This window comes from Pseudomonas sp. NPDC089734 (assembly GCF_044748865.1).
Classification (GTDB): Bacteria; Pseudomonadota; Gammaproteobacteria; order Pseudomonadales; family Pseudomonadaceae; genus Aquipseudomonas.
Genome location: NZ_JBIVGV010000001.1, coordinates 385,256 through 500,598, shown reverse-complemented (window position 1 = coordinate 500,598; position 115,343 = coordinate 385,256). Strand labels below are relative to the sequence as shown.

At 59.4% G+C, this 115,343-nt stretch carries 98 protein-coding genes and 3 pseudogenes (1 of these 101 cut by a window edge); 35 read left to right on the top strand and 66 right to left on the bottom strand.

Annotation, left to right across the window (positions count from 1 at the left end; all coding sequences use genetic code 11):
- Positions 1 to 5: 5 nt before the first annotated feature.
- Positions 6 to 746 carry a 30S ribosomal protein S2 gene (rpsB, locus tag ACIPY9_RS02365; protein ID WP_400696695.1) on the bottom strand — a complete coding sequence of 247 codons (741 nt, stop codon included), beginning with the start codon at positions 744 to 746 and terminating at the stop codon, positions 6 to 8.
- Between the two features lie 312 nt (positions 747 to 1,058).
- On the opposite strand from rpsB, the gene map reads away from it, so the two are divergent.
- From map to ACIPY9_RS02330, 7 genes are all read left to right on the top strand, one after another.
- Positions 1,059 to 1,841, top strand: a complete 783-nt coding sequence (gene map / locus ACIPY9_RS02360) for a type I methionyl aminopeptidase (RefSeq protein ID WP_400696693.1) — start codon at positions 1,059 to 1,061, stop codon at positions 1,839 to 1,841.
- A 45-nt stretch (positions 1,842 to 1,886) separates the two neighbouring features.
- Entirely contained in the window at positions 1,887 to 4,586 is a 2,700-nt protein-coding gene (locus ACIPY9_RS02355) for a [protein-PII] uridylyltransferase (RefSeq protein ID WP_400696692.1), read from the top strand.
- 69 nt (positions 4,587 to 4,655) lie between these two features.
- Positions 4,656 to 5,849 carry a succinyldiaminopimelate transaminase gene (dapC, locus tag ACIPY9_RS02350; protein ID WP_400696691.1) on the top strand — a complete coding sequence of 398 codons (1,194 nt, stop codon included), beginning with the start codon at positions 4,656 to 4,658 and terminating at the stop codon, positions 5,847 to 5,849.
- A 199-nt stretch (positions 5,850 to 6,048) separates the two neighbouring features.
- The gene (locus ACIPY9_RS02345) at positions 6,049 to 6,420 is read left to right on the top strand and encodes an ArsC family reductase (protein ID WP_400696690.1); all 372 of its coding nucleotides are present in this window, start codon (positions 6,049 to 6,051) and stop codon (positions 6,418 to 6,420) included.
- A gap of 35 nt (positions 6,421 to 6,455) precedes the next feature.
- Positions 6,456 to 7,490, top strand: coding sequence for a 2,3,4,5-tetrahydropyridine-2,6-dicarboxylate N-succinyltransferase (gene dapD, locus ACIPY9_RS02340; protein WP_400696689.1), 1,035 nt, complete (start codon positions 6,456 to 6,458; stop codon positions 7,488 to 7,490).
- A 59-nt stretch (positions 7,491 to 7,549) separates the two neighbouring features.
- Complete coding sequence (locus ACIPY9_RS02335) at positions 7,550 to 8,755, top strand: aminotransferase class V-fold PLP-dependent enzyme (RefSeq protein ID WP_400696688.1); 1,206 nt, start codon at positions 7,550 to 7,552, stop codon at positions 8,753 to 8,755.
- A complete protein-coding gene (locus ACIPY9_RS02330; protein ID WP_400696687.1) occupies positions 8,752 to 9,159 on the top strand; it encodes a SufE family protein in 408 nt (135 codons plus the stop codon). The genes ACIPY9_RS02335 and ACIPY9_RS02330 overlap by 4 nt, the downstream gene beginning before the upstream one ends.
- Here the strand turns inward: ACIPY9_RS02330 and tcdA are convergent.
- Positions 9,150 to 9,980, bottom strand: a complete 831-nt coding sequence (tcdA, locus tag ACIPY9_RS02325; protein WP_400696686.1) for a tRNA cyclic N6-threonylcarbamoyladenosine(37) synthase TcdA — start codon at positions 9,978 to 9,980, stop codon at positions 9,150 to 9,152. The genes ACIPY9_RS02330 and tcdA overlap by 10 nt on opposite strands.
- A 198-nt stretch (positions 9,981 to 10,178) precedes the next feature.
- Here tcdA and dapE point away from each other — a divergent pair, with 198 nt between their 5' ends.
- The 5 genes from dapE (at position 10,179) to ACIPY9_RS02300 (ending at position 15,844) form a co-directional block, all read left to right on the top strand.
- Positions 10,179 to 11,330: a succinyl-diaminopimelate desuccinylase gene (dapE, locus tag ACIPY9_RS02320; protein WP_400696685.1), complete on the top strand. Its 1,152-nt coding sequence runs from the start codon at positions 10,179 to 10,181 to the stop codon at positions 11,328 to 11,330.
- Positions 11,330 to 12,139, top strand: coding sequence for a putative RNA methyltransferase (locus tag ACIPY9_RS02315; protein ID WP_400696684.1), 810 nt, complete (start codon positions 11,330 to 11,332; stop codon positions 12,137 to 12,139). Before dapE ends, ACIPY9_RS02315 begins: the two co-directional genes overlap by 1 nt.
- A 14-nt stretch (positions 12,140 to 12,153) precedes the next feature.
- Entirely contained in the window at positions 12,154 to 12,531 is a 378-nt protein-coding gene (locus ACIPY9_RS02310) for a hypothetical protein (RefSeq protein ID WP_400696682.1), read from the top strand.
- A 37-nt stretch (positions 12,532 to 12,568) separates the two neighbouring features.
- Positions 12,569 to 15,058 carry a glycerol-3-phosphate 1-O-acyltransferase PlsB gene (plsB, locus tag ACIPY9_RS02305; protein ID WP_400696681.1) on the top strand — a complete coding sequence of 830 codons (2,490 nt, stop codon included), beginning with the start codon at positions 12,569 to 12,571 and terminating at the stop codon, positions 15,056 to 15,058.
- Between the two features lie 96 nt (positions 15,059 to 15,154).
- A complete protein-coding gene (locus ACIPY9_RS02300; RefSeq protein WP_400696680.1) occupies positions 15,155 to 15,844 on the top strand; it encodes a DUF4197 domain-containing protein in 690 nt (229 codons plus the stop codon).
- Positions 15,845 to 16,050: 206 nt separating this feature from the next.
- Here the strand turns inward: ACIPY9_RS02300 and ACIPY9_RS02295 are convergent, their stop codons facing one another.
- Entirely contained in the window at positions 16,051 to 19,113 is a 3,063-nt protein-coding gene (locus ACIPY9_RS02295; RefSeq protein WP_400696678.1) for an efflux RND transporter permease subunit, read from the bottom strand.
- A gap of 6 nt (positions 19,114 to 19,119) precedes the next feature.
- Positions 19,120 to 20,220: an efflux RND transporter periplasmic adaptor subunit gene (locus ACIPY9_RS02290; protein ID WP_400696677.1), complete on the bottom strand. Its 1,101-nt coding sequence runs from the start codon at positions 20,218 to 20,220 to the stop codon at positions 19,120 to 19,122.
- A gap of 92 nt (positions 20,221 to 20,312) precedes the next feature.
- On the opposite strand from ACIPY9_RS02290, the gene ACIPY9_RS02285 reads away from it, so the two are divergent.
- Positions 20,313 to 20,945, top strand: a complete 633-nt coding sequence (locus tag ACIPY9_RS02285; RefSeq protein WP_400696675.1) for a TetR/AcrR family transcriptional regulator — start codon at positions 20,313 to 20,315, stop codon at positions 20,943 to 20,945.
- A gap of 14 nt (positions 20,946 to 20,959) precedes the next feature.
- On the opposite strand, the gene ACIPY9_RS02280 is transcribed toward ACIPY9_RS02285, so the two are convergent.
- On the bottom strand, positions 20,960 to 21,754 hold the full coding sequence (locus ACIPY9_RS02280) for a class I SAM-dependent methyltransferase (RefSeq protein WP_400696674.1): 795 nt from the start codon (positions 21,752 to 21,754) through the stop codon (positions 20,960 to 20,962).
- Positions 21,755 to 21,850: 96 nt separating this feature from the next.
- On the opposite strand from ACIPY9_RS02280, the gene ACIPY9_RS02275 reads away from it, so the two are divergent.
- A complete protein-coding gene (locus tag ACIPY9_RS02275; protein WP_400696672.1) occupies positions 21,851 to 22,474 on the top strand; it encodes an energy transducer TonB in 624 nt (207 codons plus the stop codon).
- Here ACIPY9_RS02275 and ACIPY9_RS02270 read toward each other — a convergent pair.
- The 7 genes from ACIPY9_RS02270 to ppc form a co-directional block, all read right to left on the bottom strand.
- Positions 22,471 to 23,160 (bottom strand): extensin family protein, encoded by a 690-nt coding sequence (locus tag ACIPY9_RS02270; RefSeq protein ID WP_400696671.1) that lies wholly within the window; start codon positions 23,158 to 23,160, stop codon positions 22,471 to 22,473. The two genes, ACIPY9_RS02275 and ACIPY9_RS02270, sit on opposite strands and share 4 nt — an antisense overlap.
- A 2-nt stretch (positions 23,161 to 23,162) precedes the next feature.
- Positions 23,163 to 23,993, bottom strand: a complete 831-nt coding sequence (locus ACIPY9_RS02265; protein WP_400696669.1) for an oxaloacetate decarboxylase — start codon at positions 23,991 to 23,993, stop codon at positions 23,163 to 23,165.
- Between the two features lie 51 nt (positions 23,994 to 24,044).
- Positions 24,045 to 24,908, bottom strand: coding sequence for a DUF72 domain-containing protein (locus ACIPY9_RS02260; RefSeq protein ID WP_400696668.1), 864 nt, complete (start codon positions 24,906 to 24,908; stop codon positions 24,045 to 24,047).
- A 2-nt stretch (positions 24,909 to 24,910) separates the two neighbouring features.
- Positions 24,911 to 25,222, bottom strand: a complete 312-nt coding sequence (locus tag ACIPY9_RS02255) for a hypothetical protein (RefSeq protein ID WP_400696666.1) — start codon at positions 25,220 to 25,222, stop codon at positions 24,911 to 24,913.
- 215 nt (positions 25,223 to 25,437) lie between these two features.
- Positions 25,438 to 26,112: a tRNA (adenosine(37)-N6)-threonylcarbamoyltransferase complex dimerization subunit type 1 TsaB gene (gene tsaB, locus ACIPY9_RS02250; RefSeq protein ID WP_400696665.1), complete on the bottom strand. Its 675-nt coding sequence runs from the start codon at positions 26,110 to 26,112 to the stop codon at positions 25,438 to 25,440.
- A 90-nt stretch (positions 26,113 to 26,202) separates the two neighbouring features.
- On the bottom strand, positions 26,203 to 26,850 hold the full coding sequence (gene adk / locus ACIPY9_RS02245; protein WP_400696664.1) for an adenylate kinase: 648 nt from the start codon (positions 26,848 to 26,850) through the stop codon (positions 26,203 to 26,205).
- Between the two features lie 281 nt (positions 26,851 to 27,131).
- Positions 27,132 to 29,768: a phosphoenolpyruvate carboxylase gene (ppc, locus tag ACIPY9_RS02240; RefSeq protein ID WP_400696662.1), complete on the bottom strand. Its 2,637-nt coding sequence runs from the start codon at positions 29,766 to 29,768 to the stop codon at positions 27,132 to 27,134.
- Positions 29,769 to 30,147: 379 nt separating this feature from the next.
- Between ppc and ACIPY9_RS02235 the strand changes: the two genes are divergently transcribed.
- Together ACIPY9_RS02235 and ACIPY9_RS02230 are read left to right on the top strand one after the other, a co-directional pair.
- The gene (locus tag ACIPY9_RS02235; protein WP_400696661.1) at positions 30,148 to 30,561 is read left to right on the top strand and encodes a DUF4398 domain-containing protein; all 414 of its coding nucleotides are present in this window, start codon (positions 30,148 to 30,150) and stop codon (positions 30,559 to 30,561) included.
- A 58-nt stretch (positions 30,562 to 30,619) separates the two neighbouring features.
- Positions 30,620 to 31,402, top strand: coding sequence for an OmpA family protein (locus tag ACIPY9_RS02230; RefSeq protein WP_400696659.1), 783 nt, complete (start codon positions 30,620 to 30,622; stop codon positions 31,400 to 31,402).
- A 156-nt stretch (positions 31,403 to 31,558) separates the two neighbouring features.
- Here the strand turns inward: ACIPY9_RS02230 and ACIPY9_RS02225 are convergent, their stop codons facing one another.
- From ACIPY9_RS02225 to ACIPY9_RS02160, 14 genes are all read right to left on the bottom strand, one after another.
- Positions 31,559 to 31,888 (bottom strand): hypothetical protein, encoded by a 330-nt coding sequence (locus ACIPY9_RS02225; protein ID WP_400696658.1) that lies wholly within the window; start codon positions 31,886 to 31,888, stop codon positions 31,559 to 31,561.
- Positions 31,885 to 32,799 carry an alpha/beta hydrolase gene (locus tag ACIPY9_RS02220; RefSeq protein ID WP_400696656.1) on the bottom strand — a complete coding sequence of 305 codons (915 nt, stop codon included), beginning with the start codon at positions 32,797 to 32,799 and terminating at the stop codon, positions 31,885 to 31,887. Before ACIPY9_RS02220 ends, ACIPY9_RS02225 begins: the two co-directional genes overlap by 4 nt.
- Before the next feature lie 80 nt (positions 32,800 to 32,879).
- Positions 32,880 to 34,130 carry a flavohemoglobin expression-modulating QEGLA motif protein gene (locus ACIPY9_RS02215; RefSeq protein WP_400696844.1) on the bottom strand — a complete coding sequence of 417 codons (1,251 nt, stop codon included), beginning with the start codon at positions 34,128 to 34,130 and terminating at the stop codon, positions 32,880 to 32,882.
- 49 nt (positions 34,131 to 34,179) lie between these two features.
- Positions 34,180 to 34,725 (bottom strand): hypothetical protein, encoded by a 546-nt coding sequence (locus tag ACIPY9_RS02210; RefSeq protein WP_400696655.1) that lies wholly within the window; start codon positions 34,723 to 34,725, stop codon positions 34,180 to 34,182.
- A 22-nt stretch (positions 34,726 to 34,747) separates the two neighbouring features.
- Entirely contained in the window at positions 34,748 to 35,473 is a 726-nt protein-coding gene (locus tag ACIPY9_RS02205; RefSeq protein ID WP_400696654.1) for a TetR/AcrR family transcriptional regulator, read from the bottom strand.
- A gap of 212 nt (positions 35,474 to 35,685) precedes the next feature.
- Positions 35,686 to 37,188, bottom strand: coding sequence for a lysine--tRNA ligase (gene lysS / locus ACIPY9_RS02200; protein WP_400696653.1), 1,503 nt, complete (start codon positions 37,186 to 37,188; stop codon positions 35,686 to 35,688).
- 89 nt (positions 37,189 to 37,277) lie between these two features.
- Positions 37,278 to 38,373, bottom strand: a protein-coding gene (gene prfB / locus ACIPY9_RS02195; RefSeq protein WP_400696651.1) for a peptide chain release factor 2 whose coding sequence is annotated in 2 segments (ribosomal slippage) — positions 37,278 to 38,300 and positions 38,302 to 38,373 — 1,095 coding nt in all. Because the reading frame shifts where the segments join, the coding sequence is not laid out codon by codon here.
- A 100-nt stretch (positions 38,374 to 38,473) separates the two neighbouring features.
- Positions 38,474 to 39,481: a diguanylate cyclase domain-containing protein gene (locus ACIPY9_RS02190; RefSeq protein ID WP_400696650.1), complete on the bottom strand. Its 1,008-nt coding sequence runs from the start codon at positions 39,479 to 39,481 to the stop codon at positions 38,474 to 38,476.
- A 45-nt stretch (positions 39,482 to 39,526) separates the two neighbouring features.
- Positions 39,527 to 40,537 carry a chemotaxis response regulator protein-glutamate methylesterase gene (locus ACIPY9_RS02185; protein WP_400696649.1) on the bottom strand — a complete coding sequence of 337 codons (1,011 nt, stop codon included), beginning with the start codon at positions 40,535 to 40,537 and terminating at the stop codon, positions 39,527 to 39,529.
- Positions 40,534 to 42,891 (bottom strand): hybrid sensor histidine kinase/response regulator, encoded by a 2,358-nt coding sequence (locus ACIPY9_RS02180; protein WP_400696647.1) that lies wholly within the window; start codon positions 42,889 to 42,891, stop codon positions 40,534 to 40,536. Before ACIPY9_RS02180 ends, ACIPY9_RS02185 begins: the two co-directional genes overlap by 4 nt.
- Positions 42,888 to 43,580 (bottom strand): chemotaxis protein CheW, encoded by a 693-nt coding sequence (locus ACIPY9_RS02175; RefSeq protein ID WP_400696646.1) that lies wholly within the window; start codon positions 43,578 to 43,580, stop codon positions 42,888 to 42,890. The genes ACIPY9_RS02180 and ACIPY9_RS02175 overlap by 4 nt, the downstream gene beginning before the upstream one ends.
- Complete coding sequence (locus ACIPY9_RS02170) at positions 43,577 to 44,866, bottom strand: CheR family methyltransferase (protein WP_400696644.1); 1,290 nt, start codon at positions 44,864 to 44,866, stop codon at positions 43,577 to 43,579. Before ACIPY9_RS02170 ends, ACIPY9_RS02175 begins: the two co-directional genes overlap by 4 nt.
- On the bottom strand, positions 44,863 to 45,399 hold the full coding sequence (locus ACIPY9_RS02165; protein WP_400696643.1) for a chemotaxis protein CheW: 537 nt from the start codon (positions 45,397 to 45,399) through the stop codon (positions 44,863 to 44,865). The genes ACIPY9_RS02170 and ACIPY9_RS02165 overlap by 4 nt, the downstream gene beginning before the upstream one ends.
- A gap of 9 nt (positions 45,400 to 45,408) precedes the next feature.
- Complete coding sequence (locus ACIPY9_RS02160; protein WP_400696642.1) at positions 45,409 to 47,031, bottom strand: methyl-accepting chemotaxis protein; 1,623 nt, start codon at positions 47,029 to 47,031, stop codon at positions 45,409 to 45,411.
- A 218-nt stretch (positions 47,032 to 47,249) separates the two neighbouring features.
- On the opposite strand from ACIPY9_RS02160, the gene ACIPY9_RS02155 reads away from it, so the two are divergent.
- A complete protein-coding gene (locus tag ACIPY9_RS02155; RefSeq protein ID WP_400696640.1) occupies positions 47,250 to 47,969 on the top strand; it encodes a glutamine amidotransferase in 720 nt (239 codons plus the stop codon).
- A gap of 56 nt (positions 47,970 to 48,025) precedes the next feature.
- Here the strand turns inward: ACIPY9_RS02155 and ACIPY9_RS02150 are convergent, their stop codons facing one another.
- Positions 48,026 to 48,766, bottom strand: a complete 741-nt coding sequence (locus tag ACIPY9_RS02150) for a tellurite resistance TerB family protein (RefSeq protein WP_400696638.1) — start codon at positions 48,764 to 48,766, stop codon at positions 48,026 to 48,028.
- Positions 48,767 to 49,050: 284 nt separating this feature from the next.
- On the opposite strand from ACIPY9_RS02150, the gene ACIPY9_RS02145 reads away from it, so the two are divergent.
- Positions 49,051 to 51,153, top strand: coding sequence for a response regulator (locus tag ACIPY9_RS02145; protein WP_400696637.1), 2,103 nt, complete (start codon positions 49,051 to 49,053; stop codon positions 51,151 to 51,153).
- A gap of 6 nt (positions 51,154 to 51,159) precedes the next feature.
- Here the strand turns inward: ACIPY9_RS02145 and ACIPY9_RS02140 are convergent, their stop codons facing one another.
- The 3 genes from ACIPY9_RS02140 to ACIPY9_RS02130 form a co-directional block, all read right to left on the bottom strand.
- A complete protein-coding gene (locus tag ACIPY9_RS02140) occupies positions 51,160 to 52,266 on the bottom strand; it encodes an NADH:flavin oxidoreductase/NADH oxidase (protein ID WP_400696636.1) in 1,107 nt (368 codons plus the stop codon).
- A gap of 83 nt (positions 52,267 to 52,349) precedes the next feature.
- Positions 52,350 to 54,065, bottom strand: a complete 1,716-nt coding sequence (recJ, locus tag ACIPY9_RS02135; RefSeq protein ID WP_400696635.1) for a single-stranded-DNA-specific exonuclease RecJ — start codon at positions 54,063 to 54,065, stop codon at positions 52,350 to 52,352.
- A gap of 59 nt (positions 54,066 to 54,124) precedes the next feature.
- Positions 54,125 to 54,667: a YaeQ family protein gene (locus ACIPY9_RS02130; protein WP_400696634.1), complete on the bottom strand. Its 543-nt coding sequence runs from the start codon at positions 54,665 to 54,667 to the stop codon at positions 54,125 to 54,127.
- Between the two features lie 318 nt (positions 54,668 to 54,985).
- On the opposite strand from ACIPY9_RS02130, the gene ACIPY9_RS02125 reads away from it, so the two are divergent.
- Positions 54,986 to 55,822, top strand: coding sequence for a TIGR02285 family protein (locus ACIPY9_RS02125; RefSeq protein ID WP_400696843.1), 837 nt, complete (start codon positions 54,986 to 54,988; stop codon positions 55,820 to 55,822).
- 75 nt (positions 55,823 to 55,897) lie between these two features.
- Here ACIPY9_RS02125 and ACIPY9_RS02120 read toward each other — a convergent pair whose 3' ends face one another.
- Positions 55,898 to 56,179, bottom strand: a complete 282-nt coding sequence (locus tag ACIPY9_RS02120) for a DUF3509 domain-containing protein (protein ID WP_400696633.1) — start codon at positions 56,177 to 56,179, stop codon at positions 55,898 to 55,900.
- 283 nt (positions 56,180 to 56,462) lie between these two features.
- On the opposite strand from ACIPY9_RS02120, the gene ACIPY9_RS02115 reads away from it, so the two are divergent.
- Complete coding sequence (locus ACIPY9_RS02115) at positions 56,463 to 57,125, top strand: response regulator (RefSeq protein ID WP_400696632.1); 663 nt, start codon at positions 56,463 to 56,465, stop codon at positions 57,123 to 57,125.
- Here the strand turns inward: ACIPY9_RS02115 and ACIPY9_RS02110 are convergent.
- From ACIPY9_RS02110 to ffh, 11 genes are all read right to left on the bottom strand, one after another.
- A complete protein-coding gene (locus ACIPY9_RS02110) occupies positions 57,098 to 58,354 on the bottom strand; it encodes an EAL domain-containing protein (protein WP_400696631.1) in 1,257 nt (418 codons plus the stop codon). The two genes, ACIPY9_RS02115 and ACIPY9_RS02110, sit on opposite strands and share 28 nt — an antisense overlap.
- 82 nt (positions 58,355 to 58,436) lie before the next feature.
- On the bottom strand, positions 58,437 to 62,048 hold the full coding sequence (locus ACIPY9_RS02105; protein ID WP_400696842.1) for an ATP-binding protein: 3,612 nt from the start codon (positions 62,046 to 62,048) through the stop codon (positions 58,437 to 58,439).
- Positions 62,049 to 62,167: 119 nt separating this feature from the next.
- Positions 62,168 to 63,577 carry a threonine synthase gene (gene thrC / locus ACIPY9_RS02100; protein WP_400696630.1) on the bottom strand — a complete coding sequence of 470 codons (1,410 nt, stop codon included), beginning with the start codon at positions 63,575 to 63,577 and terminating at the stop codon, positions 62,168 to 62,170.
- Between the two features lie 105 nt (positions 63,578 to 63,682).
- Positions 63,683 to 64,987: a homoserine dehydrogenase gene (locus ACIPY9_RS02095; protein ID WP_400696629.1), complete on the bottom strand. Its 1,305-nt coding sequence runs from the start codon at positions 64,985 to 64,987 to the stop codon at positions 63,683 to 63,685.
- 132 nt (positions 64,988 to 65,119) lie between these two features.
- Positions 65,120 to 65,860 (bottom strand): bifunctional protein-disulfide isomerase/oxidoreductase DsbC, encoded by a 741-nt coding sequence (dsbC, locus tag ACIPY9_RS02090; protein WP_400696628.1) that lies wholly within the window; start codon positions 65,858 to 65,860, stop codon positions 65,120 to 65,122.
- A 133-nt stretch (positions 65,861 to 65,993) separates the two neighbouring features.
- On the bottom strand, positions 65,994 to 66,890 hold the full coding sequence (gene xerD, locus ACIPY9_RS02085) for a site-specific tyrosine recombinase XerD (protein ID WP_400696627.1): 897 nt from the start codon (positions 66,888 to 66,890) through the stop codon (positions 65,994 to 65,996).
- Between the two features lie 101 nt (positions 66,891 to 66,991).
- The gene (gene rplS, locus ACIPY9_RS02080; protein ID WP_400696625.1) at positions 66,992 to 67,342 is read right to left on the bottom strand and encodes a 50S ribosomal protein L19; all 351 of its coding nucleotides are present in this window, start codon (positions 67,340 to 67,342) and stop codon (positions 66,992 to 66,994) included.
- A 45-nt stretch (positions 67,343 to 67,387) separates the two neighbouring features.
- Positions 67,388 to 68,140: a tRNA (guanosine(37)-N1)-methyltransferase TrmD gene (gene trmD / locus ACIPY9_RS02075; protein ID WP_400696624.1), complete on the bottom strand. Its 753-nt coding sequence runs from the start codon at positions 68,138 to 68,140 to the stop codon at positions 67,388 to 67,390.
- Between the two features lie 5 nt (positions 68,141 to 68,145).
- Positions 68,146 to 68,685: a ribosome maturation factor RimM gene (gene rimM / locus ACIPY9_RS02070; protein ID WP_400696623.1), complete on the bottom strand. Its 540-nt coding sequence runs from the start codon at positions 68,683 to 68,685 to the stop codon at positions 68,146 to 68,148.
- Between the two features lie 5 nt (positions 68,686 to 68,690).
- Positions 68,691 to 68,948, bottom strand: coding sequence for a 30S ribosomal protein S16 (gene rpsP, locus ACIPY9_RS02065; RefSeq protein ID WP_025258884.1), 258 nt, complete (start codon positions 68,946 to 68,948; stop codon positions 68,691 to 68,693).
- A gap of 249 nt (positions 68,949 to 69,197) precedes the next feature.
- Positions 69,198 to 70,574, bottom strand: coding sequence for a signal recognition particle protein (gene ffh / locus ACIPY9_RS02060; RefSeq protein ID WP_400696622.1), 1,377 nt, complete (start codon positions 70,572 to 70,574; stop codon positions 69,198 to 69,200).
- Positions 70,575 to 70,787: 213 nt separating this feature from the next.
- Here ffh and ACIPY9_RS02055 point away from each other — a divergent pair, with 213 nt between their 5' ends.
- From ACIPY9_RS02055 to ACIPY9_RS02040, 4 genes and pseudogenes are all read left to right on the top strand, one after another.
- Complete coding sequence (locus ACIPY9_RS02055; protein WP_400696621.1) at positions 70,788 to 71,600, top strand: inner membrane protein YpjD; 813 nt, start codon at positions 70,788 to 70,790, stop codon at positions 71,598 to 71,600.
- A gap of 12 nt (positions 71,601 to 71,612) precedes the next feature.
- Positions 71,613 to 72,063, top strand: a pseudogene (locus ACIPY9_RS02050) (DUF21 domain-containing protein); the annotation flags it as partial.
- Positions 72,064 to 72,125: 62 nt separating this feature from the next.
- A pseudogene (locus ACIPY9_RS02045) lies at positions 72,126 to 72,860 on the top strand (transporter associated domain-containing protein); the annotation flags it as partial.
- A gap of 287 nt (positions 72,861 to 73,147) precedes the next feature.
- The gene (locus ACIPY9_RS02040; RefSeq protein WP_400696620.1) at positions 73,148 to 74,455 is read left to right on the top strand and encodes an MFS transporter; all 1,308 of its coding nucleotides are present in this window, start codon (positions 73,148 to 73,150) and stop codon (positions 74,453 to 74,455) included.
- Positions 74,456 to 74,542: 87 nt separating this feature from the next.
- On the opposite strand, the gene purT is transcribed toward ACIPY9_RS02040, so the two are convergent.
- The 5 genes from purT to ACIPY9_RS02015 all read right to left on the bottom strand — a co-directional run bounded on the left by purT (position 74,543) and on the right by ACIPY9_RS02015 (position 77,860).
- The gene (gene purT / locus ACIPY9_RS02035; RefSeq protein WP_400696618.1) at positions 74,543 to 75,724 is read right to left on the bottom strand and encodes a formate-dependent phosphoribosylglycinamide formyltransferase; all 1,182 of its coding nucleotides are present in this window, start codon (positions 75,722 to 75,724) and stop codon (positions 74,543 to 74,545) included.
- 102 nt (positions 75,725 to 75,826) lie between these two features.
- On the bottom strand, positions 75,827 to 76,294 hold the full coding sequence (locus tag ACIPY9_RS02030; RefSeq protein WP_400696617.1) for a preQ0 transporter: 468 nt from the start codon (positions 76,292 to 76,294) through the stop codon (positions 75,827 to 75,829).
- 177 nt (positions 76,295 to 76,471) lie between these two features.
- A complete protein-coding gene (locus ACIPY9_RS02025) occupies positions 76,472 to 76,681 on the bottom strand; it encodes a DUF1289 domain-containing protein (protein ID WP_400696616.1) in 210 nt (69 codons plus the stop codon).
- Positions 76,681 to 77,205 (bottom strand): gamma carbonic anhydrase family protein, encoded by a 525-nt coding sequence (locus tag ACIPY9_RS02020; RefSeq protein ID WP_400696614.1) that lies wholly within the window; start codon positions 77,203 to 77,205, stop codon positions 76,681 to 76,683. Before ACIPY9_RS02020 ends, ACIPY9_RS02025 begins: the two co-directional genes overlap by 1 nt.
- 58 nt (positions 77,206 to 77,263) lie before the next feature.
- The gene (locus tag ACIPY9_RS02015; protein ID WP_400696612.1) at positions 77,264 to 77,860 is read right to left on the bottom strand and encodes a CoA pyrophosphatase; all 597 of its coding nucleotides are present in this window, start codon (positions 77,858 to 77,860) and stop codon (positions 77,264 to 77,266) included.
- Positions 77,861 to 78,010: 150 nt separating this feature from the next.
- Between ACIPY9_RS02015 and ACIPY9_RS02010 the strand changes: the two genes are divergently transcribed.
- Together ACIPY9_RS02010 and ACIPY9_RS02005 are read left to right on the top strand one after the other, a co-directional pair.
- Complete coding sequence (locus ACIPY9_RS02010; protein ID WP_400696611.1) at positions 78,011 to 78,562, top strand: NUDIX hydrolase; 552 nt, start codon at positions 78,011 to 78,013, stop codon at positions 78,560 to 78,562.
- Between the two features lie 36 nt (positions 78,563 to 78,598).
- Positions 78,599 to 79,162, top strand: coding sequence for a murein L,D-transpeptidase family protein (locus tag ACIPY9_RS02005; RefSeq protein ID WP_400696610.1), 564 nt, complete (start codon positions 78,599 to 78,601; stop codon positions 79,160 to 79,162).
- A gap of 66 nt (positions 79,163 to 79,228) precedes the next feature.
- Here ACIPY9_RS02005 and ACIPY9_RS02000 read toward each other — a convergent pair.
- A pseudogene (locus tag ACIPY9_RS02000) lies at positions 79,229 to 79,539 on the bottom strand (NGG1p interacting factor NIF3).
- 6 nt (positions 79,540 to 79,545) lie between these two features.
- Positions 79,546 to 83,442: a phosphoribosylformylglycinamidine synthase gene (purL, locus tag ACIPY9_RS01995; protein ID WP_400696609.1), complete on the bottom strand. Its 3,897-nt coding sequence runs from the start codon at positions 83,440 to 83,442 to the stop codon at positions 79,546 to 79,548.
- A gap of 214 nt (positions 83,443 to 83,656) precedes the next feature.
- Between purL and mltF the strand changes: the two genes are divergently transcribed.
- Positions 83,657 to 85,132: a membrane-bound lytic murein transglycosylase MltF gene (mltF, locus tag ACIPY9_RS01990; protein ID WP_400696608.1), complete on the top strand. Its 1,476-nt coding sequence runs from the start codon at positions 83,657 to 83,659 to the stop codon at positions 85,130 to 85,132.
- Between the two features lie 19 nt (positions 85,133 to 85,151).
- On the opposite strand, the gene tadA is transcribed toward mltF, so the two are convergent.
- From tadA to ACIPY9_RS01975, 3 genes are all read right to left on the bottom strand, one after another.
- Positions 85,152 to 85,649, bottom strand: a complete 498-nt coding sequence (tadA, locus tag ACIPY9_RS01985; RefSeq protein WP_400696607.1) for a tRNA adenosine(34) deaminase TadA — start codon at positions 85,647 to 85,649, stop codon at positions 85,152 to 85,154.
- Positions 85,649 to 87,022 (bottom strand): multicopper oxidase family protein, encoded by a 1,374-nt coding sequence (locus ACIPY9_RS01980; protein WP_400696606.1) that lies wholly within the window; start codon positions 87,020 to 87,022, stop codon positions 85,649 to 85,651. Before ACIPY9_RS01980 ends, tadA begins: the two co-directional genes overlap by 1 nt.
- A 131-nt stretch (positions 87,023 to 87,153) precedes the next feature.
- Positions 87,154 to 89,016 carry an AAA family ATPase gene (locus tag ACIPY9_RS01975; protein WP_400696605.1) on the bottom strand — a complete coding sequence of 621 codons (1,863 nt, stop codon included), beginning with the start codon at positions 89,014 to 89,016 and terminating at the stop codon, positions 87,154 to 87,156.
- A gap of 209 nt (positions 89,017 to 89,225) precedes the next feature.
- Between ACIPY9_RS01975 and ACIPY9_RS01970 the strand changes: the two genes are divergently transcribed.
- The 4 genes from ACIPY9_RS01970 to ACIPY9_RS01955 all read left to right on the top strand — a co-directional run bounded on the left by ACIPY9_RS01970 (position 89,226) and on the right by ACIPY9_RS01955 (position 94,859).
- Complete coding sequence (locus ACIPY9_RS01970; protein ID WP_400696604.1) at positions 89,226 to 89,723, top strand: RNA polymerase sigma factor; 498 nt, start codon at positions 89,226 to 89,228, stop codon at positions 89,721 to 89,723.
- A gap of 98 nt (positions 89,724 to 89,821) precedes the next feature.
- The gene (locus tag ACIPY9_RS01965; protein WP_400696602.1) at positions 89,822 to 90,787 is read left to right on the top strand and encodes a FecR family protein; all 966 of its coding nucleotides are present in this window, start codon (positions 89,822 to 89,824) and stop codon (positions 90,785 to 90,787) included.
- A gap of 203 nt (positions 90,788 to 90,990) precedes the next feature.
- Positions 90,991 to 93,408 carry a TonB-dependent siderophore receptor gene (locus ACIPY9_RS01960; RefSeq protein WP_400696601.1) on the top strand — a complete coding sequence of 806 codons (2,418 nt, stop codon included), beginning with the start codon at positions 90,991 to 90,993 and terminating at the stop codon, positions 93,406 to 93,408.
- A gap of 872 nt (positions 93,409 to 94,280) precedes the next feature.
- Complete coding sequence (locus tag ACIPY9_RS01955) at positions 94,281 to 94,859, top strand: GIY-YIG nuclease family protein (protein ID WP_400696599.1); 579 nt, start codon at positions 94,281 to 94,283, stop codon at positions 94,857 to 94,859.
- A 21-nt stretch (positions 94,860 to 94,880) separates the two neighbouring features.
- Here the strand turns inward: ACIPY9_RS01955 and ACIPY9_RS01950 are convergent, their stop codons facing one another.
- From ACIPY9_RS01950 to ACIPY9_RS01930, 5 genes are all read right to left on the bottom strand, one after another.
- A complete protein-coding gene (locus ACIPY9_RS01950) occupies positions 94,881 to 96,137 on the bottom strand; it encodes a DNA cytosine methyltransferase (RefSeq protein WP_400696598.1) in 1,257 nt (418 codons plus the stop codon).
- Positions 96,138 to 96,426: 289 nt separating this feature from the next.
- The gene (guaA, locus tag ACIPY9_RS01945) at positions 96,427 to 98,004 is read right to left on the bottom strand and encodes a glutamine-hydrolyzing GMP synthase (protein ID WP_400696597.1); all 1,578 of its coding nucleotides are present in this window, start codon (positions 98,002 to 98,004) and stop codon (positions 96,427 to 96,429) included.
- A 125-nt stretch (positions 98,005 to 98,129) separates the two neighbouring features.
- The gene (gene guaB / locus ACIPY9_RS01940) at positions 98,130 to 99,599 is read right to left on the bottom strand and encodes an IMP dehydrogenase (RefSeq protein WP_400696596.1); all 1,470 of its coding nucleotides are present in this window, start codon (positions 99,597 to 99,599) and stop codon (positions 98,130 to 98,132) included.
- A gap of 95 nt (positions 99,600 to 99,694) precedes the next feature.
- Positions 99,695 to 100,243: a sugar ABC transporter ATPase gene (locus ACIPY9_RS01935; protein WP_400696595.1), complete on the bottom strand. Its 549-nt coding sequence runs from the start codon at positions 100,241 to 100,243 to the stop codon at positions 99,695 to 99,697.
- Positions 100,244 to 100,309: 66 nt separating this feature from the next.
- Positions 100,310 to 101,089 (bottom strand): sulfite exporter TauE/SafE family protein, encoded by a 780-nt coding sequence (locus ACIPY9_RS01930; protein ID WP_400696594.1) that lies wholly within the window; start codon positions 101,087 to 101,089, stop codon positions 100,310 to 100,312.
- Positions 101,090 to 101,184: 95 nt separating this feature from the next.
- On the opposite strand from ACIPY9_RS01930, the gene xseA reads away from it, so the two are divergent.
- The 4 genes from xseA (at position 101,185) to ACIPY9_RS01910 (ending at position 106,694) form a co-directional block, all read left to right on the top strand.
- On the top strand, positions 101,185 to 102,564 hold the full coding sequence (gene xseA, locus ACIPY9_RS01925; RefSeq protein WP_400696593.1) for an exodeoxyribonuclease VII large subunit: 1,380 nt from the start codon (positions 101,185 to 101,187) through the stop codon (positions 102,562 to 102,564).
- A gap of 7 nt (positions 102,565 to 102,571) precedes the next feature.
- A complete protein-coding gene (locus ACIPY9_RS01920) occupies positions 102,572 to 103,396 on the top strand; it encodes a peptidoglycan DD-metalloendopeptidase family protein (protein WP_400696592.1) in 825 nt (274 codons plus the stop codon).
- A gap of 397 nt (positions 103,397 to 103,793) precedes the next feature.
- The gene (gene leuA, locus ACIPY9_RS01915; RefSeq protein ID WP_400696591.1) at positions 103,794 to 105,464 is read left to right on the top strand and encodes a 2-isopropylmalate synthase; all 1,671 of its coding nucleotides are present in this window, start codon (positions 103,794 to 103,796) and stop codon (positions 105,462 to 105,464) included.
- A gap of 360 nt (positions 105,465 to 105,824) precedes the next feature.
- Positions 105,825 to 106,694 carry an oxaloacetate decarboxylase gene (locus ACIPY9_RS01910; protein ID WP_400696590.1) on the top strand — a complete coding sequence of 290 codons (870 nt, stop codon included), beginning with the start codon at positions 105,825 to 105,827 and terminating at the stop codon, positions 106,692 to 106,694.
- A gap of 69 nt (positions 106,695 to 106,763) precedes the next feature.
- On the opposite strand, the gene ACIPY9_RS01905 is transcribed toward ACIPY9_RS01910, so the two are convergent.
- From ACIPY9_RS01905 to ACIPY9_RS01865, 9 genes are all read right to left on the bottom strand, one after another.
- Positions 106,764 to 107,195: a hypothetical protein gene (locus ACIPY9_RS01905; RefSeq protein ID WP_400696588.1), complete on the bottom strand. Its 432-nt coding sequence runs from the start codon at positions 107,193 to 107,195 to the stop codon at positions 106,764 to 106,766.
- A 58-nt stretch (positions 107,196 to 107,253) separates the two neighbouring features.
- Positions 107,254 to 108,045, bottom strand: a complete 792-nt coding sequence (locus ACIPY9_RS01900; protein WP_400696587.1) for an amidohydrolase — start codon at positions 108,043 to 108,045, stop codon at positions 107,254 to 107,256.
- On the bottom strand, positions 108,033 to 109,181 hold the full coding sequence (locus ACIPY9_RS01895; RefSeq protein ID WP_400696586.1) for a pyridoxal phosphate-dependent aminotransferase: 1,149 nt from the start codon (positions 109,179 to 109,181) through the stop codon (positions 108,033 to 108,035). The genes ACIPY9_RS01900 and ACIPY9_RS01895 overlap by 13 nt, the downstream gene beginning before the upstream one ends.
- A 125-nt stretch (positions 109,182 to 109,306) precedes the next feature.
- Positions 109,307 to 110,776, bottom strand: coding sequence for a ribosome biogenesis GTPase Der (gene der, locus ACIPY9_RS01890; RefSeq protein ID WP_400696585.1), 1,470 nt, complete (start codon positions 110,774 to 110,776; stop codon positions 109,307 to 109,309).
- Positions 110,777 to 110,915: 139 nt separating this feature from the next.
- A complete protein-coding gene (gene bamB / locus ACIPY9_RS01885; RefSeq protein WP_400696584.1) occupies positions 110,916 to 112,067 on the bottom strand; it encodes an outer membrane protein assembly factor BamB in 1,152 nt (383 codons plus the stop codon).
- A complete protein-coding gene (locus ACIPY9_RS01880) occupies positions 112,060 to 112,668 on the bottom strand; it encodes a tetratricopeptide repeat protein (RefSeq protein ID WP_400696841.1) in 609 nt (202 codons plus the stop codon). Before ACIPY9_RS01880 ends, bamB begins: the two co-directional genes overlap by 8 nt.
- 72 nt (positions 112,669 to 112,740) lie before the next feature.
- Entirely contained in the window at positions 112,741 to 114,030 is a 1,290-nt protein-coding gene (gene hisS / locus ACIPY9_RS01875; protein ID WP_400696583.1) for a histidine--tRNA ligase, read from the bottom strand.
- A gap of 22 nt (positions 114,031 to 114,052) precedes the next feature.
- The gene (gene ispG, locus ACIPY9_RS01870) at positions 114,053 to 115,162 is read right to left on the bottom strand and encodes a flavodoxin-dependent (E)-4-hydroxy-3-methylbut-2-enyl-diphosphate synthase (protein WP_400696581.1); all 1,110 of its coding nucleotides are present in this window, start codon (positions 115,160 to 115,162) and stop codon (positions 114,053 to 114,055) included.
- Positions 115,163 to 115,165: 3 nt separating this feature from the next.
- Positions 115,166 to 115,343 carry the 3' end of a helix-turn-helix domain-containing protein gene (locus ACIPY9_RS01865; protein WP_400696580.1) on the bottom strand. Its footprint extends 830 nt past the window's final position, so 178 of the gene's 1,008 nt are visible here — the last part of the coding sequence; its start codon lies off the right edge, out of view; it ends in the stop codon at positions 115,166 to 115,168.

The following is a 115,343-nucleotide window of genomic DNA, read 5'->3' as shown; positions in this document are numbered from 1 at the left end:
GCTACTCAGCCTTCTACTGCTGCAGCCGGAGCTTCTTCGACGTAGACGTCGGTGCCGCCAGCAACATTGTTGCGACCACGGATAACAGCGTCAGCCATCGAACCCATGTACAGCTGGATAGCGCGGATTGCGTCATCGTTGCCTGGGATGATGTAGTCAACGCCTTCCGGGCTGCTGTTGGTATCGACTACGCCGATGACCGGGATACCCAGTTTGTTGGCTTCGGTGATCGCAATGCGCTCGTGATCAACGTCGATAACGAACAGAGCGTCTGGCAGACCGCCCATGTCCTTGATACCACCCAGGCTGCGGTCCAGTTTTTCCAGATCGCGGGAGCGCATCAGAGCTTCTTTCTTGGTCAGCTTGGCGAAAGTACCGTCTTCGGACTGAACTTCCAGCTCGCGCAGACGTTTGATCGACTGACGAATGGTCTTGAAGTTGGTCAGCATGCCGCCCAACCAGCGGTGATCGACGTACGGAGAACCGCAACGTGCAGCTTCTTCAGCAACGATCTTGCCAGCGGAACGCTTGGTGCCGACGAACAGAATCTTGTTTTTGCCCTGAGCCAGGCGCTCAACGAAAGTCAGAGCTTCGTTGAACATTGGCAGGGTTTTTTCAAGGTTGATGATGTGAATCTTGTTACGCGCGCCGAAAATGTATTTACCCATTTTCGGGTTCCAGTAACGGGTTTGGTGACCGAAGTGCACACCGGCCTTCAGCATATCGCGCATATTGACTTGGGACATGATAGTTCCTTGATAAGTCGGGTTAGGCCTCCACGTATCCCAATGACCAACCAGAGGCATTCGCCAAAGGCACCCAGGTCATCGTGTCGACACGTGTGTGGGTTTAGGCTTCCAGGGCGGACCTTGGAAAGCGGCGCATTTTATATCACAAAAGGAAAGAGAACGAAACCCGAATCAAGTTCTTGTTTCAACATGCCTTTATGACGCCCGAGCTCTCTATAGAAGGAAGCGATGATCACCCGCCGGACGCCGGTCTGGTAGAATCGCCCCTTTCCGTATTGGCCGCGTGCAATCACGCAGAGAGATTCTTGCATGAGCGTTACCCTCAAGACCCCCGAAGACATCGAAAAGATGCGCATCGCCGGCCGCCTGGCCGCCGAGGTACTGGAAATGATTACCCCCCACGTCAAGGCGGGTGTCACCACAGAAGAGCTGGACCGTATCTGCCACGACTACATCGTCAACGAGCAACAGGCGATTCCGGCACCGCTCAACTATAAAGGCTTCCCCAAGTCGATCTGCACCTCGATCAACCATGTGGTCTGCCACGGCATCCCCGGCGAGAAGCAGCTCAAGAACGGCGACACCCTGAACATCGACGTCACCGTCATCAAGGACGGCTATCACGGCGATACCAGCAAGATGTTCCATGTCGGCAAGGTTCCAGAGTGGGCCGAGCGCCTCTCGAAGATCACCCAGGAATGCCTGTACAAGGGCATCGAGATCGTTCGTCCGGGCACCCGCCTGGGGGATATCGGCGCTGTCATCCAGAAGCATGCCGAAAAGAACGGTTTTTCGGTCGTTCGTGAATTCTGCGGCCACGGCATCGGCAAGGTCTTTCACGAGGAACCGCAGGTACTGCATTATGGCGAAGCTGGCACCGGCATCGAACTGCTTGAAGGCATGACCTTCACCATCGAGCCGATGATCAACCAGGGCCGCGCCGAAACCAAAATCCTCGGCGATGGCTGGACCGCAATCACCAAGGATCGCAAGCTCTCCGCACAGTGGGAGCACACGATTCTGGTGACCGCCACGGGTTATGAGATTTTCACGCTGCGCAGCGACGACACCATCGCACGCACATCAGCCTGATCCAGCGTCTCAGACCGCACTGACCGATAGAAGGAAAGCAGTTCCATGCCGCAGGTGGATCCCGATTTGTTCGACCGCGGCCAGTTCCAGGCCGAACTGGCCTTGAAAGCCAGCCCCATTGCCGCTTTCAAGAAAGCCATCCGCAATGCTCGGGACGTACTCGACGCGCGTTTTCGCGAAGGCCGGAATATACGCCGCCTGATCGAAGATCGCGCCTGGTTCGTGGACAACATCCTGCAACAGGCCTGGGACCAGTTCGACTGGAGTGAGGATGCCGATATCGCCCTGCTGGCCGTTGGCGGCTATGGGCGCGGCGAACTGCATCCTTACTCGGATATCGACCTGCTGATCCTGCTGGACAGTGACGATCACGAAGTCTTTCGCGATTCCATAGAGCGTTTTCTGACCCTGCTATGGGACATCGGTCTCGAAGTCGGGCAAAGCGTGCGCTCTGTCGATGAATGCGCACAGGAAGGTCTGGCCGACCTGACGGTCATCACCAACCTGATGGAAAGTCGCACCATCGCTGGCCCCGAGCGCCTGCGCCAGCGCATGCTGGAGGTCACCAGCACGCAGCACATGTGGCCGAGCAAGGATTTTTTCCTGGCCAAGCGCGCCGAGCAAAAGACCCGGCATCACAAGTACAACGACACCGAATACAACCTGGAACCCAACGTAAAGGGCTCCCCCGGCGGACTGCGTGATATCCAGACCATTCTCTGGGTCGCCCGTCGCCAGTATGGCACCCTGAATCTGCACGCCCTCGCGGGCGAAGGCTTCCTGCTGGAAAGCGAGAACAACCTGCTGGCCTCTTCTCAGGAGTTTCTCTGGAAGGTGCGCTACGCCCTGCACATGCTGGCCGGGCGCTCTGAAGACCGGCTGCTGTTCGATTACCAGAGCCGGATCGCCAGCCTGCTGGGTTATCAGGACAACGACGCCAAGCTGGCCATCGAACGCTTCATGCAGAAGTACTACCGCGTGGTCATGAGCATCGCCGAGCTGAGCGACCTCATCATTCAGCACTTCGAGGAAGTCATTCTTGCCAAAGACGACGGCAGCGGCACACAACCGATCAACTCACGCTTCCAGTTGCATGACGGCTATATAGAAGCCACCAACACCCAGGTATTCAAGCGCACGCCGTTCGCCATGCTCGAAATTTTCGTGCTGATGGCCCAGAACCCCGAGATCAAGGGCGTCCGCGCCGACACGATTCGCCTGCTGCGTGAACACCGCCACTTGATCAACGACGATTTCCGCAACGATATCCGCAACACCAGCCTGTTCATCGAACTGTTCAAGTGCGAACTCGGCATTCACCGCAACCTGCGCCGGATGAACCGCTACGGCATCCTGGGGCTGTACCTGCCAGAGTTCGGCCATATCGTCGGGCAGATGCAGCATGACCTGTTCCACATCTATACCGTGGATGCGCACACGCTGAACCTGATCAAGCACATGCGCAGGCTGCAATACACGGATGTGGCCGAGAAATTCCCGCTGGCCAGCAAGATCATGGCCCGCCTGCCCAAGCCAGAACTGGCCTATCTGGCAGGCCTGTATCACGACATCGGCAAGGGCCGGGGTGGCGATCACTCAGAACTGGGCGCCGTGGATGCCCAGGCATTCGGTATCCGTCATCAACTGCCGACCTGGGACACGCGCCTGATCGTCTGGCTGGTCAGCCATCACCTGGTGATGTCGACCACCGCACAGCGCAAGGACCTTTCCGACCCGCAGGTCATCCATGACTTCGCGCAGTTCGTCGGCGATGAAGTCCACCTGGACTATCTCTATGTACTGACGGTTGCCGATATCAACGCAACCAATCCGACGCTCTGGAACTCCTGGCGCGCAAGCCTGCTGCGCCAGTTGTACACCGAAACCAAGCGAGCCCTGCGTCGCGGCCTGGAGAACCCGGTGGATCGCGAAGAGCAGATTCGCCGGACACAGATTGCCGCACTGGACATTCTCGTGCGCAACGGTACCGACCCTGACGATGTCGAGCAGCTCTGGTCGGCGCTGGGGGACGACTATTTCCTGCGTCATACCGCGGGCGATGTGGCCTGGCACAGCGATGCCATTCTGCAACAGCCTGCCGATGGCGGCCCGCTGGTGCTCATCAAGGAAACCACCCAGCGGGAGTTCGAGGGCGGCACGCAGATCTTCATCTACGCACCGGACCAGCATGACTTCTTCGCCGTGACCGTGGCCGCGATGGACCAGTTGAACCTGAACATCCATGACGCACGCATCATCACGTCCAGCAGTCAGTTCACGCTCGACACCTATATCGTGCTGGACAACGATGGAGGCTCGATTGGTGACAATCCCGAGCGTGTTCAGGAAATCCGCGAAGGCCTGACCGAGGCATTGCGCAACCCGGACGACTACCCGACCATCATCAAGCGCCGTGTGCCGCGTCAGCTCAAGCACTTTGCCTTTGCGCCCCAGGTGACGATCCATAACGACGCACAACGCCCGGTGACCGTACTGGAACTGCTGGCACCGGACCGCCCGGGCCTGCTGGCGCGCATCGGAAAGATTTTCCTGGAGTTCGACCTGTCGCTGCAGAATGCCAAGATTGCGACTCTGGGCGAGCGCGTGGAAGACGTGTTCTTCATTACCGACGCCAACAATCAGCCATTGTCCGATCCGCAACTGTGCAGCCGACTGCAGGAAGCCATTACCCGACAACTGAATGTCAACGCAGAACCCGATGGCAATCTGCGGATCAGCATCTGAACCGGCCTCATAGAATCGACTCAACGGTGCCCGCTCGATGGGCACCCTGCTCATTGAGAACCCTGCACCATGAATAACGCCATGCAACAGCTTCAGCCCTACCCGTTCGAGAAGCTTCGCGCCCTGCTCGGCAGCGTGACACCCAACCCGGACAAACGCCCCGTTGCACTGTCCATCGGTGAACCGAAGCACCGCTCGCCCGATTTCGTTGCCAAGGCGCTGGCGGACAACCTCGACCAGATGGCGGTCTACCCCACCACACTGGGTATCCCGGCCCTGCGCGAAGCGATTGCAGGCTGGTGCAACCGTCGCTTCAACGTGCCCGAGGGCTGGATCGACCCGGCGCGCAACGTATTGCCGGTCAATGGCACTCGTGAAGCCCTGTTTGCCTTCACCCAGACCGTCGTCAACCGCAGCGACGATGGCCTGGTGGTCAGCCCGAACCCCTTCTATCAGATCTACGAAGGTGCAGCGTTCCTGGCCGGAGCACAGCCGCACTACCTGCCGTGCCTGAGCGAAAACGGTTTCAATCCCGATTTCGATGCGGTCACGCCCGATATCTGGAAACGCTGCCAGATCCTGTTTCTCTGCTCGCCCGGCAACCCGACCGGCGCACTGATTCCGCTGCCCACCCTGAAAAAACTGATCGCCCTCGCCGACGAATACGATTTCGTGATCGCGGCGGACGAGTGCTACAGCGAGTTGTATTTCGACGAGGAGACACCGCCACCGGGCCTGCTCAATGCCTGCGTCGAACTGGGTCGCAAGGACTTCAAGCGTTGCGTGGTCTTCCACAGCCTGTCCAAACGCTCCAACCTGCCGGGCCTGCGCTCAGGTTTCGTAGCCGGTGACGCGGACATCCTCAAGGCCTTCCTGCTGTACCGCACCTACCACGGCTGCGCCATGCCGGTTCAAACCCAGCTGGCCAGTATCGCAGCCTGGAACGACGAAGAGCATGTACGTGCCAACCGCGCACTGTACCGCGAGAAATTCGATGCCGTTCTGGAAATCCTGGCCCCTGTAATGGATGTGCAGCGCCCGGATGGTGGTTTCTACCTGTGGCCGAATGTAGGCAAGGACGATGCCGAATTCTGCCGCGACCTGTTCGTCGACCAGCACGTCACAGTGGTACCGGGCTCCTACCTGTCACGCGAAGTCAACGGGCTGAACCCCGGCGCAGGTCGTGTGCGCATGGCACTGGTTGCACCGCTGGCCGAGTGCATTGAAGCCGCAGAGCGGATTCGGGCATTCATCACTCGCTGAATGCTTCGATTGCATGGCACGCAACGTGCCATGCAATCAGTCCGCGACAGTCAGACTGTCACAGTCGGTGATGTATAGACGCTGCGCTACTCTCTCATGACCCTGGATTGTCCGACAGAATCGCGACAGGCCGGGCACAGGACGTTTGGGCGTGGCATAATCACCGGCTGTTTTTCAGGATGCATGAGGCGTTTTGGCAATGGGAAACTCCGCCAATGGCAGCAAAGGCATTTGCCTGTATGGCATCAAGGCCTGCGACACAATGAAAAAAGCTCGTACCTGGCTCGACGAACATGCCGTGAACTACGAGTTTCATGATTACAAGACACTTGGCATCGACCGTGAGCACCTGACGCAGTGGTGCGACGAACACGGCTGGCAAGTGGTCCTTAACCGCGCGGGTACCACCTTTCGCAAGCTCGAAGATGGCCAGAAGGCCGATCTCGATCAGGCAAAGGCCATCGAACTGATGCTCGCGCAACCGTCGATGATCAAACGCCCCGTGCTCGATCTTGGCGACAAGACCCTGATTGGCTTTAAACCCGACCTGTATGCAACGGCCATCGCCTGATTGAGATGGCCCTTTAATTCGTAAGAGGTATCTGCATGTCCACTACCCTGTTCAGTCTGGCCTTCGGCGTCGGCACTCAAAACCGTCAAGGCGCGTGGCTGGAAGTCTTTTACGCCCAGCCCCTGACCAATCCGTCGGCCGAGCTGGTGGCTGCCATCGCTCCAGTCCTGGGCTACACCTCCGGTAACCAGGCCATTGCGTTCAACACCGATCTGGCCTCGAAGCTGGCCGATGCCGTCAAATCCATCGACACAGCCCAGGCCGCTCTGCTGACTCGTCTGGCAGAAAGCCACAAGCCTCTGGTCGCCACACTGCTGGCCGAAGACGCGCCTCTGACCTCGACGCCAGAGGCCTATCTGAAACTGCACCTGCTGTCCCATCGCCTGGTCAAGCCACACGGCCTGAACCTGACCGGCATCTTCCCGCTGCTGCCGAACGTTGCATGGACCAGCCAGGGTGCCGTGGATCTGGCCGAGCTGGCCGAGCGCCAACTCGAAGCGCGCCTGAAAGGCGAACTGCTGGAAGTCTTCTCGGTGGACAAGTTCCCGAAAATGACCGACTACGTCGTGCCGAGCGGCGTACGTATCGCTGACAGCGCACGTGTCCGCCTGGGCGCCTACATCGGCGAAGGCACCACCGTCATGCACGAAGGCTTCGTCAACTTCAACGGCGGCACCGAAGGCCCGGGCATGATCGAAGGCCGCGTTTCGGCAGGCGTCTTCGTCGGCAAGGGTTCCGACCTGGGTGGCGGCTGCTCGACCATGGGCACTCTGTCCGGCGGCGGCAATATCGTCATCAAGGTCGGCGAAGGCTGCCTGATCGGCGCCAACGCCGGTATCGGTATCCCGTTGGGCGACCGCAACACCGTCGAAGCCGGCCTGTACATCACCGCAGGCACCAAGGTTGCCCTGCTCGATGAAAACAACGAGCTGGTCAAGATCGTCAAGGCCCGCGATCTGGCTGGCCAGACCGACCTGCTGTTCCGTCGCAACTCGCAGACCGGCGCAGTGGAATGCAAGACCCACAAGTCGGCCATCGAGCTGAACGAAGCACTGCACGCTCATAACTGATGCCGTGTCCGGGTACAGGGTTTCAGGCCCTGTACCCGATCCACCGAGCAGGACGACCCATGCCCCTCATTTCTCCATGGCGCGCTGACTTTCCTGCCATCGACGCCCTTCAGCGGCAAGGCCAGACCTACCTGGACAGCGCCGCCACCACGCAAAAACCCCAGGCATTGATCGATGCCCTGACCCATTACTACGCAAACGGTGCCGCCAATGTGCATCGTGCGCAGCATTTGCCCGGCGCCCATGCCACTCAGGCATTCGAGGACAGCCGCAGCAAGATCGCCCATTGGCTGAACGCCAGCGAGTCCGGGCAGATCATGTTCACCCACGGCGCGACCTCGGCACTCAACCTGCTGGCCTACGGCCTTGAACACGCGTTTACCGAAGGCGATGAAATCGCCATCAGCGCCCTGGAGCATCACGCCAACCTGCTGCCCTGGCAGCAACTGGCCCAGCGCCGCAACCTGAAGCTGGTGATTCTGCCCCTCGACAGTGACGGCCTGATTGATCTGAGCGCCGCCGCGACCTTGATCGGCCCACGTACCCGCCTGCTGGCCGTCAGCCAGTTCTCCAACGTGCTGGGTGCCTGGCAGCCATTGCCCCGCCTGCTGGAGCTGGCCAGGGTGCAAGGCGCATGGACGGTAGTGGATGGCGCACAGGGCGTGGTCCATGGCCGGCACGACGTTCAGGCACTGGGCTGCGATTTCTATGTATTTTCCAGTCACAAGCTCTACGGCCCTGATGGGCTCGGCGTACTTTATGCCCGCAACGAAGCACTGCCAGCCTTGAAACACTGGCAATACGGCGGTGAGATGGTGCTCGACGCCGACTATCAACAGGCCAGCTTCCGACCCGCGCCTTTGGGCTTCGAGGCCGGGACGCCGCCCATTGCCAGCGTGATCGGTCTGGGGGCGACCCTCGATTATCTGGAAAGCCTGGATCATCAGGCCGTGGCCGAACATGAAGCCAGGCTGCACAAACGCCTGCTGGAAGGCCTGCAACAACGCGACGGCATTCGGGTACTGGGTTCACCGGAACTGGCGCTGGTCAGCTTCGTGGTCGAAGACGTGCATAACGCCGACCTGGCTCACCTGCTGACCGAACAGGGGATTGCTGTACGCGCCGGTCATCATTGCGCGATGCCGCTGCTCAAGAGTCTGGGGCTGCCGGGTGCCATCCGCGTATCCCTGGGCCTGTACAACGATTCGGACGATCTGCTGCGTTTCTTCAGCGCACTGGATCAAGCGCTGGAGTTACTGCGATGAGTCTGCCTGCAGACGCGCAAAGCGCACTGGACCTCTTCGGTCAGCCGCAAGGCTGGGAGCAGCGTGCCCGTCTGTTGATGCAATGGGGCGACCGGCTGCCTCCCCTGAGTGAAGAAGACAAATCCGAAGAGCATCTGGTACAGGGCTGCGAAAGCAAGGTCTGGCTGCTGGGCACGGTCAGCGAGGGATGCTGGCAGTTTCGGGCAGGTAGCGATGCCCGCCTGATTCGCGGACTGGTGGCGCTGTTGCTGGCGCGGGTCAATGGTTTATCGGAGCAGGAACTGCTGGAGGTGGATCTGCCCGACTGGTTCAACCAATTGGGTCTGAGCCGCCAGCTGTCACCCTCGCGCAGCAACGGCCTGAACGCCGTGCTGCAAAGGATGCGTCAACTGGCTCACGCCTGAGCTGGCGGGGCCGAAACCGGTTTTGCGCGCTCCGAAGGACGTCGCGCCCCCGCGACCAGCTTGTCGATTGCCCGAGTGGCCGCGACCATACCGAAGGTCGCGGTCACCATCATCACGGCACCGAAACCGCCCGCACAGTCGAGCCTGACACCGTCGCCCACAAAGCTTTTCTGCAGGCAAATGCCGCCATCCGGTTTCGGATAGCGCAACTGCTCGCTGGAAAAGACACAAGGCACGCTGTAATGGCGGTTTGGCGTACGGGAAAAACCGTAGTCGCGACGCAGAGTCGAACGCACCTTCGACGCCAGCGGATCGTTGAAGGTACGGTTCAGGTCGGACACCTGAATCTGGGTCGGATCGATCTGCCCGCCCGCCCCACCGGTGGTCACGATCGGGATCTTGCGGCGCTTGCACCATGCGATCAGCGCAGCCTTGGCGTTGACGCTGTCGATGCAATCCAGCACGAAATCCAGGTCCGGGGTGATGTAGTCCGCCATGGTGTCGCGGGTCACGAAGTCCGCCACCGCATGTACGACACAATCCGGGTTGATCGCCTTGATGCGCTCGGCCATGACGTCGACCTTGGGTCGCCCCACAGTGCCCTCCAGCGCATGTAACTGGCGGTTGCTGTTGCTGACACAGACGTCATCCATGTCGAACAGGGAAATCTCGCCCACCCCACAGCGCGCCATGGCTTCGGCCGCCCAGGAACCTACGCCACCGATACCGATCACGGCCACATGGGCAGCGCGCAAGCGTGCCAGCCCTTCGACGCCATACAAACGGGCGATGCCTGCGAACCGTGGATCCTGTGTGCTCATTTTCATTACCCCGAAAAACCGGCGCGCATTATAGGAGGTGTTGCGTGCCGGGGCATCCACCTGCGTGGGTGGCCGGTCAGAAATCAGGCACTGTTCCTCTAAAATGCGGTCGTCATCATGTGAAGGCCTTTGCGAGTGCATTTTGCTTTAAGATACCCGCCTTTTCGCGCCCAAAGCATTGTTACCGGAGTTCTGTTCATGACGGCCCCAGCCGACCTTTCGCCCACGCTTCAACTCGCCTGCGACCTGATCCGCCGTCCGTCGGTCACACCGGTCGATGCCGATTGCCAGACCGTGATGATGCAACGCCTGGGCGATGCCGGCTTCAAGCTGGAACCCATGCGTATCGAGGACGTGGACAACTTCTGGGCAACACACGGCAACGGCGATGGCCCGGTCCTGTGTTTCGCCGGCCACACCGACGTGGTGCCAACCGGTCCCGTTCAGGCCTGGCAGAACGATCCGTTCGATGCACTGATCGATGAACACGGCATGCTGTGTGGCCGCGGTGCCGCCGACATGAAAGGCAGCCTCGCAGCGATGCTGGTGGCGTCCGAGCGCTTCGTCAGCGATTACCCGAATCACAAGGGCTCGGTGGCGTTCCTGATCACCAGCGACGAAGAAGGCCCGGCGCATCATGGCACCAAGGCAGTCGTGGAGCGTCTGGCTGCCCGCAAGGAGCGTCTGGACTGGTGCATCGTCGGCGAACCCTCGAGCACCTCGCTGGTAGGCGATGTGGTGAAGAACGGACGTCGCGGCTCGCTGGGCGCCAAGCTGACCGTACGCGGCGTGCAAGGCCATGTGGCTTACCCGCATCTGGCGAAGAACCCGATTCATCTGGCTGCACCGGCACTGGCCGAACTGGCTGCCGAACACTGGGACGATGGCAATGCGTTCTTCCCGCCGACCAGCTTCCAGATCTCCAACCTCAACTCCGGTACCGGCGCGACCAACGTGATCCCCGGCGATCTGGTGGCAGTGTTCAACTTCCGCTTCTCTACCGAATCCACCGTCGAAGGCCTGCAACAGCGTGTTGCCGCGATTCTCGACAAGCACGATCTGGACTGGCACGTGGACTGGGCGCTGTCGGGCCTGCCGTTCCTCACCGAGCCCGGCGCCTTGCTGGATGCGGTGTCGGAGAGCATCAAACAAGTCACCGGACGCGAAACCAAGGCGTCCACCAGTGGCGGTACCTCGGATGGGCGCTTTATCGCAACACTGGGTACTCAGGTCGTTGAACTGGGCCCGGTCAACGCGACCATCCACCAGGTCAACGAACGTATCCTGGCCAGCGATCTCGATGTTCTGACCGAGATCTACTACCAGACCCTGGTCAAGTTGCTCGCCTGATGCTGACCTGTCCAATCTGCGCGGCACCGCTCAGTGCCGCCGACAATGGCGTGGTCTGCCCCGCCAATCATCGCTTCGACCGTGCGCGTCAGGGCTATCTGAACCTGCTGCCCGTGCAGCACAAGAACAGCCGTGACCCCGGCGACAATCAGGCCATGGTCGAGGCCCGGCGTGACTTTCTGAATGCCGGGCATTACGCGCCGGTAGCACAGCGTCTGGCCGAACTGGCCGCCGAACGTGCACCGGCCCACTGGCTGGACATCGGGTGTGGCGAAGGCTACTACACCGCACAGATCGCCGAAGCCCTGCCCAACGCCGATGGCTACGCGCTGGATATCTCCCGCGAAGCCGTCAAGCGCGCCTGCCGCCGCAATCCAAAGCTGACCTGGATGGTCGCCAGCATGGCCCGCGTACCCTTGCCGGACGCCAGTTGCCAGTTTCTGGCCAGTGTTTTCAGCCCGCTGGACTGGAAAGAAGCCAAGCGCCTGCTGACACCCGGTGGCGGACTGATGCGGGTCGGGCCGACCAGTGAACACCTGATGGAACTGCGTCAGCGGCTCTACGATGAAGTCCGCGACTACGCCGACGACAAGCATCTGGCGCTGGTACCTGAAGGTATGCAGCTGCAACACAGCGAAACCCTGCGCTATACCCTCAAGCTGATCGACGGTCAGTCACGCGCCGACCTGCTGGCCATGACACCGCACGGCTGGCGGGCCAGCGCCGAACGGCGTACCGCCGTCATCGAGCATCCAGGACCGTTCAAGGTCACCGTTTCCATGCGCTACGATTATTTCGTGCTGCAATAAAAGATGAGGCACCCATGCGCCAACCCGATATCGAGATTTACCTGAAAGACGAAGACGTCGATCACAAGGCCATTGCCCAATGGCTCGGTGCCGCCCTCGGCCCTTGCAGCGACTGGACCCAGAAAGGTCAGACCTGGAAATGCAAGGCCGGCAATGTCCCGGTCACCTGGCTGCCCAAGGCCGTCGGCAAATGGAACAGCCTGTACCTGGAAAGCGATCAGACGCCCTGGGAAGACGACATCGCCTGTGCCCGCGCAGCCTTCGCCGCCCTCAACGTCGAAGTGCGTTGCGCTCCGGGAACCTGGGTCGAGGAAGAAAGCGATGAAGACGCCGACCGCTGGATTCGCATCAGCGCCGACGGCGAAGAAGAGATTACCTGGCGCACGTCGTAAGACACGCCCCTACTCCTCCTGACTCAGCAGAAGCCGTATGACTCGCTCTCCATTTCGCCGCCTTGTATTCGGCACGCTGCGCCGATTGTTGTACCTCTGGGTTCGCTCGGAAACCATCAATCAGTCGTCCTTCACGCTCAACCTGGATCGCAGCCGTCCGGTGTTCTATGCCTTGCAGTCGCCCTCCCTGAGCGATCTGGCCGTCATCGATGCCGAATGCCGCAAGGCCGGCCTGCCGCGTCCGGTGCTGCCGGTATCGGTAGGAAGCCTGATGGAGCCTGCCGCGTTCTTTTACCTGACGCCTGAGCCGGACTGGCTGGGCCGCCAGGACAAACGCGGTGCGCCGCCCACGCTGGAGCGGTTGCTGACAGCCGTCAGCGAAAACCCGGCCGAAGATGCGCAGGTCATTCCGGTCAGCGTGTTCTGGGGGCAATCGCCGGATCGCGAATCCAGTGCGTGGAAACTGCTGTTCGCCGACAGCTGGGCCGTCACGGGGCGCCTGCGACGTCTGGTCAGTATCCTGATTCTGGGCCGCAAGACCCGGGTGCAGTTTTCCGACCCCATTCACATGCGTGACATGGTCAACGAGAACAAGAGCCCCGAACTGACCCTGCGCATGACCCAGCGTTTGCTGCGGGTGCGTTTCCGCAACCTGAAAAGCGCCGTGATCGGCCCCGACGTGTCGCACCGCCGCACGCTGGTCAAGGGATTGCTGGACGAGCCGATGGTCCAGCAGGCCATCATTGAAGAAGCCGAACGCGAGAAGATTTCTCAGGACAAGGCCAGAGAGCGGGCCCTGCGCTATGGCAACGAGATTGCCTCGGATTACACCTACTCGGCCATCCGTTTTCTGGAAGTCGTGCTGAGCTGGTTCTGGAACAAGATCTACGACGGCATCAAGGTCAGCCACATCGAAGGCGTACAGAACGTCGCGCCGGGCCATGAAGTGATTTATGTGCCGTGCCATCGCAGCCATATCGATTACCTGCTGCTGTCCTACCTGCTGTTCCGTAACGGCCTGACACCACCGCACATTGCAGCGGGCATCAACCTGAACATGCCGGTCATCGGCAGCCTGCTCCGCCGGGGCGGCGCGTTTTTCATGCGCCGGACCTTCAAGGGTAATCCGCTGTACACCGCAGTGTTCAATGAATACCTGCATACCCTGTTCACCAAGGGCTTCCCGGTTGAATACTTCGTGGAAGGCGGTCGCTCAAGAACCGGACGCATGCTGCAACCCAAGACCGGCATGCTGGCCATTACCCTGCGCAGCTTCCTGCGCAACTCGCGCATGCCGATCGTGTTCGTGCCGGTGTATATCGGCTATGAGCGCGTCCTGGAAGGTCGTACCTACCTGGGCGAACTGCGCGGCGCGAGCAAGAAGAAAGAATCGATTTTCGATATCTTCAAGGTCATCGGTGCCCTCAAGCAGCGCTTCGGTCAGGTGTCGGTGAACTTTGGCGAGCCGATCAAGCTGGCCCAGTTTCTCGACGGCGAACAACCCGACTGGCGCGAACAGGCGCTGGGGCCACAATTCCGCCCGACATGGCTCAATGAAACCACCAATCGCCTGGGCGAGCGTGTGGCTCAGCATCTGAACGAAGCCGCCGCGATCAACCCGGTCAATCTGGTGGCCGTGGCGCTGCTCTCCACCCAACGGCTGGCACTGGACGATCAGGCCATGGAGCGGGTGCTGGATCTGTACCTGACACTGCTGCGCAAGGTGCCGTACTCACCGCACACCACATTGCCCGAGGGCGATGGCCGGGCACTGATCGAACATGTCAAAGGCATGGACCTGCTGGCCGAGCAAAAGGACGCGCTGGGCAAGATCCTGTACCTGGATGAGCAGAACGCGGTCTTGATGACCTACTACCGCAACAACGTCCTGCACATCTTCGCCCTGCCCTCGCTGCTGGCGAGTTTCTTCCAGAGCTCGTCGCGCATGAGCCGCGAGCTGATCCTGCGTTATACCCGTGCCTTGTATCCGTACCTGCAATCGGAACTGTTCATTCGCTGGTCCCTGGACGAGCTGGACGACATCGTCGATCAATGGCTGGCCGCGTTCGTCGAGCAAGGCCTGTTGCGTTTCAAGAACGATGCCTATGTGCGCCCGGAACCCAGTTCTCGGGAGTTCGTGCTGCTGACCCTGCTGTCCAGGGCCATCGCCCAGACCTTGCAGCGCTTCTACATGGCCATCTCGTTATTGCTCAACAGCGGCCAGAACACCCTGAGTGCCGAAGAACTGGAGGACCTGTGTACGGTCATGGCCCAGCGGCTGTCGATCCTGCATGGCCTCAACGCACCGGAGTTTTTCGACAAGAGCCTGTTCCGGCACTTCATCCAGACCCTGCTCGACCTCGGCGTGCTGCGCAAGGATGCAGCAGGCAAGCTGAGCCACCATCCATTGTTGGGCGATCTGGCGGAAGGTGCGGCCAAACGTGTGCTGCCGGCAGAAATCCGCCTGTCGATTCGGCAGGTGGCCTTGCACAACGAGATCGAAGAGCCGGCGCCTGCCGCCGATTGAGCCACGTTTTTGCGGTTCCCTGATAACCTCACTCTCAGGCCGCGCCGGTCTTCACGTCGGCGCGGTTCCCAAGACGCTACCAAAAAGGATGCTGCCATGCTTCGCCCATCGTTTACCTTTGCCGGCCTGTGTGCAGGCCTGCTGCTGTCGGCCAACGTCTTTGCCCTGTCGCTGGGCGACCTCTCGCAATCGGACGCCTCCGGCGGGCTCAAGGATGCCCTGACCCAGGGCGCACAAGTCGCCGTCAAGCAACTGGGCGTGCCCGGTGGCTTCAGCAATAACCAGGACGTGCGTATCGAACTGCCGGGCAATCTGGGCAAGGTCGCGAAGAAGATGAAACAGTTCGGCATGGGTGCCCAGGTCGAACAACTGGAAACCAGCATGAACCAGGCTGCTGAAGCCGCCGTTCCCCAGGCTCAGGCCTTGCTGGTGGATGCGGTCAAGAAAATGAGCGTGGCCGATGCCAAGGCAATCCTCAGTGGCGGCAAGGACTCGGCAACCCAGTACCTGAACACCAGCAGCCGTGAACAGATCCGCGCCAAGTTCCTGCCTATCGTCAAGCAAGCCACCGACAAGGTCGGTCTGGCCCAGAAATACAACGCCTTTGCCGGTCAGGCCGCCACGCTGGGCGTTCTGGATGCGAAAAGCGCCAATATCGAAGGTTATGTCACCGAACAGGCGCTTAACGGCCTGTTCGAGATGATCGCCAAGCAGGAAGAAAGCATCCGTGCCAACCCGGCAGGTGCCGCGACCAGCCTGGCGAAGAAGGTGTTTGGGGCGCTTTGAAATAGAAGCGATGTGGAAACGGATTTATCCGCGATATCTCGATTTTCGCGAATGAATTCGCTCCTACCGGTGGCTCATATTTATGGGATACCTGACACCCGGCAGGAGCGGATTTATCCGCGAAGACCGTATTTCAGACGCTAACCTTTCTACTGAATGTACCGGCCTCTCGCGAATGAATTCGCTCCCACACCCTCTCATTCACATCAAACCTGGCGTTTGACCCTGAACCACGCCGCATAAAGCGCAGGCAGGAACAGCAGGGTCAGCGCTGTCGCGACAATCAACCCTCCCATGATTGCCACCGCCATCGGGCCGAAGAACAGGCTGCGTGACAGCGGAATCATGGCCAGCACCGCGGCCAGTGCCGTCAGCACGATCGGGCGGAAGCGGCGCACCGTGGCTTCGATGATCGCGTGCCACTGATCAAGACCATTGGCGATATCCTGCTCGATCTGGTCCACCAGAATCACCGAGTTGCGCATGATCATCCCGGACAAGGCGATGGTGCCCAGCATGGCGACGAATCCGAAGGGCTGATTGAAGATCAGCAGGAACAGCGTGACACCGATCAGGCCCAGAGGCGCCGTCACGAAGACCATGAACATGCGTGAAAAACTGCGCAGCTGGATCATCAGCAAAGTCAGCACCACCACGATGAACAGCGGTACGCCAGCATTCACCGAGTTCTGGCCCCGAGCCGAATCCTCCACCGTCCCGCCCACTTCCAGCAGATAGCCATCTGGCAGTTCGGCCCGTATCGGATCGAGGGTCGGCATGATCTGCTGGACCAGCGTCGCGGGCTGTTCCTTGCCATAGATATCGGCACGCACGGTCACGCTGGGCAAGCGGTTACGGTGCCAGATGACACCCTCTTCAAACCCGTATTCCAGCGTGGCAACCTGCGACAGCGCGACACTGCTGCCGTTCTGGGTGGGAATCGCCAGGCTCGACAGGCTGCCCAGTTGCTCGCGCTCATGGCGGGTGCCGCGCAGCAGGATTTCGATCAGTTCGTCATCTTCCCGGAACTGGCTGACACTGGAGCCGGTGAGGGAGTTGCGCAGGAAGGCCGACAGGTCCGCCGTGGTCACGCCCAATGCCCGCGCCCGGTCCTGATCGATATTCAGATGCACGACCTTGCTGGGTTCTTCCCAATCCAGGTGAACATTGGAGACATGCGGGTTTTCACTCACCTTGTCCCGCACCTGACGCGCCAGCGCCCGGACCACTTCAATATGCTCACCGGTCACACGGAACTGCACCGGATACCCCACGGGCGGACCGTTTTCCAGGCGTGTCACCCGTGAACGCAAGGTCGGGAACTGTTCGTTGAGGCTGGTGATCAGCCAACTGCGCAAGGCTTCACGGTCTTCGATGGTCCTGGCCAGCACCACGATCTGGGCAAAGCTGGGAGCCGGCAACTGCTGATCCAGCGGCAGGTAGAAACGCGGCGAACCGGTGCCGACATAAGCCACGTAGTTATCGATGCCGGGGTGATCCTTGAGCATCTGCTCCAGACGACTGACCTGCTCGCCGGTGTTCTGCAGGGACGAACCTTCGGCCAGCTTCAGGTCCACCATCAGTTCCAGACGGCCGGAAGCCGGGAAGAACTGCTGCGGCACGAAACGGAACATCAGCACCGACAACACGAACAGGCCGACGGTCGCGACGATCACCGTCTTGCGATGGTGCACGCACCAGCCCACCAGCGCACGCACTCGCTTGTACATCGGTGTCGCATAAGGATCAGGCGCGTTCGTGCCATGTTTGGCTGCATGGATTTTCGCCAGGTCCGGCAACAGACGGTCGCCCAGATACGGCACGAACATCACTGCGACAATCCAGGAGGCAATCAGGGCGATGGTGACCACCTGGAAGATCGAACGGGTGTATTCGCCCGTACTCGATAACGCCGTGGCAATCGGCAGGAAACCGGCAGCGGTAATCAAGGTGCCGGTCAGCATCGGGAACGCTGTGCTGGTCCAGGCAAAGCTCGCCGCCTTGAGCCGGTCATAGCCCAGCTCCATCTTGATGGCCATCATTTCAACGGCAATGATCGCGTCATCCACCAGCAGGCCCAGCGCCAATACCAATGCGCCGAGGGAAATCTTGTGCAGGCCGATGCCCAGGTAATACATGGTGGCGAACGTCATGGCTAGGACCAGTGGAATCGCCAGGGCGACGACCATCCCGGTGCGCACACCCAGAGAGAAAAAGCTCACCAACAGCACAATGACCAGCGCCTCGGCCAGCACCTGGACGAATTCGCCCACACCGGTTTTCACGGCGGCGGGCTGGTCGGACACCTTGCGCAACTGCATCCCGGCCGGCAGGTTGTTCTGCAACCGGGCAAATTCGGTTTCCAGTGCGCGCCCCAACACCAGAATGTCGCCGCCGTCCTTCATGGCCACCGCCAGGCCAATCGCATCTTCATTCATGAAACGCATGCGCGGTGCGGGCGGGTCGTTAAAGCCACGATGCACATCGGCCAGATCGCTGATGCGCAGGGTCCGATCCCCGACCCGGATCGGGAAATCACGAATTTCGTCCACCGACTGAAAGCGGCCACTGACCCGCAATTGAATGCGCTCACTGGGCGTCTCGAAGAAGCTGGCAGACGACACCGCATTCTGCGCCTCAAGCGCCTGTTGCACGGTTTGCAGGGGAAGTCCCAGCGTGGCCAGCTTGACGTTCGACAGCTCGATCCAGATTTTCTCGTCCTGCAAGCCGATGAGTTCGACCTTGCCGACATCCTTGACCCGCTGCAAACGGATCTGGATACGCTCGGCATAGTCCTTGAGCACCGCATAATCGAAACCATCGCCGGTCAGGGCATAGATATTCCCGAAAGTGGTGCCGAACTCATCGTTGAAAAACGGCCCCTGGACACCTTCGGGCAAGGTCTGGCGAATGTCGCCGATCTTCTTGCGCAACTGATACCAGAGTTCGGGCACTGCCGAAGAAAAGATCGAGTCGCGGGCCATGAAGGTCACGGTCGACTCACCCGGACGCGAAAACGAGGTGATGCGCTCGTACTCGCCGGTTTCCATCAGTTTCTTTTCGATGCGATCCGTTACCTGCCGCGCCACTTCCTCGGCACTTGCCCCCGGCCAGACCGTGCGCACGACCATGGCCTTGAAGGTGAAAGGTGGATCTTCGCTTTGCCCGAGCTTGGTGTAGGACAGTGCGCCGACAACCGCCAGAACGATCATCAGATACAGGACAACCTGGCGGTGGCGCAGTGCCCATTCGGAGAGATTGAAATGCATCCGCGCCTACTCCTTGGCTGCCATCTTGACCGTGCGGTTGCTACGGTCCACCGGGCGGATCTGCTCCCCTTCATGCAGCACATGCACCCCGGCCGCAACGACCCAGTCCGTCTCCTTGAGCCCTTCGAGCACCGGCACGGATTCCTGCCCGTAAGCCCCGAGCTGCACAGGCACGCGCTTGAGGGTGCTGTCGGCGTTGACACGCCAGACATAGCTCACACCATTTTCCGAACTGACAGCCGACAGCGGCACCGACAGCGGAACGGCATGATCCGGTGCAATGAATACGCGGGCACTCTGCCCCAGTTCGACCGGAATCTGACCTGTGGTAAAGGCGATGCGTGCTGCAAAGGTGCGCGAGCGAGGATCGGCTGCCGGGGCCAGTTCGCGAATGCGACCGGCAAAACGCTGATCGCGCAAGGTCCACAACTCGACGGAAACCGGCAGGCCGACCTTGAAGCGCGCAAAGTTCTGCTCCGGCAGGCTGATCAGGACTTCCCGCTCACCGTCAGCCGCCAGGGTAAAGACCGTCTGGCCAGCAGCGACCACCTGCCCGACTTCCACCGAGCGGCTGGCAATGACGCCGTCTTGAGTGGCGCGCAATACGGTGTAACTGGTCTGGTTGTCCGCGACGGTCAGTTCGGCCCTGATCTGTTTGAGACGGGCTTCACCGGAGCGATAGAGATTTTCGGCATTGTCATACTGCGAACGGCTGACCATTTGCCGATCCAGCAGGGTCTTGTAGCGATCACGCTCGGAACGCACCAGCGTCAGGTTGGCTTCTGCCGCCGCGACCTGGGCACGGGTCGCCTCCAGTTGCAGGCGTACATCCTCGGCATCCAGCTCGGCCAAAGGCTGGCCGGCCTTGACCCTCTGCCCCACTTCCACCAGACGCCTGCTGACCTTGCCGCCAATGCGGAACGCCAGCTCAGGCTCGAAGCGCGCCCGCACCTCGCCGGGATAACTGTCCATCGACTGCGAGGACAGCAGCGGCTGAACCACCATGGCAGGTCGTATCACGACAGGAGCGGCCTGCTCCTGACCGCAGGCAGTCAGTAGCGATACCAGACAAAAAGGCACGACGAGAGACAAAGCATCGCGGAACATGATGTAAACCTTCGCACAGTAGGGCTTGGAATAATTGTACTGGCGAGTATATTAAAATTTTTAAAACTCTCCAGTTCATTATTTCAACGAATATGCCTAACCGTTCATTACCTGCAGGTCCGGGTCGTCCCAAGGATCTGGAAAAACGTAAAGCCATTCTGGAAGCCGCCAAAAATCTTTTTGTGCGCCATGGCTATATCAACACCAGCATGGACAGCATCGCCAGTGAAGCCGGTGTGTCTAAACTCACGGTCTACAGCCATTTCACCGACAAGGAGACCCTGTTTTCCGCCGCCGTGGTCGCACGTTGCGAAGAACAGATGCCAGCGCTGTTTCTGCATCTGAACAGTGATTTACCGGTAGAAACGGTCTTGCTGAACATTGCCCGCGCCTTCCAGGCCTTGATCAACAGCCCGGAATCCCTTGAGCTGCACCGACTGATGGTCACTCTGGGCACCCAAGACCCCAAGCTGTCGATGATCTTCTTCGAGGCTGGCCCACAACGCATTCTCAATGAAATGGAGCGATTGCTGAGCCAGTTCGACAAGGCTGGCAGCCTGCGTATCGATTCGCCGCGAACAGCCGCCGAGCACTTCTTGAACATGGTCAAGGGGCTCAGCAACTTTCGCCTGCTGGTGGGCTGTGGCGAGCCGCCCGACGCAGAAAGTGCCGAGCGACATGTGCAGGAAGTGGTGACGCTATTCGTGCGGGCTCATCGGGTTTAACCCTGCCCGCTCAGTCAGTCGGCTTTTGCAGGCTTGAGCGCCTTCTTCGGGTAGATGTCATAGCGGCTGGACTTGCCGTCCAGCGCATAGCCCGGCTTGGGACCATCGATGCAAGGTGCCTTGCGCGGGCGCTTGACCACCACGCGATGGGTCGCCAGGGCCAGGGCAGCCTCCAGCAGTGCCGGGGCGTCCATGTCATCGCCGACCAGCGGACGGAACAGGCGCATTTCCTTCTTCACCAGTGCCGTCTTTTCCCGGTGCGGGAACATCGGGTCAAGGTAGATCACCTGCGGCGGCTCGCCTTCCCAGGCGCGAATCAGCTCGATGGAGTTCCCCTTCAGCAAGTGCATCTGGCCGATGATCGATCCGACGTCGCCATCCTGACGCCCGCGCATCAGGCCATCCTCCAGCAAGGCCGCGATGATCGGCTGGCGCTCAATCAGGCTCATTTCACAGCCCAGACTGGCCAGTACGAAGGCATCCTTGCCCAGCCCAGCGGTGGCATCCAGGACGCTGGGCCGCACACCGGGTTGAATACCGACCGCCTTGGCGATCATCTGCCCGCTTCCGCCACCGAACAGGCGACGATGAGCCACTGCACCTTCGACGAAATCCACACGGACCGGCCCTGGCACATCGTCGCCCAACTGCTGCAATTGCAGCCCTTCGTCGCTCACTTGCAGGGCAAAATCAGCCTGATCGTCCTGTAACGGCAGGTTCAGACGCTCAGCCCAGTGCATGGCCTGATCCTGCCCGCCAGCCACCAGGGCCTCGACCCGTATGCGACTGCCCGCTTGCTGCTCACTCATTCGTTGCACACACTCAAAAAATGTTAATGATCGGCAAAATCGGCCGATAACCAAGTATCCGGCATTTTGCCAGACCCAAGGCCAGAACTGATCGTTATGTCTGAGATTGTTCAATCATCCATAGGCTACTTGTCGCACGCTGGCGACTACAGCCTCAGCAACAGCCGCACCCTGACCGGTGTGACGCAGTTGTGGTCGGATGCATTTGCCCGGGCAATGGCAGAACAGATCGGTGATAACAGTCAGCCTGAACCTGCTCCGATCAAGATCGAAGTCGATGCCGAAACCGGCGAGCCCCTGACTGGCGCAATCACTCTGAGCAAGATCGTCGAACAACGCGCCTGCCCGGTCACCGACACCCAGGTCAAACCGCCTGAGCCTCTGTTCCTGCCGATCGCCGAGTTCGAGCTGGACCTGCTGCCTCCGCCTGCCGAGCCGTTCAGCATCAGCGAAATGATCGAGCAGCAGCGCAATATGGAATTCGACAGCAACTGGGTTCGCCCGACCGTGCTCACTCCTTACAGCTACAACGGCAATCCAGGCCCAGGCCCGGAGCCTCGCCCTCTGCACCTGCCGATCGCCGAGTTCGAGTGGGAACTGGCCGACAAGCCCGCCCTGCCACTGGACGAAGAAACCATCCAGGCTCAACAGCGTCAGTTCGATTACGAGAACGGCTGGGCTCGCCCACTGATCCTGCAAAACCTGCGCATGGCGGCTTAACGGCACACCTGCCATCGCCCCATATCCACATGGAAATGATCACGATGCGCCGCGTTGTATTCCGGCCCCAGCACCGTGCTGAAGTGCTTGCAGGCTCCGTCGCGTATCAACCGTAAGAACCGTCCCTTGTCACCCTCGTCGCTCCAGTCCTTGAGCAGGTTGATCCGTTGCCCGTCGGCCAGGCGAAACCCGGCAATATCCAGTGCATTGGCAGTGGCGTGCTGGCTGAGACGGCTGTTGGCGCGGTTATAGACGTTGCGACAGGCAAAGCTGCCCAGATGGTCGATACGGGCGACGCGCTGCCCGAACACGGCTTGCGCCGCCGGCTGCACGGTATGGATATCGAACATGGCATAGGCCACCGCCAGCGGACAACTGGCCAGGAAGCTGCTGCTCAAGGCAATATCGCCTCCCTGAATGCGCAGAGTGTTCTGCAAGGGGCATCGGGCAGACGGATCGCTGTCGGCCTGACGGCTGAAGCGCAGGCTCGATGAAGCCAGCGCCTGATCACACAACGTCAGATCATTCTGCAAGCGCGCCAGCTTGAAAGGTGTCAGCACATTCGGCTTGAGCCGCACATCCAGCGGTGCCCACGGGTTCCATTGTGCGGGCACATCGATCCAGCCGCGCCAGACGCCGACAACAGCGGCGGCACACACCAGCAGGCACACCAGAAGCAAACGCATTCTCAGCCCTTGAACAAGGCGTTGAGTTGGGCGAACGGCAAAGCCTGTTCGGCGTAAGTGAAGGTGCCTTGGGTGCGGATTTCTTCGGCTGCCCGATAGAGCCCGCCCAATGCCGCCCGCGCCATGGAAGACCCGACACTGATGCGCTTGACGCCACACTCGCTCAGATCGGCCACCGACAGGGTGACACCGCCCAACCCCATCAATACATTCACAGGCCGGGGAGCCACGGCACGCACCACGGCAATGACCTCTTCACGGGTGCGTAAACCCGGCGCATACAGCACATCGGCTCCGGCTTCGGCGTAGGCTTCAAGCCGACGCAAGGTGTCAGCAAAATCCAGTCGGCCGTGCAGCAGGTTCTCGGCACGGGCCGTCAGCATGAAGGGAAATGGCAGGCTGCGCGCCGCCGCAACGGCGGCCCTGACCCGCTCGACGGACAGCTCGAAATCGTAGATGGGATCTGCCGCGTCACCACTGGCATCCTCGATCGAACCGCCGACGATGCCTGTCTCAGCGGCCTTCAGCAAGGTTTCGGCACAGCCTTCGGGGCTATGGGCAAAACAGTTTTCCAGGTCGGCAGCCACCGGCAGCGAGGTGGCTGCCGCGATGGCCGCGATATTTTCCAGAGACTCGTCACGACTGATCGCACCTTCGGCATCGGCACGTCCCAGGCTGAAGGCAAAACCGGCACTGGTGGTCGCCAGGGCCTCGAACCCCAGCGAAGCCAACAATTTTGCCGAACCGGCATCCCACGGGTTAGGAATGACAAAGGCGCTGTCGCGCTCATGCAGCGCCTTGAAGGCTTGTGCTCGAAGCAGTCGGGAATCCATGGACACGCTCTCGTCTGAATGGGGCTCTTATTGAACCCACAACTACCGACTTCAGAGCAAGCCCAGTTGTTCCACCTGCGGACCGCGCTCCAGTTCAGGCAAGGCCGGCAACCCCGGCAGACGCTGCATCAGTTGCTCATGAAAGCGCTGGGCAAGATCGGGAGCCTTCAGGTTGTCGGGGGTGTGCAGAAAGACATAGGGCGTGCGGCCCTCTTCAATCCAGCCCGCCACCTTTTCAACCCATTGCACAAGGAACGGGTCGTTATCTTCCAGTACAGGACGACCGATGAAACGGACCTGAGGGGACCGGGTCAGAGCGGCCGGACGCGCTGGGACCCTTGGCTTCTTGGACTGGGCATGCAGCACCGCCGGATCGCTGGAAACACAACTGAACAGCGCTCGCGAATCCAGACAGATACGCTCCACGCCCCGGTCCAGCAGCATCCGGTTGAGCATGCGCTCTTCATCGCCCCTCTCGAAAAAGGCCATGTTCCGGACCTCCACGGCCAGGGGCCGTTTCAATTCGTCGATAAAGCCCACCAGTTCCGCAAGACGTTGCGGCGAGAAACTGGCCGGCAATTGCAGCCAGAACGGCGACACGCGCTCGCCCAGCGGTGCCAGCAACTTCACGAAGGCCTCTGCGGCCTCCAGTTGCAGGCGCAGGTCGCCATCGTGGCTGATATCCCGGGGAAACTTGGCGGTGAACCGAAAATCTTCCGGCAAGACTTCAGCCCAACGCTGAACCGTAGCCGGTGCGGGACGGGCGTAGAACGTGGTATTGCCTTCGACGACATTGAAGACCCGGGCATAAAGCCGCAGGAAATCGGCAGGACGGGCATCTTCGGGATAGAACGACTCACGCCAGGCGCTTTCGCTCCATGACGGACAACCCAGGTAATAAGGCAGGCTGGACACGGTCAGACGTGGAGATCGAGCCCCGACACTTCCATGTCCCAATCCACAAAACTGGCAGTGGTCAGATAGCTGGCCAACGCATTGGCAACGCGAGTGCTCATGGAACGCGGGAAAATAATGTCTTGCGGACGTGCAGGAACGTTGGACGTAGCCCCCGTTTGCGCATCACCCGAACTGCGGCGCGAAGCCTGGGCGGGAGGCGGCAACTCAACATCACCCTCGATTTCCTCGAAAGAACCTTCTACGGTCGAAGGAGCCTTCTTCGGCTTTCGCTTGATGGGGTATGAACGTGATGAGGGACCGTCTATGCGCATCGATATCTACTCGGCGTCTTGTAGTGGCAATTTAACGTCACACGCCAGGAATTGGCAAACTCCTGAACGATAACTAGACCACACATATTGCAAATTGTTTGGCCTTGTGGCCATAACGCCGCATTTAGTCGACCAACGGTAGATGGCTAATTGATATTTCACTAGCCTTTTTCTCTCGCTCGTGATCTCGAAAACAGAGATTCAGGCCAGGCACCTTACCGCGCCTTGGGCGTTGCGACCTTGTCCCGCAGATAGACCGGTTGGGCATCGTCCGCCGGAATGGCCTCGCCACGGTTCCAGGCAAAGGTGGCCAGGGTCAGCAGGTCCTGGGCATGGGGCAGCATGCTCGCATCGTGACCGGCCAGAACGACCGGGATCCGTTCGGCATAGCCCCATCCGGTGCCCGAACCGAACCATTGCCCGCTGGCACCGACCGGCAATGCAGCCTGCTCGGGCGGCATCACGGCCTCGTTGCCGACCAGACGCATTTCGCCTGCGCTTTCGCGATAGCAGCCCCAGTAGACCTCATCCATACGCGCATCGATGGCCGAAGCGACCTGCAAGGCCCCGTGTTCCCGATAGGCACGCTGGGCCAGCACCGCCAGGTTCGAGACGGGCAGCACAGGCCGCTCCAGCGCAAACGCCAGCCCCTGAACCACACCGATGGCGATACGCACGCCAGTGAAGGCCCCCGGACCGCGACCGAATGCAATGGCATCGAGCGCCGACATGGCAATGCCGGCCTCGGCCAGCAGGTCCTTGATCATGGGCAGCAGGCGCTGGGCATGCAGGCGCGGAATCACCTCGTAATGGCTCAGCACCTTGCCATCATGCAGCAAGGCGACCGAGCAGGCTTCAGTGGCGGTGTCCAGGGCCAGCAAGGTGGTCATCGATGTATCCGTCGTCGTTGGAAAAAGTGGCGCAGTATAAATGACAAATGGCCCGCAAGCGGGCCATTGTTGATGCAGGAAGCAGCTGGATCAGCTCAAGGCAGCCAGTACCTTGGCCGTGATCGACTCTACGGAGCCGACGCCAGCGATGTGGCTGCACTTGGGCTTGCCGTTCTTCTTGCTCAGTTCGCTGTAGAACTCGACCAGCGGCTTGGTCTGTGCATGATAGACCGACAGGCGATGACGCACGGTTTCTTCGACATCGTCCTTGCGCTGCACCAGAGGCTCGCCGGTGACGTCGTCGAGACCCTCTACCTTCGGCGGGTTGTGCTGCACATGGTAGATACGTCCCGAACCTTCGTGGACGCGACGGCCGGACATGCGCTGGACGATTTCTTCGTCGTCAACCGCGATTTCCAGAACGTGGTCGATATCCAGACCCGCTTTCAACAGGGCTTCAGCCTGAGGAATGGTGCGTGGGAAACCATCGAACAGTACGCCCTTGCTGCAATCGGGCTGGGACAGACGATCCTTGATCAGACCGATGATCAGGTCATCGGAAACCAGGCCACCTGCATCCATGACGCTCTTGGCCTTCAGGCCCAGCTCAGTGCCTGCCTTGACTGCTGCACGCAACATGTCGCCTGTCGAAACTTGTGGGATGCCGAACTTTTCAGTGATGAATTTTGCCTGAGTACCTTTACCGGCCCCCGGAGCTCCCAGCAGAATCACGCGCATCGTCATGCTCCTCAAATTTTTATAGTCAATCGTCGGATTCGCCTCTTGGGCCAATCTAAAAAAACATACTCGGCCAAAGGCCAAAAGGCTGACCAAGATACACAGCAGACACAGGGCGCACAAGACGCCAAAAGTCGCAGCGCCCCACGCTCCCCGGCCGGGATGCCATCACACGAAGGCCACTACGCAGCTGAGACACTCTTCGCCTGATGCACACCGACCTCCCCTTCTACTGCTGCTGAACGGACAACACCCCGTCAGCGACAGGCACCCCGAAACTGTCAGCCAGTATTGCGCAATCCCGCCGCAATGCCCGCGACAGAGACCAGTAAAGCCAGTTCCAGAGGACTGTCCAGGCTGGCTTCACGATGACGCGAACGTGACAACAGCTCCGCCTGAAGCAAGTGCAACGGGTCCAGGTAGGTGTTACGCAGGCTGATGAACTCCAGCGTCTCAGGACTGTGCGCCAGCAGTTGCGACTGCCCCGTCAGCCCCAGCACGACCGCGCACGCCTGCGACAATAGGCCGCGCAGGTGTGCGCCCAAATGTTGCAGTTCCGCGCTCACCAGACGTTCGTCATAGAGCTGGGCGATGTCCGAATCGGCCTTGGCCAACACCATTTCCAGCATGTCGATGCGGGTGCGGAAGAATGGCCAGCGCTCGCGCATCTGCGCCAGTACCTCACCTTCGCCACGCTCCAGTGCCTGACTCAGTGCGGCTTCCCAGCCCAGCCAGGCTGGCAGCATCAGACGGGTCTGGGTCCAGGCGAAGATCCAGGGAATCGCCCGCAGGCTCTCCACTCCCCCTTCACGACGCTTGGCCGGGCGGCTGCCCAGCGGCAGGCGTCCCAGCTCCTGTTCGGGGGTTGCCTGCCGGAAGTAGTCGACAAATTCAGGGTTCTCCCGCACCACCGCACGATAGGCGCTGACGCCGTCGTCGGCCAGGCGGTCCATCATTTTCCGCCACGACGGCTCCGGCAAGGGGGGAGGCAGCAAGGTGGCCTCAAGCACTGCGGCCAGGTAGAGATTGAGGTTCTGCTCGGCAATGCCCGGCAGACCGAATTTGAAACGGATCATTTCGCCCTGTTCGGTGGTCCGGAAGCGCCCGGCGACCGAACCAGGCGGCTGGGAAAGAATCGCCGCATGGGCCGGACCACCACCGCGTCCGACCGTACCGCCGCGACCATGAAACAGCAGCAGTTCGACTTGCTGTTCACGGCAAATGTCCACCAGACGTTCCTGCGCCCGGTACTGCGCCCAGGCCGCGGCCGTGGTGCCCGCATCCTTGGCCGAGTCGGAATAACCGATCATCACTTCCTGCGGCCCGTGCAACCTTGAACGGTAGCCAGGCAAACCCAGCAGGCATTCGATCACAGGCCCGGCGTTATCCAGGTCCGCCAGGGTCTCGAACAGTGGAACGACGCGCATCGGCCGTTGCAGGCCGGCTTCCTTGAGCAGCAACTGCACCGCCAGCACGTCGGAGGCCGCCCCTGCCATGGAGATCACGTAAGAACCCAGCGAGGCGGCAGGCGCAGCCGCCACTTCGCGACAGGTCGCCAGGACTTCAGCGGTATCGGCAGCCGGTTTGAAATGGCCGGGCAGCAGCGGGCGACGGTTGCCCAGCTCGCTCAACAGGAAGTCGATGCGGGTCTGCTCATCCCACTCCTCGTAACGGCCCAGCCCCAGATAATCCGTGATTTCGGTCATCGCCGCGCTGTGTCGGCTGGAATCCTGACGCACGTCCAGACGTACCAGAAACAGTCCGAAGGTCACGGCACGGCGCAGGCAGTCGAGCAGAGGACCATCGGCAATGACGCCCATCCCGCATTCGTGCAGCGACTGATAGCACAACTCAAGCGGCCCAAGCAGTTCGCGGTTGTCGTGCAAGACCGCCTCGGGCGCAGGCTGTGGGGCTGTCAACGAAGCGTTCGCCCAGTTACGGGTCGCCCGCAGGCGCTCACGCAAGCGTTTGAGTTCGGCCCGATAAGGCTCGGCGCTGTCCCCGACGCTGGCACGCAAGGCATCACTGGCCTGTTGCATGGACAGGTCGGCGGCCAGCTGGTCCACATCGCGCAGGAAAAGATCGGCCGCCATCCAGCGTGCCAGCAGCAGGACTTCACGGGTCACACTGGCCGTGACATTGGGGTTGCCGTCGCGGTCGCCGCCCATCCAGGAAGCAAAGCGGATCGGCGCGGCCTCCAGCGGCAGATGCAGCCCGGTGGCGGCCTGCAAGGCCTGATCGGCCTTGCGCAGATAGCTGGGAATCGCCTGCCAGAGCGAATGCTCGATAACGGCAAATCCCCACTTGGCCTCATCCACAGGCGTTGGCCGGATACGGCGGATTTCTTCGGTGTGCCAGGCTTCGGCGATCAAGCGTTGCAGGCGAGACGTGATCTGCTCGCGCTCGATACTGTTGAGGTCACGATGGTCCAGGGCTGCCAGTTGCGCAGCGATGGCGTCATATTTCTGAATCAGTGTGCGACGAGCCACTTCGGTGGGATGCGCGGTGAGTACCAGCTCAATCTCCAGCTTGCTCAACTGGCGAGCCAGGGTTTCAGGCGAGTGGCCTTCCGCTTTCAGGCGTTCGAGCAGTTCGGGCAATACCCGTGTCTCGAAAGGCTGGGGCAAGGAGTCATCGCGGCGACGCATCAGTTGATACTGTTCGGCGATATTGGCCAGGTTCAGGAACTGGTTGAAGGCCCTCGCCACGGGTAGCAGCTCGTCATCGTCCAGGCTGTCGACACTGGAACTCAGTTGTTCGGCACCGGCTGCCGATCCCCGTCTGCCCGCCTTGGCGCTTTTACGAATACGCTCGATCTTGTCGAGAAATGCGGCTCCCCGCTGCTCGCGAATCGTGTTCCCCAACAGCTCACCCAACAAGTGAACGTCTTCGCGCAAACGCGCATCGATATCGGCCATCGTTCCCTCTCCCTCTTGTTGTATGGGTCGTCTTCGCAGAACACATGAAGGCCAACAGTGCACCAAAAGCCTCTCTGCGACAAATGCTTGCATCCAGACGCGATGACTTCGCGAAGCGACTACGCTGCTCAATGGGCCACTACAGCCCGCCGCTCTCGAGGGGCTGGCCGTAGCTCCCGGTCCGGCCAAAGCGTGACCGAACGCACAGGCTGGACGGAGAAACCTGAGTCTGTTGAAAAAATTCAACTGAACTATTCAAAAAACGTACAGGTCGGAGCCAATGACCATTACAGGAAAGCCGGAAGGCGGCGGGACAAGTCCCTGAGGTCTCCAGACCAGCAAAAAAACTGTCATGGATAACCACGTTCGGAGTCTGAAAATGGAGTTGATCACCATGAACACCCTTACTGCCAAAACCAAGTTCAAAAGCCTGCGCGGGCTGAAACTGGCTGCGCTGGCCCTGGGTAGTACCTTCATACTGGCCGGCTGCGCGGGCAATCCCCCGTCCGAGCAGTACGCAGTGACTCAATCGGCCGTCAACAGCGCGGTAAGCGCAGGCGGGACCGAGTACGCAGCGGTGGAAATGAAGTCGGCTCAAGACAAGCTCAAACAGGCTGACCTTGCCATGCAGGACCATAAATATGACGAAGCACGCAGGCTGGCCGAGCAGGCCGAGTGGGATGCCCGTGTAGCCGAGCGTAAATCTCAGGCCGCCAAGGCCGAGAAAGCCGTGCAGGATGCTCGCCAGGGCATCAACGAACTACGTGAAGAAAGCATGCGCCAGGTGCAGTAAGCCCACGCCACGCTCTACGTTTTTCATGCATTGGAATTGATTAAAGGACGATCCTATTATGCGCAAACAATTGATGATCCCTGCCCTGCTGGCCATGAGCGTCGCCCTGGCGGCCTGTGCCACCAAACCGAACCCTAATCTGGAACAGGCACGCAGCAACTTCTCGGCCCTGCAAAGCAACCCGCAGGCCACCAAGGTCGCCGCCCTTGAAACCAAGGATGCCAGCGACTGGCTGGACAAGGCCGACAAGGCTTTCCGCGACAAGGAAGACGAGAAAAAGGTCGATCAGCTGGCTTACCTGACCAATCAGCGCGTGGAAGTGGCCAAGCAGACAATCAACCTGCGCACAGCCGAAGCCGCCCTGCAAACTGCCTCGGCAGACCGGGCCAAGGCACGCCTGGACGCCCGTGACGCCCAGATCGCCCAACTCAAGAACAGCCTCAATGCCAAGCAGACCGAGCGCGGTACGCTGGTCACTTTTGGTGATGTGCTGTTCGACCTGAACCGTGCCGAGCTGAAACCCGGCGCACAAGGCAATATCACCAAGCTTGCGCAGTTCCTGCAGGACAACCCGGACCGTAAAGTGATCGTCGAAGGCTACACCGACAGCACCGGTTCCGCCGCCTACAACCAGACACTGTCTGAAAACCGTGCCAACTCGGTACGTGTCGCGCTGGTGAGAATGGGTGTAGACCCGGCCCGCATCGTGGCACAAGGGTATGGCAAGGAATACCCGGTCGCCGACAACACCAGCAACTCGGGACGTGCCATGAACCGTCGTGTGGAAGTGACCATTTCCAACGACAACCAACCGGTCGCGCCACGTTCTTCGCTGCGTTAAGCGATAGAGTCCGCTGACCAGAGCCCCGTCTGCCCCGTGCAGACGGGGCTTTTTTCATCCGTAGGAGCGAATTCATTCGCGAAAACGGTATTTCAAACGACAGATCCGTGTCGGATGTACCACCTCTTCGCGAATGAATTCGCTCCTACGGGGGCATCAGGGCTTCAGCTGCTGTGGTGTTTCCTGGCCCATGCAGCGCACGGCCTGTTTCTTGTTGTTGACCAGCACACCCGACAGGCCTTTCTGTGAGGTGTCGAACAGCACCAGCACGCCATCGATGCATTGCGCCACTTCCGAGGCTGGTGTCAGGGCGACCTTGTAGTCCTCGCCCGGTACGGTCTTGAGCATGGTGAAATCACTGAGCAGCAAGGCGTCCTCAGGCTTGGCAAAGTGCAGATAGCCGTAGAACCACAGGCAGCCGACGGTACCGATGATGGTGCCGATGCCGGTGAGGATCAGGGGAATAAGGTTACGCTCTTCGCTCATTGAGGACTCTTCTCTACAGGTTCGTTCTGAACATCGGGTTGCGGGTAATTGGGGACTTCGGCCAGACGACGCAGGCCGTTGAAATGCTCCGGGTCTTCCAGGTAACGCAGCATCACCTGGCGCCACAACGGATCGGAAAAGGTCTGGACATGACCGCCGCGGGTCAGTTGCAGCACGCGAGGCAAGGGTGCGGCCTGATACAGGCTGATGCCGTTGGAGAGCGGCACCAGCGTGTCGTCCATGCTCTGGAAAATCATCATGGGCGTCCCTTTGAGCTGCGGCAGGCCGTTGAGGGCGCTGTCGGCGTCGGGAATCAGCCAGGACAGAGGGACTTTCAGCGGCCAGGTCAGCCAGGACGTGCCGAGCGTGTAGCGGGCAACATCGCGATAACTGGCGGGCGCACCGTCCAGAATCAAGGCTTTCACCCTGCTGCGCTGTTCAGGGTGCTGCGCCAGATAATGCACGCCCAGCGCCCCCCCGATACTTTGTCCCAGCACCACCAGTGGCTTGCCTTGCACCTGAGGTTCGGCACTCAGCCAGTCGAAGGCGGCCTGAATGTCCTGATAGATGGCTGGCAGGCTCGGCTCGCCCTGAGACAGCCCATAACCGCGATAATCGAGCATCAGAACCTGATAGCCCTGTTCCGGCAGCCACCAGCTTCCGCCCAGGTGCCAGGCCAGGTTGCCGCCATTGCCATGCAGGTGCAGCACCGTGCCCTTGACCGGCACACCCTCTTTGGCCGGCAGCCACCAGGCATTCAGACGCGTGCCATCGGCCGCCGTCAGGGTCACGTCGCGGTAATGAAGACGGGCCTTGTCAGGCGTGAACGGCAGACCGGGTTCCGGGTAGAACAGCATCGAACTGCAGCCTGTGAGGCTGAAGATCAACACAAGGATGCTGATCAACTTCAAGAGGAAGTCCTTTTGGGGGGCTTTTCGCGAATGAATTCGCTCCTACAACCGTGGGAGCGAATTCATTCGCGAAGAAGGCGCTACAGAATATTCGAATAATCGGCTTCGATGCGATCCAGGCTCAAATGGTTCAGGAAGTTGGAGAAGCACATCCAGGCCGACAAGGCATTCATGTCGCGGAACTGATCGGGCAGGTACTTGGGCGCGACCACCAGCCCCTCATCGACCAGTTGGCGCAGGGTCCGCATGTCTTCAAGGGTCGTCTTGCCACAGAACAGCAACGGGACCTGCTCGAGCTTGCCCTTTCGCACGGCCAACTGAATATAGTTGTAAACCATGATGAAACCCTTGAGGTAGGACAAGTCTTTGGTGAATGGCAGCCCGTTGGGCGTCGATCCACGGAAGACCCGACTGGCATTGCCGTAGCTCTCGGGCATGCCGAAACCCTGCTCGCGATAGAACTCGAAAACCTGCAGGAAATCCGCGCCCTCTTCGGCCATGTGAATGGCACGGGTGCGATTGGTCAGCTTGCGCAGACGGCTGGGATAGGACGCAAAGGCGATGACTTCCATCAGGATCGCCAGTCCTTCCTGAGTCACCGTCGACGAGGGCGGCCCTTTGGACAGGAAGGTGCAGATCGGCTGATTCTGGCCATTGAGCGTGGTCCCGACATGCACCAGGCCTTCGTGAACCTCCAGCGCCCGTACATCCCGCTCATTGAACATCGCATCGGAGCGAATCTTGATGTAATCCGCGCCCGCCGCCGCATCGGCAACGATACCGTCGGACTCGAACACCCGAATGGTTTCCTCGGCCTCGCCAAACACCCGGTTCAACCGGCTTTGCAGCAGGGAAACGGCATCCTTGGCGGTCAGGATCTTCGGCTCGTCCTTCAGGTCGCCACGCCCGGCGATGTTGTTCAGGTAATCGGACAGCATCAGCCCCAGGTCGGACAGGGTCGGATCTCCCGCATGGAAAGCATCGGAAGCCGCGCCGTACAACTCCTGGGAGATCAAACCGAAATCCGGGGTGCCGCGGGCTTCGAGCATGCGGATCACCATGCGGTATTCCTTGCACATGCGACGCATGATCTGCCCGACCGGGTTGAACTGCCCCAGTTGCCGGGTGATGTCCCGCTCGATGTTCTGGAATTCCTGCTTCAACGCACCGGAATCGAACGATAACGGGCGATTTTCATAGTAGGCACGATCGACAGCGGGCAGTGCCTTGCCTTTGGCGGCGAGAAAGTCCTTGCGGACCTTGTCATCCCACTTCACCGCATCCAGTACACGAATCGGTGTCTGGGCAACGACGATCCGGTCCGACAACATACGAATGGTTTGCTGATACTCGTCCACCCGGCACTCCTTGGTTGACCTACTACTTGGGGACACGCTGATAACGCGCGGCCTCCAGGAAAACATCGGAATTGGCTGGATTGTCGAGATAGCCGAACACCTGGTCCAGAGGACTGGTGATCAGCAGGCCCTGACCAATCCCGCTTTCCACAGATCGACCCTCGAGGTCTTTCTGATCCAACCACTGCCTGAATCTGTCCAGATCCAGGTTGTAGACAACCAGTTCGTCGGTATCGGTCACCTCAAACCCGGCCATGGCATGATTGCCCCCGTACTTGTCCGGCAGTTCCGCCGACAGGTACCAGCGCCCGCCATGCTCCGTCACGGTAAACCGATACTCGTCGCGATGCTTGCGGTCACCCTTACGATAGCTGACCGCCTTGTAGATATTGGCAGCGGCACGAGAAACCTCAAGCTCCAGCGGCTCACCCCAGGCATTTTTGCTGGTCCAGGTGCCCAGTATCCGGGCAGGTGCAGCGTCATGAGCGGGAATGGCACCCTCAAAGGTCACCAGACAACCGCTCAAGAGCAGAAACGACAGCGCAACCAGGGCGCGCCAGGCTTTCATGGGTTTCTCCTGAAAAGGAATCTCACGCTTGAATCGATGAGTCGATTCCCAGAACCAGACGCATCTGGCGAGTGAGAATACCGAGCATTTCTTCGTCCGCCTGATAGTGCGGGCCATGAAGCAGGCCCTGATATTCCATCCGACGGATAAGCCCCGTCAACACTTGAGCATCCTGATCCGGCTGCGACGAACCGATGACCTGAAGAAACTGACAGGCGCCTTGCAGCAATATTTCCTGATGGGCGACGACCAGCAACGCCAGTCGGGGATTGATCAGCGCTTCATGATGGAATGCATGCTCGGCGATCAGGTAATCGCGGCGGGTCAGCAACTGGTGCCGGATGTACTCCATGGTCATCCGCGCGATGTCATCGGCCAGGCTCAGGCGATCAGCCGCATTGGCCGTGCCACGGGCCATCATTTCGCGCAGGACCGTTTCGGTGTTCTGCCACAGCTTGGCCTGATAGGCCGCACTGCGCTCGACATACTGGGCGAACGCATCGGTCAGCAGGTCATCGATGTCCTTGAAGTAATAGGTCGTGGCCGAAAGCGGTACTCCAGCCTCGGTGGCCACGGCACGGTGGCGTACGGCCCGCACACCATCACGCACCACAATGCGCATGGTTGCATCGAGAATCTTCTGACGACGCTGTTCACTCCCCTCTCGACTGGCCTTGCGGCCCTGATACCTGACACTCCTGGCGACAGCTGTTGCAATGTCAGCAGCGCCTTCTTGAGCGATTGTCACGACGGGGGGTTCCTTTGTGGTCTGACGGAGTTGTTCGCGAATGAATTCGCTCCCACACAACTTTGAACTGCCCCCAAGAAGTTGGACATTTATTCAGCCCTTGGGGGGCAGTTCACCCGTGTGGGAGCGAATCGGGCGGCGATCCGCTCATTCGCGAAAAACCGGGCGATATAAAAAAGCCGCCCTGTTCAGGCGGCTTGTCTTGCAACTGATTACGCTTGCGGTCGCATGTGCGGGAACAGGATCACGTCGCGGATCGACGGCGAGTTGGTCAGCAGCATCACCAGACGGTCGATACCGATACCTTCACCGGCCGTCGGCGGCATGCCGTACTCCAGCGCACGCACGAAGTCGGCGTCGTAGTGCATGGCTTCGTCGTCACCGGCATCCTTCTCGGCCACCTGAGCCTGGAAGCGCTCGGCCTGATCTTCCGCGTCGTTCAACTCGGAGTAGGCGTTGGCAATTTCACGGCCGCCGATGAACAGCTCGAAACGGTCGGTCACGTTCGGGTTTTCATCGTTGCGGCGCGCCAGTGGCGACACCTCGAACGGGTACTGGGTGATGAAGTGCGGCTGCTCCAGCTTGTGCTCGACCAGTTCCTCGAAAATCATCACCTGCAGCTTGCCCAGACCTTCGAAGCCCAGCACCTTGGCACCGGCCTTCTTGGCAATGGCACGAGCCTTGTCGATGTCGTTCAGGTCATCGGCCGTCAGCTCAGGGTTGTACTTGAGGATCGAGTCGAACACCGACAGGCGCACGAACGGCTCACCGAAGTGGAACACCTTGTCGCCGTACGGCACGTCGGTCGTGCCCAGAACCAGTTGCGCCAGTTCACGGAACAGCTCTTCGGTCAGGTCCATGTTGTCTTCATAGTCGGCGTAGGCCTGGTAGAACTCCAACATGGTGAATTCAGGGTTGTGACGCGTCGAAACACCTTCGTTACGGAAGTTGCGGTTGATCTCGAACACTTTCTCGAAACCGCCCACCACCAGACGCTTGAGGTACAGCTCCGGCGCGATACGCAGGAACATTTCCATGTCCAGCGCGTTGTGGTGAGTCTCGAATGGCTTGGCCGCCGCACCGCCCGGAATGGTCTGCAGCATCGGTGTTTCGACTTCGAGGAAGTCGCGCTTGGCCAGGAAGCTGCGGATGTGAGCAATTACCTGCGAACGCACGCGGAAGGTGTGACGGGTTTCTTCGTTGACGATCAGGTCAACGTAACGCTGGCGATAGCGCTGCTCGGTATCGGTCAGGCCGTGGTGCTTGTCCGGCAGCGGACGCAGCGCCTTGGTCAGCAGACGAACGCTGGTCATCTCGACATACAGGTCGCCCTTGCCGGAACGGGCCAGAGTACCTTCTGTGGCGATGATATCGCCCAGGTCCCAGGTCTTGACCGCAGCCAGGGTTTCTTCCGGCAGGGTCTTGCGGTTGACATAGACCTGGATGCGACCGGTCATGTCCTGGATCACCATGAACGAACCACGGTTAAGCATGATGCGACCGGCAACCTTGACCGGGATCGCGGCCTCGGCCAGCTCTTCCTTGGTCTTGTCGACATACTGCTTCTGCAGATCGTTGCAGTAGCTGTCACGGCGGAAGTCGTTGGGGAAGGCCTGACCCTTGGCGCGCTCGGCAGCAAGCTTTTCCTTGCGCAGGGCGATCAGGGTGTTTTCTTCCTGTTGCAGGGCTTGCGGGTCGAGTTGTTGGTCGCTCATGTCTTTAGATTTTCCATCACAGGTTCATGGCCCCTCGCCTGGGCGGGGGATGGCGGGCAGTGCAGGCTGCCCGCGTCAGTCGTATCGCGTTACAGCCCCTGCTTGAGGCTCGCTTCCAGGTACTGGTCGAGGTCGCCGTCCAGAACCTTCTGGCAGTCACTACGTTCGACGCCGGTACGCAGGTCCTTGATACGCGAGTCATCGAGTACGTAGGATCGGATCTGGTGGCCCCAGCCGATATCCGACTTGCTGTCCTCGAGCGCCTGGGAGGCGGCGCTGCGCTTCTGCATTTCCAGTTCGTACAACTTGGCCCGCAGCATTTTCATGGCGGTGTCCTTGTTGGCGTGCTGGGAACGTTCGTTCTGGCAGCTGACCACGGTGTTGGTCGGCACGTGGGTGATCCGCACCGCCGAATCGGTGGTGTTGACGTGCTGGCCACCGGCACCGGAAGAACGGTAGGTGTCGATACGCAGGTCCGACGGGTTGATCTCGATCTCGACCTTGTCGTCGATCTCGGGGGACACGAACACCGCCGAGAACGAGGTGTGACGACGCGCGCCGGAGTCGAACGGACTCTTGCGCACCAGACGGTGCACGCCGATCTCGGTACGCAGCCAGCCAAAGGCGTACTCGCCCTTGATGTGCACGGTGGCGCCCTTGATACCGGCGACTTCGCCTTCGGACAATTCCATGATGGTGGCATCGAAGCCACGCTTGTCAGCCCAGCGCAGGTACATGCGCAGCAGGATGTTGGCCCAGTCCTGGGCTTCGGTGCCGCCGGAACCGGCCTGGATGTCCAGGTAGGCGTTGTTGGGGTCCATTTCGCCGCTGAACATGCGACGGAATTCCAGCTTCTCCAGCAGTTCGCGAAGACGCTCGACTTCGGCGGCGACGTCGTCGACCGCACCCTGGTCTTCTTCCTCGGCAGCCATCTGCAGCAGGTCGCTGGCGTCGGCCAGGCCCGAGGTCATGTCATCCAGGGTCTCGACGATCTGCGCCAGCTGGGCGCGCTCGCGCCCCAGATTCTGGGCGTAGTCGGGGTTGTTCCAGACATTGGGATCTTCGAGCTCGCGGTTTACTTCGGTCAGACGATCATGCTTGTGATCGTAGTCAAAGATACCCCCGAATGGATTCGGAACGCTCGGACAGGTCCTTGATGCTGTTTAGAATCGGGTTGATTTCCATGGTGGGCAGCACTCGCAGGCGAAATTTTCAAAGCCGACGAGTATACCCCAGGGACGACACCGAAAGCAGCCCATCGAACATGCGTTGTGGCGTCAGATCGTCAACCGCCCACCGCCACCTGATTGCGCCCGCCGTTCTTGGCCAGATACAGGCCTTTGTCGGCATCGAGAATCAACTGTCGGCTATTGAGGCCATTCTGCGGCGTCACGGTCGCCACGCCGATGCTGACGGTCAGCGTCGAGCCGGGTGTCGGCGCAATGTGCGGGATGTTCATGCCCGCCACGCTCTGCCGCAGTTTCTCGGCCAGCAATCGCACGCCGCCCGGCGAAGTATTGGGCAGGACCATCGCGAACTCTTCACCGCCGTAACGGGCCGGCAAATCGGACGGACGGCTGCAACTGGCACGAATCGCCTTGGCCACCTGACGCAATGCCTCATCCCCTTCCAGGTGACCGAAGTTGTCGTTATAGGCCTTGAAGTAGTCCACGTCGATCATCATCAGCGAGAGCTGGCTTTGTTCGCGGGTCGCCCGGCGCCATTCGAGTTCCAGGTACTCGTCGAAGTGACGGCGGTTCGACAGGCCGGTCAGGCCATCGGAGTTCATCAGGCGTTGCAGCACCAGATTGGTGTCGAGCAACTGCTGCTGGCTGACACGCAAGGCCCGATAGGCCTCGTCGCGTTGCAGCATGGTCATGTAGGAGCGGGAGTGATAGCGAATGCGTGCCACCAGCTCGATGGTGTCCGGCAGCTTGACCAGATAGTCGTTGGCACCCGCCGCGAATGCCGCACTCTTGATCATCGGGTCTTCCTTGGTGGAAAGCACGATGATCGGGATGTCCCGCGTCAGGGGGTTGTTGCGGTATTCACGAACCAGCGTCAGCCCGTCCAGACCGGGCATGACCAGGTCCTGAAGAATGACCGTCGGTTTGATCTGCACCGCCTGGGCAATAGCCTGATGGGGATCGGCACAAAAGTGGAAATCGATCAGTTCTTCGTTGGCCAGACCACGGCGTACGGCTTCACCGATCATGGCCTGATCGTCTACCAGCAACACCATCGCCGAGTTTTCGTCAGGGGCCTTGAACTCTTCTGTCTGCACATCATGCATGACGCTTCTCCTGATCACCGTCGGCGGGTGAGTTCACCTGAAAATTCATTGAGCGAACACCTCGAGCAAACGTGGCGCGATGGTATTCAATGGCCGGATTTCAGTCGCGGCATCGATGGCGGCAGCCGCCTTGGGCATGCCATAGACCGCAGAGCTGGCCTGATCCTGAGCGATGGTCAGAAAACCCTGCTCACGCATCAACTTGAGCCCCTGGGCACCGTCTCTCCCCATACCGGTCAATAAAACGCCCACAGCATCACCATTCCAATAGCGGGCCACACTTTCGAAAAACACATCGATGGAGGGCCTGTAGATTTCATTTACCGGTTCCGCCGTATAAGCCAGCTTCCCGTCCTTCAACAAGCGGATATGGTGGTTGGTCCCCGCCAACAGCACCTTGCCCCGCTGCGGCGGCTCACCCTCGATGGCCAGACGCACCGGCAACCCCGAGGCCGTGCTCAGCCAGTCAGCCATGCCCGCGGCAAAGACCTGATCGACATGCTGCACCAGGACGATGGCCGCCGGAAAATTCACCGGCAGCCCTTTCAAAAGGACTTCCAGCGCCGCCGGGCCGCCTGCCGACGAGCCTATGGCGACCAACCCTTCCCGCAAGGCCGCCTTGCGCAGCGCAGGCACCGGAGCACGCTCACGGCTGGTGCGCTGGCCGATCAGCCAGTCGATATTCAATATCTTGCGCAGCAGCGGTGCCGCGGCATCCCTGGGATTGCCCGCGCCGATCGCCGGCGTATCCACCACATCCAGAGCACCGTGTCCCATGGCCTCGAACACACGGTGGACGTTCTGCTCACGGTCAACAGTCACAAGAACGATAGCGCATGGCGTCGAGGCCATGATCTGCCGCGTGGCCTCGACACCGTCCATGACCGGCATGATCAGGTCCATCAGGATCAGATCCGGCGTCAGCTCGGCGCAACGCTTGACCGCTTCGGCACCGTTGCCCGCGACCCAGACGATCTGGTGCAGGGGCTCGAATGCCAACGCCCGACGCAAGGCCTCCACAGCCATGGGCATGTCATTGACGATGGCAATCTTCATTCTTGCGCGTCCCCAATCAGTTCAGCGACGGCGTCGAGCAAGGCATCGTCGTGAAAACTGGCCTTGGCCAGATAATAATCGGCACCGGCATCCAGACCGCGGCGCCTGTCTTCTTCACGATCCTTGTAGGAAACCACCATAACGGGCAGGGACTGCAAACGGGTATCCCGGCGCAACAGGGTAACCAGTTCAATGCCGTCCATGCGAGGCATATCGATATCGGTGATCAGCAGATCAAAGTCCTCGGCCCGCAAGGCATTCCAGCCATCCATGCCATCGACCGCAACGGCGACTTCATAACCCCGGCCCACCAACAATTTGCGTTCCAGCTCACGAACCGTCAACGAGTCATCGACCACCAGGACACGCTTGCGTGCCACATGGCCACCTGTCTGACGATTGTGCCGGTCTATACGCTCGAGCCGCCCGGTATTCAGGAGTTTTTCCACCGAGCGCACCAGGTCTTCGACATCGATGATCAGCACCACCGAACCGTCGTCGAGCAAGGCGCCGGCGGAGACGTCCTGAACCTTGCCCAGACGCGCATCCAGCGGCATGACCACCAGCGTGCGCTCGCCAATGAAACGCTCCACCGCCACACCATAAACGGCATCGCGATCCCGGATCACCACGACCTTGAGCGCTTCCTCGGCATTCTGGCTCTGCGGGCGATGCAGCAACTGGCTGGCGGAGACCAGCCCGACATGGCGATCTTCGTGCCAGAAATGCTGGCGGCCTTCCAGTTGCACAATTTCCTCGGGCTGCAAATCGCGCATGCGCTCGATTTGCGCCAGCGGAAAGGCGTAGGCCTCGCCTCCCACCTCCACCACCAGACTGCGCACGACCGAAAGCGTCAGCGGCATTTCGATCCTGAACCGGCTGCCTTCTCCCGTCCATTGCTGCAATTCGACGCTGCCGTGCATCTGGCGGACCATGTGCTGCACGGCATCGAGCCCTACGCCACGGCCGGAGATCTGCGTGACCTTGTCGCGCATGCTGAAGCCCGGAAGGAACAGAAAGCTCAGCAGCTCTTCTTCGCTCAACTGCGCGGCGGTTTCAGCTGGCGAGAGTTTGCGCTCGATGATATTGCGGCGCAGGCGCTCAAGATCGACACCGTTACCGTTATCGCTCAGTTGCACGACCAGCAGGCCGGCCTCATGGGAGGCCCGCAGATGGATCAAGCCTTCAGGGTCCTTGCCCAATTCCTGGCGACGTTCGGGGGACTCGATTCCATGATCCACCGCGTTACGCAGCAGATGGGTGAGAGGTGCCTCCAGCTTTTCCAGCACATCGCGGTCGACCTGGGTCTTTTCACCCTCGATCTTCAGACGAACCTGTTTACCCAGCTCACGCCCAAGGTCCCGCACCATGCGAGCCTGACCGTTGAGCACATCCGCGAACGGCCGCATGCGGCAGGCCAGCGCAGAGTCATACAACGATTGTGCTCGCTGGCCAGCCTGCCACCCGAACTCGTCCAGTTCGGCGGTCTGATGAATCAGCATCTGCTGGGCCTGGGACAGAAAATCACGGGCATCGTCCAGCGCCTTCTGCGCATCGGCACTCAGACCGGCCTCGCCAAAACTGGCCCCCAGCACCTCCAGCGCCCTGTCACTGCTACTTTGCAGGCGCTTGAGGCGCTGCATGCCAGCCAGCAAGGGCTTCATGCGCTGACTTTCGACCAGGGCCTTGCTCGACAGGTCAAGCAGGCCATTGAGCCGCTCGGCCGTGACCCGCAGAACACGCTCCCCGCCATCGGACACGCGCCGCTCGCGCACCGGTGCAGAGGCCGCTTCTGACTCTGCCTGAACCGGCTCGACAGGTGCATCCAGCCGCAGGGCCTCGGCCATGGGGTCAGGCTTGGGCTCGCTCAGGGGAGGATCAAGCAGCGGCTCGACCAGAGGCATTGCACTGGCCGCCAGCGGGTCCGGCAACGGCACACTGACCGAACGTGCCGCGCCCGCGCCGGACGCCAGCAATGCATTCACTCTTTCGACATACGCATCGACATCGCTCTGCCCGATGCTGCTGTCGGTAGGCGTGGCAATCCGCATCAACAGATCGGTGCCCGACAGCAAGGCGTCGATGTGCTCGGCCTGTAACAACAGCCGGCCTTCCTGGGCACTGACCAGGCAATCTTCCATCACATGGGCAACACTGACGCCATAGTTGACCCCGACAATACGCGCCGCGCCCTTGAGTGAGTGGGCAGCCCGCATGCAGGCTTCCAGCTGGTCGGCCAGGGTCGGATTACGCTCCAGTTCCAGCAAGCCGGCGCTCAGTACCTGAGTCTGTGCTTCGGCTTCCAGAGTGAACAGCTCGAACAGCGAAGCGTCCCGCATTTGATCTGGGGTCATGTAAGGCTCCGGTTGACCGCCGACAACAACTCTTCTTCGTCGAGCAAGCGCAGGCTGCGTCCCTTCCATTGCAAGACACCGCGCGTGAATCGTGCATTGGCATGCGTACCGGAGGCCGAAGCCTGATTCAACTCACATTCCTCCATTGCATGAATGCCATCGACTTCATCGACCGGGGCCACCACTGGCCCGCCTTCTGCGGCAATGATCAACATGCGCGGCATGACCCGCCCGGTTGTCGCCACCACCGCCGAAGCACTGTCGAGCCCCAGCAGCTCGACCAGCGAGATGCAGGCCACCAGGGCTCCTCGCACATTGGCGACACCGAGCAAGGCACGCGAGCGCTGGTGCGGCAGAGAGTGGATCGTCTGGGACGGAGCCACTTCAGCCAGAGAACGGGTAGCCAGCCCCAGCCATTCATCGCCCAGACGGAAGACAAGGATCGAACGGGTCTTGACCTCGCTCTGCAACCCCGTATCCCGAGATGGCTCGCGGTGTTCCTGAAGCAGCGAATAGCGGTCGAGCAGGCGCGTGGCAGCCAGCGAGTACACCGAACAATTGCGGCAGTGGATATGCTCCGGCAGCAGAGGACATGAACGGTCGCCATGGATACCGATACGGTTCCAGCAATCATCGATGGCCTGGGCGTCATCGAGAGTAAGACTCGAAAGAGAGGACAACCCCGTCATCGATTGCTTCCTTGTTTATTGGCACCACGCGCAGCGCGGTCCTGCAGCCGCCGGGCACCGGCAGTGTCCCCTTGAGCGGCCAGCAGCGCGGCCAGTTGCGCCAGGGACTCGGGATGCTGAGGCTGCAAATACAACGCCTTGCGATAGAAACCCTGAGCCTGGGTCGCATTACCCTCCACTTCACTGAGCAGCCCCAGCCAGTAGAACACCTGCGCCACCGGCTCATGCTGTTGCAGATAACGTTCACAGGCGGCACGCGCCTCGGCGCTTTTCCCTTCGTTCGCCAGGCTGGCGATGCTGGTCAGCAAGGTCGTCACATCGTCGCTGGCGGAAACGGCAGGCGCGGTTCGAGGCGCCTCGAACGGCTTGCCCGAAGCAGGTGGCGGTGTGAAGGGCCGAGGAGCAGGTCGAACGGGCTCACGCACGGGCGCTGCCGCGCTGCGGGTAATCGGCACGGCTTCCACGGGTGGGGTGGTGGCAATCGCATCCTGTGCAGGCGTGTGCCTGAAGGCGAAAGACTGAGGAATACCGGCAGATCGCATACCGACGCGCGCAAGCAGATTGCCCTCGGCAGGACCGATGAACAGCAGTCCATCCTCGCGGGTCAGGCGCTTGAGCACCTTGAAGACATGCCGCTGGGTAGGTTGATCGAAATAGATCACCAGATTGCGGCAGAACACGAAATCATAGGCTTCCTGCGTCGCCAGACGAGGATCGAGCAGGTTACCGGACTGGAAGTTCACCCGGGAGCGCACCCGTTCCTCGACCTGATAGCCGTCTTCCACAGGCTTGAAGAAACGATCACGGTAACTGATGTCGTCTCCCCGAAAGGAGTTCTTGCCATAGATGCCACGGCAGGCTTTCTGAATCGACAGGGGGCTGATATCGATGGCATCGACCTTGAAGTGCTGAGCACTGATATTCGCGTCGAACAGGGCCATCGCAATCGAGTAAGGCTCTTCGCCCGTCGAACACGGCAGGCTGAGAATGCGCAGTGGCCTCGCTCCGTTGAGGGTGGCCAGACGCTCGGCAGCCAGCTTGCTCAGGGTCAGAAAGGATTCGGGGTAACGGAAGAACCAGGTTTCAGGAACGATCACCGCCTCGATCAGGGCCTGCTGTTCGTCAGGCGAGCTCTGCAACAATTGCCAATAGGCATCCTGATCCGCCGAGTTCGAGCCTTGAAGGCGCTGCTGCAAGGCACGGACGATGATGCCCTCTCCCACGGAGGTCACATCCAGACCGATGCGGTCCTTGAGAAAACTGAAAAAGCGCGAGTCGTCGCTCATGGCGCGTCCTCAAACTGCTCGAGAGTCAGCGGTGGAATGGGGTACAGCAACTCACGCACGGGTTCGGTCAACAGCTCCTGCACATGAATCCACTGCAACAGCCCCTGCTCATCCTCGCGCACCGGCCCCAGGTAAGGTGCCAGCCGGTTATCCAGCCCGTATTTCTTGAACTGCGAGACAGGACAGCGCAGGGTTTCGGTGGCCTGCTCCAGAATCAGCCCCAGCAACTGGGCCGGGTGCTCGTCGTCATGACGGTAATGCACCAGCACCATACGGGTGCTCGTACGTGCCGGTGCGGCCTGCCCCGAACTCAGCGCACTGATGTCGATGACCGGCACGATTTCACCGCGATGGGCAAAGATCCCCGCGACCCAGTGCGGCACATGGGCAATGGCCTTGAGCTTCACGCACGGCAGGACTTCGGATATTTCAACCGCCTCCAGCGCGTAACGCTCCTCCCCGATGCGGAACAACAGGAACAGCTTGTTCACGACAGGCGCAACGCCATGGCGTTTGGGTGCGTGATCCATCATGGCCCGGACTCACACTTTGAAGCGTGAAACGCCACTGCGCAGCCCTACCGCTACCTGACTCAACTCGTCGATGGCGAAACTGGCTTGACGCAATGACTCGACAGTCTGGCTGCTGGCATCCGCCAACTGCACCAGCGCCTGATTGATCTGTTCGGCGCCCGTGGCCTGGGCCTGCATGCCTTCGTTGACCATCAGCACGCGAGGGGCCAGGGCCTGAACCTGATGAATGATCTGGGAAAGCTGTTCGCCCACCTGCGTGACCTCGAACATGCCACGGCGCACTTCCTCGGAGAACTTGTCCATGCCCATGACACCGGCGGAAACCGCCGACTGGATCTCGCGGACCATCTGTTCGATGTCGTAGGTGGCCACGGCAGTCTGGTCCGCCAGACGGCGCACTTCGGTGGCGACCACGGCGAAGCCGCGTCCGTATTCACCGGCCTTCTCGGCTTCGATGGCCGCGTTGAGGGACAGCAGGTTGGTCTGGTCGGCGACCTTGACGATGGTCACGACCACCTGATTGATGTTGCCAGCCTTCTCGTTGAGGATTGCCAGCTTGGAATTGACCAGATTGGCGGCGCCCATGACCTGATGCATGGTGTCTTCCATCCGCGCCAGCCCTTGCTGGCCCGAACCGGCCAGAACCGAAGCCTGATCGGCGGCGGAGGTGACTTCATTCATCGTGCGCACCAGGTCACGGGATGTTGCTGCAATTTCCCGTGAGGTTGCACCGATTTCCGTGGTCGTGGCAGCCGTTTCAGTGGCAGTCGCCTGCTGCTGACGCGATGTGGCGGCGATTTCCGTGACCGATGTCGTGACCTGTACCGACGACCGCTGAGCCTGTGCCACCAGCGCCGTCAGCTCGGTCATCATGTCGTTGAAGCCGGTTTCCACGGCGTTGAATTCATCCTTGCGAGTCAGGTTCAGGCGAGAACTCAAGTCGCCAGTGCGCATGACATCAAGGATTTTTACGATCAACTGCATCGGCGACGTGATCGACCGCATCAACAGCAGACCGCAACTGGCAGCGGCCATGATTGCGATCAACAGGGAAAAGATCATGCTGATCTTGGCGCTCAGGACGGCAGTGACAATATTCTCGGTGGCCCGGTCTGCCAGTTGCTTGTTGGCAACGATGATATCGTTGAGCTGTTTGCGCCCGTCGCTCCAGACCGGATTCACCTGTTCATAGAATTCGGAACGTGCCTTGGCGTAGTCACCAGCACCATAGGCGACATGAACTTCCTTGAGCAGACGGGTATAGGTTTCGCGACGCTTCTCGAAAAGAAGGAAATTGGCCCTTTCGGCCTCTTCGAAAATGGACTTCTTGTAACCGTCGATCTGGACCTGAAGATTATCCTCGAACCCCTGGAACTGGTCCTGCTCCTGCTTGGTCAGTGGACGGCCCTGGCCTTCGCCGATCAGCTCAAGGGTGCGGATGTAGCTTTCGCCCCAGGCACTGCGCACCAACGTGCTGTAATAGACGCCGGGCAGCGCATCCAGACGGACCTGCTCCTCGCTGGACTCAATCGACAACAGGCGTGAATAAGACACAATCACCATCAACAGCATGATCGCGATGATGACGGCAAAACTCGCCAAAATCCTTTGGCGCAAGGTCCAGTTCTTCACAGTCAGCCCTCAAGAGTTCAACAACGGCTTATGGCCGCGTTCAAGAAGCGGACCGACAGACGGTCCAAGCGGCCTGAGTATAGCCCAGCCTCTTGAGTATTAGCGTGTCGCCACCAAAGGAAATTGAAAGCGCTATTAATGGCGGGTTGACATACCACCGGATGTCTTTCGATGATCTGCAGGAAGCCCCTTTGAACTGACGCAGAACAGACGCATCCATGCCCCAGAAGCCCTTGACCATTATCCAGTTCGGCACGCCGCCACTGGACGTGAGAGACACCCACGGCGAACAGTCGGACTGGATGAAACGCGCCCTTCATGACGTCGACATTCCTTTCAACGTCGTACGCCCCCATGAAAACGAAGCCCTGCCCCATCCTCGGGAAACGTCGGGAGCCGTGCTGACCGGCTCCTGGTCAATGGTGACCGACAGAGAACCCTGGAGTGAACTGACTGCCGAATGGATCCGGCAAGCCATGACGGCGAATCTGCCCATGCTGGGGATCTGTTACGGGCATCAGCTCATGGCACATGCCCTGGGTGGCCAGGTGGGCTTCCACCCGAAGGGGCGCGAAATCGGTCAGCATGAAATCCAGCTGCATCGATGCGTCGACGATGACCCTCTGCTCAATGGCTTCGGGCCGGGCTTTCTGGCCAATCTGACCCACGAGCAGACGGTGCTCGCACCGCCCGAAGACGCTGTCGTGCTGGGCCGCTCGGAGCACGATGCCTGTCAGGTCCTGCGGTACGGCTCTGAAGCACTTTCAGTGCAGTTTCACCCGGAATTCGACAACGCCCTCATGTCCGCCTGCCTGTACAGGCGTCGGGATATCTTTGAATCGGAAGGCTACGACATTGCGAGCATGATCGATTCGCTGAAGCCGACCGGCCATGCCCGCGAAATTCTGCGCAGGTTTGCGGCAGGCCTGACCGCCTGACAATACCGCCGGAGGGCCATCGGCAACGTCCATGGCCCTCAACAAGCATCGGCCATTTAGCGGGCCTGACGCACCTGCTGTTCCAGTTCGTCCTTCAAGCCGGGGGCCAACCCCAACTGTCGCGCCAGTTCGTCCAGGTAGGCCCTTTCCATGAAGTGTTCCTGATCCACCAGGATCACGCTGGCGATGTACATTTCGGCCGCCATTTCCGGCGTCCTGGCCGCACGTGCCACTTCAGAGGGGTCCAGAGGCTTGTTCAGCTCGGCGCGCAACCAGTGTTGCAACTCATGATCGTTGCTCAGCTTGCGAAACTCACCTTCGATCAATTCGCGCTCACGCTCATCGACATGCCCGTCGGCCTTGGCGGCCGCGACCAGCGCACGCAGGATGGCCTGGCTGTGCTCCTCGGCCTGGGGCTCCGGCAAGCGGTCGATGGTCTGAGGTTCGCGCGCAGCGGCAACGCCCTGGCTGGCCTGCCAACTGCTGTAGGCCTTGTAGGCCAGCACACCCAAGGCGGCCAGGCCGCCATAGGTCAGCACCTTGCCGCCCATGCCGGACGAACGTTTGCCCTTGAGCAGGCTCATGGCCCCGGCGGCCAGCGCCCCACCGCCCGCCCCGGACAACAGGCTGCTCAATCCACCACCACTGGCCGACTTCGAGCCGGACAGCAGGCTCCCCAGCCCGTTGACCAGAGAATCGCTTCCCGAAGACCGTTTGCCGGACTTGCCAGCGACCTTGTCTTGCAACATACCTTGACCCGACTTGAGCAACTGATCGAGTAAACCTCGCGTATTCATAAGAAACCTCCATAAGGCCTGTCAGATGATTCATTGACACGCAGGGTAAAGCGAAGTCTCGAGCGGTTGAGGGTGGGTGTGCATCTGAATGTTGCAGACGTCTGGGCCGGGCGAGATCCTCGTGACTTGAAAAGTTAACCCGCACAAGGTGCAACCCTCCGTCATTTCCGGGGTCAACTTCCCCGAGAAGACACGACAAGCGGCTCGGGCGTATTGATCAATGACTCCGAAAAGCCTATGAATACCTGCATTCTGCCTCACAGCCCTACCGGAGCTTGCCTCACGTGATTTCAAGCAGTGGCTTTCCTGCGGGCCTGAGCGAAACCGCCCGAATCATCAGGGACAAGGATTGGAGCCAGACCGCCCTGGGGCCAACAACGCAGTGGCCTGCCTCGCTGAAAAACGCCCTGAACCTGATCCTGAACTCACCGGAGTCGATGTACCTGCTCTGGGGGCCGGAACTGATCTTCTTTCATAACGACGCCTACACGCCGATCCTCGGTCCTCGCCAGCACGGGGCCATCGGCATGCCGATTCCCGAACTCTGGGCCGATGTCTGGGACCAAGTCTCGCCTCTGGTCATGGACGCGCTGGCGGGCAAGGCCTACCAATGCAAGGACAAGCCCCTGACCATGGCCCGCTACGGCGAGGTCGAGCAGACATGGTGGTCATTTTCCTTCTCCCCATTGATCGATGAACAGGGTGTAACCGTCGGCATGTTCTGCATGACCAACGAAACCACCCGGCATGTCCTTGACCAGCAGGCCCTGCAAGCCAGCGAGGTCAGACGCCAGGAACTGATCAGCAACCTGATCCAGGTGGAAAGGCAGCAGACCGCCAAACTGGAACAACGCACCGCCGAGTTGAACACCTTCTGGGACATCTCCCCGGACTTGCTGGCCATGGTCGACTTCAACGGGTATTTCCTGCGAGTCAACCCGGCCTGGGGAGCGGTTCTGGGCCGTACGCCTGAGGAACTGGTCGGCTCATCGATCCTGACGCTGGTTCATCCCGACGATATTGCCAACACCCAAGGCGCCTTGAAGCACACCGTCGATCAAGTGCTGCCCCTGTTTGAAAACCGTTACCTGCACAAGGACGGGACCTATCGCTGGATCGGCTGGACAGCAGCCCCCGGCAATGGCGTGATATTCGCGCTGGGCAAACACATCACTCACGAAAAACAACGCTCCGAAACCCTGCGCGCCACTGAGGAGGCCTTGCGCCAGTCACAGAAAATGGAAGCGGTCGGACAACTCACGGGCGGCCTGGCCCATGACTTCAATAACCTGTTGATGGGCATCTCCGGCAATATCGAGCTGCTTCAGTCACGGGTGAATCAAGGTCGGCTCGACGATCTGGGGCGCTATATTGCTTCTGCACTGGAAGGTTCCAGGCGGGCAGCCTCGCTCACTCATCGGTTGCTGGCCTTCTCCCGTCGCCAGACCCTGGCCCCCAAGGCCACTCACATCGACCGGTTGATCACGGGCATGGAAGAGCTGATACGACGCACCGTCGGACCGGCCATCGACATGCATGTTCAATCCATCCCCGACCTGTGGGCGACCATGGTCGATCCGCATCAGCTGGAAAATTCACTGCTGAATCTGTGCATCAACGCCCGGGATGCCATGCCCGATGGTGGAAAGCTGTTGATCGAAACCGGTAACCGCTTTCTGGACGCCTCTGCCGCGCTCCGGCATGAATTGCTACCCGGTCGTTACGTGGAACTGTCCGTCAGCGATACCGGCACCGGCATGTCCGAAGACGTGGTAGGGCGGGCGTTCGATCCCTTCTTCACCACCAAACCCATCGGCATGGGAACCGGCCTGGGTCTGTCGATGATTTATGGGTTTGCCCGGCAATCGGGCGGCGGTGTGAGTATTCATTCTCGCCCCGGTCAGGGTGCGAAGATCTGCATCCTCCTGCCATTCTTCGCTGGCGATGCAGAGCCGGTGGAACATGAAGCGCAGCCAGACATGCCGCTCGTAACAGATACGGGCGGTGAAACCATACTGGTCGTGGATGACGAACCGGCCGTCCGCGCCTTGATGACCGAAGTGCTTGAAGAACAAGGCTACAGTGTCTTGCAGGCCGAGCACGGGGCTGACGCCCTGGTGATTCTGCAATCGAAGGCCACCATCGATCTGCTGGTCACCGATGTGGGGTTGCCCGGCGGGATGAATGGCCGTCAGGTCGCCGATGCCGCCCGGGCGATACGCCCCGAGCTGACGATACTGTTCGTGACCGGTTATGCCGAGAACGCCGCCCTGGCCCAGGGCAACCTGGAGCCGGGCATGCACATCCTGACCAAACCGTTCTCGATGAGCTCACTGACCGGCCGCATCACCGACCTGCTGAACGGGCCGGTACAGGAGCACCACTAATCGGGTTCAGTCCCGCAGGTCCGATTCATGGATCGGCTGATCACGGTGGGTCGCACGCTGATACTGGGCAGGCCAGACGGCCTTGCGTCCGCCCAGATCATCATCGGCATGCAGAGCCCAGTACGGATCGCGCAACAACTCACGGGCAAGCAGAATGATATCGGCCTGGCCGGTACGCAGAATATGTTCGGCCTGCGCAGGTTCAGTGATCATGCCCACGGTGCCGGTGGCAATGCCCGACTCCTTGCGCACACGCTCGGCGAAGCGTGTCTGATAACCGGGGCCGACGGGGATTTCCGCATTGACCGATGTCCCGCCCGAAGACACGTCGATCAAATCGACTCCCAGCGCTTTCAGACGACGCGCCAGCTCTACCGTTTCATCCGGATTCCAGCCGTCCTCCACCCAGTCGGTCGCCGAGACGCGCACGAACAGCGGCAGTTCGTCGGGCCAGACATCCCGGACCGCTTCGGTCACTTCCAGGGTCAGGCGAATGCGGTTTTCAAACGAACCACCATAGCGGTCTGTACGTTGATTGCTGAGCGGCGACAGAAACTGATGCAGCAGATAACCGTGCGCGGCGTGAATTTCGACCACCTTGAAACCGGCGATCAGCGCACGACGAGCGGCATCGACAAAGGCCTGAATCAAGGCCTGGATCTGCTCTTCAGTCAGTTGCACCGGCACCGTATGTTGCGGGTCGAAAGCGATGGCCGATGGTCCCAAAGGTTTCCAGCCGCCCTCGCTCTCGGGCACGCTGCCATGCTTGCCCAGCCAGGGACGCCAGGTACTGGCCTTTCGCCCGGCATGGGCCAGTTGAATCCCCGCCACCGCGCCCTGCGCCGTGATGAAGCGGGTGATTCGTTGCAGAGGCTCGATCTGCCGGTCATTCCACAGGCCAAGATCCTGAGGCGTGATACGCCCTTCTTCAGTCACCGCCGTGGCTTCAGTGAACACCAGCCCGGCCCCACCGACGGCACGGCTGCCCAGATGGACCAGATGCCAGTCGTTGGCCAGACCATCGACGCTGGAGTATTGGCACATCGGCGAAACAGCGATGCGGTTGAGCAGGTTGAGCTGACGGAGGGTATAGGGTTCAAGCAACAGGCTCATGGCGACCTCTCGGGTTGAAAATCAGGCGCTGGACTCTTTTTGTGTCTACAGAGACTAGTCGACAACCCGAAAGAGGGCCTGGTTCAACGCATGGCGAGATGCGTCACGATCAGTTGCACGGTCTCATTGCCCCGAAACTCGTTGAGGTCCAGCTTATAAGCCACTTCGACCTGACACTTCTCGGAAGTGGGCCAGACATCGAGGTCGACATTAAAGGCAATGGCATCGATCCTGATCGTGCCGCACAGGGTTTCCAGCACCATTTTCAGGTGCTTGCGGCCCACGATGTAGTTATTCGCAAGACTGAATACGCCGTGGAACAAAGGCTCCGGGAAGTGCTGCCCCCATGGCCCGGCGTTGCGCAATGTCCTCGCCAGTTCCAGATTGAATTCTTCGACCGCCAGCGGACCATCGGACAACAGACGCCCCGTGAGGTCGTCTTCATTGAGTTGACGACGCACTTCCCTGTCGAAGGCTTCGGCAAAGACCGGGAAGTTCGCCTCGGGCAATGACAGACCTGCCGCCATGGCATGGCCGCCGAACTTGCTGATCAGCTCGGGATGGCTGGCGGCCACGGCATCCAGTGCATCGCGAATATGGAAACCCGGCACCGAACGGGCCGACCCCTTGAGCACACCCTCCCCGGCACTGGCGAACGCAATGGTCGGACGGTGATAGCGTTCTTTCAGGCGCGAGGCCAGGATACCGATCACCCCCTGATGCCAGTCCGGCTCGAACAGACATAGCCCGAACGGCATGGATTCCACCGGCAAATCCCTGAGCAGCTTCAAGGCGTCATTCTGCATCCCTTGCTCGATGGATTTGCGGTCCTGGTTCAAGGCATCCAGTTGCACGGCCATTTCCTTCGCCATGGCAGGATCGTCGCAGAGCAGGCATTCGATACCCAGGCTCATGTCATCCAGACGGCCGGCCGCATTCAGGCGCGGGCCGAGGATAAACCCCAGGTCGGTGGACGTGATGCGCGACGCTTCGCGGCCCGCGACTTCAAGAATGGCCCGCAACCCCGGACGGGCACGGCCTTCACGGATACGCCTCAACCCCTGATGGACCAGAATGCGGTTGTTGGCGTCCAGCGGCACGACGTCAGCCACACTGCCCAGGGCAACGAGATCCAGCAATTCGCCCAGGTTGGGCTCGGGACGCTGCGGGCTCTGGAACCATTGAAGATCCCGCAAGCGCGCGCGCAAGGCCACCAGAATGTAGAAGATCACCCCGACGCCCGCCAGCGACTTGCTGGGGAACGTGCAGCCGGGCTGGTTCGGGTTGACGATGGCATCGGCAGCCGGCAATTCACTACCGGGCAAATGGTGATCGGTAATCAGCACCTTCAGCCCCGCCGCCTTGGCGGCCGACACACCTTCGACGCTGGAAATGCCGTTATCCACGGTGACCAGCAACTGAGGCTCGCGCTGCAAGGCGACTTCGACGATTTCAGGCGTCAGCCCGTAGCCGTACTCGAAACGGTTGGGCACCAGATAATCCACATGGGCCGCACCGAACAGACGCAGCCCCAGCACACCGACCGTGCTGGCCGTCGCCCCATCGGCATCGAAGTCCCCGACGATCAGGATGCGTTGACGCTGCTCAAGCGCGGCCACCAGCAACTCGACAGCCGCCTCGATCCCCTTGAGCTGCTGCCAGGGAATCAATTGCTTCAGCCCTTTATCCAGCTCGGTTTCAGACGTCACGCCCCGTGAAGCGTACAGCCGGGTAAGCAGGGGTGGCAGGTCGCCCAGAAAAGGCAGGGTGTCAGGCAACAGACGAGGTTCGATGCGCATGCGGTTCAGCTGATTCTCTGTGTTTTCAACAATCGGGAAGGTCGATCAGGGCCCGGCTATCAGCCGCGCTCACCCGCCAGCCATTGCAACTGCACTTCATGCTGACCACGATCGTCCGTCACGAACACGGTGCCTTCACTGATCATCACATCCCACTTGATCACCCGGGGCATGTCCTTGGCCAGGACTTCCAGAACGTCCTGCGGCACGGCAGCAATGTTGACGTTCTTCAGGTTCTTGACGGCAGGCACCACCTTGCCTTCCCAGACGCGCAGGCTGCCATAGGCCAGCAGGCTGGTGCGCTCGGTACGGCGCGAACACCAGGTCAGGCGCTCGGCATCGGGCTGGCCGACCTCGATCCAGTGCAGGACGCGGTCGTCGAGGCTTTTTTCCCACAGGGCCGGCTCGTCTACTTCAGACAGGCCACGGCCAAACGACAGTTGCTCGTTGTACCAGAAGGCATAGGCGAGCAGGCGCACGGCCATGCGCTCTTCCGTCTCGGAGGGATGGCGGGCGATCGTCTGTTTGACGCTTTCATAGATCCCATGGTCAAGATCGGTGAGGTTCAATTCGAATTTGTAGGTCGTGGACGGCTGGGCCATGAACGGGCTTCTAGAGTCGGGGAAAGGCGCAAGTCTAACCGATGCAGGGCTGTCGAACGACCTTGGCAGGCAAATGGAAGATCGTGACATTGGCCTGGCACGCAAAATCCACTGGCCTAATCGAAAACATTGATGCAATTTAATACAGCGGAAAGGCAATCATGTTGACTCGGATGTCAGGAACCACAACAGTGTGACGCCACTGGCATCGCAGCGATCCAATCACCGTCTGTTCACTTGAATAACCATTTTCGGGGATGAAATCAGAGAATGTCTTCTCTTGTCTCGCCGTCCGCCAGATCGCGCCTGACCCAATGGCTGCTGGCATTGGCCTTATGCGGATTGCCAGGCATCGGCCAGGCCAAGGACACACTGATCTGGCTTCTGCGGGACATGCCCCCGGCGACCATCTTTGCCGGCCCTTATAAAGGGCAAGGTGCCATCGATCAGTTCATGCCACTTCTGATCGCCCGCATGCCCGAATACGAACACCTGCTGATGCGGGTCAACCGGGCCCGTGGCATGCAAATGCTCAACGAACACGCCTTCACCTGCGACCCCACGCTGCTGTGGACTCCGACACGGGCCAAGTCCATCGTTTTTTCCATTCCCACCTACATCGTGTTCAGCAATGGATTGATCGTTCGCAAGGATGACCTCTCCCTGTTTATTCCTTTCATTGCCGACGGGCACATTGATCTGGACGCCTTGCTGGCCAGCAAGACCATCAAGCTGGGGGTCGTTGCCGAACGCAGCTACGGCATGGTGATCGACAAGATCCTCCATAAGGTCCCTGACGGGGAACTGAGCGAGCACTATGGCAACGATGCGGTGGGCAGCCTCTTGCAAATGGAGCGCCTGGGCCGCCTGCAAGCCATGATCAGCTACTGGCCAGAAGCCCGCGCCCAAGCCATGCGCCAGGGGATAAGACCCGAAGAGCTGGCATTTTTGCCCGTCAAGGACACGCCCAAATACCAGGTCACGCACATTGGCTGCTCGGATACGCCACAGGGCAGGCAGGCCATGGACATCATCAACCGGGAAATGCGCACCCTGCGCGAAACCAGCCTGCTGAACTTTTATGCCAACTGGCTGGAACCGGAATTGCGCACTCAGTACATAGAAGACGCCAAAGCGTTCTTCGAGACCAACTAGCGCACTTTTCAGTGCGTCCCCATTGTCCCGGCAGAGCAAAGCTCTGCTCAGGACAACGCTCCGACCTTCCATGCATCAAGCAAACGCCGGTGCGACAAAGGCCCTGTCACGCATGGCAGCAATCACGCAAGGTTCGATCCTGCCTTCGGCCACCATCAGGTCCCGGTGCAGCCCATCCACGACATCCGTCAGCTGACGTTTATCGCGCAATTGATCAGCCGTGAACATACGCTCGATCACAATGGCACCTGTCACATCTTTCAGGGTGACCAGACGTTCCCCACGAGAGCCTTCCCGCCCCAGGCTGGCCTGGTAAGGCGCCAACGCTTCGCTTAGCAGCAAACTGATATTTTCCATCCGGATCACCACTCGACAATTTGAATGCAAAGGTGCTTATCACTGACCACCGGCAAGCACGGAAAGTTCTTTGGCTTGATCGGTTCACTGGACTGCTCAGGAACTTGAGCATGCCTGCGGAATATGACAAAGAAAAAACCGCACGACCGCCCCATCCAGGTCACGTAGGAATATTCATCAAGAATGGCCTCCGAATCCTACAAATCCGCCATGGCCCGAGGGAGGACCTGAACAGCAATCTCAGATGTCATTAACATTGGCCTTCCCTCAATGGAGCAATACCTTGAGCGCCTCTCCCTATCCGGCATTGCGCATCATTCTGGCCGATGATCATCCGATTTTCCTGATCGGCCTACGCGTGGTGCTTGAGCAAGACAATGACGCAAAGGTCATCGCACAAGCGTGCAACCCGAGCGAGCTTCTGCAGGCCCTCGACACCCATGCGTGCGATGTGCTGATCACCGACTTCATGATGCCTGCCGAACGGCAGAATGACGGGCTGCGCCTGCTGCAACGCATTCATCGCGACTTTCCGCACTTGCCGGTCATCGTAGTGACAACCTTGAACAACGCCGGGCTGTTCCGGGCGATGCTTGCCCTGAATGTTCAGGGGCTGTTGAACAAGGCCAGCGTGGCGGGTGAATTGCCAGCCGCGATCAGGAGCATTCGTCGCGGGGACGTCTTCCTGGCCGACTCGGTACAACGGGCGATGCTCGACGCCAGGGACCATGGAACGAACAGGCTGATACCGCTTGAGCAGTTATCGCCAAAGGAACTGGAAGTCATACGCTTGCTGGCAGCCGGCCATTCCGTCGGGGAAATAGCCCTGCAACTGCACCGCAGCAAGCAGACGGTCAGCGCCCAGAAGGTCAGTGCCATGCGCAAGCTGGGTCTGGGCAACGACGCGGCGCTGTACATTTACCTGCAGGAACACGGAATGTCCTGAGGCTCGTTCTCCTGGACGACCGGCCAGGAGTGGCATGACTTTCGCTCGCTCATCCAGCGCAACAGGTCGGCCGCACACATGGGACGAGCGATGAAATACCCTTGAATGGCTGGCACATCCAGCCTCAAAAGGCTGTGAAAGTCGTCGAGGGTTTCAACCCCTTCCACCACCACCTCCATCGACAGACGACGGGCCATGAACAAGGCCCCCGCAACAACAGCCGCCTGACGAGGATCATCCGCCACCCCTTGTACAAATTCGGCTGGAATCTTCAGTTCGGAGAATGGCAGTTGCAAAAGCCGATGAATGTTCGACGCGCCCATCCCGAAATCGTCGATGGACAACTTGCAGCCCTGCATGCGCAAGCGCAGCAGCCCTTCCAGTTGCCCGGCTCGAGGCTGCAAGGCTTCGTGTTCGAGAATTTCCAGCGTCAAGACGCTGGCCGGTAATTCATGACGGGCCAGCAATGCCATGACTCGCGGAGCAAAATCCTCCAGCGCCAACACCTGAGGCGCGATATTGACGGCCACCGGCAAGGCCTCGCCTTGCCTGTATCGGACCTCGGCAGACATCTGCAAGGCCTGCTCAAGCACTCGCCAGGTCAGGGGCACGACAAACCCTGCACGTTCGATCGCCGACATGAAGCGGCCAGGGGCCAGAAGCCCCTGCACAGGGTGCTGCCATCGAACCAGAGCCTCGACCCCAAGCAGATCCCCCTTCAGGTTGACCTTGGGCTGGAAATACGCAATCCATTGCTCGACGCAGCTCTCGACCTGAACGTTTGCAGGCGCGACCAGTTGCTCAAGGCAGAAAGGCGCCAGCACGTCTTTTTCCGGCACGGGTTCCAGTCGTTCATACGCCTCAAGTACATCGCCCAGCATGGCGGCAGTGGCCGGTTTCGGCAGGTTTCCCAATACGGCCAGCCCCTGATCGAACGCCAGACGGGCCACGCCCTCGCGCACGCCCTCGGCAGCATGACTGAGGATGACCAGTGACCGGGCCTGACCGCCCTGTGCCAGATGACGAATAAGCTCCAGGCCATCTGCCCCGTCCATCTGCAAGTCGCAGATGGCGATATCGACACCCCCCCGATTACGCAGAGACTGCCGGGCAGCTTCGACACTGTCGGCGGTCATCACATCGAAGACCTGATTGGCGTTGAGCATCTGATGCAGCGCCATCAGTTGAAAGGGGTCGTCTTCGAGGATCAGAACTTTGAGAGCGCGCATGGTCATTTTCCGAATCACAGCCCTGGGGCCGAAAGTGACAACACTCTAGCCCCTCAGGTCGGCGTTCCCCATAAGACAAGTCCTAAACCAGAGGCTTCACCAACAACGATTCGATGTCTGCACGCAAATGCTCGATGGACGCATCCAGCATCGGCCAGTGCTCATGCAAGGCTGATCCGGACTCACTTTTCACGCTGGCATCCAGTGCCGCGCAGGCCTTGGCCAGCGGTACGGCATCCACCAGACAGGCTGCGCCCTTGAGGCGGTGCAAGGATGCACTCAGGGTTTTCCAGTCGTGGCCGCCAATAGCCGGCTGCATGACTTCACGCTCATGACACAGGTTTTTCCATAGCTCACCCAGCAAACGCTGCATCTGCTCCTCATTGGCCTGGGTCATGCGCCGCAAGGTGCGAATATCGAATGTCGGCTCATGAATGACCCTGGCCAGCTCAGCCGACAACCTTTCCAGAGACAAGGGTTTGAGCAGCAGGCCGTCCATGCCGCTACGCTCGCATCGCTCCCCTTCGCCGGTCATGGCATTGGCCGTACAACCGATGATCGGGCAGTGCGCGAGCTGTTCACGGCCCTCGATATCACGGATCGCCTCGGCCAGTGCATAGCCACTGACACCCGGCATGTTGCAATCGGTGATGACCGCATCGAAATGCCCTTCGCGCCATCTCTCCAACGCCTGCGCGCCCCCCTCGACGGGCACGACCCGATGACCGAGAAACTCCAGTTGCTGGGTGAGCACCAGACGGTTGGCAGACAGGTCATCCACCACCAGCAGGCACAGGCTACGATCGACCCGATGCGGTTTGCACGGTGCCTGCGACATGGCAGGCGGAGACTTCACCCTGGCCAGGGTCACGTTGACCATCACCTGCGTACCCTGCCCCATTTCACTGATCAGGCTGATCTCCCCGCTCATCAGTTCGACGAGCTGTCGCGAAATGCTCAGTCCAAGTCCGCTTCCCCCATACAGAGCCGCCGTATCGTCACTGGCCTGCATGAAGGGCTGGAAAATCTGCTGCTGTCGCTGGGGATCGATACCGGCCCCCGTGTCCTGGACACGGATCTGGATCCGTTGCGACTCACCGGACGTCTCCAGCACATTGACGGCCACGCACACCGAACCCTGCTGCGTGAACTTCAAGGCATTGCCCACCAGGTTGTGCATCACCTGACGCAAGCGCAAGGGGTCAAGCCAGTAATCACCGCGGGCGGACTCCGCAAACTCCAGCGTCAGACCGACTCCTTTTCCCTCAGCCTGAGCGGCAAACAGCTGAACAACACCTTCAAAGAACGGATACAGCGACGTCGCCGCCAGCGACAGTTGCATCCCTCCTGCTTCGATCCTGGCCAGATCGAGGCTGTCGCCAATCAGAGAGACCAGTTCCCTGGCAGAACGGTGGGCCACGTGCACACGATGGGAAGGCTCATCGCCCCTGGCCTGGGCCTGCTCGCACTCCAGTTCCAGCAATCCGATGATGGCCCCCATGGGCGTGCGGATTTCATGACTCATGCTGGCCAGGAACGCGCTCTTGGCTTCATTGGCCTGATCGGCATGACGCAGCGCCTCTTCGAGCTGAACCTCCAATCGCTTGCGCTCGGTGATATCGATCCAGCCCCCCAACAACCCCTGCAACTGACCATCGGCGCCAAAAAAGGGAACCGTCCATTGCCAGGCATCGACGCGCTTGCCCTGCAACTCCAGGGTCCTGTCCACGAATATCGGGCGCCGGTTCTCCAGGAGCTTGAGGTAGTCGAGGTGCATCTGCTCTGCGACCGGTCGCGGAATCAGGTCGACATCGATCAGGCGGCGGCCATTCATCTGCTCGAAGCTGATTCCGAAGCTTTCCTCATAACTGCGATTGCAGGAAATCAGACGCCCCTTGAGGTCCCGAACGTAAATGGGATTGGGTATGCCATCAAAGAGCGCGTGCTTGAAGGCCAACTGGTCATTGAGTTCTCTTTCAGCCCTGGAGCGCTGGCGGATCTGAACCTTGAGTCGACTGCTCCAGACTAGGGACACCAGGACAAGCATCCCTGCCAGTATCACGACCCAGAACACCCACGGCGGAATCCGGCTCCAGAGAGAAGGTTGCGGCAGAACCGAGCCGAGCCATTTAATGCGGATGGAGCGCATCTCGGCGACCGGGAACGCTTCCAGAGCCTTGTTCAGAATGCTGAGCAGTTCAGGTTGTGACTTGATGACTGAAAAACGGTCCGGTGACCATTTGCCATCTACGCTGCGCCCGACCTTCAGGGCTCCGGTCGGAAAGAGATAGGCACCGGCTTCGTTCTGGATCGTGGCATCGGCCTGACCGCTTTCCACCAGGGCCCTGGCCTCGTCATAGGTCGAAACCAGCCGAAGCTGCACGTCAGGAAAATCACGCCGTATGCTCTCTTCCAGCGCATGCCGGGCAGGCAATGCCAGTGTCCGCCCGGACAGATTGCTCAAGGATGTCGGCGACACCTTGTCGGAGCGCACGACAAAAACCCAGTTATTGCCGCCAAAGGAATAGGTGAAATCCAGAAACTGCCTGCGCTCGGCATTCTCGGCCAGCGTTGTGTTCATGACGGCCTCTGCGGCCTTGAGTACGCCAATGCTTTCCTGGGTCGAGAAGACTTCTCTGTGTACGAATTGCAGGCCTGTCATGCGAGAAATCCGGGCCAGAATGTCGGCATTCAACCCCACCCAATTGCCATTATTGTCCTTGTAGATATAGGGCGGATGCTGGGTCGTCGAAATCGTTACGCTGGGGTGCTTGCTCAGCCAGCTCTTTTCGGAGCGGGTCAGCGTGATGCGCTGCCCGGCCACATCGGCTCCCAGCCCCAGCGTCCAGCGCCCCAGCACTTCTCGGCTGAGCGAAGGAGAAAAGCTGGCCAGGGCACGGTTGATCAACGCCAACAGCCGCCGCTCATCCTGACGCACGGCAAACCCGAACCCCACGGGCGGCAGCGCACTCTCGAAATGGATCTGCAAACCCAGATAAGGCCGCAGGGCGGTATAAGAACGCACGATCACTTCATTGCCGATGAAGGCATCCGCCTCCCCCTGGCTCAGCGCCTCCATGGCACTGTAGAGGTTGGGCGCAATAATGATTTCACTGTCCGGGTAGGTACGCTGGACGACCTGGGCGTCGGCATAGCCATCGAGCAATACGACCTTTTTACCGGCCAGCGTCATGGTCGGGGCCACATCGCTGCCGCGCCCGACCACAACCGAACGGTCAGGCATGTACTCGGTCGAAAACGCCAGCCCCTGAACACCCCGTTCAAAGCCATTGGCGCTGGTGATGATATCGATATCGCCATTACGCAAGGCGGCAATCGCCTCCTCGCGCCTGACGAACCCTACCACCTGCATCGGGATGTTCAGACTGTCGCCGATCAGGCTCAGGTAGTCGGCGCTGATACCCTGATAGCGGTTATGGTCGCTGGTGATATCGATGGGTTCGTAATCGGCAATCGCAATGCCGACCCGTAATGTCTTGCGCTGGTCCAGCCACTGGCGATCAGGGGCATCGAGGGGCAGATCGTCCAGCGTCAGAAAAGGAGCACTCAGCGTAAATGGCAGGTTCTGCGCTGCACTGGCCGACAGGCAGAACGACAGTGTCAGCAGAAGAAAAAGTGCGCGCCATGCACGTCCAATGATTGAGTTGCCTGTCACCCTGACCACACTTTGCATACTTGCTTGTTTCACAACAACTGACTCATCCGAATGAACTGAAAAACCTCCAGAGTTTGGCACGTGAAAATGAGAAGGCCCGCCAGATGGCGGGCCTCAGTTGTTACACAACGCTTCCGTTACAGCGGCTTTCCGCGGTTGCCATGCTGGCTGACGAAGGCCTGTATGGCTTTGAGGTCATTTGGCAAAACGGTGCAGCGTTCGTCGCGCTCGAACAAATCAGACAAATGTGCAGGAAGCTCAAGAGCTTTTCCTACGCCTGCTTTCTCTACCGCGTCAGGGAACTTGACCGGGTGAGCCGTGCCCAGCACCACCATCGGGGTGTCCAGGCTGCGACGGCATTCACGCGCAGCCTTGACGCCGATGGCGGTGTGCGGATCCAGCACTTCACCGGTCTGTGCGAACACTTCAGCGATGGTTTCGCAGGTCTGCTCGTCGCTGACTGCCAGCGAGTCGAACAGCTTGCGTGTTTCGGTCCAGCGGTCTTCTTCGACGCTGAAACCGCCACCCTGCTTGAAGCTGTCCATCAGATCAGCAATGGCTGCACCGTTGCGACCGTGCATGTCGAACAGCAGGCGCTCGAAGTTCGAGGACACCATGATGTCCATCGAAGGCGACAGCGTGGCGTGCAGGGTTTCCTTGACGTACTGGTTGCCGCTCATGAAGCGGTGCAGGATGTCGTTGCGGTTGGTGGCCACGATCAGTTGATTGACCGGCAGCCCCATGTTGCGGGCCAGGTAACCGGCGAAGATGTCGCCGAAGTTTCCGGTCGGCACCGAGAAGGAAACCGAACGGGCCGGGCCGCCCAGCTGCAGGGCAGCGTGGAAGTAGTAGACGATCTGGGCCATGATCCGCGCCCAGTTGATCGAGTTGACCGCAACCAGACGGGTGCCCTTGAGGAAGCCCTGGTCGGCGAAGCTGGCCTTGACCATTTCCTGGCAGTCGTCGAAGTTGCCTTCCACGGCGATGTTATGGATGTTGTCGCCGAAGATAGTGGTCATCTGGCGACGCTGAACGTCCGAAACACGCTTGTTGGGGTGCAGGATGAAGATATCGACGTTTTCGCAGCGACGGCAGCCTTCGATCGCCGCCGAGCCGGTATCGCCGGACGTGGCACCGATGATGACCACGCGCTCGCCGCGCTTGGCCAGCACGTAGTCGAGCAGACGACCGAGCAATTGCAGCGCGAAGTCCTTGAACGCCAGGGTCGGGCCATGGAACAGCTCCAGCACCCATTCGTTACCGTTCAACTGGCGCAGTGGAGCCACCGAGCTGTGGGCGAATACGCCGTAGGTCTCTTCGAGAATCTTCTTGAAATCGGCATCCGGAATGCTGCCGGCCACGAAAGGACGCATCACGCGGAAAGCCAGCTCGTGATAAGGCAGGCCAGCCCAGGACGCGATTTCCTCCTGGGTGAAGCGTGGCAGGTTTTCCGGTACATACAGGCCGCCATCGCTGGCGAGGCCGGCAAGCAGCACATCTTCGAAATTCAACGCCGGCGCCTGGCCGCGGGTACTGATGTAGCGCATTTTTTCAAACCCTTGGTTTGAGCTGCAAGTTTCAAGCTACAAGTTTCAAGCAAGAGCACACAGGCTTTTGACTTGCAGCTTGCAGCTTGTCGCTTGCCGCTATCGTTAATTCAAATGTTCGACACGAATCCGCACAACCGGACCGACCACATCCTGCAAGGCTTCCAGAGCCGTGATCGCATCGTTCATGCGTTGTTCACGGACACGGTGGGTCAACAGAATCATGGGCACCAGGCCGTCATGTTCTTCGGCCTCTTTCTGCATGATCGATTCAATGTTGATGCCACGCTCGGACAGGATGCTTGCAACCTGTGCCAGCACGCCCGGATGATCCTTGGCCTGAATACGCAGGTAATAGGCACTTTCGCACGCCTCGATCGGCAGGATCGGATGAGCGGACAGTGAGTCCGGCTGGAAGGCCAGGTGCGGCACACGGTTCTCCGGATCGGAGGTCATGGCACGCACAACGTCCACCAGGTCGGCGACCACGGAAGAAGCGGTGGGCTCCATGCCTGCACCTGCACCGTAGAACAGGGTCGAGCCGGATGCATCACCATTGACCATGACCGCGTTCATCACGCCATTGACGTTGGCGATCAGGCGATCGGCCGGGATCAGCGTCGGGTGAACCCGCAGCTCGATGCCCTGCTCGGTGCTGCGCGCAACGCCCAGATGCTTGATACGATAGCCCAGTGCTTCGGCGTAGTTCACGTCGGCAGTGGTCAGTTTCGTAATGCCTTCGGTATAGGCCTTGTCGAATTGCAGCGGGATGCCGAAGGCGATGGATGCCAGGATCGTCAGCTTGTGCGCTGCGTCGATGCCTTCGACGTCGAAGGTCGGATCGGCTTCGGCATAGCCCAGCGCCTGGGCTTCAGCCAGTACGTCAGGGAAGGTACGGCCTTTCTCGCGCATCTCGGTCAGGATGAAGTTACCGGTGCCGTTGATGATCCCGGCAACCCAGTTGATGCGGTTTGCCGAAAGGCCTTCACGAATGGCCTTGATGACCGGAATGCCACCCGCGACAGCAGCCTCGAAGGCTACGATCACGCCCTTTTCCCGCGCCTTGGCGAAAATCTCGTTACCGTGTACCGCGATCAGCGCCTTGTTGGCCGTTACCACGTGCTTGCCGTTTTCAATGGCCTTGAGCACCAGCTCGCGGGCCACGGTGTAGCCACCGATCAGCTCGACGACGATGTCGATTTCAGGGTTGCTCGCCACCGCAAATACGTCGGTGGTGGTTGGGGTACCGGTAATCTGGCAGTTGGGGTTTGGTGTACGGACCGCAATTTGCGCAACTTCGATTCCACGCCCGGCACGGCGGGCAATCTCCTCGGCGTTACGCTGAAGTACGTTGAAGGTACCGCCACCGACAGTACCCAGCCCACAGATGCCTACTTTGACCGGTTTCACTGATGAACTCCCCGAAAAACGGCCGTCTCGAAACCGGCCGTGGAAAACAGCCGCATGTCACCATGCGACTCCAATTTTTTAGCGAGATGACGACAGGGCGTCACCTCATGAGGCTGACCTGACGACGCTGGATTATTTTGCGTTCAGTGCCAGCTTTGCAACCTGGGCAGCGGGCTGATAACCCGGAATCAGTTGGCCATCGGCCAGAACAATGGCCGGCGTACCGTTCACACCAATCGACTGGCCCATTTCAAACTGCTTCGTGACCGGGTTTTCGCACTTGGGTGCCTTGATGTCCTTGCCTTCGACCATGCGGTCCATGGCGTCCTTGCGGTCCTTGGAACACCAGACTGCCTGCAACTGCTGGTCACCCGGCGAACCCAGACCCTGACGCGGGAACGCGAGGTAGCGCACCTCGATGCCCATCTTGTTCAATTTGCCGACTTCTTCATGCAGCTTGTGGCAGTAAGGGCATGTGGTGTCGGTAAAGACCGTGATATGGGATTTGGTTTCACCGATGGCCGGGTAAACCACCATTTCGTTGGTCGGAATGGCGTTGATGGTTTTTGAAATGGCCTGGCGCTCGGTCTTCTCGGTCAGGTTGACCGGCTTGCCGTTCTGGATCTGGAACAGGTAGCCCTGCACCACGAACTGGCCGTCGGCACTGGCGTATAGCACACGACCGCCCTTGAGCTTGACTTCATAAAGGCCATTGAACGGACTGGCTGCGATGCTTTCCACCGGCAGTTCCAGTTGCAGAGACTCCAGCGTCTTGCGGATGGCCTGATCAGGCACCGCATCAGCCTGGACAAAGGTACTGAAAGAGCCGGCCAGGGCAACAATGGCGGCAGCAAAAATATGAGGCAAGCGCATGAAAACTCCTATAACGGCGGACAGACCGGTGGCGTTGAAAACGACGGACGCCAGCTTCAATCTGCGAAACCGGCAAAGCCTACCACATAAGGCCTTTAACACCGACCCGGACTGACAGAAGTTACCGGTACGTTCAGCCACGTGGATGGTGCCGGGCATGCATATCCTGCAATCGGGCACGCGCGACATGTGTGTAGATCTGTGTCGTGGACAGATCGCTGTGCCCCAGCAACATCTGCACCACACGCAAGTCGGCCCCGTGATTGAGCAAATGTGTGGCAAAAGCATGACGCAGGGTATGCGGCGACAGCGATTTGCCGATACCGGCCACAGCCGCCTGATGCTTGATGCGGTGCCAGAAGGTCTGCCGGGTCATCTGCTCGCCACGCAGGCTGGGAAACAGAATGTCGCTGGGACGCCCGCCCAGCAACTCATCACGGGCACCGCGCATGTAACGCTCGACCCAGACAATGGCTTCTTCTCCCATGGGCACCAGACGCTCCTTGCTGCCCTTGCCCATGATCCGCAACACGCCCTGACGCAAATTGACCTGCTCCAGTGTCAGGCTGATCAACTCACTGACGCGCAAGCCACAGGCATACAAGACCTCCAGCATGGCACGGTCACGTTCGCCGATCGGCTCACTCAGGTCCGGTGCCGCCAGCAGGGCCTCGACATCGGCTTCGGACAGGGACTTGGGCAATGGCTTGCCCAGTTGCGGCATGTCGATCAGCAAGGTCGGATCGACAGCAATCAACCGCTCACGTAGCAGGTAACGGTAGAAACCACGCGCCCCTGACAGAAAGCGGGCGGTCGAACGGGGTTTGTACGCCTGATCCATTCGCCATGACAAATGATCGAGAATGACATCGCGCCCGGCCTCGACCAAATCCACACCACGCTCCTGCAACCAGCCATTAAAGAGGGCCAGATCGCTGCGATAAGCGTCGCGGGTATTATCGGACAAGCCTTTTTCCAGCCAGAGCGCATCCAGAAAACGGTCGATCAGGGGGTGGTCGATGGCAGGCATTTTTACTCGTGGTTCGTCTTGCGGCAGAGGACTGCATGATTAAACACAGGCAACAAAAAAGCAGCCCGAAGGCTGCTTTTTTTATGCATCGAAAAACTGTATCAGGACAGTTTTTCCTTGATGCGAGCTGCTTTACCGGACAGGTCACGCAGGTAGTACAGTTTGGCCTTGCGAACGTCGCCGCGACGTTTCACAGCCAGGCTGTCGATTTGCGGGCTGTAGGTCTGGAAAGTACGCTCAACGCCAACACCGTTGGAGATCTTGCGAACAGTGAAAGCACTGTTCACGCCACGGTTGCGCTTGGCGATGACAACGCCTTCGAACGCTTGCAGACGCGCACGATCACCTTCCTTCACTTTCACCTGAACGACGATGGTGTCGCCTGGGGCAAAGGTAGGGATTTCTTTGTTCATCTGCTCTGCTTCGAGGGCAAGAATGATTTTGTTGGTCATGCTGGTGCTCCTAAGGTAATCCGTTCTGGATCAACCATCGATACGTTAACTATCGTCCCGCTCGCGGATGTATTCCGCCAGCAGCTTCTTCTCTTCTCCAGAAAGCGAGCGGCTTTCCAGAAGATCAGCGCGTCGTTCCCAGGTCCTTCCAAGGGACTGCTGTAAACGCCAACGCCGGATGTGCGCGTGATTGCCACTTAGCAACACGTCGGGAACACGCTGATCCGCATACACCTCAGGTCGAGTGTAATGCGGGCAATCCAGCAGACCGTCCGTGAAGGAATCTTCCTCCGCGGAGTCCACATGCCCTAAAGCTCCAGGCAGCAGTCGCGTAACCGCGTCGATCAGCACCATCGCCGGTAGCTCGCCACCGGACAGGACATAGTCACCAATCGACCACTCTTCATCGACATGAGCATCAATAAAACGCTCGTCAATGCCTTCATAACGACCGGCGATGAGGATAATCGCGTCCTCTTGCGCCAGTTCGCGTACCGCAGACTGATTCAGCTTGCGGCCTTGTGGCGAAAGGTAGATCACCTTCGCCGCATCCCCTGCAGCTTCTCTGGCCTGAACCAGAGCATCTTCAAGGGGCTTGATCTTCATCACCATGCCCGGACCACCGCCAAATGGGCGATCATCCACAGTGTGATGGCGATCAGTGGTGTAATCCCGCGGATTCCAGCAGGTCAGCTGCAAGAGCCCCTGTTTCACCGCGCGGCTGGTAATGCCGTATTCACTGATGGCGGAAAACATCTCCGGGAACAGACTGATGACTTCTATGCGTAGGCTGGCCATGGCATTCAGAAGTCCGCATCCCAATCCACCTTCATTTCGCCGGCTTCCAGATCGATTGCCAGCACACATTGCTCCGTATAGGGCAACAGACGCTCGCGATCATCCAGGCTGCCTGCGCAGGACTTGACCACCATTACATCATTCGAGCCGGTTTCAAGCAGGTGATCGATCTTGCCGAGCAATTGCCCATGCGTATCGATGACCTTCAGACCTTCAAGCTGGTACCAGTAGTACTCGCCATCGTCCAGTTCAGGGAACAGGCTGCGCGGCACGCAGATTTCGCAACCGGACAGAAGACGAGCTTCATCACGGTCGTCGAGACCCTTGAGCTTTGCGACCAGGAACTTGCCTTGCAAGCGTCCGCTGACCAGCTCTACCTGTTTTTCCACCCGCCCTTCACGTCGAAGCGTCCAGGTCGTGTAGTCCATCAGGTTGTCTATCGGATCAGTAAAGGAATACACCTTCACTTCGCCGCGAACGCCATGAACCGAGAAAATCTTGCCAATGACGATCAGATCGTCGGCAGATGCAGGCGTCGCGTTCATAGGACTCAGGCCGCAGCCTTGGCCTTGTTGTGCTCTTTGATCAACTGAGCAACGCGCTCGGAAGTCTGAGCACCAACGCCCAGCCAGTAGTTCAGGCGTTCTTCGTTGACGGACAGACGAACTTCCTGACCACGAGCGATCGGGTTGAAGAAGCCGATTTGTTCCTTGTGGGAACCGTCACGAGCGTTGCGGCTGTCGGTTACGGTCAGGTGGTAAAACGGGCGCTTTTTGGAGCCGCCAAGGGCAAGACGGATGGTTAGCATTGAACATCGTTCCTGTAGTCGGTGCTGCAAATCTAAGATGCACAGCGGGCATGGGTGCCCGAAAGGCCGCATATTCTAAGGAATATCCCGACTTTTGCAAATGACTTTTTCCGGTGCCTGCCGGCATGCTGTCCAGATTTGCAATCGAAGCTGTCGTCAGACAGCGGGTTGAGACCCGCAGAACGCGGGCTTGCTGGAGGGCTGCCCCTCCAGGATGAACGCGCGCAAAGCCTCTTGCGCGCGAAACAATCACATTTTCGGCATGCCGCCGCCCGGGAACATTCCACCCATGCCGCGCATCATTTTTGCCATTCCGCCCTTGGCGGAGAATTTCTTCATCATCTTCTGCATCTGCTTATGCTGCTTGATCAGACGCCCGATATCCTGAACCTGGGTACCCGAACCGAGAGCGATACGGCGCTTGCGCGAACCGCTGATCAGTTCAGGGTCACGACGCTCGGCCGGCGTCATCGAGTTGATGATGGCTTCCATCTGCTTGAACTGCTTCTCGGCCGCGCCCTGGGCATTGCCCATCTGCGAGAGGTTCATACCGCCGATATTGGGCAGCTTGTCCATCAGGCCACCAAGGCCGCCCATGTTCTTCATCTGTTGCAACTGGTCGCGGAAGTCCTCGAGATCGAAGCCCTTGCCCTTCTTGAGTTTCTTCGCCAGCTTGTCGGCTTTCGCCTTGTCCAGCGTCTGCTCGGCCTGCTCGATCAGGCTGAGCACGTCGCCCATGCCGAGGATTCGCGACGCGATACGATCAGGGTGGAAAGGCTCGAGCGCTTCGCTCTTCTCGCCCATACCGATGAACTTGATCGGCTTGCCCGTAATGGCGCGCACCGACAAGGCGGCACCGCCACGCGCATCGCCGTCGACCTTGGTGAGGATCACACCGGTCAGGGGCAGCGCATCGCCGAAGGCCTTGGCAGTATTGGCCGCATCCTGACCGGTCATGGCATCGACCACGAACAGGGTTTCGGCCGGCTTGACCGAAGCATGCAGGGCCTGGATCTCGGTCATCATCTCGGCATCGACGTGCAGACGACCGGCGGTATCGACGATCACGACGTCAATGAACTTGAGCCTGGCTTCCTGGATCGCGGCGCGGGCGATATCCACAGGCTTCTGGCTGATATCGGAAGCGAAGAAGGTTACGCCGATATCGTTGGCCAGGGTTTCGAGCTGCTTGATGGCCGCCGGGCGATAAACGTCCACCGACACGACCATGACGCTTTTCTTCTTGCGCTCTTTAAGGAAGCGCGCCAGCTTGCCGGCCGTGGTGGTTTTACCCGCACCCTGCAAACCAGCCATCAGAACGACAGCCGGAGGCGTGACGTTGAGCACCAGGTCTTCGTTGGCGGCGCCCATCAGGCTTTCGAGTTCGGCCTGAACGATTTTCACGAACGCCTGGCCCGGCGTCAGGCTGCGCGACACTTCGGTGCCGACGGCGCGCTCCTTGACGTTATTGACGAAGTCCTTGACCACCGGCAAGGCGACGTCGGCTTCGAGCAGAGCCATACGCACTTCGCGCAAGGTGTCCTTGATGTTGTCTTCGTTCAGCTTGGCCTTGCCAGTTACGTGGCGCAGCGTCTGCGAGAGGCGGTCGGTTAGGTTTTCAAACATGCGCGATCCTTTCAGGCTCTGGTCGAACCCCGGTTGATGCGGCCCGGCCCGCTATGAAGAAAATGGCGCTCGGCGAGCCTGCGGCTGGAGCAGGTCGCGGATTATAGCGAAGACTCTGCCGAACGGACACCACACTGTCTGCTTATGTAGTCTTTCGTGAAATGTCGGTTCTATGCCACACTCAGCGTCTTTCGGGCCCGTCCATCAGGATCTATGTTCCCTCTACCACCCAGCCTGCTTTCAAGCCTTGCCGCCGCCGGCCTTTATGCCGCTGCGACCATCTACCAAGGCGTACGCCTGAATCAGACCGCCAAACCCGACAAGCGGCTGCTCGCCCTGCTCGGCACCCTGGCCGTCATTGCCCATGCCATCGGCCTTTATTCCCAGCTGGTCCGTCCGTCAGGTCTGGGCCTGGACTTCTTCAACTCCGCCAGCCTGATTGCCGTATCGGTCATCACCCTGACCCTGATCGCCACTACCCGTATTCCGGTGGAGAACCTGCTGGTGCTGCTGTTCCCGCTGGGCATGGTCACGGCTCTGCTGGCCCAGTACGCTCCCAGCGGCACGGTGCAGCCGATCATCGAAGAACCGGGCATTCTCAGCCATATCCTGTTGTCGATCCTGGCGTATGGCATGTTCACCATCGCGGTATTTCAGGCCTTGCTGCTGCTGGTGCAGGATCACCAGCTCAAGCACAAGCACCCTTCCGGGCTGATCAGGAACTTCCCTCCCCTGCAAACCATGGAAAGCCTGCTGTTCGGCTTCCTGTGGGCGGGCTGGACACTGCTTTCGCTGTCGCTGATTTCCGGCTGGCTGTTCGTCGAGAACCTGTTTGCCCAGCATCTGGTGCACAAGACCCTGCTTGCCTGTCTGGCATGGGTGGTGTTCAGTGTCCTGCTGTGGGGCCGCAATCGTCTCGGCTGGCGTGGGCACAAGGCCATTCGCTGGACCCTGGGCGGCTTCTGCCTGCTGATGCTGGCCTATTTCGGCAGCAAGCTGGTACGTGAATTCATTCTGCATATCTGACGGGCGTCGATCATGGATAATCTGCCCATCGGCCCGCTCGCGGGTGTACTGACCCTGCTGATGCTCTGGTCAGGCTTGCTGAGCGCTGTCGAGGCCGCCCATCACCGGCTCAATACCCTGAAAGCCGGCAGCCGCCCCAATGAAGCGGCCACCCTGCCCGAGCTGGCCTTTGAGCTCAACAGCCTGATCCTGAGCAACACACTGATCAAGACCCTGATCATCGTCATCGCGACGCTGATTGCCGTCGATGGCTGGTTCAACAACGGCCCGACCCTGGCCTGGCTCCTCACCGCCAGCATCATGCTGCTCTTTACAGAACTCATCCCGCGCCGTCTGGCCACTCGCTACCCGGTTGCCACGCTCCTGCTCGGCAATGGAACACTGCGCATCCCCATGAAAATCGTCTGGCCAGTGGCCTGCGCTTTCAGTGCCCTGGCCAGACATCTGCTGCGCCTTTTCGGCGTGCGCCCGGCACCTGGCGCGGATGAAAAACGGGACGAAAACCCGCAGAAGCCTGCTTCCCATGATGGCATTCAGGAGCATCATCCTCGCGCCAACGTGCTGTCCGGCATCAATGCCCTGGACAGCATCACGGTCAACGACATCCTGATCCCTCGCAGCGAAGTGGACGGCGTCAACCTCGACGACCCTATCGAGCAGATCATCGAGCGCCTGATCATTTCGCGACATACGCGCCTCCCGGTCTATCACGACGATATCAATCAGGTTCAGGGCATTCTCAATACCCGGCAGATCAGCCATTTGCTGCCCAAGGGCGAACTGACCAAGGAGCAACTGCTCGCGGTCTGCTATGAACCCTACTTCGTGCCGGAAAGCACGCCGCTGCAACTGCAACTGCTCAACTTTCACAAACAGCAGCGCCGCCTGGGCGTGGTCGTGGACGAATACGGCGAAGTGCTGGGCATTGTCAGCCTGGAAGACATCCTCGAAGAGATCGTCGGCGAGTTCGAGAACGAACAGACTCTCAATAATCCCCATGTCACCCGTCAGGCCGACGGGCGTTTTGAAGCGGAAGGCGCCGCCTCGATTCGCGACCTGAACAAGTGCCTGGGCTGGCACCTGCCGTCCGATGGCCCCAAGACCCTCAACGGTCTGATCACCGAAGCCCTGGAAACCATTCCCGAAGGCCCGGTCTGCCTGAAAATCGGCCCTTACCGGCTGGAAATTCTGGAAACCGAGGACAATCGCGTGAAAAGCGTCATGATGTGGCAAAACGCTCCCAGCCTGGTCTTTACCTGAACCGGGCATAATGTTGCCACTTGTTTCACGAGCAAAGCCCTTCCTATAATCCTTGCGCTTACCCAGCCAGCCGTCACGCGTGCTACCCGCACTCAGCGCAGACGGCCAGTCATTCAGCCTGAACGACTCGCAACACTTTCTGGCAGGCACTCCCATCCCCGAGTGCCGCCATTGCCCCTAGGCCCAACCGGGCTACTCTGCTCAGCGCTGTACCCACAATCACAAGAACGAATACTTGCCGCCGCGTGCGAACGCCGTCAGGCAAGATGACTGTCAGGGATACCCGCATGACCAGCACAGCCACCCTCAGTGAAACCGGCGATACCCAAGCCCCCACCAATTCCGCGACTCGCGTTGCAACGGCCAGCTTCATCGGCACGGCCATCGAGTTCTATGATTTCTACGTTTACGCCACGGCCGCCGCCCTGGTGATCGGCCCGGTGTTCTTTCCACAGACCTCCGGCACCGCACAGATGCTGTCGTCGTTTCTGACCTTCGGCATCGCCTTTCTTGCCCGCCCTTTGGGGTCAGCCCTGTTCGGTCATTTCGGTGACCGCATCGGCCGCAAGTCGACCCTGGTCGCCTCCTTGCTGCTGATGGGTATCTGCACCACTCTCATTGGCGTGCTACCCGGCTATGCAACTATCGGGGCCTGGGCACCCATCATTCTGTGCCTGCTGCGTTTCGGTCAGGGACTGGGGCTTGGCGGTGAATGGGGTGGTGCCGCGCTGCTGGCGACCGAAAACGCCCCCAAGGGCAAACGTGCGTGGTTCGGCATGTTCCCGCAACTGGGCCCTTCCATTGGCTTCCTGGCCGCCAACGGCCTGTTCCTGACTCTGGCGATGACACTGGATGACGAGCAATTCCGTGCCTGGGGCTGGAGGATTCCCTTCCTGCTCAGCGCTGCCCTGGTCATGGTCGGTCTGTATGTGCGCTTGAAGCTGGAAGAAACACCGGTGTTCGCCAAAGCCATCGCACGCCATGAACGGGTCAAGATGCCCATCGTGGAAACCTTCAGCCAGCACTGGAAGCCCATGCTGCTGGGCGCAGCCTCGATGGTCGTGTGCTATGCGCTGTTCTATATCTCAACGGTCTTTTCATTGAGCTACGGGGTTTCCACCCTGGGCTATAGCCGGGAAACCTTCCTGGGCCTGCTGTGTTTCGCCGTCCTGTTCATGGCCGCCGCCACACCTCTGGCTGCCTGGGCCAGTGACCGCTTCGGACGCAAGCCCGTACTGGTGGCCGGTGGCGTACTGGCGATTGCCTCGGGCTTTCTCATGGAACCCCTGCTGACCCACGGCACAACCTGGGGTGTTGCGCTGTTCCTGTGTATCGAGCTGTTCCTGATGGGCGTGACCTTCGCACCGATGGGGGCGCTGCTGCCAGAACTGTTTCCGACGCAGGTGCGCTACACCGGCGCATCGGCAGCCTACAACCTGGGCGGCATAGTCGGCGCTTCTGTTGCGCCGTTCTTCGCACAGAAACTGGTGGCCATGGGTGGTTTGAGCTGGGTGGGCGGGTATGTATCGGCAGCCGCATTACTCAGCCTGCTGGCTGTGCTGTGCCTGAAAGAGACTCGGGATAAGGAACTGTAGGGTACAGAATTGTGTGGGAGCGGATTTATCCGCGAAAAACCTCTTCGCGAATGAATTCGCTCCCACACAACTTACAGGCGATATTGCTTACAGAATGACGTTCACCGCCGTCGAAGCGCGGGTCGCCTTGGCACGGGCAGCTTCGATGGACTCGTCACGCGCCAGGGCCACGCCCATGCGGCGCTGGCCGTTGACTTCAGGCTTGCCAAAAAGACGCAATGCCGTATCCGGTTCAGCCAGAGCAGCACCCAGATTGGCGAAAGCGGTCTGCGTGGACTGGCCTTCCACCAGAATCACGGCCGACGCCGATGGCCCGAACTGGCGGATCAACGGCACAGGCAGGCCCAGAATGGCGCGGGCATGCAGTGCGAACTGGGACAGGTCCTGGGAAATCAGGGTTACCAAACCGGTGTCATGCGGACGCGGCGATACTTCGCTGAACCACACCTGATCGCCCTTGATGAACAGCTCGACACCAAAGATCCCGCGACCACCCAATGCCTCGGTCACCGCCTTGGCAACACGCTCGGACTCCGCCAGCGCCACCGGGCTCATGGCCTGCGGCTGCCAGGACTCCTGATAGTCCCCTTTCTCCTGACGATGGCCGACCGGTGCACAGAACGTCGTGCCGCCCACGTGACGCACAGTCAACAGCGTGATTTCGTAATCGAAGTCGATGAAGCCTTCGACGATCACACGCCCCTTGCCTGCACGACCGCCTTCCTGCGCGTAATCCCAGGCTTTCTGGACGTCAGCGGCGCTCTTGAGCAGGCTCTGGCCCTTGCCCGAGGAACTCATGACCGGCTTGACCACGCATGGGAAGCCCAGGTCCTGAACAGCCTTGCTGTAGTCCTCGAAGGTATCGGCAAAGTGGTACGGAGAGGTGGGCAGCTTGAGCTCTTCGGCCGCCAGACGACGAATGCCTTCGCGGTTCATGGTCAACTGCGCTGCACGGGCCGTCGGAATGACGGTAAAGCCTTCGGACTCCAGCTCGACCAGGGTCGCGGTCGCGATGGCTTCGATTTCCGGAACGATGAAATGAGGTTTCTCGGCCTCGACCACCGCACGCAATGCAGCGCCATCGAGCATGTTGATCACATGGCTGCGATGGGCAACCTGCATGGCAGGCGCATCGGCATAACGGTCAACAGCGATCACTTCGACGCCCAGGCGTTGCAGCTCGATCACGACTTCCTTGCCCAGCTCACCACTGCCGCAGAACAGTACGCGAGTCGCGGTAGGCGAAAGTGGAGTTCCGATTTGAGTCATCTCAGGTCCTCGTGAAGCAGATATCGATGGCAGCCCGCCGGATGCGAGCAACCGCTATGAAGAAAGGCGCGCAATTTACCACGAAGCCCTGCAAATAGGGGCTCAACCCGGACAGGCGTTCTTGCGGATGCGCCAGGCCATGATCAGCCAGACAGCCGTCACACCCGCAAACTTGGAGCCCAGCGCCGTCAGCAGCACCGGCGCGGTGAACGCGTCGATCATGCCGAAGAAGATAAAGGTGTCCAGCGGGATACTCAGCGCCGAGCTGATCCAAAGACGGTCATGCAGCGGGCGCCTGGTGATGCTGAATACCAGCCAGTCGATGCATTCGGAAATCGCAAAGGCCGTGGCGCTGGCCAGGGCAATGGCTGGCTCGCTGGTGACATAGGACAGCATCAGCGCCACCAGCATGGCGAGGATCGCGCCATGGCCGAAACGGGTCTGCACCATATCGCGCAGGACAAACACCAACCCGCCCCAGGCCGACCAGATGATGTCCAGATGTGGCGCAGTGGAAAAGGCGAAATTGATCAGCACGACACTGCTGATGTAGGCGATCAGGAAAAGCATGGCGGGGATGGTCTTGAAGAAACAGGCGGCAATGGTATCAGAATGAAGGTGTGACGAATGCCCAAGCCATGTAGGAGCGGATTTATCCGCGAAGACAGCATTTCAGGCACTCAATTTCTTGCTGGATGTACTGGCCTCTTCGCGAATGAATTCGCTCCTACCGGGTAGAGAGACACCTCATCCAAGCGTCCAGACCACTCCGCTGGCCCTGGCCCTCTCATCGCACAGACGTAGCACAGCCCGCCGCTCGTCATTGCTCATGCGACTCCAGCCGGTGATCTCACTCACCGTGCGCTGGCAGCCGGTGCAGATATCATCCTCGTCCAGCGCGCAGATGCTGACGCATGGCGAGCGGACGGGCTTTTCCGTTATCGATTCTGTACTCATCAATCTTCCTGCTCGGCCAGGTCACGAGCGTAACGCCGGGCGTTGTGGACATAATGCGCGGCGCTGGCTTCGAGCATCTTCTTCTGGACATCGGTGAGTTCGCGCACCACCTTGCCCGGCGAGCCCATCACCAGAGAACCATCGGGGATGACCTTGCCTTCACCAATCAGCGAATTGGCGCCAATGATGCAGTATTTGCCGATCTTCGCGCCATTGAGAATCACCGAATTGATACCGATCAGGCTGTAATCGTCGACGCTGCAACCGTGCAGCATGACGTTATGACCAATGGTGACCCCTTTGCCGATTTCCAGCGGCGACCCCATGTCGGTGTGCATCACCGTGCCATCCTGCACGTTGCTGTTTTCACCGATATGGATCAACTCGTTATCGCCTCGCAGGACCGCGTTGAACCAGACACTCGCCCCCGCTTCCAGTTTTACCTTGCCGATCAGAACGGCATTGGGCGCAACCCAGCTTTGCGGATCAGTCTGGACACGTGCGTCTCCCAGGCGATATTTCATGGCGTTCCCTCAGGCGAATGGCCGGGCTCACAGGCACGGCTCGTTATTGAATGAAGAATCAGGTCGTGGAGTGTTCTGGCGGATGATGCAGGCTGATCTTCGCGTCATACAGCACATTGACCAGTTCCACGATCATGATCGCCGTCAGCCCCCAGATCTTGTACCCGTCATAACGATAGCTGGGAACGTACCAACTGCGTCCTTCATAGTCGATCCGGTGGGTGTGCTCGCGGACATCCTGACGAAAGAACTCCAGCGGTACGCTGAAAACAGCGGCAATTTCGCCATCATTGGGCCGATATTCGACAAAATCGGGAATAACCCCCACATAAGGCGTGACCTTGATGCCGTGCTTGGAGATCAAGGGACTCAGAGGGCCGACAATTTCGACAAGACCGGGCGGCAGACCGATTTCCTCTTCGGCTTCGCGCAGGGCCGTGAAAACCAGATCGGGATCTTCCGGGTCACGCCTGCCGCCAGGAAAGGCCACTTCGCCGCCGTGCGTGGAAAGCCCGCTGGCGCGCAAGGTCAGGATCAACTCCGGTTCGTCACTGCGGGTGACAGGCACCAGCACGGCGGCTTCGGGGAATCGTCGGTCCGTCTCAAGGGTATCCGGCGTATGACTGCCTACTCGTCGAAGTAACTCATCCAGCATGGGAAATCTCGATCGGCTGCACTTCCGGCATCATGCACCAAAGCAACGAACTGCCCAAGCCCTTGCAGGACAACCATACAATCGCGGAACTTGCCGACCCGTCCTGCGACAAGCCAAGATAGCGGCTGCCTTCATGGATAGAGCGACAATATGAAATTCTGCAGTCAGTGCGGCAACCCGGTCATCCAGCGCATTCCCGAAGGCGACAGCCGTCTGCGTCATGTCTGCGAGCATTGCGGCACCATCCACTATCAGAACCCGAATATCGTGGCTGGCTGCCTGGTCACCCAGGGCGACAAGGTTTTGCTGTGCCGTCGCGCCATCGAACCACGCCTGGGGTTCTGGACACTGCCGGCAGGTTTCATGGAAAACGGCGAAACCATCGAGCAGGCGGCGCGCCGGGAGACGATCGAAGAAGCCTGCGCCACACTGACTGACCTGCATCTGTATGCGCTGATCGACGTTCCGCATATCAATCAGGTGCATGTGTTCTACCGTTCCGAACTTGCCACTCCAGAATTCGCCGCCGGGGTCGAAAGCCTTGAAGTGCAATTATTCGACGAAGCCGACATTCCGTGGCAGGACCTGGCTTTCATGACAGTCAGGCGTACCCTAGAATACTTCTTCGCCGACAGACGCCAGCAGGTTTACCCGGTTCACACCAGCGCCCTGCCCGCCTCGCGCCAGATACAAGAAGCCTGACCATACAGGCACCTCAATGCTCTCAGGGATACCGTAATGCGCTGGTTGTTCGCTTTCTTCTGCATGTCGTTCATACCGCTGTCGCAAGCGGCCTTCACCCAGACCATCGTACCCAAGGGCAGCGAACAGAAAATCATCGATCACAAGGTGATCAATACCCAAAGCATTGCCGACAAGAAGATAGACAAGGTGCTGGTGCTCAAGTCCGCCCGCCAGCTGCAACTGATCAGCGGCGGCGAAGCCCTCAAGACCTACCGGATTTCCCTGGGCCGAAACCCCAAGGGTACCAAGCTCCAGGAAGGCGACCAGCGCACACCGGAAGGTTTCTACTGGATCGACTGGCGCAAGCCCAGCAACAACTACAACCTGTCAATGCACATTTCCTACCCGAACATTTCAGATGCCGCACGCGCCCGCCGTGAAGGCGTCAAACCCGGCAGCATGATCATGCTGCATGGCACGCCCGTGGACGAAGAGTATCCGGAGTGGTATTTCCATACCCTGGACTGGACCAACGGCTGCATTGCGCTGAAGAACAACGACATGCGGGAGGTCTGGGATCTGGTGAAAGACGGCACGATGATCGAGATTCGGCCGTAGGGGATTCGCGAATGAATTCGCTCCTACCGTAGGAGCGAATTCATTCGCGAAAAATGCGATACAACGTTAAAACGCTTCCAGCCGCCACACTTCATAAGCAGGCGTTTCATACGGATGGCTCTGCTTGAGAGCCACCACGGCCTGATGAATCAACTCATCAGCCACGACCATCTCGACTTTCCACTCCTCGACCGTCTCGACCACACCGCCCTGCCCGATAAATGGCTGACTGCCATCCAGCGGGCGGAACTGACCCTGGCCGAGACCTGCCATGAACAGTGATCGTAAGCACCGATTCGCCCTGCCCCAGCAGCGAATACGGCGCTCTTGACCTGTTCCACATGGCTCGCAGGCACGAAAAAGGCGAGCTTGTACATGACCGCTTAGTTAACCCAGACGCGAGCGTTGCGGAACATGCGCATCCAGGCACCGTCTTCGTTCCACTCTTCCGGACGCCAGGAGTTCTGGACAGCACGGAACACACGCTCAGGGTGCGGCATCATGATGGTGACGCGACCGTCGCGAGTGGTCATGCCGCCAATACCGCGCGGCGAGCCGTTCGGGTTGGCCGGATAGGTTTCGGTGACCTTGCCGTGATTGTCCACATAGCGCAGCGCCACAGTGCCCGAGATATCCGCTTCGAGCAGTGCATCGTCGTGCTTGAACTCGGCATGACCTTCACCGTGTGCGATGGCGATCGGCATACGCGAACCGGCCATGCCTTGCAGGAAGATCGACGGCGACTCCTGGATCTGGACCATGGCAACACGCGCCTCGAACTGCTCGGAGCGGTTACGCACGAAGTGCGGCCAGAACTCGCTGCCCGGAATCAGTTCGTGAAGGTTGGACAGCATCTGGCAACCGTTGCACACACCCAGGGTGAAGCTGTCGGTACGCTCGAAGAAGCCCTGGAACGCATCGCGGGCACGGCTGTTGAACAGGGCCGACTTGGCCCAGCCTTCACCGGCACCCAGCACGTCGCCATAAGAGAAGCCGCCGCAGGCAACCATGCCCTTGAACTCGTTCAGGTCGACACGACCGGCCAGAATGTCACTCATGTGCACGTCGATGGCATTGAAACCGGCGCGGTCGAACGCAGCCGCCATCTCGACCTGACCGTTGACGCCCTGCTCACGCAGAACAGCCACCTGAGGACGAACACCTTTCTTGATGTAAGGCGCAGCGATGTCGTCGTTGACGTCGAAGCCCAGCTTGACGGTCAGGCCCGGATTGTCTTCTTCCAGCAGTGCGTCGAACTCCTGATCAGCGCACTCGGCGTTATCGCGCAGACGCTGGATCTGGTAGCTGGTTTCAGCCCACTGACGTTGCAGCAGACGACGCTGGCCAGTGAATACGGACTCACCCGCGAAGCTGATGACCACTTCGTCGTTGTTCACCGGCTTGCCGATGACCGACACGCAGTCTTCCAGACCGGCAGCGCTGAACTGGGCCAGCACCAGAGGAGTGGCATCCTGACGAACCTGGATGACAGCACCCAGCTCTTCGTTGAACAGGATCGAAGCCAGCTCGGAAGCGTTTTCAGCCAGGCTGTCCAGGGACAGGTTCAGGCCGCAATGACCGGCAAAGGCCATTTCCAGCACGCTGACCAACAGGCCGCCGTCGGAGCGGTCGTGGTAAGCCAGCAGGTGACCATCGGCATTCAGGCCCTGGATGACGGCGAAGAAGGCCTTGAGGTCTTCGGCGTCGTCGACGTCCGGCGCAGAACGGCCGAGCTTGCCGTAGACCTGAGCGAGAATCGAGGCACCCATGCGGTTCTGACCACGGCCCAGATCGATCAGGATCAGGTCGGTTTCGCCCTTGTCCATGCGCAGTTCCGGGGTCAGGGTCTTGCGGATGTCGGTCACAGGTGCGAAACCGGTCACAATCAGCGACAGCGGCGAGGTCACGCTCTTCTCGGTGCCTTCGTCGCTCCAGCGGGTTTTCATGGACATGGAGTCCTTGCCCACCGGAATGGTCAGGCCCAGCTCAGGGCACAGTTCCATGCCGACAGCCTTGACGGTGTCGTACAGACGCGCATCTTCACCCGGGTGACCGGCTGCGGACATCCAGTTGGCCGAGAGTTTGATATCGGACAGTTTTTCAATGCGCGAAGCGGCGATGTTGGTGAGGGTTTCACCGATGGCCATACGACCGGAAGCCGGAGCGTCCAGCAGCGCCAGCGGAGTACGCTCGCCCATGGCCATGGCTTCGCCGGTGTTGACGTCAAAACTGGTAGCGGTCACGGCGCAGTCGGCTACTGGCACCTGCCATGGGCCGACCATCTGGTCGCGAGCCACCAGACCGGTGATGCTGCGGTCGCCGATGGTGATCAGGAAACTTTTGCTGGCAACGGCCGGATGGCGCAGAACACGCTCGACGCTCTCTTCGAGGCTCAGCGTACCCGCATCGAAATCGTCGCCCAGCTCGGCTTCACGTGCGACCGAACGGTGCATGCGTGGAGCCTTGCCCAGCAGCACTTCAAGCGGCATGTCCACCGGGCTGTTGCCGAAGTGGCTGTCGGTGACCGTCAATTGAGGTTCGGCAGTGGCTTCACCCACGACCGCGAACGGGCAGCGCTCACGTTCACAGATCGCCTTGAAGCGGTCGAAGTCTTCGGCAGAAACGGCCAGGACATAACGCTCCTGGGACTCGTTGCTCCAGATTTCCAGAGGGGCCATGCCCGGCTCGTCGTTAGGCACGTTACGCAGCTCGAAACGACCGCCACGGCCACCATCGTTGACCAGTTCAGGGAAGGCGTTGGACAGACCACCCGCACCTACGTCGTGGATGAAACTGATCGGGTTGCTGTCGCCCAGTTGCCAGCAACGGTCGATGACCTCTTGGCAGCGACGCTCCATTTCAGGGTTTTCACGCTGAACGGATGCAAAATCCAGATCGGCGGAGCTGGTACCGGTGGCCATGGAGGAAGCGGCACCGCCACCCAGACCGATCAGCATGGCCGGGCCGCCCAGCACGATCAGCTTGGCACCCACGGTGATTTCGCCCTTCTGGACGTGGCCTTCACGAATGTTGCCCATACCGCCGGCCAGCATGATCGGCTTGTGGTAACCACGCACTTCGTCGCCGTGCGGCGTCGCAATGGACTGCTCGAAGGTACGGAAATAGCCGGTCAGGGCCGGACGACCGAACTCGTTGTTGAACGCCGCGCCACCCAGCGGGCCTTCAATCATGATGTCCAGCGCGTTGACGATGCGCTCAGGCTTGCCGTAAGGCACTTCCCAAGGTTGCACGAAGCCGGGGATCTGCAGGTTGGACACGGTAAAACCGGTCAGGCCGGCCTTTGGCTTGGCGCCGCGACCGGTTGCACCTTCGTCGCGGATCTCGCCACCGGAACCGGTGGAGGCACCCGGGAACGGAGCAATGGCGGTCGGGTGGTTGTGGGTCTCGACCTTCATCAGGATATGCACAGGCTCCTGCACCGCACCGTACTGACGGGTTTCAGGGTCCGGGAAGAAACGGCCGGCCACGTTACCGACGATCACCGAAGCGTTGTCCTTGTAAGCGGACAGAACGCCTTCGCTGTGCATCTGGTAGGTGTTCTTGATCATGCCGAACAGGCTTTTTTCCTGGCTTTCGCCGTCGATATCCCAACTGGCGTTGAAGATCTTGTGACGGCAGTGCTCGGAGTTGGCCTGGGCAAACATCATCAGCTCGATGTCGTGAGGGTTGCGCCCCAGACCGTTGAAGCTCTTGACCAGATAGTCGATTTCGTCTTCGGCCAGGGCCAGGCCCAGGTCGACGTTGGCTTTCTCCAGCGCAGCGCGACCGCCACCGAGAATGTCCACGGCCGTCAGCGGCTTGGGTTCGGCATGGCTGAACAGACCGGCGGCCTGTTCGAGGTTGCCCAGAACCAGCTGAGTCATGCGGTCATGGAGGCTGTCGGCGATGGCCTGAGCCTCGGCATCGTTGAACTGACCTTCTACATAGAAGGCAATGCCGCGTTCCAGACGCTGGATTTTTGCCAGGCCACAGTTACGGGCAATATCGCTGGCCTTGCTCGACCAGGGCGAGATGGTGCCAAAACGTGGCAACACCAGGAAAAGACGACCATTGGGCTCTTGAACCGGCACACTCGGGCCGTATTTCAGAAGACGGTCGAGAACCTGCTGTTCTTCGCTGGACAAAACGCCAGTGACGTCAGCGAAGTGAGCGAATTCAGCGTACAAGCCACTGACAGCTGAAACTTTTTGTTTCAGTTGTTCCAGCAATTTGCTGTGGCGGAAGGCAGAAAGGGCAGGAGCACCACGCAGGATCAACATCTTCGGGACAGCCTCGGGAAGGGGGGTGTGCTTTGAGGCCACGCATTCTAGCCTAAACAGACCTTTTGAGCACTCAAAACGGCTACACGGAATGCGCCCGAATGTCGCTTCCTTGAAGAAATCGTCTACTTTGCTGCCAAAAAAACCGCGTCTATCAGACCCGGCCCCTGCTGTCGAGATATGGCGGCAAGTGTGCTTTGCGTATACTGCACCGATGTTCTCCCTATCAGACTTCCGCCCTCGTTGCGCCAAATGGCTCATCGCAACCGGACTCTTCCTGATGCTCAGCGCCTGTGTGGATAAACCCAACACACTGGAACGAGTAAAGGAGGACGGTGTTCTGCGCGTCATCACCCGTAACAGCCCGGCGACCTATTTTCAGGATCGCAACGGCGAAACCGGCTTTGAATACGAGCTTGTCAAGCGTTTTGCCGAAGACCTGGGCGTAGAACTCAAGATCGAGACCGCCGACAACCTGGACGATCTGTTCGACCAGATAAACAAGCCCGGCGGCCCCGTGCTGGCAGCCGCCGGCCTGATCGACACGGTGGAGCGCAAGCAGCAGGCCCGTTTCTCTCATCCTTACCTTGAAGTCACCCCGCAGGTCGTCTATCGCAACGGGCAGTCCCGTCCAACCGACCCCGCCGATCTGGTGGGCAAGCGGATTGTCGTGCTCAAGGGCAGCAGCCACGCTGAACAGCTGGCCGCGCTCAAGGCCCAGAACCCGGGCCTGGAGTACGAAGAATCGGATGCGGTGGAAGTGGTCGACCTGCTGCGCATGGTCGACGAAGGCCAGACCGACCTGACACTGGTCGACTCCAACGAACTGGCGATGAACCAGGTGTACTTTCCCAACGTGCGGGTCGCCTTCGATCTGGGCGAGGCCCGTGAACAGCGCTGGGCCGTGGCACCGGGCGAAGACAACAGCCTGCTGAACGAAATCAATACCTACCTGGACAAGGTTGAAAAGAACGGCACCCTGCAACGGCTCAAGGACCGCTATTACGGCCACGTCGATGTACTGGGTTATGTGGGTGCCTATACCTTTGCCCAGCACCTGCAGGAACGCCTGCCCAAATATGAAAAGCACTTCCAGGCCTCGGCCAAGAAAGAGCAGGTCGACTGGAGGCTGCTGGCCGCCATCGGCTATCAGGAATCGATGTGGCAACCCACCGTGACCTCGAAGACCGGCGTTCGCGGCCTGATGATGCTGACCCAGAACACCGCGCAAGCCATGGGCGTCACCAACAGGCTCGACGCCCGACAAAGCATTCAGGGCGGTGCCAAGTACTTTGCCTACGTAAAGGACCAACTGGACGAAAAGATAGAAGAGCCGGATCGCACCTGGTTGGCGCTTGCGTCCTACAACGTCGGCGGCGGCCACCTGGAAGATGCCCGCAAGCTGGCCGAGAACGAGGGGCTGAACCCCAATAAATGGCTGGACGTCAAAAAGATGCTGCCCCGCCTTTCCCAGAAGAAGTGGTACAGCAAGACCCGCTATGGCTATGCACGAGGTGGCGAACCGGTGCATTTCGTCGCCAACATCCGCCGTTACTACGACATCCTCACCTGGGTGACTCAGCCACAGCTCGAGGGCAGCCAGGTAACGGACAGCAACCTGCATGTACCGGGTGTAGACAAGACCAAGCCCACTCAGGAACCTCAGACCCAGTCGTCACCGGCACTCTGACCCTGGCGCGAGTCCAGACCTACAAGGCCCCGCCCTTGCTCGCCGCCCGGCGCATTCTGAAAAACTCGCTCAACATCACCCCGCACTCCTCCCCCAGCACGCCGCCCTCGAACAGCACGCGATGGTTGAGAAACCCCTGAGTGAAGAACTGCCCCTGGCTTTGCACGATGCCGGCCTTGGGTTCCAGGGCCCCATAAACGACACGCGCCACCCGTGAATGGACGATCAGCCCCGCACACATGCTGCAGGGCTCAAGCGTGACGTAGAGCGTACTGCCGGGCAGGCGATAATTGCTGACCGCTTTGGCCGCGTCGCGGATGGCGACCATTTCTGCATGAGCGCTGGGGTCGCTGCCGCTGATCGGGCAGTTATAGCCCCGACCGATGATTTCACCGTTCTGCACCAGTACCGCGCCGACAGGCACTTCGCCCAGACGCGCACCTTCTGCCGCCAGCGCCAGCGCCTCGCGCATGAAGTCCTGATCGCGGCTGCGATCGATGATCGGGGGCTGTCGCATCAGGAAACCTCTATCGCGGCCATCAGTCCGGTTTCCATGTGATCGATCACATGGCAGTGGAACATCCACACGCCCGGATTATCCGCGACCAGCGCAACCCGTGCTCGCTCATTGCGGCCCAGCAGGAAGGTATCGGTGAAATAAGGGATGATCTTGCGTCGATTGGAGGCGATCACCTTGAAACTCATGCCATGCAAGTGAATCGGGTGCTGGTATTGAGTCATGTTCTTCAGCTCGAAGATATAACTCTTGCCCAGCTTCAGCTTTGCAATGGGCCGATCCGCACAGGTCTTGTCGGTGATATCCCAGGCCTCGCCATTGATCTGCCAGAGGCTCGGTGGCTTGCCGTTGTCGGTGTTGACCGACATCGAGCCCACCCACTCGAAGTTGAAATTGATCTTCTCGGCATTCTCCAGATCCGGTTCGGCCACGGGGTTGGCTGGCAGCTCCGGCGGCCACTGACCGGGGGCATCGTTGTTGGCCACAGAACGGAAAGTCCCCAGCCGTACCGGCCCGTTACGCAAGGCGATTTCCTCGCCCGCAGGCGGCGCCTTGATCGCCAGACAGATGCGCATGCCCGGCCCGAGCCAATACTCGTCACCGAACGGACGCGGCGTGACCGGGTTGCCGTCCAGCGCATAGATCTGTGCTTCGGCATCCGGCAGGTTGAGGCGGTAGGTCACGGTGTTGTCGAGGTTGAGCAGACGCACCCGGGTGATCTGCCCGGCTGGCAGATCGATGACCGCCTGAGGAATACCGTTCAGGGTCGAGAGCCGCCCTGCTGTCCCTTCACGGGCGGCTTCGCGCAGGACACTGAATTCCGTGAAAGCCCCCTCCTCATCCACATGCCAGCTTTTCAGGTTGACCGTACGTTCATGCAGAAAACCCGTAGGCTCACGCTCCTCGACAATCAACGGCCCCACCAGCCCGCGCCCCAGCTCCTCGCTGCTGCTGACATGGGGGTGATACCAGTAGCTGCCCGCATCCGGAACCAGGAACTTGTAATCGAAATATTCGCCCGGTTTGACCGGCAACTGTGAAACGTAAGGCACACCGTCCATTTCCAGCGGCAGGCGGATGCCATGCCAGTGAATGGTGGTTTCAACCGGTAAGTGGTTGATGAAGCGCAGACGCAACCACTCGCCCTGACGCACACGCAACTCGGTGCCCGGCGCAGAACCGCCAAACGCCCAGGCCGGGGTCTTGTGTCCCGGCACCAGTTCGACATCCAGCGGCGCGGCAATCAACTCGAAGTCATGCCCCTCCCCTGGCCCACGCCGCCCCAGCCAGTAACGCGAAGCCCCACCTGCACCCAGCCCCACAACAGCAAGACCCACCAGGCCTCCGAGTATTTGTCGACGGGTAAAGGACATAGGGGCAAACACCTCAAGAACGACTGCGGGATGCACCTGAGAGCAGGTGCGAGGGGGGAAATACGATACACGTGCATCTTGGGAAAGGTAAGGGTGACCAAACATAAGCGCAGCCACCCGACCTCTGTTACTCAATCCTGTTCAGGCGTCAGGTAGAGAGAAGCATTGGCAAACTGCTGAGTCCAGAATCCGTTCAACTGGCCATTGGCATAACTGGGTGTTTTATCTCGCAGAGAACGAATTTCTCGACGAGAGGTTTCACGAAGAAGCTTTATTGCCTTTTCGACAGATTGGGTAGTAATCCGGCCTAACAGGCTTTTACCTATCAGATGCGCCTTGAGACGACCATCCTGCCGCGCATCGTGAGACACGAAGAGCCCGTCATTAATGTCTGCCTCTCGGATGTCGAATAACGCTTTAAGGTGGGCAGTATCCAACACAAGAAAGCCATTCTTATGAGCTTTTTCACCGACGGGTATCCGCTGATCCTCAACAATCAAGATAAACCCGTTATCACTTAATGCCCTCGAAACCAAACCTCCTCGTCCAAGATTTTCCACCCACATCTCTGGCGGAATTTCATGGAGGACATTGCACATAACTACCAGTGCAAATGACGCCTCGTCCTTTTGCTCGAACAGTTGATCAGGTGTGCTGAAGTAACGCTTCGACTCATCACCATAATAGGACGCCAGAACCGCTTCACATATGGCGCGATCCTCGGGAAAAGGCTCGTAGGCGTGGTAATCAAGCACCTCGGCTACCTGCACCCCATGGTCGCTCATCGAGGCCGCCAATCCCTCAAGCAGCCTCCCTTTACCTGCGCCAACATCCAGAACCCTGAGCCGAGCGATCTTCTGATACATGCCCACAATAATGGATTGGATTTGCGAGACTTGTGGATCGGGTCCTTTTCCAGCCAGCACAACCGGAGGATATAAACTTTCAGTCGCATAGTTGACCGCAGCCAACACCGCCGGTAAACCGGAGAACGCATTCAATTGGGCAATGCCTTCCTCACCACCGAGAAGACTTTCAAGCACCATTTCGGGACGACGACCGGCATGCGTCACTCCACCACTACTGACATACCAGAGGCACATAGGATCAATACTGGTCATGTAGGCCAGAAGAGGTACCGAGTGTGTCGCGATCCATATTTGTGACGTTGTAGTCACCTTATGCAAAGCATCGACGACCTCGATCACAGCGGAAGGATGTAGATGATTTTCTGGCTCATCGAGCAACAAGACCGTATTGTCCAGACTCGCACCCTGAGCATGCAAAGCCATGCATAGCTGAATCAGAACTCTCTGACCTTCCGACAGGCGAGCATCTGCAATGGGCTTGCCAAAGAGCATCGGATCACCATGCAGCCCCCTCTCAAGCCTCACCCCCAGCATTCTCTGCATCAAGACCTGAAGCTGTTCATAGCCGGCTTCTATTTTCAGCTTTTCATCAGAATTACCTGCATAGCTGGGATGCGTTACCGCAAACCACTGATCCAGAACATCATGCAAATAGAATAGGCAGACTTCATCGTAGATAGTTTCTCCGGGCGACATGGCCACATGGGCACGGTTAGCCACCTCGCCACGCAAAGCTTTGCGCGGGTCTACAAGGTCCAGCCTCTTCGGAACAAAATTCATTGAACTGAAAAAGGACTCTGTATGGGTTACGGTCCATTCGGTTACAGCCAATAAAGCACGCCTGTACTTCTCTGACTCTTCCTTCCATGCGTTTATCGATGAGGAGTTCGGACTGTTACGGATACTTCGATCGTAGCTCTCCTTCTCCGCTTTCAAAGCGTCAATACCGGAACGGGCCAACCCACGCATGCGGATAACATCATCAATGACATTGAGAAGACGCGACTTACCTGCTCCATTCTTGCCCGCCAGCGCTACCAGCCTCCCAAGACGTCTCATTTTGATGTCCTGGAGTCCAGACTCCTGAAACTCCGCAGAAGGAATATTAATGCTCTCTATCAACATATCCTTGATCCTTTCTTACAGCTTCTAACACGCTCTGGACATCAGCCCATATTCCTTTACAAGCAGCCGTTTGTCTCGAAACACGCCGCTGCATCCCTCAAAAACCTGAAAACGCTTCTGAAATTGTTAAGACACACCACGCTTATTACAAACAATTCTCATTTGTGATATTTTCCCGCGCTCGCTTGCATGCCAGTCAAGGTGGCTTTATGTCCGGTTCAGATCTCAAGGCGCTCTATCTCGCCCATCGTGAAGAAATTCAGGAGTACCTGGATCGCCGCTTGCGCTGCAAGGAGACTGCTGCCGATCTGACTCAGGACACCTTCATTCGCCTGTCCGAGCAGATGGGCCGCACGCGCATCGAGAACTTCCGGGCCTATCTGTTTTCCAGTGCCCGCAATCTGTTCATCGATCACACCCGACGTCAGGAACACCGTAAAAGCGAGCCGCTGGAACAGCAGGAACTGAGCAGCCTGGGACAAAGAACGCCAACCCTCGAACAGACAGCCATCGCCAACCAGCAGCTGGCGACCTTGAACGAGGTGATCCAGAACATGCCCGCCCCCTGCCGCGAGGTTTTCCTGATGGTGCGGGTCGAAGGCCTGACCTATGCGGAGATTGGCGAGCGCCTCGGCATTTCCCCGAAAACGGCCTATAGCCGTATGGTCAAGGCTCTGGAGCTGTTGAAGCTCGGCATGTCCAGATAATGCTTTCACTTGCCGGTCTTTAACCGAACAGCCGACGAAAAAGAACAGGCTGGATTACAATCCCCGCTTGCACGCCATTGAGTTGAATTGATTAGCCCATGAATGCCGAACCGCCCTTCCTCGATTCATCCGAACGCCGGACGGGTGACGTGAGCCATCAGGCCAGCGCCTGGTTTGCCTTGATTCAGGGCGGCTCACCGACACAGGCCGAGCGCGAAGAACTGGCAAGGTGGCTCGAAGCCTCGCCCGAACATGCAGAAGCCTACGCCCAGCTGGAACAGTTATGGGCCGCCTCGGCGCAGTTGCTGCGACCTTCCCCCTCCATCGCGCCTGCCCGACTGTCTCGACGCCGCTTTGTCGGGCTGGGAATCGCCGCCAGCGCAATCGCTGTCACAACCGGTGCAACGTCCTTGTGGCTCCGGGGTGCAAGCTCCCCTTTTGCAGATGTGCGCACCTCCGTGGGCGAGAGACGTCTGGTGAGTCTGCCGGATGGATCGACCGTCGACCTGGCAGGCAATACGGCACTGAACCTGGACTTCTCGCCAAACCGCCGCGCAGTGGAACTGCTTCAGGGCGAAGCCTTTTTCAGCGTGACGCCAAGTGCTGCCGGTGATTTCAGCGTCACGACCGAGGCCGGCCAGGTGATTGCCGGCGAAGGCGAGTTCTGCCTGACCTGCGATCGGGCAACGGCACGGGTCGCCGTCAGTCGCAAGACCGCAAGAGTCGTCACCGCCACTCAACAGACAGATCTGGGAGAAGGCTTGTTCCTGCGCTTCAGCCCTGATCAGACAGGCACGATTCAACGCGCCGAGCTGGAGCAGATTCTCGCCTGGCGCAACGGCCGTCTGGCGTTCTTCGACACGCCACTGCTCACCGTCGTGGATGAGCTGCAACGCTGGCGTGAAGGCAAGATCTTCATCATGGACAAGCAACTCGCTGCACGCCGGGTCAGCCTGATCCTCAACCTGGAAAAACCCGACCAGATGCTCGATATCCTTTCCAGAGCGCTGTCGGTACGAACCACGCGTTATACCGATCTGGTCACCCTGATCTATCCCGCCTGATCCCTCTCCAGGCCCCGCCCATCCGGGGCCATGTCCAGATGTTTCGTACACCTCGGCACCTCGAATCCCGCCGTTCACCCAGACCTGCACAAGGTCGTGAGCAAATAATTCAAAACGCCATCAGGAATCTCGATTGCTCATGCGTCTTAACGAGACTGATTGATATTCGCACATCTGTGCACAGCTCATAGGGAACGACCTGAATGGCAAGACAACCTACCCAACGCCCTGGAATCGATACACGCTGGCAGCGCAGCGCCCTGAGCGCAGCACTCGCGTGTACGCTGCTTGTCGGTGCCGCTCAGGTTCACGCGGAACCAACCCCCGCGGCGGCAGCCACATCGGAAAAGTTGTCGCTCAATATTCCCGCACAGCAATTGCGCCAGGCCTTGCTGGTCTTCAGCCAGCAGTCCGGGCAGAACGTCTTGCTTGATGGCAATCTCGATGCGAGCTTGCGCAGCAGCGCAGTGGTGGGCAGCTATTCAGCCGAAGAAGCATTGGCCAAGTTACTGCAAGGCAGTGGCTACAGCTTCGCCCGTACGGACGCCGTCACGGTCTACCTTGTCCCGACAGACAACAAGCCGGGCAGCGAAGTCCTTCTCGGCCCTACCCGAATCCAGAATCAGGCCATACAAGACAGCGGCCTGAGTCAGGGCTATCAGGGCAAACCCACCGCCAGCACAACGCGCATGGGGCTGAGCGACAAGGAGACGCCACAGGCGATCACCGTCGTTACCCGTGAGCAAATGGACGATTTCAAACTCAACAGTGTGAAAGATGCACTGCGCAACGCGCCATCGGTCACCGTCGAACAGTTTGAAACGGATCGCACCGCCTTTACCTCGCGCGGCTTCAAGATCGAGAACTTTGAATACGACGGCATGAGCCTGCCTTTCTCGGGCGGTGTACTGGTCGGCGATCAGGACATGACCGAATTCGAGCAGGTTGAAGTGCTGCATGGTGCCAACGGACTCATGAGCGGTACGGGTGACCCGTCGGCCACGGTCAACCTTATCCGCAAACGGCCTACCGATACCTTCCAGGCCCGAATCGACAGCAGCATCGGCTCCTGGGACAACCGCCGACTGGGCCTGGATGTATCCGGCCCTCTGACAGACAGCGGCAACGTTCGCGGGCGCTTCATCACCTCCCACGACAAAGGCAACTCCTATCTCGACCAGTACAGCCATGAGGTCAACGTGGCTGCGGGCCTGCTGGCCTTTGACCTGTCCGATGCCGATACCCTGACCGTGGGCTTCACCCAGCAGAACAGCTACTCGAATGGCAGTACCTGGGGAGCCTTGCCGATCGCCGACTATGCTGGCAACCGCATCCACTACAGCAGCCGCAGCTCCAGCGTCGGTCAGCCCTGGACGTACTGGGACGTCCATACCACACGCGCCTTCGTCGAGCACACCCACGCCTTCGACAATGGCTGGGAAAGCACCATCACCCTGGCAGGAATGAACCAGGACTCCGACACCAAAATGCTGTACGCCATCCCGGCAACCGCCACGGATGCCTACGCCTATATCAACCGCACCACCAGCACGGAACACCAGGTGACGGGTGAGGCTCGACTGTCCGGCCCTTTCAGACTCCTCGGACGGGAACACGATCTGACCCTGGGCGTCAATTACGGGCGCACTCATCATGACGAGCGCGGCCATTACAGAGACGCATCGGGCAACCAGATCGTCAGCCTCGCCGATGCACTGGCTGGCAATGTAGTACAGCCAGCAATGACCTATACCGATGAACTCAACACCCAGCGGTTCACCGACCGACAAAAAAGCGTGTTCGCCGGATCACGGTTCAGCCTGACCGATGAACTGCACTGGATCGCCGGAGCACGCATGCTCAGCGCCGATGGCGATGGCGCGGGTTACGGCTCGCCGCACAACACACGGGTACACGGCAAGGTGACGCCCTACACCGGCCTGGTCTATGACCTGACCCCGCAGTGGAGCCTTTACACCAGCTGGACAGAAATCTTCAAACCCCAGTACGTGCGCAGCACCAGTGGTGGAGTCATCCTGCCACTTGAAGGAAAAAGCATGGAAGCCGGCGTGAAAGGGCTTCTGCTCGATGACCGACTGACCGTGACCGCTGCAGTCTTCAAGACCGACCAGCAAAACGTCGCCGAACTCACCGGAGAAATCGTGGGCGGCCAATACGTGTACCGCGGAACGAATGTCAAAACCCGAGGCGTTGAATTGGGCGCTTCCGGCGAGGTGCTACCGGACCTCGAACTGTCCGGCGGCTATAACTTCGTACGAATCGAAGACGACGACGGAAACAACACTCGCAAATACATCCCCACCCATACCTTGCGCGGCAGCCTGACCTATCGCCTGCCCAACCTGCCACAGGCCAAAGTCGGTACGCGCATTCAGTGGCAGAGCGCAACCGAAGTGGACACCAACAGCAATGTCAGTCAGGAGGCCTACGCCCTGGTGGACCTGATGGCCAGCTACGACTTCGACGATCACTGGAGCACGTCGCTGAACATGAACAACGTCACCGACCGCAAATACCTGCTGTCGCTGTATCAGTCGGCGGGGTCGACCAACTATGGCGCGCCGAGGAATCTGACGGCTTCGGTGACCTGGAAGTATTGATACGAAACGGGTTCGCAGTGTGCCGGGAACTGCGAACCCGTCGCTATTCAACAAACAGATGACCGGCACAAAAGATAAATACGGAATATGCAGGTTCGGCAAAAAATGAATATCAATGCCGCACTAACTATTTAGCGCTCCCGCCACAAAAAGTCGCAACACGCTTGGAGAACTCTATACATGAGGTAAATCCTGTGAGCCTAAACAGCAACGCCATAACCACGCCTCCCCGATCAGACAACACCGAAAGCCACCGCCCGGCACCTGGCTGAAAACTGTCCCGACATGCGACAACAAACCCTGGAAACAGCCATGGATATCCTCAATAAACATACCAGCCTAGATATCTCCCCAGACACTGTCTACTGGCACCGTTTCACCTCATCGGTGAGCAGCCACGTCTCCTAATGGCTGGCAGCTCTTTGGCTCACCGAGCGAATCCATGACCCTGTAGCAACTGGTCCTGCACCGCTTCAATGCAGAGGATCAAGACTACGCAGACGAGTTGCAGACAAAACCTTTAATATCGGCGGCCATGAAGCCAAGGATATTCTGCGTATCGTGACACCCCAAGGATGACAATTTATCTACATATCCAGAGAAATCAGACCTTTCCATGCTATTGAGTCAAGTTCATAGAGAATACATTGCCCCCAAGTTGACCAGAAAAAAGAACTCATTGGCAAAACTAGCGATCCGTCAAGTCTCGGCAGTTGCAAATTCGTTCAATAAAATTTAACGATTATGTAGTTTTTCGCTGATATAGTCTTGCTGGCAATTTGCCCCGTCAATTTGAACAACACTACCGCAAAACGGCATGTGGGTACCGATGACCTCTGGACACTCCAGACACACTGACTCGATGGATAGAAATGACAGACTTTGCATTCAGGAAGCAAGCCGTTCGGTTGCTACCTCCCAATATCGGTGTCTACGCACTGTGCGACTTGGATAACATTCCCATTTACGTTGGCCAATCAAAGGATGGAATCCGCAGTCGGGTTGCCAGACACCTTACCTCGGCACGTTCGGACATCATTGCCAACAGGCAGATCGATGTCTGGGAAATTGCCTACGTATGGGCATATCCCGTGGCTTACGCAGACACTATTAACACACTTGAAGCCCAACTGTTCCACTTCTTCAATGCCCAATCCCCATTGATGAATGGCACTGTTCCTCCATGGGGCAACTATGGTGCTGCCCCACAACCCACGCAAGTCGTTCAAGTCATGCAGGATTATGAAATTCAGAAACGTAGGGATCCTACTCAGAGGCTACCTCGTCAAGCCAACCATTATGCACAACTGGTCGACCACTTCCTCACCGTGAAGAACTCGGCGCAAATTGCGCGGGCCATGGACGCCCATTTTGGACGCCTACAGAAATATCATCGTACTCTGCTCGGGTACGCCGACAACCAGTCCGATGAAGGCAACGACAGAGGCTGATGCTCTACTTAATGCACTCTGTTAAGTCTGAATGGGTATGACATCGCCCACTTCAGACAGAATGGGTTCAAAGATAAACTGTGCCAGATGACGCACTACCGGAACCGCCACTCCGTCGCCTACCACATGGTAGGCGTCGTTATATCGACTTGGTAACTTGTAGGTGTCGTCCAGCCCCATCAAACGTGCCGCCTCGCGGGGCGACAGCAAACGTGATCGAATCAGCTCACCTTCGACCACCATGATCACCTGACGGCTCGACCCTCCGGCTGGCGTACGCAAACAACCGGCGATGTCGTCAAACCGCACTTCGGCGCGTTGGACTTTATTGCCCAGCTCATCGACACGAGTACGCTTATAAAGTCCTCCAACCATACGCCTGCCTGACTGCTGCGCCACACGTACCTTTTCCAGGTTGGTCGTACTCATCATGGCCATCAGCCGTGCCGTTTTCTCCACGCTGTCCCAGCTCACGCCCTCTGGATGCTCCTCGATCAATTCAGCAAAGGTCGCAGCCCGCTCCTCGGGAACAGGCAGACGCCACCACAACCATGCATCCCGAGCGCTTTTAGGCAACCCGGCACAAGCTTGCACCATCCTCTCCGGGTGCCACGAATTGAGCGGAACCGGAGACAGCAGCATCGGCGCAATTTTCACATCGGCACGCACGCCCACGATAAAGACACGCGGACGCGACTGTGGCACAAAATGCCGGGCATCAATCACCATGCCACCAAATCGGTAGCCAGCATCAGACAGGGCCGAGCCAATGGCAGAGAAATCCTCACCCTCATTGGAGGTCAATACTCCATACACATTTTCAAGCACAATGATTTTAGGAGCACGCGCCTCACGCATGAGATCACGCATAAGTCTCCAAAATGCCCAAAAAGTCCCCGAACGGGTCTGCTGCTCGTCCTGTTCACGCCCGATCCCCTTGTATCCCCCCGCCAGAGAAAGATCCTGACAAGGAAAGGAAGCCCACACCAGATCGGCCTGATCGGGCAACTGCCCCACGCTGAGCTTGTTGATATCTTCCACCAGCAAATCCAAGCCACCGTCCCAGTTATCACGGTAGGCACGCCCTTTCATCGGGTCGAAATCATTGGCGAACAGGCAACTCCACTCCTTGCCCAAACCGGCACGAGCCATTCCACCACCGGCAAAAAACTCATAGAAACGACGTCCTTGGCGAGCATTCAGCACAGGCCTATCCTGAGCTAACTGGGCATCACGCAGGATTTTTTCATCTATGGCTCGTGCAATCCACGCACTCATACTTATCTTCCCTCCGTCAACCTGACAAAAGTTGACAATAGTATCGTGCTGCTCCTGCGTAAGACGAAGACTTGTACGACATTCGGGAGTAAGGCTCATTATGTATCCATAAAATGGCGCCAAATTTGGGCACCACGAAGCATACCGAGTCAAAAAATGTTGTCAATCTGACAAATCAAAGGACTAAAACTCAAGCTCATGACGACACCTCTCCATAGCCCCAAAACAAAAAGCCCGCATTAGACGGGCTTCCTGAGGAGGGTTATTGCCAATCACTGCGAACGCAGGATCACTCCCACTCAATCGTCGCTGGCGGCTTACTCGAAACATCATAAGTAACCCGCGAAATACCTTCGATCTCGTTAATGATCCGCCCACTCACTGTTTCCAGCAGTTCGTAAGGCAGGTGTGCCCAACGTGCGGTCATGAAGTCGATGGTTTCCACGGCGCGCAGGGCGACGACCCAGGCGTAGCGGCGGCCATCGCCTACGACGCCAACCGATTTGACTGGCTGGAATACGACGAATGCCTGGCTGACCTTGTGGTACCAGTCGGCCTTGCGCAGTTCTTCGATGAAGATGTGGTCGGCGCGACGCAGCAGGTCGGCGTATTCCTTCTTCACTTCACCGAGGATACGCACGCCCAGGCCCGGGCCCGGGAATGGGTGGCGGTAGACCATGTCGTACGGCAGGCCGAGTTCCAGACCGAGGCGGCGGACTTCGTCCTTGAACAGCTCGCGCAGTGGCTCGACCAGCTTGAGGTTCATTTCTTCCGGCAGGCCGCCCACATTGTGGTGCGACTTGATGACGTGAGCCTTGCCGCTTTTCGCGCCAGCCGACTCGATGACGTCCGGGTAGATGGTGCCTTGGGCCAGGTACTTGATGTTTTCCAGCTTGCAGGATTCGGCATCGAACACGTCGATGAAGGTACGGCCGATGATCTTGCGCTTCTTCTCCGGATCGCTTTCGCCAGCCAGATTGTTCAGGAACTGCTCTTCGGCGTTGGCGCGGATGACCTTGACGCCCATGTTCTCGGCGAACATGGCCATGACCTGCTCGCCTTCGTGCAGGCGCAGCAAACCGTTGTCGACGAATACGCAGGTCAGTTGATCGCCGATGGCCTTGTGCAGCAGTGCCGCAACGACGGAGGAGTCAACACCACCGGACAGGCCCAGCAGGACGTTGTCGGTACCGACCTGGGCGCGGATGCTGGCGATGGCGTCTTCAGCGATGTGCGAAGGCGTCCACAGGGCTTCACAGCCGCAGATGTCGAGGATGAAGCGCGACAGGATGCGACCGCCCTGCTTGGTGTGGGTCACTTCCGGGTGGAACTGCACGCCGTAGTAGCCGCGAGTGTCGTCAGCCATGCCGGCGATCGGGCAGCTCGGGGTGCTGGCCAGAACGTGGAAACCGTCCGGGATCTCGGTCACCTTGTCACCGTGGCTCATCCAGACATCGAGGCCCAGCACGCCATCGGCGTCCACATGGTCTTCGATACCGTCGAGGATGCGGCTCTTGCCGACTACATCGACACGGGCGTAGCCGAACTCGCGCAGGTCGGAGCCTTCGACGCGACCGCCCAACTGCTCGGCCATGGTCTGCATGCCATAGCAGATACCGAAGACCGGTACGTTGAGGTCGAATACGGCTTGTGGAGCACGCGGGCTGTTGGCTTCATGCACGGACTCGGGGCCACCCGCGAGGATGATCCCGCGCGGGGCGAATTCGCGAATCGCTTCGTCGTCCATGTCGAACGGATGCAGCTCGCAGTACACACCGATTTCACGCACTCGACGGGCGATCAGTTGGGTGTATTGGGAACCGAAGTCGAGGATCAGAATACGGTGGGCGTGAATGTCGAGGGCCATGGAAGGAACTCTGATGAGCAGTTGCGAGCTTTAAGCTGCAAGCTGCAAGTTATCGAAATCTGCGGTAGCTGCATAAGTACAACTACCGCTTGTAGCTTAAGGCTTGAAGCTATCAGCTGGCGGCTTTAGCCGACGCGATAGTTCGGCGCTTCCTTGGTGATCTGCACGTCGTGGACGTGAGATTCGGCCATGCCGGCGCCCGTGATACGCACGAACTCGGGCTTGGTACGCATCTCTTCGATGTTGGCGCTACCGGTGTAGCCCATCGAAGAACGCAGACCGCCCATCAGTTGATGAATGATGGCTGCCAGCGAACCTTTGTAAGCCACGCGGCCTTCGATACCTTCCGGTACCAGTTTCTCGGCACCGGCGGACGAGTCCTGGAAGTAACGGTCCGAAGAACCCTGGGCCTGGGACATGGCACCCAGCGAGCCCATGCCGCGGTAAGCCTTGTAGGAACGGCCCTGGAACAATTCGATTTCGCCTGGAGCCTCTTCGGTACCGGCAAACATCGACCCCATCATCACGCAGCTTGCGCCAGCGACGATGGCCTTGGACAGGTCACCCGAGAAACGGATGCCGCCGTCGGCGATCATTGGAACGCCTGTACCTTCAAGGGCAGCCGAGACGTTGGCGATGGCGCTGATCTGTGGCACGCCCACACCGGCAACGATACGAGTAGTGCAGATGGAGCCCGGGCCGATACCGACCTTGACTGCATCGGCGCCAGCAGCGACCAGTGCCTTGGCAGCGGCGCCAGTGGCGATGTTGCCACCGATGACCTGCACTTCAGGGAAGTTTTCCTTGACCCAGCGAACGCGGTCGATCACGCCTTTGGAGTGACCGTGGGCCGTATCGACCACCACGACGTCAACACCGGCAGCCACCAGCGCCGCAACGCGATCGCCTGTGTCCTTGCCGGTGCCGACGGCCGCGCCGACACGCAGACGACCCTGGTCGTCCTTGCTCGCCAGCGGATAAGCCTTGGCCTTTTCGATGTCCTTGACGGTCATCATGCCCTTGAGCGCGAACTTGGCGTCGACGATCAGGACCTTTTCAAGACGGTGCTTGTGCAGCAGCTCACGCACTTCGTTCTTGTCGGCGCCTTCACGGACGGTGACCAGACGCTCTTTAGGCGTCATCACTTCGCGGACAGGGATATCCAGACGGTTTTCAAAACGCACGTCACGGGACGTCACGATGCCGACCAGGTCGCCATCATGCAGGACCGGTACGCCGGAAATGTTGTGCATGCGGGTCAGTTCGAACAGGTCACGCACCGTGGCGTCAGCCTCGATGGTGATCGGGTCCTTGACCACGCCGGCCTCGAACTTCTTGACCTTGCGGACCTCGGCAGCCTGCTGCTCGATGGTCATGTTCTTGTGGATGATACCGATACCGCCTTCCTGAGCCATGGCAATTGCCAGACGGGCTTCAGTGACAGTGTCCATTGCAGCGGAAACCAAAGGGATATTCAGTTCAATGCCACGGGTCAAACGGGTTTTCAGACTGACTTCGTTAGGCAGTACCTCGGAATAACCGGGTACAAGGAGAATGTCGTCGAATGTAAGGGCTTCTTGACTGATACGCAGCATCGCGGGGGCTCCCGGGCGGGAAAATTGGAAGCGCGCCATTATACCTACACAGCCCCGTCGGCTCAATGCAAACCTCAGCCTAATATCAAACGAGGCTAGAGCCGTACCTTGACCAGAGAAACCGGGCGATCCAGCCGTTCGGCGAAGTCATCGAGAAAGCTCTGCGTGAACCCGGCATCGAGCCAGTCGTTGAAGATGAAACCCAGGTTGGAAAAGCCGCAGGCGTCCAGGAACAGAAAGCCGTTGATATCGTCCTCGTAACGGCATTCCGGGCACATGAAGTTATCGGTATGGCCGGGCATCCAGTCTTCAAGGCTGTCGAACAGCGCCTCACCGATTTCCCGACGGCACTCCGGGCAACCGGCTTCTTCGGCAAAATTGTTCAGAGGCGTGAAAATGCAGCGTTTGGTGACGACTTCCAGCCCGTTGACCGCCTGCCCGAACGGCAAGGCTTCGGGCCGCTCCACGACGCGTCTGGCTCCCGGCGCAATGGCATAGGCCATTCGGTTGCCGGTGCGACCGCAGGTGCTCAGTTCCGGCTCGACTACATCGAGCTTGACCAACCAGCGCAGGATGAGACGTGCTTTGGCCTCACGTCCGGGAAAGCTGGAGATTTGCGGGACGATGATGCTTTGGGTGTTCATGGCAGTGTGTCGCTGAAGGCTGGTCAAGAACGGCATTCTAACAGGTCGGCGACAAGGCCCGGAGCGTCATCCGGCGATGTAGCGACCGATCAGCGCAATACCACTGGCCAGCACCAGCCAGGTCACCAGTCGCACAAAATGTTCTCGCGACAGCTTCATGGTCAGCGCCCGACCTGTCCATGACCCCAGAAGCATCGCAGGCAACAGGCAAGCGGCCAGCACCCACAGCGAAATATCGGCATAGACCCCGGCGATCAGAAACAGGCTCAAGCGCACGATGGTGCTGCAACTGATCAACGCACTTTGCGTCGCCCTCGCCTGCTCTTTAGAAGTCAGACGGCTATTCAGGTAAATCGCATACAAGAAGCCGCCGCTGCCGAACAGCGCACCGAACAGGCCACCGATCGTCCCCATCGGAATCGCCCAGCCTGCCGCCAGTTGAGTGGGCCGAACCTTTACCGAGAGGCTGTAGATCGCATAGGCCGTCACGAACAATCCCATCAACAGCAACAGGACGTCAGACTTCAGATTGAGCAGAAACAACACCCCAAGCGTACAGCCCACCGCCATGCACGGCAGCAACCGAAGCAATTCGGACCTGACCACCGACTGACGGGAAGGCAGGAGATTGCCGAAGGCCGCCAGAAAATCCAGCATCACCAATAAAGGAATGATCCGCGACAGCGGCATGAAATGAATCAGAATCGGCCCGGCCACCAGCGCCGTACCGAAACCGGCAATGCCGAACACCACATAAGCCGCCACGACCGACAGCTCGATCCACAACCAGTCCAGAGGCGAAAAACCCAGCTGACTGAACCACCCGCCCAATTCGACCCCAGCCACACACTTCTCCCTGAACAAAGACTCTTATTATGGTTGCGCAGCTTATATAGCCATCAACGCTGAAAACCGCCAGAAATCCCTTTATGATGCCCGGCATGATCAAAGATCCCTTCGCAAGACTCGGTCTCGACCGGGAAGTCCTTACCGTCAGCCAGCTCAACGGCCGTGCACGGGTGTTGCTGGAAGATGTGTTCAGCAGTATCTGGGTCGAGGGCGAGATATCCAACCTGTCGCGCCCGGCGTCCGGCCATGTCTACTTCACGCTCAAGGACTCCGGCGCGCAAGTGCGTTGTGCGCTGTTTCGCCAGAGCGCGGCGCGTGTGCGGCAGGCGCTCAAGGATGGCTTGCAGGTCAAGGTCCGCGGCAAGGTTTCACTCTTCGAGGGTCGTGGCGACTACCAGCTGATCCTCGACACCGTCGAGCCTGCCGGCGATGGTGCGTTGCGTCTGGCCTTCGACGCCCTCAAGGCCAAGCTCAGCGACGAAGGACTGTTCAGTGCCGAACGCAAGGTCGCGCTGCCGCAGCACCCGCAACGTATCGGCATCATCAGTTCACCGACCGGCGCGGTGATACGCGACATCATCAGCGTATTCCGCCGTCGCGCCCCACAAGTGGAACTGACCCTGATCCCGACAGCCGTTCAAGGCCGCGAAGCGATTGCCCAGATCGTCCGGGCGCTGAAGCTGGCGGACGCCAGAGGTTTCGACGCCTTGATCCTCGCCCGTGGCGGCGGTTCGCTGGAAGACCTGTGGTGTTTCAACGAAGAAGCCGTGGCCCGAGCCATCGATGCGTGCGTGACACCGATCGTCAGTGCCGTGGGGCATGAAACCGACGTGTCCATCAGCGACTTCGTGGCCGATGTGCGTGCGCCCACGCCCTCTGCGGCAGCCGAGTTGCTGGCGCCGGACTCCAGCGACCTGCATCGCCGGGTTGAAAACCTCAACCGTCGCCTCATCAGCCGCATGCGGGATCGACTCATGCGGGAACGGCTGCGCCTGGAGGTCATTTCCCGCCGCCTGCGCCATCCCGGCGAACGCCTGCGTCAGCAGGCCCAGCGCCTGGACGACCTGGACATGCGCCTGCGCCGAGCCTTTGAACAAGGCATGCACTCACGTCAGGTACGTCTGGCACACATGGAGAGCCGACTCGCCGCCCAGCATCCGGGGCGGACTCTGGCATTCCTGCGCCAGCGACTGGACGTACTGGCCGAACGCCTTCCCCGCGCCATGCGCGAGCAGATCAAGACACGCAAGCTACAACTGCAGAGCCAGATTCAGACACTTCATGTCGTCAGCCCTCTGGCAACACTGGGTCGTGGCTACAGTATCCTGCTCGACGAACGCGGCCATGCCATCCGTAATGCCTCCCAGACCCAGCCCGGTCAACGCCTGACGGCCAGACTGGGCGAAGGCGAATTGCAGGTGCGCGTCGAGGACAACCACCTGACGCCCGTGACCCTCTCTCTTCTGGACTGACCGATCGATGCTACGTTTTATCGCCCCGCTGCTCGCCCTTCTTCTGTGCCTGCCCGCACATGCAGACAGCTACATCACCCGCGCACTCAACAAACCGGTGCCCGGTGGCGTGGCGGTGATCGACCTGGGCAACAGCAATCAGCCACCGAAAGCCACCTTTCAAGGCAAACCGGTGCTGGTGGTCAAGGAACAGGGCATTCGCTGGCTAGCCATTGTCGGCCTGCCGCTGACGGTCAAGCCGGGTACCCAGCAACTGGTATCAGGAGGCCGTAACCTGAGCTTCACGGTGGGCAGCAAGAAATACCCGGAGCAGCACATCAAGCTGCAGAACAAGCGTCAGGTCAATCCGAACCCCGAGGACACCAGACGCATCAACAGCGAAACGCCCAAGCTGCTGGGCGGGTATGCCGTTTTCAGTCCAGGCACGCCCAGCAACCTGATTTTCGACAAGCCCGTGAACGGGCCGTTGTCGAGCAAGTTCGGCGTACGCCGCTTCTTCAATGGTGAAGAACGCAACCCGCACTCAGGCCTGGATTTCGCGGTCCCGGCAGGCACACCGATCAAATCCCCGGCAGCGGGCAAGGTGATCCTCACCGGCAATTTCTTCTTCAATGGCAATACGGTGTATGTCGATCATGGCCAGGGCCTTATCAGCATGTTCTGCCACCTGTCGAAGATCGACGTGAAAACGGGCGATCTGATTCCTCGCGGCGGCTTGCTGGGCAAGGTCGGCTCCACAGGTCGCGCCACCGGCCCTCACCTGCACTGGAACGTCAGCCTGAACGATGCACGGGTCGACCCGGCCATTTTCATCGGCGCGTTTCAGCCATAAATACCCTGCCCCTGTAGGAGCGGATTCATCCGCGAAGGCTGAATTCCAGGCGATACACCTCACCCGGATGTACTGCCCTCTTCGCGAATGAATTCGCTCCTACAGGTTTCTAAACAATAACCAAGCGACAAACGCCCTTAAGCAGCGATAAAAACTCGAAAAATTTGAAAATTCGAGAACTTATCTCAATTTTTTCCAAGTGCTTGCCAACTTTCACCCCAATCGTTACGGTTGGCCTCATGAAAGCCTCTCAAACCCTCATTCTGTTGCGCCAACATCGGTGTCTACGTCTGGTCAGTTCACGACTGCCAAGCTAGATTGCGGTGCCTCGCCCCTGTCTTTCGCTTCAACGGTTGGCCGCCTCTCTCCGGCCCATTCAGTACAAAGGATTTCTCACATGACCATGCTCAAAGATCCCTCGAAGAAGTACCGTCCATTTCCGACCATCGACCTGCCTGATCGTACCTGGCCTTCCAAAGCCATTACCGAAGTACCGATCTGGTGCAGCTCCGACCTGCGCGACGGTAACCAATCGCTGATCGAGCCCATGGATTCGGTCAAGAAACTGCGTTTCTGGAAAACACTGGTCAAAGTAGGCGTCAAGGAAATCGAAGCCTCGTTCCCGGCGGCCTCGCAAACCGACTTCGACTTCGTGCGTACCCTGATCGAAGACGGCCACATTCCGGACGACACCACCATTCAAGTGCTGACTCAAGCACGTGAAGACCTGATCGCCCGCACCTTTGAATCCCTGCGCGGCGCGAAAAAAGCCATCGTCCACCTGTACAACGCCACCAGCCCCTCCTTCCGCCGCATCGTTTTCAATCAGGAAAAATCCGGCGTGAAAGAAATCGCGGTGAACGCTGCCAAGCTGTTCGTGAAATACGCCGCCCAGCAACCTGAAACCCAGTGGACCTTCGAGTATTCGCCTGAGACCTTCAGCGCGACCGAAATGGAGTTCGCCAAGGAAGTCTGCGATGCCGTGATCGAGGTGTGGAATCCGACCCCCGAGAACAAGGTGATCCTCAACCTGCCTGCCACGGTTGAAGTCGCAACGCCAAACGTCTACGCCGACCAGATCGAGTGGTTCGGCCGCCACATCAATCGTCGCGACAGCGTCATCATCAGCCTGCACACCCACAACGACCGTGGCACCGGCGTTGCCGCCACCGAACTGGGCCTGATGGCCGGTGCAGACCGCGTCGAAGGTTGCCTGTTCGGCAACGGCGAACGTACCGGTAACGTGGATCTGGTGACCGTGGCCTTGAACATGTACACCCAGGGCATCAACCCGGGCCTGGACTTCTCGGACATCGACGGCGTGCGCAAGGTCGTTGAAGAGTGCAACCAGATTCCGGTACACCCACGCGCACCTTATGTCGGCGATCTGGTTCACACCGCCTTCTCCGGCTCGCACCAGGACGCTATCCGCAAGGGCTTCGCCCAGCAGAAAGACGACGCGCTGTGGGAAGTGCCTTACCTGCCTATCGACCCGGCCGATATCGGTCGCAGCTACGAGGCGGTGATTCGCGTCAACAGCCAGTCGGGCAAAGGCGGTATCACTTATCTGCTGGAGCAGGAATACGGTATCTCCCTGCCTCGTCGCATGCAGATCGAGTTCAGCCAGGTGGTTCAGGGCGAAACCGATCGCCTTGGCCTGGAAATGACGGCCGAGCAGATCCACTCCCTGTTGCGTCGCGAATACCTGCAAGCCAACACGCCTTACGCCCTGATCAGCCACAAGCTGCAGGAAGAAAACGGCAACAGCTCGGTCGATGCCGAAGTCCATGTGGACGGCGAAACCCAGCACTGGCGCGGCAAGGGTAAAGGCGCCCTGGAAGCCCTGGTGGCCGGCCTGCCGGTAACCGTGGAAATCATGGACTACAACGAACACGCCATCGGTTCCGGCACCACGGCCAAGGCCGCTGCCTATATCGAACTGCGGGTCAACGGTGAGCGTGCCGTCCATGGCGTGGGGATCGATGAAAACATCACCACAGCCAGCTTCCGCGCCCTGTTCAGCGCCCTGAACCGTTCGCTGAGCCAGGCTCAGGCCAAAGCGGCCTGATGCCCGACGCCTGAGCATGACGAACACCTGCCGTCATGCTCAGGCAGGCCTGAACACAGGCCCCGCCTGCCACACAACACCCTTTCAGTATCCGCATAACCATGCGCATATTCGGCATAATCTTTTCATTTATGCTGTGGTAGCATGCTGCCTTTAATTGATTTGGCCTTATGCCGGTAGCAACGTTTGCGCTATCGGGACCAAGTCGAACTTGCCTGTTTAGCAACACCCTTTCCTACAAACCACGATGACGACTGCATTGATTTTCGGACGAAAAGAATGCACGGGCAGACCAACCGTGCATTGAAAAACCATCGGCCTCGGTAACGCTGAGCTGATCCAATCACATTTGGAGCGATTATGCCTAAGGCTTCCCATCAAGATCTGCGCCGCAACTTTCGCGCACTGACCTCTTCAACGTCCTGCTATCACACAGCCTCGGTATTTGACCCCATGTCTGCACGGATCGCAGCGGACCTGGGTTTTGAAGTCGGTATCCTCGGAGGCTCCGTCGCCTCGCTGCAAGTATTGGCAGCACCGGACTTCGCCCTCATTACCCTGAGCGAATTCGTAGAGCAGGCCACCCGTATCGGTCGCGTAGCAGAACTGCCCTTCATTGCCGATGCCGACCACGGTTACGGTAACGCGCTCAATGTCATGCGCACCATCACCGAACTGGAACGTGCAGGCGTCGCAGCCCTGACGATTGAAGACACCCTTCTGCCCGCCCAGTTTGGCCGCAAGTCCACCGACCTGATTTCCACGGCAGAAGGCGTTGGCAAGATCCGCGCCGCCCTGGAAGCCCGTGTCGACCCTGAGCTGTCGATCTTTGCCCGCACCAACGCGGCTATCATTCCCGTGCAGGAAACCATCAGCCGGGTTCAGCAATATCAGAGTGCAGGCGCAGACGGTATCACCATCGTCGGCGTACGGGACTTCGAGCACCTGGAGCAAATCTCCGAAGGGCTGACAGTCCCCTTGATGCTGGTGACTTACGGAAACCCTGAACTGCACGACAACAAGCGTCTGGCAGAAATGGGCGTGCGAATCTGCGTGGATGGCCATGCGGCCTACTTCGCGTCGATCAAGGCCACCTACGATTGCCTGAGAGAACAACGCCAGATTCTAAGCAGCACGAGCGACATGAACGCAACTGAACTGACCCACACTTACACGCAACCGGAAGAGTACGTTGAGTGGGCCAAGAAGTTCATGAATGTGAACGAGTAAGTCCGAAACACTTACCGGCAGACACAAACAAAAAAGCCTCCGCATGACGGAGGCTTTTGGTTTCTGCGATCAGGCCGTGGTGTCGATGCCGCCACTGGTGGTCAGTTGCAGCAATGCGCCTTGCTGGGTTTGCAAGGTTGCAGTGGTCGTAGCAATTTGCATCTGAATGGCCATGACGCGCTGAGCCTTCTCGTCTTCAGAGCCTTTGCCGTTCTGAGCTGCCGCCAGCTGGGCCTGCTGCTGAGCCAGCAGTTTTTCCGTCTGCTCGATCTGCTCTTTCAGTTTTTCGATGGTTTCGTCAGTGCTCGACGAGCTGGAACCTCCGGCACCTGCACCCGCAGCGACCGCCGTACCGCCAACCTTCGCACCGTCAAGCGAAACGCTTACTCCGCTTTTCTCTGCGGCATCTGTCGCAGTGGTCGAATCGGCGTCCTTGTTCTTGACGGTAAGGGTCAACGCACTTGAATAAGCGCTTAGCGATGAAGTGTTGATAGTAGTCATAACGAACTCCTGGCTATATGGGACAGTTATCGACACATCTGCACACAACTTGACGAAATCATTGTATCTCGAATGTATCAGCGTCCAGATTGGCCGGAAAACGTGTTCGATAGGCCTGCAGGTCCGCAGCCTTCAGGCTGACCTGAAAAATGCCATCGGCCTCCCCGGCTTCAAGCAGGCTATCGCCCTGGAAATCCAGCACCTGGCTGTCGCCTGTATATTCAAAACCCTTTCCATCGCTGCCGACCCGGTTCACGGCGGCAACGTAACACAGGTTTTCAATGGCCCTGGCCGGTAGCAGGCGGTTCCAGTGCAAACGGCGAGCACCGGGCCAGTTCGCGGTATAGAGCAACAGATCGGTGTCCTGCGCGTCACGGCTCCAGACCGGGAAGCGCAGGTCATAGCAAATCAGCGGGCGGATACGCCAGCCATTGAGCTCGAACATCACCTGCCGTTCACCCGGACTGTAGTGCTCATGCTCTCCCGCCATGCGGAACAGGTGACGCTTGTCGTAATACAGCACCTCGCCATCGGGGCGCGCCCACAGCAAACGATTACGATGGCTACCATCCGCCGCACGAATGATCACGCTGCCGGTAATCACCGCCTGAATGCGTTTGGCTTGCTCCTTCATCCATTCGGATGTCGGGCCATCTTCAGGCTCGGCCAGGGTTTCGGAATCCATGGAAAAACCCGTGGTAAACATCTCCGGCAGAATGACCAGATCGGCATCCTTTACCTGCCCCAGCAAGGTGCTGAAATGATCGAGGTTGGCCTGCCGGTCATGCCAGACCAGTGTGGTCTGGATCAGGGCAAGCTTCAGATCCGGCAACGGGCTCAAATCGCGCATAGTTTTTCCGCTGCCTGACGCAGCGTCTCCTCACGTTTGGCAAAGCACAGGCGTATCAGACGCTGGCCTTCAGGCGGACTCTGATAAAAGACCGACACTGGAATGCTGGCAACGCCATGCTCGCGGGTCATCCACAACGCCATATCGACATCATTGAGGTCCGGGCGGATCTGCGAATAATCCACCAACTGGAAATACGTGCCGCCCACGCGCTCGAAGCTGAAGCGTGAAGATGCCAGGTGATCACAGAAGAAGTCGCGCTTGGCCTGATAGAACGCTGGCAGCTCCTCCACATGCTCGGGATGCTCGGCCATGAAATCGGCCAGCGCCCACTGCAAAGGCGTGACACCACAGAAACTCACGTACTGGTGAACCTTGCGCAACTCGGCGCTCAAGGCTGGCGGAGCGACCACATAGCCAGTCTTCCAGCCGGTCACGTGATAGGTCTTGCCGAACGAGCTGACCACGAATGCACGCTGATACAACGCCTCATGAGCCAGCACGCTGACATGCTGGACGCCATCGAACACCAGATGCTCGTACACCTCGTCACTGATCAGATAAATGTCGCGATCGGCGATCAACGCCGCCAGCTGGTCAAGTTCGGCCCGGCTGATCAAGGCACCGCTGGGGTTGTGCGGGCTGTTGAGAATGATCATGCGGGTGCGCGGGCTCAAGGCATCGCTCAGCTTCTGCCAGTCGATGGAAAAATCATCGAGCCCCAGTTGCACATGCACGCAACGACCGCCAGCCAGTTCCACGGAAGGTTCGTAGCTGTCATAGCAAGGGTCGAAGACGATCACTTCGTCGCCCGGGCGAATGACGGTCTGGATGGCACAGAAAATCGCCTGGGTCGCACCTGGCGTAATGGTGACTTCAGTGTCGGGGTTCACCTGGCGACCGTAACTGCGAGCGATCTTGGCAGCCACTTGTTGACGCAAGGCTGGCAGGCCGGTCATGGGCGAGTACTGGTTATGCCCTTGAGCGATATGACGACCCACGGCATCGCGCAATGCCTGCGGCCCATCGAAATCGGGAAACCCTTGAGACAGATTGATCGCGCCGGTTTCGGCAGCGAGCTGAGACATGACGGTGAAGATGGTGGTGCCAACATTAGGCAACTTGCTGTCGATCATTAGGGCCCTTCCCTGCAATACCCCCGGCATCACGGCGGCACGGGTCTGGCAGGATAGCCCATCGGGCGCGCATAAAAAAAGGCACCCGTGCAGACTCTGCAGGGTGCCTTTTTTCAGGAAAAGACTCAGCGCTTGTCGCGACGCTTCTTCTCGGCCTTCTTGTGGTGCGACATCAAACGACGCTTCTTGTTGACCTGGCGGTCGGTCAGCGTGTTCTTGTTGCCCTCATACGGGTTCTCACCGCCCTTGAATTCGATCCGGATCGGCGTACCGACCAGTTTCAGAACGCGGCGATACGTGTTTTCCAGGTAACGGATGTAGGACTTGGGCACCTTCTCGACCTGGTTACCGTGGATCACGATCAATGGCGGGTTGGCGCCACCCAGGTGCGCATAGCGCAGCTTGATACGGCGGCTGCCCACCATCGGTGGTGCGTGCTCGCTGACGGCGTCTTCCAGGATCTGGGTCAGGCGGCTGGTCGGCCAGCGGGTGACCGCAGACTTGAACGAGTTCTGTACCGACTGATACAGGTTACCCACGCCCGTGCCATGCAAGGCCGAGATGAAGTGGATGTCGGCGAAGTCAACGAAGAACAGACGACGCTCCAGCTCGGTCTTCACGTAGTCACGCTCGCCCGGCGTCATACCATCCCACTTGTTCAGTGCGATAACGATGGCGCGACCGGCTTCCAGCGCGAACCCCAGCAGGTTGAGGTCGTGATCGACCACGCCTTCGCGGGCATCCATCACGAAGATCACCACGTTGGCGTCCTTGATGGCCTGCAGCGTCTTGACCACGGAGAACTTCTCGACTTCCTCGTGGATCTTGCCGCGCTTGCGCACACCGGCCGTGTCGATCAGCGTGTACTTCTCATCGTTGCGCTCGAACGGGATGTAGATACTGTCGCGGGTCGTGCCCGGCTGATCGTAGACGATGACCCGGTCTTCACCGAGCATGCGGTTGACCAGCGTCGATTTACCGACGTTGGGGCGACCGATAATGGCAATCTTGATACCGTCTTTTTCGCTCGGACCAGGAATGCGCTTGGCTTCCTCGCCTTCCGCAACGTCCTCGGCTTCGCCTTCCTCGATTTCGTCCTCGTCCTTGGGGAAATCCTTCAGGGCGATTTCCAGCATCTGGGAAATACCGCGACCATGCGCACCGGCCACCGGGATCGCATCGCCCAGGCCCATTGGGCTGAACTCGGCGCGAGCCAGGTTTTCATCGATGTTGTCGATCTTGTTGGCAACCACGTAGGAACGTTTGTTGCGCTTGCGCAGGTGCTCACCGATCATCTGGTCGGCGGCGGTATAACCCGCCTTGGCATCCACCAGGAACAGCACGACATCGGCTTCTTCAATGGCCAGCAGCGACTGCTCGGCCATCTTTTCGTCCATGCCATGCTCGTCACCGGAAATACCACCGGTGTCGATCAGGATGTAAGAGCGCCCCTGCCACTTCGCCTCTCCGTATTGGCGGTCACGGGTCAGACCGGACAGGTCGCCGACGATGGCGTCGCGAGTCCTGGTCAGGCGGTTGAACATGGTGGATTTGCCGACGTTCGGTCGACCCACCAGGGCAATTACGGGAACCATGCGGCTCTCCACTTCGTTATTTCAGAAAATACAAAAGCCGCTGCAGGGCAGCGGCCGGAGTTCGGAGCAGCACCCGCGGGCGCCGCAGCCTTGCCGAAGCAAGGTCGCCCGGGGCCTCTACCCCGGGCATGGACAATCATCACTTGATGGTCAGGGCTTCCAGCTTGCCGCTGTTACCAAACACATAAATCATGTCACCCACCACCAGCGGACGCGCACGCAGGCCGTCGCTGTCGATACGTTCACGTCCGACGAAACGACCATCGACCTGACTCAACAGGTGAAGATAGCCTTCCAGGTCGCCAACCGCTACATAGCTGGAAAACACTTCCGGCGCGCCCAGTTGACGGCGAGCCAGCGATTCGTTGCTCCACAGCGCAGAGGACGAACGCTCATCGATGCCTTCGACCGTGCCGGAAGCCAGTGTCACGTATACGCTGCCGAAGCCCTGGGCAACACCCGAGTAGCTCGACGCATCACGCTGCCAGAGCACACGACCGCTTTCCAGATCCAGACCGGCAACGCGGCCCTGATAGCTGGCGACGTACAGCGTACCGCCGGACAGCAGCAGGCCGCCGTCGATATCGACCACACGATCCAACTCCGAACGGCCTTGCGGGATAGCAATACGCTGCTCCCAGATCGGCACGCCATTGCTGATATCCAGCGCGATGACCTTGCCGGTCGACAGACCGGCTACCGCCAGGCGGTTGGTGACAACCGGTGCGCCTGTACCGCGCAGGGTCAGTACCGCAGGCGTGCTTTCGTAGATCCAGCGCTGGGAGCCTGTCACTGCGTCCAGACCGATGACACGGTCGTCCTGGGTCTGAACCACAACGACGTCGCCGTTGTTCGCAGGCGGAGCCAGCACTTCGCTGGTCACGTGAGCGCGCCATTTCTCTTCACCGGACGAAGCGTCCAGAGCAACGACTTCGCCCTTTTCGGTGCCGATCATGACCAGGCCATAACCCACGCCGACAGCGCCGGAAACAGGCAGCTCGAGGTCTTTTTTCCAGATCACGTCACCGGACAGGCGATCCAGGGACATGATGATCCCGGTCACGTCCGATGCGTAGATCCGGTCACCGTCAACCGCCGGAACCAGCATGTTGTAGGTCTTACCCTGACCGTCACCGATGGAACGGCTCCATTCCTTGTGCAGAACCACTTCTTCTTTGAAGTCGGTCAGCTCGGCCGGAGGCAATTCCTTTTTACTGTTGCTGCTGCAACCCGCGGCCAGAATGGCCAGAGCCAGCAATGCTGCATGTTTCCAACGAATCACGTCACGCATCCCCTTTCGCCAGATCGTCGAGCTTCATTTGCAGGCCACCCACTGCTGCATCTTCGGACAGAGCAGACTTGGCCTTTTGGTATGCAGCATGTGCCTCGTCGGTACGACCCAACTGTACCAGCAGGTCACCCTTGAGTTCTTCACGGCTGGCCAGGAACGCCTTTTCGGCATCGCCTGCCAGCAGTTTCAGCGCTTCATCAGCCTTGTTTTGCGCAGCCAGTACACGGGCAAGACGCTGACGGGCAAGTTCACCCAGCGTTGCATTGGCTGGCTTGTCGGCCACTGTTTTCAACTCGGCCGCGGCATCGTCGAGCTTGCCGGCATCGACCGCAACCTTGGCGACGAACAGGCTACCGAACTGGGCATAGGCCGTGCCACCGAATTCGCTCTTGAGCTTGCCGGCGATTTCAGCGACACGGGCGGTATCGGCCTGGCCACTTGGCGTCAGCGAGGTTTCCAGCAATTGCTGATAAAGCATCGAGGAGCCTTGCGACTGGTTGCTCTGATACTTTTGCCATGCCTGCCAGCCAAAGACCACGATCAACGCCAGCAGACCGCCAGTCACCAGGGGTTTGCCGTTGCGTTGCCACCAGTCCTTCATTACCGCCAGCTCTTCATCTTCGGTACGCGACACCCCAATACTCCTATTCGCTAAATCGGCTGTTAATCAGCTTCAACCCTGCACGATGCAGGAGGCCAGGTGCCCGGACAGGGCATCCCAGGCAATATTCTGTTGTTCGCCCTGACCACGCAGTGGCTTGACGCCTATCTCCTGGCGGGCAAGCTCTTCGTCGCCAAGAATCAGTGCATACAGCGCACCGCTCTTGTCGGCCTTCTTGAACTGGCTCTTGAAGCTGCCGGCACCGGCATTGACCTGCAAACGCAGATTCGGCAACTGGTCGCGGACACGCTCGGTCAGCGCCAGCGCAGCCAGTTCGGCAGCCTCACCGAAGGCACACAGGTAGACATCGACCTGACGCGAGATTTCTTCCGGAACCTTTTCCAGGGTTTCCAGCAGCAGCACCAGACGCTCGATACCCATGGCGAAACCCACACCCGCCGTAGGCTTGCCGCCCATCTGCTCGACCAGACCGTCGTAACGGCCACCGGCACACACAGTACCTTGTGCGCCCAGCTGATCGGTCACCCACTCGAAAACGGTCTTGCTGTAGTAATCCAGGCCACGCACCAGCTTCGGGTTGATGACGTAGGGAATACCGGCGGCATCCAGACGGGCCTTGAGGCCCTCGAAGTGGATGCGCGACTCTTCGTCCAGATAATCGGCGAGCTTCGGCGCATCGATCAGCACCGCCTGGGTGTCAGGGTGCTTGGTATCCAGAACGCGCAGCGGGTTGGTCTTCAGGCGACGCTGGCTGTCTTCGTCCAGTTGATTCAGACGCGCCGACAGGAACGCGACCAGCGCATCGCGGTAACGTGCACGCGCTTCGCTGGTGCCCAGGCTGTTGAGTTCAAGCTTGACCGCATTGCGAATACCCAGCAGGCCCCACAGGCGCCAGGTCAGGACGATCAGTTCAGCGTCGATATCGGGACCGTCGAGGTTGAAGACTTCGACACCGATCTGGTGGAACTGACGATAACGGCCTTTCTGCGGACGTTCGTGGCGGAACATCGGGCCGATGTACCACAGTTTCTGCACCTGACCGCCACCGGTGATCCCGTGCTCGAGCACCGCACGCACGCAGGCAGCCGTACCTTCGGGACGCAGGGTCAGGGAGTCACCATTGCGGTCGGCAAAGGTGTACATCTCTTTTTCGACGATGTCGGTGACTTCGCCGATGGAACGCTTGAACAGGTCGGTGAATTCGACGATGGGCATGCGAATCTGCCGATAACCGTAGTTATCCAGCAAACGCGCAACGGTCCCCTCGAAATGACGCCACAACGGGGTCTGCTCGGGCAGGATGTCGTTCATGCCACGAATGGCTTGCAGAGACTTACTCACAAAAAATCCTTAGCAATCTTGATTAGCCACGCACGATGACGGATGCGTCGGCTTCAGCTTTTTCGGCCGCTTTCTCGCGAATCAAGCGTTCAAGCTCGTCCACAAGATTGTCGTTGGTCAGTTTCTGCGCAGGCTTGCCGTCGATGTAGATCAGGTTCGGCGTACCGCCGGTCAGGCCGACATGGGCCTCCTTGGCTTCACCGGGACCGTTGACCACACAACCGATGACGGCGACATCCAGCGGCACCAGCAGGTCTTCGAGACGACCTTCCAGTTCGTTCATGGTCTTGACCACATCAAAGTTCTGCCGCGAGCAGCTCGGGCAGGCGATGAAGTTGATACCACGGGAACGCAGGTGCAGCGACTTGAGAATGTCGTAACCGACCTTGACCTCTTCGACCGGGTCAGCAGCCAGAGAGATGCGGATAGTATCGCCAATCCCTTCGGCAAGCAGCATACCGAGGCCGACGGCGGATTTCACCGTACCCGAGCGCAAACCGCCCGCTTCGGTAATGCCCAGGTGCAGCGGCTGGATAATCTGCTTGGCCAGCAGACGGTAGGCCTCGACGGCCATGAACACGTCCGATGCCTTGACGCTGACCTTGAAGTCCTGGAAGTCCAGACGATCCAGATGCTCCACATGACGCATGGCCGACTCGACCAGCGCAGCGGGCGTGGGCTCGCCGTACTTCTTTTGCAGGTCCTTCTCCAGGGAACCGGCGTTCACGCCGATCCGGATCGGGATGCCACGATCGCGGGCCGCATCGACCACCGCACGCACACGGTCTTCACGACCGATATTGCCGGGGTTGATACGCAGACAGTCGACACCCAGTTCGGCTACGCGCAGCGCAATCCGGTAGTCGAAGTGAATATCGGCGACCAGAGGCACCTTGACCAGTTGCTTGATCCGGCCAAACGCCTCGGCGGCATCCATATCGGGGACAGAAACACGCACGATATCGACGCCAGCGGCCTCAAGGCGGTTGATCTGGGCAACGGTCGCAGCAACATCGTTGGTGTCGCTGTTGGTCATGCTCTGTACGGCAATCGGCGCATCACCGCCGACTGGAACGGAACCGACCCATATCTTTCGGGATTCGCGACGCTTGATTGGGGATTCGCCGTGCATGACTTATTGCCCTAGTTTCAGGCGAGCAGTCTCGCCGCTGGTAAAGGGAGCTACGTCTACAGGCTCTCCGTTATAACTGACTTGCGCCCCCTTGGCGTAACCAAGGCGCAAGGTCAAAGGTGGCTTGCCATTCACATCCAGGCTGTCGCCCTTGCGCTTGAGGCCGCTCATCAACACTCTG

What these genes read in the sequence shown, in the direction of transcription:
- ACIPY9_RS01965 (WP_400696602.1), top strand. Translation starts at nt 89,822, where the DNA reads ATGAATGCCGAACCGCCCTTCCTCGATTCATCCGAACGCCGGACGGGT.
- ACIPY9_RS02185 (WP_400696649.1), bottom strand. Translation starts at nt 40,537, where the DNA reads ATGAAGATTGCCATCGTCAATGACATGCCCATGGCTGTGGAGGCCTTG.
- ACIPY9_RS02315 (WP_400696684.1), top strand. Translation starts at nt 11,330, where the DNA reads ATGCTGACCTGTCCAATCTGCGCGGCACCGCTCAGTGCCGCCGACAAT.
- xseA (WP_400696593.1), top strand. Translation starts at nt 101,185, where the DNA reads ATGATCAAAGATCCCTTCGCAAGACTCGGTCTCGACCGGGAAGTCCTT.
- map (WP_400696693.1), top strand. Translation starts at nt 1,059, where the DNA reads ATGAGCGTTACCCTCAAGACCCCCGAAGACATCGAAAAGATGCGCATC.
- ACIPY9_RS02230 (WP_400696659.1), top strand. Translation starts at nt 30,620, where the DNA reads ATGCGCAAACAATTGATGATCCCTGCCCTGCTGGCCATGAGCGTCGCC.
- ACIPY9_RS01920 (WP_400696592.1), top strand. Translation starts at nt 102,572, where the DNA reads ATGCTACGTTTTATCGCCCCGCTGCTCGCCCTTCTTCTGTGCCTGCCC.
- dapD (WP_400696689.1), top strand. Translation starts at nt 6,456, where the DNA reads ATGTCCACTACCCTGTTCAGTCTGGCCTTCGGCGTCGGCACTCAAAAC.
- ACIPY9_RS02155 (WP_400696640.1), top strand. Translation starts at nt 47,250, where the DNA reads ATGCCCCAGAAGCCCTTGACCATTATCCAGTTCGGCACGCCGCCACTG.
- ACIPY9_RS01880 (WP_400696841.1), bottom strand. Translation starts at nt 112,668, where the DNA reads ATGAAGGACTGGTGGCAACGCAACGGCAAACCCCTGGTGACTGGCGGT.
- ACIPY9_RS01935 (WP_400696595.1), bottom strand. Translation starts at nt 100,243, where the DNA reads ATGAACACCCAAAGCATCATCGTCCCGCAAATCTCCAGCTTTCCCGGA.
- der (WP_400696585.1), bottom strand. Translation starts at nt 110,776, where the DNA reads ATGGTTCCCGTAATTGCCCTGGTGGGTCGACCGAACGTCGGCAAATCC.
- lysS (WP_400696653.1), bottom strand. Translation starts at nt 37,188, where the DNA reads ATGAGCGACCAACAACTCGACCCGCAAGCCCTGCAACAGGAAGAAAAC.
- ACIPY9_RS02280 (WP_400696674.1), bottom strand. Translation starts at nt 21,754, where the DNA reads ATGAGTGAGCAGCAAGCGGGCAGTCGCATACGGGTCGAGGCCCTGGTG.
- rpsB (WP_400696695.1), bottom strand. Translation starts at nt 746, where the DNA reads ATGTCCCAAGTCAATATGCGCGATATGCTGAAGGCCGGTGTGCACTTC.
- ACIPY9_RS02110 (WP_400696631.1), bottom strand. Translation starts at nt 58,354, where the DNA reads ATGCGCGCTCTCAAAGTTCTGATCCTCGAAGACGACCCCTTTCAACTG.
- recJ (WP_400696635.1), bottom strand. Translation starts at nt 54,065, where the DNA reads ATGCGCATCGAACCTCGTCTGTTGCCTGACACCCTGCCTTTTCTGGGC.
- ACIPY9_RS02285 (WP_400696675.1), top strand. Translation starts at nt 20,313, where the DNA reads ATGCCTAACCGTTCATTACCTGCAGGTCCGGGTCGTCCCAAGGATCTG.
- ACIPY9_RS01955 (WP_400696599.1), top strand. Translation starts at nt 94,281, where the DNA reads ATGACAGACTTTGCATTCAGGAAGCAAGCCGTTCGGTTGCTACCTCCC.
- ACIPY9_RS01970 (WP_400696604.1), top strand. Translation starts at nt 89,226, where the DNA reads ATGTCCGGTTCAGATCTCAAGGCGCTCTATCTCGCCCATCGTGAAGAA.
- dsbC (WP_400696628.1), bottom strand. Translation starts at nt 65,860, where the DNA reads ATGCGCTTGCCTCATATTTTTGCTGCCGCCATTGTTGCCCTGGCCGGC.
- ACIPY9_RS02180 (WP_400696647.1), bottom strand. Translation starts at nt 42,891, where the DNA reads ATGACCCCAGATCAAATGCGGGACGCTTCGCTGTTCGAGCTGTTCACT.
- ACIPY9_RS02275 (WP_400696672.1), top strand. Translation starts at nt 21,851, where the DNA reads ATGTCTGAGATTGTTCAATCATCCATAGGCTACTTGTCGCACGCTGGC.
- ACIPY9_RS01975 (WP_400696605.1), bottom strand. Translation starts at nt 89,016, where the DNA reads ATGTTGATAGAGAGCATTAATATTCCTTCTGCGGAGTTTCAGGAGTCT.
- ACIPY9_RS02215 (WP_400696844.1), bottom strand. Translation starts at nt 34,130, where the DNA reads ATGTTGTCGGACCGGATCGTCGTTGCCCAGACACCGATTCGTGTACTG.
- xerD (WP_400696627.1), bottom strand. Translation starts at nt 66,890, where the DNA reads ATGCCTGCCATCGACCACCCCCTGATCGACCGTTTTCTGGATGCGCTC.
- ACIPY9_RS02310 (WP_400696682.1), top strand. Translation starts at nt 12,154, where the DNA reads ATGCGCCAACCCGATATCGAGATTTACCTGAAAGACGAAGACGTCGAT.
- ACIPY9_RS02105 (WP_400696842.1), bottom strand. Translation starts at nt 62,048, where the DNA reads ATGCAAAGTGTGGTCAGGGTGACAGGCAACTCAATCATTGGACGTGCA.
- ACIPY9_RS02120 (WP_400696633.1), bottom strand. Translation starts at nt 56,179, where the DNA reads ATGGAAAATATCAGTTTGCTGCTAAGCGAAGCGTTGGCGCCTTACCAG.
- ACIPY9_RS02290 (WP_400696677.1), bottom strand. Translation starts at nt 20,220, where the DNA reads ATGTTCCGCGATGCTTTGTCTCTCGTCGTGCCTTTTTGTCTGGTATCG.
- ACIPY9_RS02130 (WP_400696634.1), bottom strand. Translation starts at nt 54,667, where the DNA reads ATGGCCCAGCCGTCCACGACCTACAAATTCGAATTGAACCTCACCGAT.
- ACIPY9_RS02235 (WP_400696661.1), top strand. Translation starts at nt 30,148, where the DNA reads ATGGAGTTGATCACCATGAACACCCTTACTGCCAAAACCAAGTTCAAA.
- ACIPY9_RS02255 (WP_400696666.1), bottom strand. Translation starts at nt 25,222, where the DNA reads ATGCGCATAGACGGTCCCTCATCACGTTCATACCCCATCAAGCGAAAG.
- dapC (WP_400696691.1), top strand. Translation starts at nt 4,656, where the DNA reads ATGAATAACGCCATGCAACAGCTTCAGCCCTACCCGTTCGAGAAGCTT.
- ACIPY9_RS01895 (WP_400696586.1), bottom strand. Translation starts at nt 109,181, where the DNA reads ATGATCGACAGCAAGTTGCCTAATGTTGGCACCACCATCTTCACCGTC.
- ACIPY9_RS02355 (WP_400696692.1), top strand. Translation starts at nt 1,887, where the DNA reads ATGCCGCAGGTGGATCCCGATTTGTTCGACCGCGGCCAGTTCCAGGCC.
- rpsP (WP_025258884.1), bottom strand. Translation starts at nt 68,948, where the DNA reads ATGCTAACCATCCGTCTTGCCCTTGGCGGCTCCAAAAAGCGCCCGTTT.
- ACIPY9_RS02150 (WP_400696638.1), bottom strand. Translation starts at nt 48,766, where the DNA reads ATGAATACGCGAGGTTTACTCGATCAGTTGCTCAAGTCGGGTCAAGGT.
- ACIPY9_RS02140 (WP_400696636.1), bottom strand. Translation starts at nt 52,266, where the DNA reads ATGAGCCTGTTGCTTGAACCCTATACCCTCCGTCAGCTCAACCTGCTC.
- ispG (WP_400696581.1), bottom strand. Translation starts at nt 115,162, where the DNA reads ATGCACGGCGAATCCCCAATCAAGCGTCGCGAATCCCGAAAGATATGG.
- guaB (WP_400696596.1), bottom strand. Translation starts at nt 99,599, where the DNA reads ATGCTGCGTATCAGTCAAGAAGCCCTTACATTCGACGACATTCTCCTT.
- guaA (WP_400696597.1), bottom strand. Translation starts at nt 98,004, where the DNA reads ATGGCCCTCGACATTCACGCCCACCGTATTCTGATCCTCGACTTCGGT.
- trmD (WP_400696624.1), bottom strand. Translation starts at nt 68,140, where the DNA reads ATGGCCAGCCTACGCATAGAAGTCATCAGTCTGTTCCCGGAGATGTTT.
- dapE (WP_400696685.1), top strand. Translation starts at nt 10,179, where the DNA reads ATGACGGCCCCAGCCGACCTTTCGCCCACGCTTCAACTCGCCTGCGAC.
- purL (WP_400696609.1), bottom strand. Translation starts at nt 83,442, where the DNA reads ATGTTGATCCTGCGTGGTGCTCCTGCCCTTTCTGCCTTCCGCCACAGC.
- ACIPY9_RS02225 (WP_400696658.1), bottom strand. Translation starts at nt 31,888, where the DNA reads ATGAGCGAAGAGCGTAACCTTATTCCCCTGATCCTCACCGGCATCGGC.
- ACIPY9_RS02295 (WP_400696678.1), bottom strand. Translation starts at nt 19,113, where the DNA reads ATGCATTTCAATCTCTCCGAATGGGCACTGCGCCACCGCCAGGTTGTC.
- ACIPY9_RS02175 (WP_400696646.1), bottom strand. Translation starts at nt 43,580, where the DNA reads ATGACGGGGTTGTCCTCTCTTTCGAGTCTTACTCTCGATGACGCCCAG.
- ACIPY9_RS02055 (WP_400696621.1), top strand. Translation starts at nt 70,788, where the DNA reads ATGTTCCCTCTACCACCCAGCCTGCTTTCAAGCCTTGCCGCCGCCGGC.
- ACIPY9_RS02025 (WP_400696616.1), bottom strand. Translation starts at nt 76,681, where the DNA reads ATGAGTACAGAATCGATAACGGAAAAGCCCGTCCGCTCGCCATGCGTC.
- ACIPY9_RS02010 (WP_400696611.1), top strand. Translation starts at nt 78,011, where the DNA reads ATGAAATTCTGCAGTCAGTGCGGCAACCCGGTCATCCAGCGCATTCCC.
- plsB (WP_400696681.1), top strand. Translation starts at nt 12,569, where the DNA reads ATGACTCGCTCTCCATTTCGCCGCCTTGTATTCGGCACGCTGCGCCGA.
- ACIPY9_RS02170 (WP_400696644.1), bottom strand. Translation starts at nt 44,866, where the DNA reads ATGAGCGACGACTCGCGCTTTTTCAGTTTTCTCAAGGACCGCATCGGT.
- ffh (WP_400696622.1), bottom strand. Translation starts at nt 70,574, where the DNA reads ATGTTTGAAAACCTAACCGACCGCCTCTCGCAGACGCTGCGCCACGTA.
- ACIPY9_RS01960 (WP_400696601.1), top strand. Translation starts at nt 90,991, where the DNA reads ATGGCAAGACAACCTACCCAACGCCCTGGAATCGATACACGCTGGCAG.
- ACIPY9_RS01905 (WP_400696588.1), bottom strand. Translation starts at nt 107,195, where the DNA reads ATGACTACTATCAACACTTCATCGCTAAGCGCTTATTCAAGTGCGTTG.
- ACIPY9_RS01900 (WP_400696587.1), bottom strand. Translation starts at nt 108,045, where the DNA reads ATGCGCGATTTGAGCCCGTTGCCGGATCTGAAGCTTGCCCTGATCCAG.
- tsaB (WP_400696665.1), bottom strand. Translation starts at nt 26,112, where the DNA reads ATGACCACCTTGCTGGCCCTGGACACCGCCACTGAAGCCTGCTCGGTC.
- tcdA (WP_400696686.1), bottom strand. Translation starts at nt 9,980, where the DNA reads ATGAGCACACAGGATCCACGGTTCGCAGGCATCGCCCGTTTGTATGGC.
- ACIPY9_RS02015 (WP_400696612.1), bottom strand. Translation starts at nt 77,860, where the DNA reads ATGCTGGATGAGTTACTTCGACGAGTAGGCAGTCATACGCCGGATACC.
- ACIPY9_RS02040 (WP_400696620.1), top strand. Translation starts at nt 73,148, where the DNA reads ATGACCAGCACAGCCACCCTCAGTGAAACCGGCGATACCCAAGCCCCC.
- ACIPY9_RS01980 (WP_400696606.1), bottom strand. Translation starts at nt 87,022, where the DNA reads ATGTCCTTTACCCGTCGACAAATACTCGGAGGCCTGGTGGGTCTTGCT.
- ACIPY9_RS01910 (WP_400696590.1), top strand. Translation starts at nt 105,825, where the DNA reads ATGCCTAAGGCTTCCCATCAAGATCTGCGCCGCAACTTTCGCGCACTG.
- ACIPY9_RS02005 (WP_400696610.1), top strand. Translation starts at nt 78,599, where the DNA reads ATGCGCTGGTTGTTCGCTTTCTTCTGCATGTCGTTCATACCGCTGTCG.
- ACIPY9_RS02300 (WP_400696680.1), top strand. Translation starts at nt 15,155, where the DNA reads ATGCTTCGCCCATCGTTTACCTTTGCCGGCCTGTGTGCAGGCCTGCTG.
- purT (WP_400696618.1), bottom strand. Translation starts at nt 75,724, where the DNA reads ATGACTCAAATCGGAACTCCACTTTCGCCTACCGCGACTCGCGTACTG.
- ACIPY9_RS02335 (WP_400696688.1), top strand. Translation starts at nt 7,550, where the DNA reads ATGCCCCTCATTTCTCCATGGCGCGCTGACTTTCCTGCCATCGACGCC.
- mltF (WP_400696608.1), top strand. Translation starts at nt 83,657, where the DNA reads ATGTTCTCCCTATCAGACTTCCGCCCTCGTTGCGCCAAATGGCTCATC.
- ACIPY9_RS02210 (WP_400696655.1), bottom strand. Translation starts at nt 34,725, where the DNA reads ATGAAAGCCTGGCGCGCCCTGGTTGCGCTGTCGTTTCTGCTCTTGAGC.
- ACIPY9_RS02020 (WP_400696614.1), bottom strand. Translation starts at nt 77,205, where the DNA reads ATGAAATATCGCCTGGGAGACGCACGTGTCCAGACTGATCCGCAAAGC.
- leuA (WP_400696591.1), top strand. Translation starts at nt 103,794, where the DNA reads ATGACCATGCTCAAAGATCCCTCGAAGAAGTACCGTCCATTTCCGACC.
- ACIPY9_RS02265 (WP_400696669.1), bottom strand. Translation starts at nt 23,993, where the DNA reads ATGGATTCCCGACTGCTTCGAGCACAAGCCTTCAAGGCGCTGCATGAG.
- ACIPY9_RS01950 (WP_400696598.1), bottom strand. Translation starts at nt 96,137, where the DNA reads ATGAGTGCGTGGATTGCACGAGCCATAGATGAAAAAATCCTGCGTGAT.
- bamB (WP_400696584.1), bottom strand. Translation starts at nt 112,067, where the DNA reads ATGCGTGACGTGATTCGTTGGAAACATGCAGCATTGCTGGCTCTGGCC.
- thrC (WP_400696630.1), bottom strand. Translation starts at nt 63,577, where the DNA reads ATGCGCTACATCAGTACCCGCGGCCAGGCGCCGGCGTTGAATTTCGAA.
- ppc (WP_400696662.1), bottom strand. Translation starts at nt 29,768, where the DNA reads ATGGCCGATATCGATGCGCGTTTGCGCGAAGACGTTCACTTGTTGGGT.
- ACIPY9_RS02165 (WP_400696643.1), bottom strand. Translation starts at nt 45,399, where the DNA reads ATGATGGATCACGCACCCAAACGCCATGGCGTTGCGCCTGTCGTGAAC.
- rimM (WP_400696623.1), bottom strand. Translation starts at nt 68,685, where the DNA reads ATGAACGCGACGCCTGCATCTGCCGACGATCTGATCGTCATTGGCAAG.
- ACIPY9_RS02345 (WP_400696690.1), top strand. Translation starts at nt 6,049, where the DNA reads ATGGGAAACTCCGCCAATGGCAGCAAAGGCATTTGCCTGTATGGCATC.
- ACIPY9_RS02030 (WP_400696617.1), bottom strand. Translation starts at nt 76,294, where the DNA reads ATGCTTTTCCTGATCGCCTACATCAGCAGTGTCGTGCTGATCAATTTC.
- ACIPY9_RS02270 (WP_400696671.1), bottom strand. Translation starts at nt 23,160, where the DNA reads ATGCGTTTGCTTCTGGTGTGCCTGCTGGTGTGTGCCGCCGCTGTTGTC.
- ACIPY9_RS02190 (WP_400696650.1), bottom strand. Translation starts at nt 39,481, where the DNA reads ATGCATGATGTGCAGACAGAAGAGTTCAAGGCCCCTGACGAAAACTCG.
- adk (WP_400696664.1), bottom strand. Translation starts at nt 26,850, where the DNA reads ATGCGCGTGATTCTGCTGGGAGCTCCGGGGGCCGGTAAAGGTACTCAG.
- tadA (WP_400696607.1), bottom strand. Translation starts at nt 85,649, where the DNA reads ATGCGACAGCCCCCGATCATCGATCGCAGCCGCGATCAGGACTTCATG.
- rplS (WP_400696625.1), bottom strand. Translation starts at nt 67,342, where the DNA reads ATGACCAACAAAATCATTCTTGCCCTCGAAGCAGAGCAGATGAACAAA.
- ACIPY9_RS02330 (WP_400696687.1), top strand. Translation starts at nt 8,752, where the DNA reads ATGAGTCTGCCTGCAGACGCGCAAAGCGCACTGGACCTCTTCGGTCAG.